Origin of the sequence: Streptomyces bluensis (assembly GCF_014650715.1) — a bacterium.
In the GTDB taxonomy this organism is placed as follows: domain Bacteria; phylum Actinomycetota; class Actinomycetes; order Streptomycetales; family Streptomycetaceae; genus Streptomyces; species Streptomyces bluensis.
Genome location: NZ_BMVM01000016.1, coordinates 1 through 114,967, shown reverse-complemented (window position 1 = coordinate 114,967; position 114,967 = coordinate 1). Strand labels below are relative to the sequence as shown.

At 70.3% G+C, this 114,967-nt stretch carries 105 protein-coding genes and 4 pseudogenes (1 of these 109 cut by a window edge); 58 read left to right on the top strand and 51 right to left on the bottom strand.

The genetic code is table 11. The annotated features are described in order from the left end of the window. Positions 1–590 carry the 3' portion of a hypothetical protein gene (locus IE262_RS30865; protein ID WP_229877604.1) on the top strand. It extends 322 nt beyond the left edge of the window, so only the last 590 of its 912 coding nucleotides appear in the window; the start codon falls outside the window, past its left edge; it ends in the stop codon at positions 588–590. Here IE262_RS30865 and IE262_RS39790 read toward each other — a convergent pair. The 4 genes and pseudogenes from IE262_RS39790 to IE262_RS30850 all read right to left on the bottom strand — a co-directional run. After that, a pseudogene (locus IE262_RS39790) lies at positions 591–695 on the bottom strand (NAD(P)H-dependent oxidoreductase); the annotation flags it as partial. Positions 696–956: 261 nt separating this feature from the next. After that, positions 957–1,391 carry a DUF2267 domain-containing protein gene (locus IE262_RS30860; protein WP_189878302.1) on the bottom strand — a complete coding sequence of 145 codons (435 nt, stop codon included), beginning with the start codon at positions 1,389–1,391 and terminating at the stop codon, positions 957–959. Between the two features lie 78 nt (positions 1,392–1,469). Then, positions 1,470–1,865: a DUF2267 domain-containing protein gene (locus IE262_RS30855; RefSeq protein WP_134043706.1), complete on the bottom strand. Its 396-nt coding sequence runs from the start codon at positions 1,863–1,865 to the stop codon at positions 1,470–1,472. A gap of 104 nt (positions 1,866–1,969) precedes the next feature. After that, positions 1,970–2,401 carry an Hsp20/alpha crystallin family protein gene (locus tag IE262_RS30850; RefSeq protein WP_134043703.1) on the bottom strand — a complete coding sequence of 144 codons (432 nt, stop codon included), beginning with the start codon at positions 2,399–2,401 and terminating at the stop codon, positions 1,970–1,972. Between the two features lie 129 nt (positions 2,402–2,530). Between IE262_RS30850 and IE262_RS30845 the strand changes: the two genes are divergently transcribed. From IE262_RS30845 to IE262_RS30825, 5 genes and pseudogenes are all read left to right on the top strand, one after another. Then, on the top strand, positions 2,531–3,184 hold the full coding sequence (locus tag IE262_RS30845) for a type III effector protein (protein WP_189878299.1): 654 nt from the start codon (positions 2,531–2,533) through the stop codon (positions 3,182–3,184). Positions 3,185–3,445: 261 nt separating this feature from the next. Next, a pseudogene (locus IE262_RS39785) lies at positions 3,446–3,680 on the top strand (hypothetical protein); the annotation flags it as partial. 148 nt (positions 3,681–3,828) lie between these two features. Then, a complete protein-coding gene (locus IE262_RS30835) occupies positions 3,829–6,516 on the top strand; it encodes an NACHT domain-containing protein (protein WP_189878297.1) in 2,688 nt (895 codons plus the stop codon). 183 nt (positions 6,517–6,699) lie between these two features. Next, on the top strand, positions 6,700–7,239 hold the full coding sequence (locus IE262_RS30830) for an IS5 family transposase (RefSeq protein ID WP_229877621.1): 540 nt from the start codon (positions 6,700–6,702) through the stop codon (positions 7,237–7,239). 49 nt (positions 7,240–7,288) lie between these two features. After that, the gene (locus IE262_RS30825; RefSeq protein WP_134041519.1) at positions 7,289–7,717 is read left to right on the top strand and encodes a VOC family protein; all 429 of its coding nucleotides are present in this window, start codon (positions 7,289–7,291) and stop codon (positions 7,715–7,717) included. Positions 7,718–8,128: 411 nt separating this feature from the next. On the opposite strand, the gene IE262_RS30820 is transcribed toward IE262_RS30825, so the two are convergent. Beyond that, positions 8,129–8,818, bottom strand: coding sequence for a TetR/AcrR family transcriptional regulator (locus IE262_RS30820; RefSeq protein WP_189878293.1), 690 nt, complete (start codon positions 8,816–8,818; stop codon positions 8,129–8,131). A gap of 105 nt (positions 8,819–8,923) precedes the next feature. On the opposite strand from IE262_RS30820, the gene IE262_RS30815 reads away from it, so the two are divergent. From IE262_RS30815 to IE262_RS30785, 7 genes are all read left to right on the top strand, one after another. Then, positions 8,924–10,324 (top strand): serine hydrolase domain-containing protein, encoded by a 1,401-nt coding sequence (locus IE262_RS30815; protein ID WP_189878291.1) that lies wholly within the window; start codon positions 8,924–8,926, stop codon positions 10,322–10,324. A 319-nt stretch (positions 10,325–10,643) separates the two neighbouring features. Then, positions 10,644–11,669: a hypothetical protein gene (locus IE262_RS30810; RefSeq protein ID WP_189878290.1), complete on the top strand. Its 1,026-nt coding sequence runs from the start codon at positions 10,644–10,646 to the stop codon at positions 11,667–11,669. A 124-nt stretch (positions 11,670–11,793) separates the two neighbouring features. After that, complete coding sequence (locus IE262_RS30805) at positions 11,794–12,516, top strand: cupin domain-containing protein (protein WP_229877603.1); 723 nt, start codon at positions 11,794–11,796, stop codon at positions 12,514–12,516. Then, positions 12,516–13,151: a hypothetical protein gene (locus tag IE262_RS30800; protein ID WP_189878289.1), complete on the top strand. Its 636-nt coding sequence runs from the start codon at positions 12,516–12,518 to the stop codon at positions 13,149–13,151. The genes IE262_RS30805 and IE262_RS30800 overlap by 1 nt, the downstream gene beginning before the upstream one ends. Beyond that, complete coding sequence (locus IE262_RS30795) at positions 13,148–14,026, top strand: hypothetical protein (RefSeq protein ID WP_189878288.1); 879 nt, start codon at positions 13,148–13,150, stop codon at positions 14,024–14,026. Before IE262_RS30800 ends, IE262_RS30795 begins: the two co-directional genes overlap by 4 nt. Before the next feature lie 24 nt (positions 14,027–14,050). Then, positions 14,051–14,593, top strand: a complete 543-nt coding sequence (locus IE262_RS30790) for a hypothetical protein (RefSeq protein WP_189878287.1) — start codon at positions 14,051–14,053, stop codon at positions 14,591–14,593. A 102-nt stretch (positions 14,594–14,695) separates the two neighbouring features. After that, positions 14,696–16,459, top strand: coding sequence for an asparagine synthetase B family protein (locus IE262_RS30785; RefSeq protein ID WP_189878286.1), 1,764 nt, complete (start codon positions 14,696–14,698; stop codon positions 16,457–16,459). 38 nt (positions 16,460–16,497) lie between these two features. Here the strand turns inward: IE262_RS30785 and IE262_RS30780 are convergent, their stop codons facing one another. The 4 genes from IE262_RS30780 to IE262_RS30765 form a co-directional block, all read right to left on the bottom strand. Further along, entirely contained in the window at positions 16,498–17,889 is a 1,392-nt protein-coding gene (locus IE262_RS30780) for an MFS transporter (RefSeq protein ID WP_229877602.1), read from the bottom strand. Continuing rightward, on the bottom strand, positions 17,886–18,092 hold the full coding sequence (locus tag IE262_RS30775) for a ferredoxin (RefSeq protein WP_189878285.1): 207 nt from the start codon (positions 18,090–18,092) through the stop codon (positions 17,886–17,888). The genes IE262_RS30780 and IE262_RS30775 overlap by 4 nt, the downstream gene beginning before the upstream one ends. 7 nt (positions 18,093–18,099) lie before the next feature. Beyond that, a complete protein-coding gene (locus IE262_RS30770; protein WP_189878283.1) occupies positions 18,100–19,308 on the bottom strand; it encodes a cytochrome P450 in 1,209 nt (402 codons plus the stop codon). 80 nt (positions 19,309–19,388) lie between these two features. After that, complete coding sequence (locus IE262_RS30765) at positions 19,389–20,093, bottom strand: TetR/AcrR family transcriptional regulator (RefSeq protein WP_189878281.1); 705 nt, start codon at positions 20,091–20,093, stop codon at positions 19,389–19,391. Positions 20,094–20,271: 178 nt separating this feature from the next. On the opposite strand from IE262_RS30765, the gene asnB reads away from it, so the two are divergent. After that, a complete protein-coding gene (asnB, locus tag IE262_RS30760) occupies positions 20,272–22,113 on the top strand; it encodes an asparagine synthase (glutamine-hydrolyzing) (protein ID WP_189878279.1) in 1,842 nt (613 codons plus the stop codon). Between the two features lie 87 nt (positions 22,114–22,200). Here the strand turns inward: asnB and IE262_RS30755 are convergent, their stop codons facing one another. After that, positions 22,201–24,543 (bottom strand): glycosyl hydrolase family 95 catalytic domain-containing protein, encoded by a 2,343-nt coding sequence (locus IE262_RS30755; RefSeq protein WP_189878278.1) that lies wholly within the window; start codon positions 24,541–24,543, stop codon positions 22,201–22,203. A gap of 482 nt (positions 24,544–25,025) precedes the next feature. On the opposite strand from IE262_RS30755, the gene gnd reads away from it, so the two are divergent. Together gnd and zwf are read left to right on the top strand one after the other, a co-directional pair. Then, on the top strand, positions 25,026–26,060 hold the full coding sequence (gene gnd / locus IE262_RS30750; RefSeq protein WP_229877601.1) for a phosphogluconate dehydrogenase (NAD(+)-dependent, decarboxylating): 1,035 nt from the start codon (positions 25,026–25,028) through the stop codon (positions 26,058–26,060). Beyond that, the gene (zwf, locus tag IE262_RS30745) at positions 26,057–27,520 is read left to right on the top strand and encodes a glucose-6-phosphate dehydrogenase (RefSeq protein ID WP_189878275.1); all 1,464 of its coding nucleotides are present in this window, start codon (positions 26,057–26,059) and stop codon (positions 27,518–27,520) included. Before gnd ends, zwf begins: the two co-directional genes overlap by 4 nt. 48 nt (positions 27,521–27,568) lie before the next feature. On the opposite strand, the gene IE262_RS30740 is transcribed toward zwf, so the two are convergent. Both IE262_RS30740 and IE262_RS30735 read right to left on the bottom strand, forming a co-directional pair. Beyond that, positions 27,569–29,914: a glycoside hydrolase family 65 protein gene (locus tag IE262_RS30740; protein WP_189878274.1), complete on the bottom strand. Its 2,346-nt coding sequence runs from the start codon at positions 29,912–29,914 to the stop codon at positions 27,569–27,571. Next, positions 29,911–30,654, bottom strand: coding sequence for an HAD family hydrolase (locus tag IE262_RS30735; RefSeq protein ID WP_189878272.1), 744 nt, complete (start codon positions 30,652–30,654; stop codon positions 29,911–29,913). The genes IE262_RS30740 and IE262_RS30735 overlap by 4 nt, the downstream gene beginning before the upstream one ends. Positions 30,655–30,935: 281 nt before the next feature. Between IE262_RS30735 and IE262_RS30730 the strand changes: the two genes are divergently transcribed. Further along, complete coding sequence (locus tag IE262_RS30730) at positions 30,936–32,450, top strand: CehA/McbA family metallohydrolase domain-containing protein (protein ID WP_229877600.1); 1,515 nt, start codon at positions 30,936–30,938, stop codon at positions 32,448–32,450. Positions 32,451–32,758: 308 nt separating this feature from the next. Here IE262_RS30730 and IE262_RS30725 read toward each other — a convergent pair whose 3' ends face one another. The 4 genes from IE262_RS30725 to IE262_RS30710 form a co-directional block, all read right to left on the bottom strand. Then, positions 32,759–33,262 (bottom strand): hypothetical protein, encoded by a 504-nt coding sequence (locus IE262_RS30725; protein WP_189878270.1) that lies wholly within the window; start codon positions 33,260–33,262, stop codon positions 32,759–32,761. A 279-nt stretch (positions 33,263–33,541) separates the two neighbouring features. Next, positions 33,542–33,901, bottom strand: a complete 360-nt coding sequence (locus tag IE262_RS30720) for a DUF6204 family protein (protein ID WP_134041553.1) — start codon at positions 33,899–33,901, stop codon at positions 33,542–33,544. A gap of 121 nt (positions 33,902–34,022) precedes the next feature. Next, complete coding sequence (locus tag IE262_RS30715; RefSeq protein ID WP_134041555.1) at positions 34,023–34,943, bottom strand: RNA polymerase sigma-70 factor; 921 nt, start codon at positions 34,941–34,943, stop codon at positions 34,023–34,025. Further along, entirely contained in the window at positions 34,940–36,145 is a 1,206-nt protein-coding gene (locus IE262_RS30710) for an NAD(P)/FAD-dependent oxidoreductase (protein WP_189878268.1), read from the bottom strand. The genes IE262_RS30715 and IE262_RS30710 overlap by 4 nt, the downstream gene beginning before the upstream one ends. 209 nt (positions 36,146–36,354) lie before the next feature. Between IE262_RS30710 and IE262_RS30705 the strand changes: the two genes are divergently transcribed. The 3 genes from IE262_RS30705 (at position 36,355) to IE262_RS30695 (ending at position 38,407) form a co-directional block, all read left to right on the top strand. After that, positions 36,355–36,879: a DUF3592 domain-containing protein gene (locus IE262_RS30705; protein ID WP_229877599.1), complete on the top strand. Its 525-nt coding sequence runs from the start codon at positions 36,355–36,357 to the stop codon at positions 36,877–36,879. A 234-nt stretch (positions 36,880–37,113) separates the two neighbouring features. Beyond that, positions 37,114–37,536, top strand: coding sequence for a DUF6584 family protein (locus IE262_RS30700; protein ID WP_373305186.1), 423 nt, complete (start codon positions 37,114–37,116; stop codon positions 37,534–37,536). A 100-nt stretch (positions 37,537–37,636) separates the two neighbouring features. After that, complete coding sequence (locus tag IE262_RS30695; RefSeq protein WP_189878267.1) at positions 37,637–38,407, top strand: transposase; 771 nt, start codon at positions 37,637–37,639, stop codon at positions 38,405–38,407. Positions 38,408–38,460: 53 nt separating this feature from the next. Here IE262_RS30695 and IE262_RS30690 read toward each other — a convergent pair whose 3' ends face one another. Together IE262_RS30690 and IE262_RS30685 are read right to left on the bottom strand one after the other, a co-directional pair. After that, positions 38,461–38,688, bottom strand: a complete 228-nt coding sequence (locus IE262_RS30690; RefSeq protein ID WP_134041559.1) for a hypothetical protein — start codon at positions 38,686–38,688, stop codon at positions 38,461–38,463. Between the two features lie 27 nt (positions 38,689–38,715). Continuing rightward, entirely contained in the window at positions 38,716–39,855 is a 1,140-nt protein-coding gene (locus IE262_RS30685) for an inorganic phosphate transporter (protein WP_134041561.1), read from the bottom strand. A gap of 486 nt (positions 39,856–40,341) precedes the next feature. Between IE262_RS30685 and IE262_RS30680 the strand changes: the two genes are divergently transcribed. From IE262_RS30680 to IE262_RS39775, 6 genes and pseudogenes are all read left to right on the top strand, one after another. Beyond that, entirely contained in the window at positions 40,342–41,817 is a 1,476-nt protein-coding gene (locus tag IE262_RS30680; RefSeq protein ID WP_189878265.1) for a dihydrolipoyl dehydrogenase family protein, read from the top strand. A gap of 79 nt (positions 41,818–41,896) precedes the next feature. Beyond that, on the top strand, positions 41,897–42,586 hold the full coding sequence (locus IE262_RS30675; protein WP_189878263.1) for a type 1 glutamine amidotransferase domain-containing protein: 690 nt from the start codon (positions 41,897–41,899) through the stop codon (positions 42,584–42,586). A 65-nt stretch (positions 42,587–42,651) separates the two neighbouring features. Then, the gene (locus tag IE262_RS30670; RefSeq protein ID WP_189878261.1) at positions 42,652–43,380 is read left to right on the top strand and encodes an N-acyl homoserine lactonase family protein; all 729 of its coding nucleotides are present in this window, start codon (positions 42,652–42,654) and stop codon (positions 43,378–43,380) included. A gap of 54 nt (positions 43,381–43,434) precedes the next feature. After that, a complete protein-coding gene (locus IE262_RS30665) occupies positions 43,435–44,133 on the top strand; it encodes a class I SAM-dependent methyltransferase (RefSeq protein WP_189878259.1) in 699 nt (232 codons plus the stop codon). Between the two features lie 40 nt (positions 44,134–44,173). Beyond that, a pseudogene (locus IE262_RS39780) lies at positions 44,174–44,385 on the top strand (DUF4158 domain-containing protein); the annotation flags it as partial. Positions 44,386–44,644: 259 nt separating this feature from the next. Continuing rightward, positions 44,645–45,004 (top strand): hypothetical protein, encoded by a 360-nt coding sequence (locus tag IE262_RS39775; RefSeq protein WP_229877596.1) that lies wholly within the window; start codon positions 44,645–44,647, stop codon positions 45,002–45,004. Positions 45,005–45,065: 61 nt separating this feature from the next. Here the strand turns inward: IE262_RS39775 and IE262_RS30655 are convergent, their stop codons facing one another. The 3 genes from IE262_RS30655 to IE262_RS30645 are packed head-to-tail and all read right to left on the bottom strand — an operon-like array spanning position 45,066 to position 48,201. Next, positions 45,066–46,844 carry an FtsX-like permease family protein gene (locus IE262_RS30655; RefSeq protein WP_189878257.1) on the bottom strand — a complete coding sequence of 593 codons (1,779 nt, stop codon included), beginning with the start codon at positions 46,842–46,844 and terminating at the stop codon, positions 45,066–45,068. A 2-nt stretch (positions 46,845–46,846) separates the two neighbouring features. Beyond that, entirely contained in the window at positions 46,847–47,662 is an 816-nt protein-coding gene (locus tag IE262_RS30650; RefSeq protein WP_189878255.1) for an ABC transporter ATP-binding protein, read from the bottom strand. Next, the gene (locus IE262_RS30645) at positions 47,659–48,201 is read right to left on the bottom strand and encodes a PadR family transcriptional regulator (RefSeq protein ID WP_189878252.1); all 543 of its coding nucleotides are present in this window, start codon (positions 48,199–48,201) and stop codon (positions 47,659–47,661) included. Before IE262_RS30645 ends, IE262_RS30650 begins: the two co-directional genes overlap by 4 nt. 100 nt (positions 48,202–48,301) lie before the next feature. Here IE262_RS30645 and IE262_RS40705 point away from each other — a divergent pair. Continuing rightward, a pseudogene (locus IE262_RS40705) lies at positions 48,302–48,445 on the top strand (IS30 family transposase); the annotation flags it as partial. Here IE262_RS40705 and IE262_RS39765 read toward each other — a convergent pair. Next, positions 48,403–48,603 carry a LysE family translocator gene (locus IE262_RS39765; protein WP_229877595.1) on the bottom strand — a complete coding sequence of 67 codons (201 nt, stop codon included), beginning with the start codon at positions 48,601–48,603 and terminating at the stop codon, positions 48,403–48,405. The pseudogene IE262_RS40705 and the gene IE262_RS39765 sit on opposite strands and share 43 nt — an antisense overlap. Positions 48,604–48,701: 98 nt before the next feature. On the opposite strand from IE262_RS39765, the gene IE262_RS30635 reads away from it, so the two are divergent. After that, entirely contained in the window at positions 48,702–49,967 is a 1,266-nt protein-coding gene (locus IE262_RS30635) for an alginate lyase family protein (RefSeq protein ID WP_189878250.1), read from the top strand. Positions 49,968–50,766: 799 nt separating this feature from the next. Beyond that, positions 50,767–51,525, top strand: a complete 759-nt coding sequence (locus IE262_RS30630) for a hypothetical protein (protein ID WP_189878248.1) — start codon at positions 50,767–50,769, stop codon at positions 51,523–51,525. Positions 51,526–51,849: 324 nt separating this feature from the next. Here IE262_RS30630 and IE262_RS30625 read toward each other — a convergent pair whose 3' ends face one another. Continuing rightward, on the bottom strand, positions 51,850–52,521 hold the full coding sequence (locus IE262_RS30625; RefSeq protein WP_134041581.1) for a hypothetical protein: 672 nt from the start codon (positions 52,519–52,521) through the stop codon (positions 51,850–51,852). Continuing rightward, positions 52,518–53,129, bottom strand: a complete 612-nt coding sequence (locus IE262_RS30620) for an RNA polymerase sigma factor (RefSeq protein WP_189878246.1) — start codon at positions 53,127–53,129, stop codon at positions 52,518–52,520. Before IE262_RS30620 ends, IE262_RS30625 begins: the two co-directional genes overlap by 4 nt. Before the next feature lie 632 nt (positions 53,130–53,761). Here IE262_RS30620 and IE262_RS30615 point away from each other — a divergent pair. From IE262_RS30615 to IE262_RS30605, 3 genes are all read left to right on the top strand, one after another. Next, complete coding sequence (locus IE262_RS30615; RefSeq protein ID WP_189878244.1) at positions 53,762–54,289, top strand: hypothetical protein; 528 nt, start codon at positions 53,762–53,764, stop codon at positions 54,287–54,289. A 194-nt stretch (positions 54,290–54,483) separates the two neighbouring features. Further along, positions 54,484–55,821, top strand: coding sequence for a cytochrome P450 (locus IE262_RS30610; protein ID WP_189878242.1), 1,338 nt, complete (start codon positions 54,484–54,486; stop codon positions 55,819–55,821). A gap of 104 nt (positions 55,822–55,925) precedes the next feature. Next, positions 55,926–56,375 carry a hypothetical protein gene (locus IE262_RS30605; protein ID WP_189878240.1) on the top strand — a complete coding sequence of 150 codons (450 nt, stop codon included), beginning with the start codon at positions 55,926–55,928 and terminating at the stop codon, positions 56,373–56,375. A 34-nt stretch (positions 56,376–56,409) separates the two neighbouring features. Here IE262_RS30605 and IE262_RS30600 read toward each other — a convergent pair whose 3' ends face one another. Together IE262_RS30600 and IE262_RS30595 are read right to left on the bottom strand one after the other, a co-directional pair. Continuing rightward, positions 56,410–57,717 (bottom strand): SGNH/GDSL hydrolase family protein, encoded by a 1,308-nt coding sequence (locus tag IE262_RS30600; protein ID WP_229877594.1) that lies wholly within the window; start codon positions 57,715–57,717, stop codon positions 56,410–56,412. Between the two features lie 125 nt (positions 57,718–57,842). Continuing rightward, entirely contained in the window at positions 57,843–58,439 is a 597-nt protein-coding gene (locus tag IE262_RS30595) for a TetR/AcrR family transcriptional regulator (RefSeq protein WP_189878238.1), read from the bottom strand. Positions 58,440–58,604: 165 nt separating this feature from the next. On the opposite strand from IE262_RS30595, the gene IE262_RS30590 reads away from it, so the two are divergent. Further along, a complete protein-coding gene (locus tag IE262_RS30590; RefSeq protein WP_189878236.1) occupies positions 58,605–59,564 on the top strand; it encodes an alpha/beta hydrolase family protein in 960 nt (319 codons plus the stop codon). Positions 59,565–59,620: 56 nt separating this feature from the next. Here the strand turns inward: IE262_RS30590 and IE262_RS30585 are convergent, their stop codons facing one another. Beyond that, positions 59,621–59,809 (bottom strand): hypothetical protein, encoded by a 189-nt coding sequence (locus tag IE262_RS30585; RefSeq protein WP_189878234.1) that lies wholly within the window; start codon positions 59,807–59,809, stop codon positions 59,621–59,623. Positions 59,810–59,971: 162 nt separating this feature from the next. On the opposite strand from IE262_RS30585, the gene IE262_RS30580 reads away from it, so the two are divergent. From IE262_RS30580 to IE262_RS30570, 3 genes are read left to right on the top strand one after another with little or no spacing between them, the layout of a single operon-like run. After that, the gene (locus IE262_RS30580) at positions 59,972–61,318 is read left to right on the top strand and encodes an ABC transporter substrate-binding protein (protein ID WP_166681805.1); all 1,347 of its coding nucleotides are present in this window, start codon (positions 59,972–59,974) and stop codon (positions 61,316–61,318) included. Beyond that, on the top strand, positions 61,308–62,207 hold the full coding sequence (locus tag IE262_RS30575; RefSeq protein ID WP_189878232.1) for a carbohydrate ABC transporter permease: 900 nt from the start codon (positions 61,308–61,310) through the stop codon (positions 62,205–62,207). Before IE262_RS30580 ends, IE262_RS30575 begins: the two co-directional genes overlap by 11 nt. Next, a complete protein-coding gene (locus IE262_RS30570) occupies positions 62,204–63,031 on the top strand; it encodes a carbohydrate ABC transporter permease (RefSeq protein WP_134041602.1) in 828 nt (275 codons plus the stop codon). Before IE262_RS30575 ends, IE262_RS30570 begins: the two co-directional genes overlap by 4 nt. A 2-nt stretch (positions 63,032–63,033) precedes the next feature. Here the strand turns inward: IE262_RS30570 and IE262_RS30565 are convergent, their stop codons facing one another. Genes IE262_RS30565 through IE262_RS30550 form a run of 4 tightly spaced genes read right to left on the bottom strand, consistent with a single transcriptional unit; the run spans position 63,034 to position 67,760 of the window. Further along, positions 63,034–64,131 carry an NAD-dependent epimerase/dehydratase family protein gene (locus IE262_RS30565; protein WP_189878230.1) on the bottom strand — a complete coding sequence of 366 codons (1,098 nt, stop codon included), beginning with the start codon at positions 64,129–64,131 and terminating at the stop codon, positions 63,034–63,036. After that, a complete protein-coding gene (locus IE262_RS30560) occupies positions 64,128–65,726 on the bottom strand; it encodes an AMP-binding protein (protein WP_229877593.1) in 1,599 nt (532 codons plus the stop codon). Before IE262_RS30560 ends, IE262_RS30565 begins: the two co-directional genes overlap by 4 nt. A 4-nt stretch (positions 65,727–65,730) precedes the next feature. Next, a complete protein-coding gene (locus IE262_RS30555) occupies positions 65,731–66,735 on the bottom strand; it encodes an alpha/beta fold hydrolase (RefSeq protein WP_229877592.1) in 1,005 nt (334 codons plus the stop codon). Then, positions 66,732–67,760: a 3-oxoacyl-ACP synthase III family protein gene (locus IE262_RS30550; RefSeq protein WP_134041606.1), complete on the bottom strand. Its 1,029-nt coding sequence runs from the start codon at positions 67,758–67,760 to the stop codon at positions 66,732–66,734. Before IE262_RS30550 ends, IE262_RS30555 begins: the two co-directional genes overlap by 4 nt. A gap of 158 nt (positions 67,761–67,918) precedes the next feature. Between IE262_RS30550 and IE262_RS30545 the strand changes: the two genes are divergently transcribed. After that, the gene (locus tag IE262_RS30545; protein ID WP_189878228.1) at positions 67,919–75,358 is read left to right on the top strand and encodes a type I polyketide synthase; all 7,440 of its coding nucleotides are present in this window, start codon (positions 67,919–67,921) and stop codon (positions 75,356–75,358) included. Positions 75,359–75,533: 175 nt separating this feature from the next. On the opposite strand, the gene IE262_RS30540 is transcribed toward IE262_RS30545, so the two are convergent. Beyond that, entirely contained in the window at positions 75,534–75,734 is a 201-nt protein-coding gene (locus IE262_RS30540; protein ID WP_189878226.1) for a hypothetical protein, read from the bottom strand. A gap of 197 nt (positions 75,735–75,931) precedes the next feature. Between IE262_RS30540 and IE262_RS30535 the strand changes: the two genes are divergently transcribed. Continuing rightward, a complete protein-coding gene (locus tag IE262_RS30535; protein WP_189878224.1) occupies positions 75,932–76,762 on the top strand; it encodes an MIP/aquaporin family protein in 831 nt (276 codons plus the stop codon). A gap of 16 nt (positions 76,763–76,778) precedes the next feature. Continuing rightward, positions 76,779–78,293, top strand: coding sequence for a glycerol kinase GlpK (glpK, locus tag IE262_RS30530; protein ID WP_189878222.1), 1,515 nt, complete (start codon positions 76,779–76,781; stop codon positions 78,291–78,293). A gap of 90 nt (positions 78,294–78,383) precedes the next feature. Here the strand turns inward: glpK and IE262_RS30525 are convergent, their stop codons facing one another. The 7 genes from IE262_RS30525 to IE262_RS30495 all read right to left on the bottom strand — a co-directional run bounded on the left by IE262_RS30525 (position 78,384) and on the right by IE262_RS30495 (position 83,669). Beyond that, positions 78,384–78,716: a TcmI family type II polyketide cyclase gene (locus IE262_RS30525; protein ID WP_189878220.1), complete on the bottom strand. Its 333-nt coding sequence runs from the start codon at positions 78,714–78,716 to the stop codon at positions 78,384–78,386. Positions 78,717–78,727: 11 nt separating this feature from the next. Beyond that, on the bottom strand, positions 78,728–79,207 hold the full coding sequence (locus IE262_RS30520) for an SRPBCC family protein (protein ID WP_134041616.1): 480 nt from the start codon (positions 79,205–79,207) through the stop codon (positions 78,728–78,730). 1 nt (position 79,208) lies between these two features. After that, the gene (locus IE262_RS30515) at positions 79,209–79,478 is read right to left on the bottom strand and encodes an acyl carrier protein (protein ID WP_131557839.1); all 270 of its coding nucleotides are present in this window, start codon (positions 79,476–79,478) and stop codon (positions 79,209–79,211) included. Next, positions 79,475–80,743, bottom strand: a complete 1,269-nt coding sequence (locus IE262_RS30510) for a ketosynthase chain-length factor (RefSeq protein ID WP_189878218.1) — start codon at positions 80,741–80,743, stop codon at positions 79,475–79,477. Before IE262_RS30510 ends, IE262_RS30515 begins: the two co-directional genes overlap by 4 nt. Beyond that, entirely contained in the window at positions 80,740–82,008 is a 1,269-nt protein-coding gene (locus IE262_RS30505) for a beta-ketoacyl-[acyl-carrier-protein] synthase family protein (protein ID WP_189878216.1), read from the bottom strand. Before IE262_RS30505 ends, IE262_RS30510 begins: the two co-directional genes overlap by 4 nt. Beyond that, on the bottom strand, positions 82,005–82,421 hold the full coding sequence (locus tag IE262_RS30500) for a cupin domain-containing protein (RefSeq protein WP_189878214.1): 417 nt from the start codon (positions 82,419–82,421) through the stop codon (positions 82,005–82,007). Before IE262_RS30500 ends, IE262_RS30505 begins: the two co-directional genes overlap by 4 nt. Positions 82,422–82,484: 63 nt before the next feature. Then, on the bottom strand, positions 82,485–83,669 hold the full coding sequence (locus tag IE262_RS30495; protein ID WP_373305182.1) for a SchA/CurD-like domain-containing protein: 1,185 nt from the start codon (positions 83,667–83,669) through the stop codon (positions 82,485–82,487). 209 nt (positions 83,670–83,878) lie between these two features. On the opposite strand from IE262_RS30495, the gene IE262_RS30490 reads away from it, so the two are divergent. Beyond that, positions 83,879–84,388: a DinB family protein gene (locus tag IE262_RS30490; RefSeq protein WP_189878212.1), complete on the top strand. Its 510-nt coding sequence runs from the start codon at positions 83,879–83,881 to the stop codon at positions 84,386–84,388. Between the two features lie 87 nt (positions 84,389–84,475). Here IE262_RS30490 and IE262_RS30485 read toward each other — a convergent pair whose 3' ends face one another. The 3 genes from IE262_RS30485 to tap are packed head-to-tail and all read right to left on the bottom strand — an operon-like array spanning position 84,476 to position 87,764. Next, positions 84,476–85,000: a GNAT family N-acetyltransferase gene (locus IE262_RS30485; RefSeq protein WP_189878210.1), complete on the bottom strand. Its 525-nt coding sequence runs from the start codon at positions 84,998–85,000 to the stop codon at positions 84,476–84,478. Between the two features lie 42 nt (positions 85,001–85,042). Beyond that, entirely contained in the window at positions 85,043–85,597 is a 555-nt protein-coding gene (gene tpg / locus IE262_RS30480; protein WP_189878208.1) for a telomere-protecting terminal protein Tpg, read from the bottom strand. A gap of 13 nt (positions 85,598–85,610) precedes the next feature. Next, positions 85,611–87,764 carry a telomere-associated protein Tap gene (gene tap, locus IE262_RS30475; RefSeq protein WP_189878206.1) on the bottom strand — a complete coding sequence of 718 codons (2,154 nt, stop codon included), beginning with the start codon at positions 87,762–87,764 and terminating at the stop codon, positions 85,611–85,613. Positions 87,765–87,888: 124 nt separating this feature from the next. On the opposite strand from tap, the gene IE262_RS30470 reads away from it, so the two are divergent. Next, a complete protein-coding gene (locus tag IE262_RS30470) occupies positions 87,889–88,215 on the top strand; it encodes an antibiotic biosynthesis monooxygenase family protein (RefSeq protein WP_189878204.1) in 327 nt (108 codons plus the stop codon). A 101-nt stretch (positions 88,216–88,316) separates the two neighbouring features. Here the strand turns inward: IE262_RS30470 and IE262_RS30465 are convergent, their stop codons facing one another. Further along, positions 88,317–88,724, bottom strand: coding sequence for a RidA family protein (locus IE262_RS30465; protein ID WP_134041631.1), 408 nt, complete (start codon positions 88,722–88,724; stop codon positions 88,317–88,319). 143 nt (positions 88,725–88,867) lie between these two features. Between IE262_RS30465 and IE262_RS30460 the strand changes: the two genes are divergently transcribed. The 8 genes from IE262_RS30460 to IE262_RS30425 all read left to right on the top strand — a co-directional run bounded on the left by IE262_RS30460 (position 88,868) and on the right by IE262_RS30425 (position 97,708). Beyond that, the gene (locus tag IE262_RS30460) at positions 88,868–89,248 is read left to right on the top strand and encodes a winged helix-turn-helix transcriptional regulator (RefSeq protein WP_134041633.1); all 381 of its coding nucleotides are present in this window, start codon (positions 88,868–88,870) and stop codon (positions 89,246–89,248) included. A gap of 219 nt (positions 89,249–89,467) precedes the next feature. Continuing rightward, positions 89,468–90,556, top strand: coding sequence for a LacI family DNA-binding transcriptional regulator (locus IE262_RS30455; RefSeq protein ID WP_189878202.1), 1,089 nt, complete (start codon positions 89,468–89,470; stop codon positions 90,554–90,556). A 162-nt stretch (positions 90,557–90,718) separates the two neighbouring features. Then, positions 90,719–92,029, top strand: coding sequence for an ABC transporter substrate-binding protein (locus tag IE262_RS30450; RefSeq protein WP_189878200.1), 1,311 nt, complete (start codon positions 90,719–90,721; stop codon positions 92,027–92,029). Between the two features lie 9 nt (positions 92,030–92,038). Continuing rightward, positions 92,039–93,016, top strand: a complete 978-nt coding sequence (locus IE262_RS30445) for a carbohydrate ABC transporter permease (RefSeq protein ID WP_189878198.1) — start codon at positions 92,039–92,041, stop codon at positions 93,014–93,016. After that, complete coding sequence (locus IE262_RS30440; RefSeq protein ID WP_189878196.1) at positions 93,013–93,909, top strand: carbohydrate ABC transporter permease; 897 nt, start codon at positions 93,013–93,015, stop codon at positions 93,907–93,909. The genes IE262_RS30445 and IE262_RS30440 overlap by 4 nt, the downstream gene beginning before the upstream one ends. 47 nt (positions 93,910–93,956) lie before the next feature. Next, the gene (locus tag IE262_RS30435; RefSeq protein ID WP_189878380.1) at positions 93,957–94,937 is read left to right on the top strand and encodes a hydroxyacid dehydrogenase; all 981 of its coding nucleotides are present in this window, start codon (positions 93,957–93,959) and stop codon (positions 94,935–94,937) included. 36 nt (positions 94,938–94,973) lie between these two features. Further along, complete coding sequence (locus IE262_RS30430) at positions 94,974–96,917, top strand: DUF2264 domain-containing protein (protein ID WP_189878378.1); 1,944 nt, start codon at positions 94,974–94,976, stop codon at positions 96,915–96,917. Next, positions 96,914–97,708 (top strand): sugar phosphate isomerase/epimerase family protein, encoded by a 795-nt coding sequence (locus IE262_RS30425; RefSeq protein WP_229877590.1) that lies wholly within the window; start codon positions 96,914–96,916, stop codon positions 97,706–97,708. The genes IE262_RS30430 and IE262_RS30425 overlap by 4 nt, the downstream gene beginning before the upstream one ends. A 46-nt stretch (positions 97,709–97,754) precedes the next feature. Here IE262_RS30425 and IE262_RS30420 read toward each other — a convergent pair whose 3' ends face one another. The 6 genes from IE262_RS30420 to IE262_RS30395 form a co-directional block, all read right to left on the bottom strand. After that, a complete protein-coding gene (locus IE262_RS30420) occupies positions 97,755–99,800 on the bottom strand; it encodes an NAD(+) synthase (protein ID WP_134041639.1) in 2,046 nt (681 codons plus the stop codon). Between the two features lie 57 nt (positions 99,801–99,857). Continuing rightward, the gene (locus IE262_RS30415) at positions 99,858–100,295 is read right to left on the bottom strand and encodes an Lrp/AsnC family transcriptional regulator (RefSeq protein WP_134041690.1); all 438 of its coding nucleotides are present in this window, start codon (positions 100,293–100,295) and stop codon (positions 99,858–99,860) included. 138 nt (positions 100,296–100,433) lie between these two features. Beyond that, complete coding sequence (gene hemC, locus IE262_RS30410; protein ID WP_189878194.1) at positions 100,434–101,369, bottom strand: hydroxymethylbilane synthase; 936 nt, start codon at positions 101,367–101,369, stop codon at positions 100,434–100,436. A 71-nt stretch (positions 101,370–101,440) separates the two neighbouring features. Next, positions 101,441–101,890 carry a DNA-binding protein gene (locus IE262_RS30405; protein ID WP_189878192.1) on the bottom strand — a complete coding sequence of 150 codons (450 nt, stop codon included), beginning with the start codon at positions 101,888–101,890 and terminating at the stop codon, positions 101,441–101,443. 130 nt (positions 101,891–102,020) lie between these two features. Continuing rightward, positions 102,021–103,652 carry a S8 family serine peptidase gene (locus tag IE262_RS30400; RefSeq protein ID WP_229877589.1) on the bottom strand — a complete coding sequence of 544 codons (1,632 nt, stop codon included), beginning with the start codon at positions 103,650–103,652 and terminating at the stop codon, positions 102,021–102,023. A 243-nt stretch (positions 103,653–103,895) separates the two neighbouring features. Beyond that, complete coding sequence (locus IE262_RS30395; protein ID WP_134041647.1) at positions 103,896–104,342, bottom strand: hypothetical protein; 447 nt, start codon at positions 104,340–104,342, stop codon at positions 103,896–103,898. 197 nt (positions 104,343–104,539) lie between these two features. Between IE262_RS30395 and IE262_RS30390 the strand changes: the two genes are divergently transcribed. The 7 genes from IE262_RS30390 (at position 104,540) to IE262_RS30360 (ending at position 111,106) form a co-directional block, all read left to right on the top strand. Continuing rightward, positions 104,540–105,400: a fructosamine kinase family protein gene (locus tag IE262_RS30390; RefSeq protein WP_373305181.1), complete on the top strand. Its 861-nt coding sequence runs from the start codon at positions 104,540–104,542 to the stop codon at positions 105,398–105,400. A 30-nt stretch (positions 105,401–105,430) separates the two neighbouring features. After that, on the top strand, positions 105,431–106,414 hold the full coding sequence (locus IE262_RS30385; RefSeq protein ID WP_134041649.1) for an aldo/keto reductase: 984 nt from the start codon (positions 105,431–105,433) through the stop codon (positions 106,412–106,414). Positions 106,415–106,619: 205 nt separating this feature from the next. Further along, positions 106,620–107,147 carry a DUF2269 domain-containing protein gene (locus tag IE262_RS30380; protein WP_189878188.1) on the top strand — a complete coding sequence of 176 codons (528 nt, stop codon included), beginning with the start codon at positions 106,620–106,622 and terminating at the stop codon, positions 107,145–107,147. A gap of 19 nt (positions 107,148–107,166) precedes the next feature. Next, positions 107,167–107,667 carry a MarR family winged helix-turn-helix transcriptional regulator gene (locus tag IE262_RS30375; protein WP_189878187.1) on the top strand — a complete coding sequence of 167 codons (501 nt, stop codon included), beginning with the start codon at positions 107,167–107,169 and terminating at the stop codon, positions 107,665–107,667. Further along, on the top strand, positions 107,658–108,896 hold the full coding sequence (locus IE262_RS30370; RefSeq protein WP_189878185.1) for an MFS transporter: 1,239 nt from the start codon (positions 107,658–107,660) through the stop codon (positions 108,894–108,896). The genes IE262_RS30375 and IE262_RS30370 overlap by 10 nt, the downstream gene beginning before the upstream one ends. 176 nt (positions 108,897–109,072) lie before the next feature. Next, entirely contained in the window at positions 109,073–109,975 is a 903-nt protein-coding gene (locus tag IE262_RS30365; RefSeq protein WP_134041657.1) for an LLM class F420-dependent oxidoreductase, read from the top strand. Between the two features lie 321 nt (positions 109,976–110,296). Further along, positions 110,297–111,106, top strand: coding sequence for a VOC family protein (locus IE262_RS30360; protein ID WP_134041659.1), 810 nt, complete (start codon positions 110,297–110,299; stop codon positions 111,104–111,106). Here IE262_RS30360 and glgX read toward each other — a convergent pair. Then, positions 111,094–113,253 carry a glycogen debranching protein GlgX gene (gene glgX, locus IE262_RS30355; protein WP_189878183.1) on the bottom strand — a complete coding sequence of 720 codons (2,160 nt, stop codon included), beginning with the start codon at positions 113,251–113,253 and terminating at the stop codon, positions 111,094–111,096. The two genes, IE262_RS30360 and glgX, sit on opposite strands and share 13 nt — an antisense overlap. Then, a complete protein-coding gene (locus IE262_RS30350; RefSeq protein ID WP_189878181.1) occupies positions 113,250–113,762 on the bottom strand; it encodes a pep a2 in 513 nt (170 codons plus the stop codon). The genes glgX and IE262_RS30350 overlap by 4 nt, the downstream gene beginning before the upstream one ends. A gap of 301 nt (positions 113,763–114,063) precedes the next feature. On the opposite strand from IE262_RS30350, the gene IE262_RS30345 reads away from it, so the two are divergent. Continuing rightward, complete coding sequence (locus IE262_RS30345; protein WP_134041694.1) at positions 114,064–114,372, top strand: DUF5133 domain-containing protein; 309 nt, start codon at positions 114,064–114,066, stop codon at positions 114,370–114,372. Between the two features lie 60 nt (positions 114,373–114,432). Continuing rightward, positions 114,433–114,967, top strand: a 535-nt coding sequence (locus IE262_RS30340) for a maltotransferase domain-containing protein (protein ID WP_189878179.1), incomplete at its 3' end; no start/stop codon positions are given.

Here is a 114,967-nt window from a genome sequence, read left to right as displayed (position 1 = left end):
TCGCGTCCGTCGAGTCGACCCGCGTGTCCGTCCACATCAACCTGGGGCACTCGCACGACGTGCTCAAGACCGTGATCCGTCCCTATCTCGGCGGCCGGATCCGTCTGAGGGGCCTGGACTACGTCAAGGTCCGCGAGGAGTCCGGCTTCTGGCGGCTGTTTTCGCGGGCGACCCCCGACACCGGCGAACGCTTCGTCTCGACCGCGACGCAAGCCGTCGCCGAGGCCCTCGCGCAGCGCCATCTGGACGAGCTCGGCGCGGGCGGCGAACTCCGCTGGGGCGCATTGACCTTTACCGGGGAGGGGCTGACGCTCGACCCCTTCCCCGGGCAAGTGCCCTGGTCCCGGATCGCCCTCGTCTCCGCGGGCCCGGGCAGCGGCGTCCGGCTCGACGTACGGGGACTGGCCGGGCACGTCGGCAGCCGGGCCCTTTCGGCGCGCTCGACGAAGGCGGGCTACCGCACCGAAGGGGATCGGCTGGAGGTGTTCATGCCCGCCCGCCGCCCCGGATCGGACTACGTGGCGCTGAGCATCCTGCTCGCCCGCGGCCCCGCCCTGCCCGGCGAGCGACACGAAGGACGCGAGCGATGACCGGAACGCGATCGGCTCGGTCGACTCCAGGGTGAGCGGGCGCTGCTCCCAGGCCCTGGCGACTTCCGGGTAGTCCGCGCCGGTCATCCGGTCGGCGCGGTACAGCATGCCCCTGGGGCAGGCAGCTCACCAGGCCTGCCATCCGCCCCGACGACCCATGCCAGCGGCGCCTGGGCTCCCCCACTCCTCCCCTCCTCCCCGGCTCCGGACACGACGCCGGGGGGAAGGAGTGGGGGCCACGCAACCCGCGCAACCGGCGCAACCCGTGCACGCGTCACCGTCACCGTCACCGTCACCGTCACCGTCACCGTCACCGTCACCGTCACCGTCACCAACGCGCTTTGGCGCCGGGAGGAGAGGGGATGCCTATGCGGCTGGGGTGAGTTCGGCGCGGCCGAACAGCAGCGCGTAGCCGGAGGGGAGCTGGTGCAGGATGCGGGTGAGGAGGTCGGGTCCGGCCAGGGCTGCGACGGCGCAGAGGACGGATCCTGTGTCCCAGCGGGTGGTGGCCAGGGGGGCGCCGGTGCGGGCGGCGAGGTCTTGGACGAAGGCCCAGCCGGTCAGCGGCTGGGTGTCGGGGATCTGTGCGGTGAGGATGCGTGCGGCATCGGCAGGGAGGCGGGCGGCGAGTTCAACGCGTTCGTCCCCGGTCAGCTGACGTCCGAGTCCCGCGAGGACCAGGCGGACGGCTTCCTCGGCCCTCTCCCGCGTGGGGTAGGCGGCTTCGTAGCGGACCCTCTCCAGAAGTTGCTCGTACGGTATCGCCGGCGTGTGCTGGAGCGGGTGACGCTGGCCGGTCATCACTGTGGTGGCTGCCTTTCTGTCGCGGAAGGTCGTGGTGCCGGTGCCCGGCAGGGTGTGCGGACACCGGCTGGGTCGTCAGGTGGGCTGGGGTCGGCCGAAGAGCAGGTCGTAGCCCGCGGGGAGCTGGAGCAGGATCTGCTTGAGCAGGTCGTCTTCGGCCGCGTCGGCGACCGTGCTGAGGACGGCGCTGACGTCCCAAGCCGCGGTCTGGTGGGTGGCGCCCTCGATCCAGGCCGCCGTCGCCCGCACGAAGCGCTCCGGGGTCAGGGGTTCGGCGCTCTGCAGCGGGTTGAGGAGGATCAGGGCGAAGTCCTCCGGCAGGCGCGCCGCCAGCCGGGCGCGCACCTCGCCGACCAGGTGCGCGCCGAGCAGCGCAAGCACCACGCGGGCCGCGCGCTCTGCTTCCTGCAGGCTGTTGTACTCACCGCGTTCCTTCACCTGTTCGAGGAACGCTTCGTGTCGCAGGGTCACGTGGGCCGCCACCCTTCTTCGGTCCGTCCGTAGGGGCGGAGGACGTAGGTGAGGGGGAGATCAGATGCCCGTCCTCCGCTGCTGTTCGGGCCGCATCGTCCGGCTCAGCCGGAGATCTCCTTGCGGTCGGATCCCCCGCCGATGGCGATCTTGCGGGGCTTGGCGCGCTCGGCGATCGGGATGCGCAGGGTGAGCACCCCTGCCTCGTAGTCGGCCTTGATGTGCTCGGTGTCCAGGGTGTCGGCGAGCACGATCTGGCGGGAGAAGACACCCAGCGGCCGCTCGGACAGTTCCATCTGCACGTCGTCGGACTTCGCCATGGGCCGGCGCTCGGCCTTGACGGTCAGCATGTTGCGTTCGACGTCGATATCGATCGCCTCCGCGCTGACGCCGGGGAGATCGAAAGCCACCACGTACTCGTCCCCCTCGCGGTAGGCGTCCATCGCCATCGCCGCCGGCCGCGACCAGGTGCCCGGTCCCATCAGCTGCTGAGCCAGCCGGTCGAGCTCACGGAAGGGGTCGGTGCGCATCAACATCGCGAAACACCTCCAGCAGGTTCGGGCAGTTGCTGCCAATGCGCCTCACTGAAACCGTTGTAACATGTCATCCAATGGATGACAAATGAAAGCGTCGTCCAAGCGATGACCACCCTGAGGGAGGTGCCCGTGACAGCAGCCGACCAGCCGGCCTCTTCCAGCGCAGACGCCTACAGTCCAGCTTCGTTTCTCGCCGCCGTGGCAGCCCTTGAAGCCATAGACGAGACCCTGCGCGCCGCCCGGGACAAGACCCCCGACGCCCCCGACTCCAGCCCCGGCCCCGGCCCCGGCCCGGAGCAGGCGCTGGCCTCCCTCCTGCTGCTGCGGCAGGTGCGCGAGCAGCTAGCCGGATGGGAGACCGGCCTGATCGAAACAGCCCGCCACGCAGGAGCCAGCTGGTCCGACCTCGCTCACCCGCTCGGCGTCGCCAGCCGCCAGGCCGCCGAACGCCGCTACCTGCGCAACCGGCCCGGCCCAGCCGGAACCACCGGCGAACAACGCGTCCAGGCCACCCGCGAACGCCGCGCCGCGAACCGCACCGCCGCCGCCTGGGCCCGGCGCAACGCCGCTGACCTACGCCGCATCGCCGGCCGGATCACCGCCCTCACCGACCTGCCCACCACGGCCCGTCTCCCGCTCAGCCAACTCCACGAGGCCCTCGCCCACGACGACCCGGCCGCACTCATCCACCCCCTCAACGCCACCCTGCCCTACCTGACCACCACCCACCCCGACCTCGCCGCCCAACTCGATACCCTCACGAACCCACCCCCTCACCACTAACCAACGCACAGCTGCAGGTACCCAGTCAGACCTCACACCGCAGGCCCGGCCAGTCGGCCGGGGCCCGCCACCCCCCAAGATCAGTCTCAGCGCCAACGGCTAGGGCTCTTCCGCGATCTTTGAGGCAACGGCGTCCAACACCATGAATCTCGTTATTGAAGGTCTCGCCGGGTAAGGCAGAAGGACGGCATGGACACCGCCGTACCTGAGTTGATGTTGGACGAGACCTTACGGTGCGGGAAAACCGAAAGTCAGGCCGCCCGGCTCCGCAGAGGCTCACACGGCGGCCGACTGCCCGGCTTCGACGAAGAGCGGTACAAGAAGCGCAACACCATCGAACGGGCCATCAACCGGCTCAAGCAGCACCGAGCAGTGGCCACCCGCTACGACAAGCGCCGGTACGTCTACCTCGGGCACCGCAACCGCTGCAGTCCTCACCATCTGGCTCCGCAACGTGATCGCCCGGGCAAGTCCTAGTCGTTCTGCTCCGCGATGATGTCGCCTCTCGCCTTGGCGTTGCGAAGGATCTGCTCACCTTCCCCATTCATCGTCAGCCGCACGGAGCCGCCGCTCTTCACGCCCCGGACGTCCTGGAGGCGCTGGGGCGGCGAACCGGGCCCGGGGGGCGTCTCCTCCGACCGTGCATGCCATATGGCGAGGGCCGCCGAGATCATCAGGAGCACTGCCGCGCAAGCGCCCCACGCGACGGACCAGTTCTGCGTCAACATGCCGGTGGCGACATTCACCGCTCCCGCAAGAACGACCGACCCTCCCACCGCCCAAGCCCGCATCGTGGTCATGGCCACAGCCTCCCCGTACGCTCCCTGTGGAGCCGCCAAGTCACTACCATTGTCCATCAGTTGAGCCTCGGGGGGAATCGCATGCGGCGAATGCTCCAGCAGGTGAAGTGGAGCCTGGTCCGGGGTGACATAAACCTCTCCATGGGCGGGCTCGACGGCCCTGATGAGCAGAGAGTTTTGGAACGGGCGGCGGCCCAACTACGCAAGGACGTGCTGGTCAAGGTCCGGCTGACGGTGGCCCGGATGCGCCTGGAGCAGCCGGCCACCATCGAGGTGCCGTGGCGGGGCTGTTCACGGCCTCTGCAGCCGGCACAGCAGGTGCTGGGCGTCGATCCGCTGCAACTTGTGGGCACGGTGAGTGAGATCGCGAAGGCCTGCAGAGGTCTGCCCCGTCATCAGATGGTGGCTCTCGGGAACCCAGGCACGGGCAAAACCATCCTGGCTGTCCGGCTCGTGCATGACATGGCCGACCATCCGGAGCCCGGAGATCCGGTCCCGGTACTCATGTCCTTGTCGTCGTGGCGGCCGGCCGTCCCGATGCGCGAATGGATACTCCGGCAGATACGTCAGGCCAGTCCTCACCTCACGGACCACCAGAGATTCGGCACGGACGCGGCGGCGGACCTCTTCGACGCCTGCCGGGTGATGCCCGTACTGGACGGCCTCGACGAGCTCCCCGACCAGCTGCACTCCGACGCCGTCCGTGCCATCGACGCAGCCATTCACCGTGGCTGTTGGCTTCTGGTCACCTGTCGGGCCACCGAGTACGAGACTGCGCACGAGACCGGGGCACACCTCACCCGTGCCGCGGTGGTGGAGCTCGACGAAGTGAAGGCCGAGTTGGCGATCGGCTACCTGGAGCAGGCGAAAGTGGCCAGTGACAGCCGTTGGGCCCCTGTCTTCGAGGCGATGCGCCGTGACCCGGACTGCGCCCTGTCCCGCACACTGACGTCACCCCTGATGCTGTACCTCGCGCAGACCGCGTACGACGCGAACTCCACGGACCCCGGTGAACTGTTGTCCCAAGAGGCGTATCCCTCTCGGGAAGCCATCGAGGACGGGCTGCTGAAGCGCTACCTGCCCGCCGTCTACACCAAGGACCCACCCAGCCGCTATCCGGCGGAACTGGCGATGCGTTACCTGGGACTCATAGCACGCCAGATGCGCCGGGATCGCACGGTCGACTTCGCCTGGTGGCAGATCAACGCCCGGATCACCGGTCCCCTCGTAGGCCTGATGTATGGGGCGGTGTGGGGCGCTCTTCTGTATGCCCTGTTCGGTCCGGCCATCGGAGTCGTCACCGGACTCTTCACGGCAGCCATGAGCTTCGCCGCTCACCAGTTCGTCAGAGCCGACCTCAAGCAGGTGTTCGTACCCAAGGAAGGGGTGCACGGGCCGGGGCATCTGGCACGCCATTACGCGCGCGTGGGCGCCGCCTCGGCTCTGCTGGCGGGCGCTGTCACGGGGGTCAGCGTCGGGCTGTGGCTGTCGGACGCGCTGGGAGCGGACCTCCCGTTGTCGGCGTTCTACGGGGCAGTCGTTGGGGTGCTATCGGGTTGTGCCGTCATGCTCGGTTCGGCATCGGGATCGTACGAGATCAGCCGGTGCTGGTTCTGGCTGACCGGCAGACTCCCCCGAAAGCCGTTGTTGTTCCTCGACGAGGCCCGCGAACTCGGCGTACTGCGGCAGACCGGCGCGGTGCACCAGTTCCGCCACGAACGCCTTCTCAGCCAACTGGGGGGCGACACGGCTCAGGACCCAGGCCGTTCGGTGTACGGCAAGTGGGCCGCCAAGTGGCTGCGCTGGAGACCGGTGCTGCCCGCCTTCGCCAGTCTGGCCCAAGTCGGAGCCTCTTTGTTCGCGCTGCTGTTCATCGCAGCGGCACTCTCCAACGGCATGCGGCTGGAGTTGACCTACCGCTCCGGGGACAGACCGGCCCCTGTCTTGGCCTCGCCCGGCTGCCCGGCCGGCGTTGGGTGCAGACCGCCAACAATCTGGATGTGGAAGGTGCCCCTGGGGTCGACCCGACACACGGACTGGATGCCGACGCTGTCGCGTCAATCCCCCTTCACCGGTTGGGGAGGCTTCTTCAAGGCCTCCGGCTGTGAGGGGGGCCGGGTACAGGTGACTTTGACACTGGCTGGCGAGCCGCCCGCCCGGTTCACGCTCGGCAACGACAGCGAGGTCGGCCCCGGCATCGACCTCGACCGGCCCGCCTCGCCTGGAAGCCGGCCGTCCTCGCTCACCCTGCGCAGGCTGGACGACCGGCCGTGCTCCCTCCGCGTCGAGTGGGAGAGCCCGAGCCTCGTGGTGGACGGCCTTCAGATTGCCCGGGATCGCCTCGGCATCGCCCTCTCGCCGACCGGCGAAGGGAACTCGTCGGCGCCAAGCACAGCGGGCACGACGGCCACCGCCGACTCCGACAGCACCCCTGTTCGTGTCGTTCTCCCTACCGCGGGCAGTGAGGGACCTCCGAGCTGCCCTGAAGACCGTTTCCCTCCTCCTTGTCGGCCCGGACCATCAGCGCGGTGAACACACGCTCCCAGGCGTCGCGGCCGCCCATATCCGCAGCCGGTTGTCGCGTGACGCCCGACGGAAGGGGCCCGCCCCGCCCCGCCCCGGGACCAAAGGGGCCCTAGCGATGGAGCACCAGGACGAGACACCGTGGCAGAGTCTCGTCGCCCGCCTGGTGGAGGTGGTGCTGGAGGCGAGGGCCTGGGCCGCTCGCGCGGAGGGTTCGCCACCAAGCTCCACCTGAGCGCGGACGGCCGCTGCCGCCCACTCTCCCTGATCGTTACGCCAGGTCAGCGGGCGGACTGCACCCAGTTCAAGCCGGTCCTGGAGAAGATCCGAGTGGCCAGGCCTGGCCAGGGACGACCACGCAAGAAGCCCGACAGCCTCGCAGCCGACAAGGCCTACGGCAACGGCCCCATCCGCGAGTGCCTACGACGGCGGGTAATCCACCACACCATCCCGGAGCGGACCGACAGCCAGGCCGCCCGGCTGTGCAAAGGCTCACGAGGCGGACGGCTGCCCGGCTTCGACGAGGACCGCTACAAGAAGCGCAACACCGTCGAGCGGGTGATCAACCGCCTCAAACAGTCCCGGGCCGCCGTCGCCACCCGCTACGACAAGCGCGGCAACGTCTACCTCGGCACCGCAGCCCCCGCAGCCCCCACTGCGGGCGTCGAGCTCGGTCGTGGGTTGCTTTGCGCAGGAAGACGACTGACGGAAGGCGCCCGCCCTGCGCGGTGATGGCACCCCGGGGGTTTCACTGAAGAGCACGCGCGAATACGGTGGCCCAGTGATGTCGATCAAGAAGTTCCAAGTCACCTTCGACTGCGCAGAACCTGAGCGCCTCGCCCGTTTCTGGTGCGAGGTGCTGGGGTACGTCGTACCGCCGCCACCCGAGGGGTTTGCCACGTGGGACGAATTCAAGCGCTCGCAGCCACCTGAGCAGCAGGACGCATGGTTTGCCTGCGTCGACCCCTCAGGCGTCGGTCCGCGACTGTACTTCCAGCGTGTCCCCGAAGGAAAGGCCGCCAAGAACCGGCTGCATCTTGACGTACGGGTCGGCACCGGACTCGTGGGGGAAGAACGCCTCGCCGCACTGGAGGCCGAGTGCGCACGGCTGGTCCCGCTCGGGGCGGTACACGTGCGAACGCTGTATGACGGCAATGATGCGTGCATCCCGATGCTGGACATCGAGGGCAACGAGTTCTGCATCGACTGAGGGGCCGCGAACGTCCCCTCCTTCGGTCGTGTCCCGCAGAGCGGCGTCGTGGCGCGGCACCGCCTGATGCCCCGCTGTTCAGCGGCTTGGTGCCCGCGGGCCGTGAGAGGGATCGCTGCCACACCATTCGGCGGGACACCATCACCAGACGAGCCACGATGCGGCGAGTCGGCCCTCCGCCGTTCTCTGCTTGCTTTACAGCTCCTGCCTTGCATCACGCAGTCGAAGCAGTGCCCTGTCCATACATTCGGTGACCGAGGCCCCGTCAGCCCTCAGGCCACTGGGCAACGGACCACCGCTGGCGGCAAAGGTCCACGCCGGCCTCCTTCCCGCAGGCGCTCCGCGTCGACCCGGATCATGGCCCCCACACCCTGCTCGCCGAGCCATTCCAGGATGAGCAGCGTCGCATCCTCAATGCCGGTGTCGAGATCGAGCGAGGCGGGCTTCGAAGCCGTCGAGGATGGACTGGAGGCCGAACTCGAAGGTGTTGTCGGGCGCTGCGGTGTACTGCGAGGCGGCAGGGGTGTCGAGGCGTTCGCGCAGTCGCGGGAATTGCTGGGCGGTCTCGGTGGCGCGCGCCATGGCGTCGGTCATCAATTGCTCGGCGTCTGCGCCGTCTTTGCTCAGCCGGCGCTTCAGGGAGACCTCCGCGGCGGGTCCGAGCGCGCTGCCGAGCGCGAAGATGAACACGGTGGCGGCTGCCCGGTCCGCGTCGGCGGCGGTGAAGCCTGCCTTTTCGTAGATGGCGAGGCTGAGGTCGTCGTGGCGGGCCTGGCCGGGCCCGTGCATGAGATGGCTGCCGAATGCCTGGCCGAGCCAGGGGTGCCGGGTGAGCATCGCGTGCATGCCGGTGGCCTGGATGGTGGCGGCCGTGCGCCAGTCCGTGGCGTCGACATCGGGCTGCTCGATTTCGTACCAGATCGCATCGCTGGCGAGCCGCACCAGGTCGTCCTTGGTCTTGATGTGCCAATAGACGGCTGTGGCGGCCGAGCCGAGCCGTTTGGCCAGGCTGCGCATGTTGAGGCCGTCCAGCCCCTCGTCGTCGAGGAGCCCGATGGCCGCCTGGACGATCCGGTCTGCGGTCAGCGTGTCTCGCGGCATGTCCACCACCTTAGTTGAACTTAGTTCACGCGAGGTCTTGCACTTTGTTCAAGTAGCGGCCTACGCTCCTCCTCGCACTTAGTTCAAGTCTCTGGAGGGGGAGCAATGCCGCAGAAGACACTGTCGGATTTCGTCGAGGCACAGGCCAAGGAGTTCGGCATTCCCGGCGTCGCCGTCGGGGTGCTGCTGGACGGTCAGGAGATCTACGCGTCGCACGGGGTGACGAGCATCGGCAACCCGTTGCCGGTCGATGAGAAGACGCTGTTCCATCTGGCATCGGTGTCCAAGACCTTCACGGCGACCGCGCTGATGCGCCTGGTCGCGGAGGGGAGAGTGGATCTGGACGCGCCGGTGCGGCGCTACGTCCCCGAGCTGAAGCTGGCCGACGAGCGGGCCGCGGCGCAGATCACCGTCCAGAGCCTGCTCAACCACACCGCGGGCCTGGACTGGAACCTGATCGACGACGGCAAGGGCGACCGCTCCTTGGCCGGGCTCGTGGCGAAGCTGCCCCAGCTGCCGCTGATCGCACCGCCCGGCGCCCGCCCCTCCTACAGTCAGGCGGGTTACAACCTGGTCGGCCGGGTCATCGAGAAGGTCACGGACCTGCCGTTCGAGCAGGCCATGGCCTCGCTCGTCCTGGAGCCGGTGGGTCTTTCGGACACCGTTTACGGACTGACCGAGGTGATGGTCCGTAAGTTCGCGGTGGGCTACAACCGCGGCGAGGACGGCGACATGCACCCCGCCCGGCCGTGGGGGGCGTTCAAGGAGGGCGCACGCGCCGACAACCCCGGCGGCGGCCTCGCCTCCTCAGTGAGCGATCTGCTGCGCTGGGCGCGGTTCCAACTCGGCGACGGCGAAGGCGTGGTGCCCGCCTCGGTGCTGCACCGCATGCGGGAGCAGACCGTCGGGCTGCGCGCCAGCTCGCTCGGGGACGGCCTGGGCGTCTGCTGGTTCCTGCACGACCTGGACGGCGTCCACGGGATCGGACACGGCGGCTCGGGCAACGGCCAGTTCGCCGAGCTCCTCATCGTGCCCGAACGAAACTTCGCGGTCGTCTCCCTCGCCAACCTGGGCCCGGACGGCTACTCCTTCAACCAGTCCGTCGTGAGGTGGGCGCTCGATCACTACCTCGGCGTCGTCGAGCAGGAGGCAGAGCCGGTCCCCTACGACGAGGAGCAGGCCCGGCAGATCGTCGGCCGCTACGAGATCGACGCCATGTGCCTCGACTTCGCCACCGACGGCACCCGCGTCACCCTGGCGGTCGATATCAAGCCGGAAGTCCGTGAGGCATCGGACGAGGAGATGCCGCCCGGCTACCCGGCCGCAGCCATCGGCTTCCTTCCCGGAGACGGCGACGGCGACGGTGACGGTGACGGTGACGAGTACATCGTCACGGAAGGCGGACTCAAGGGGCAGCGCGGCTACTTCTCCCGCGACGACAACGGCGCGGTCATAGGCGTCGATCTCGCCGGCCGACTCTTCAACCGGGTCGTGGAAGCACCCTGATCCAGCGGAGTCGGGGCGGCCCCGAGCGGCCGCCCCTCCTGTCCCCGTCTCCGCGTCCGCAGGCTGGGAAAACGCCCTCGACACCGCACACGTCAACACGGTCCCGCACACCCGCGCACCGTGAGGAGAGGCGAAAGCGCCGAACAACCTCGGCTACGCCCACAGCGGTGACGGGTGTCGACGGCTGCCGGTGCCGGGGGCCGCACTGGACACCCGCCGTTCACCGTGATGCCGGGCATCGGCGGTACCGTCCAGCGAGGGGAGGTCCCCGTCGTGGCGGTACGATGCGGCCCGGCCGACAGCGCGATGGGGGGCGTTGATGATCTGCCCGCACTGCAACGCGAATCTGCTGTACAAGGAGCGGTCCGGCCGTACCTGCTCCAAGTGCACGCGGAAGTTCGCCTTCGAGCCCAAGACCAACGAGCTGGGACTGCATGATCTGCGGATCCGCAAGCTGGCCGGAAAGCTCACCGACAGCGGGCGACTGACCGTCACCGTCGGCCAGCTGGAGGCCGCCGCCTCCCGTAGGAAAGCACGTTCCGGCAGCGGCCTGCCGGAGGCGATCGGCTGTGCGGTGGTCGGGGGGCCCGTCGGTATCGGCCTGGTGGTCGGCGGAGTGTACGCGGACGACGCGGGAATCCTCTCGTTCTTCGGTGCGGTTCTTCTCTTCGCCGTTGTCGTGACGGTGGTCTCGGCCGTCAGCCGCAGCCGTCACCACAAGCACGGAACCCGGATCAGTGCCTCCCGTAACTACCTGCTGCACGAGTGGATGGACGTGTACGGTTCGCTCCCGGACGGCGTCGTCGACGAGAAACGTGTCCGGGACATCCACCGGCCCGAGCATCCGAACGCCGTCCTGCTCTGCCCGGACCCGTCCGTCATCGCCTTCCTGGCCCTGAACGGAATACCGGAGCGGTACGGCGTCAGTCTCGTCTCCAAGGCGTACGGGGTGCCGGACAAGGTGCCCGTCGTCGTGCTCCACGACGCGAGTCCCAAGGGCTGTCTGCTCGCCCGGCGCACCCGTGAGGCACTGCCCGGCCGGAGAGTCCTCGACGCCGGACTGCCGCTGAGCGCCGTGATGAAAGCGCCGGGTGCGCTGTCGCTGCGCGGGGTGCGGCCGTCCACGGAGGAGATGGGGCGGCTGCGCGCGGAGTCCACGCTGACCGGCCCCGAACTGGAGTGGCTCGCCAAGGGCTGGATCAGCCCGCTCGTGGCGGTGCCGCCCGCGAAGCTGCTCGCCACCGTCAGCGGTGTTCTGGAGCGGGTGCTCGTCACCGATCCCGAGGGGCGCAAGGCGGAGGCCATCGGCTTCCTCACCTGGCCCGGCGAGAGCGGTTCCGGCTGAGCCACGCCGACAGGTACGCCCACCGTTCACCGTGGCGTCGGGTGCCGGTTGAAACTTCCGCTCTGTGATTTCCCGTCACGGCTATACGATCTGATGGTGTTCGACAGCGCGATGGGGGGCGTTGATGTCCGACGTGGGGTCCGGTTCCGGCAGACCCGGGCTGCGGGGTATGGAGCGCCTGTCGCGTGAACTGCCCTACGGAGTGGAGCTGTTCCATCTGCGCCCCGACGGCGATGTGCTGTTCGCGGACCGTGAGGGCGCGCGCGTACTCGGCCCGCGTGAGGACTTCCTCCGCTTCATCGACGACGGCAAGTTCGCGCACTACTTCATCGGGGACGCTCAGACGTCGCCGGACCGCCCTTCCAACGCCACCGTCAAGCTGGGAGTCGTCGGCCCTCGGAGCGCGTTCACCCCGCATGCCCATGGCGGCGAGCACTTCGTCCTCAGCCTCGGTCACGCCTCCTGCGGTGTGTACGACGCCCAGCACGGCCGGGTCACCGAAATCCGTCTCTTCCCAGGCGCGTTGATCCGAATCCCCGAGATGATGCCGCACTCCTTCGCCAACCGAGGTCGCAAGCCCCTGCACATCCTCGCCGCCAACACCGGTTTCGGTGTCGACCACGAGGACTACGCCATCACCGCCGAGGAGGCCGAGCGCCGCGGCGCGGAAGAAGTCGTACCGGTCAGCCGCCGCCCTCGCGGCGCTGGCACCGACTTCGGACTGCTCGCCGCCGCGCTGCGCGACATCGAACGCGTTCAGCGGGTGCGGGGTATCGGCGCCCTCACCGTTCGGGAGCGCCTCGCGGTCGGCCTGCGCCGTGCCGCGTCCGCGCTGGAGCGCCCCTGATGAGCCCATGGCGGTGGGCGGCAGTGCGTCGCACGGTGAGGAGGAGAAGGGGGCCTGGGGTCCTCCCGTCGGCTCCGGGCACGGTCCGGACCGCGCCGCACGGCGCAACGCCACAGCAGCGGCCGGAGTACGCGCTGCTCTGCCCGCACCGCTACACCGCCGACCTCCTCATCAGCCGTGGAATACCGGACCGCTGTGGGGTGATCGTCGTCAGCGACATCCAGCGGGTGCCGGCGGATGTTCCCGTGATCGTGCTGCATGACGCCGACACCGAGGGCTGTCTGCTGGCCGGACGCACCCGGGAGGCCCTGCCGGGCCGTCTGGTCGTCGACGCCGGCCTGTCGCCGCGCACCGTCATGAAGGCGGTGGGCGTGAAGGCGGTGCCGCGCGCTGAGCCCCCGTCGGCGGGTGTCCTGCGTCTGCTGCGCGACGGCGGCACGCTGACCGAGCCCGAGTTGGACTGGCTGGCCCGGGGCGATCGCTTCCCCCTCGCCGCCATGCCGCCCGCCAAACTACCCGCCGCGGTCACCAGGGTCGTCGGGCGCATCACGGTGGAGGTCGAGCGGGAGCGGAAGCGCAGGGACGAGGCCGTCGGATTCCTCACCTGGCCCGGGACGAACGGAGCCGCCCCATGACCGCGGACTGGACGCCGCGGCCCGGCGTCACCGGCGGCTCCATCCGGGCCCGGCTGCTCGACCGGGCGCTGACCACCGCGATCGCCCGCGCCGGGGCGCCCGGCAGGATCCGGTTCACCGAACGGCAGCTCTACTACGAGATGTGCCGTGTCCTGCGCCCGGTGCACACTGTCCCGCGCAGGGTTCCGCTGACACCTGCGCCGCCCGTACGGTACGAGCGGTTCGAGGAGGCTCTGTGCCGGCGCGACGGGGAGACACCCGGGCTGCTGGCTCCGCTTCCGGCCTCCGCGTCCACGCCGTACCGGCCCGGGGAACCCGATCTCTACGACTACGGGCTGCCCAGGCTGCTGGTCTGTCAGAGCCGTTCCGTGGCCCGGATGCTCCTCGCGAACGATCTGCATCTGGAGGCGGCCTGCCCGGTGTTCGCCGCCGACGATTCTCCGCTCGATCCCCGGCTGGTGGCAGGGCTCGGCCGGGTGGACGGCGCCACCGTCCATGTGCTGCACGACGCGAGCACCGCCGGCATCGCCCTCACCGCCCGGGTGCGCGCGGAGGTTCCCGGGATACGGGTCGCCTCGATGGGGCTCGTGCCGCGCCATGCGACGGCGCTGCATCTGATCTCCCAGCGTGGCCCCGCGCCCACGCCCCTGCCCGCGACCGCGCCCGGCCTGGCTGGTGCGCCGTCCGGCCTGGAACCGCGAGAACTGGAGTGGCTGGCGGGCGGGCGGACGGCCGAGGTGGAATCCGTCCCCCCGGCGCGGCTGCTCCGTACGGTGCTGCGCATGGTGCGCGGACCAAGGACGAGCGGCTCTTCCGTCTGGACCGGACTGCGTGAGCTGCGCACGGCCGGGTTCATGACATGGCCGTCGAACTGACCAGGGGCACGAGGACTTGAGGCGATGATCCGGCCACGCGAAATCCCGTACAGCGACGAACTGCTCGCCGATGGCAGCGTCCACCGCAGATACCAGGACGGCCGCGAGGAGTGGCGGCGGCGCGAGGGCACCCACATGGTGCGCTGGCATGACAACGAGGGCGGTTCCGGCACCGATGAGCTGCTCGGGCGGCGGATCATCAAGCGGCAGTACGCGGACGGACGGGTGGTCTACGGACGGGACCTCGGTTACGGCCGTACGGTCTGGGGTCAGGGCGAGAGCGTGATGGTCAACCGGACCTCGTTCGGTGGACGGATGGGCGCGGTGCTCGGCAGTCTGGGCCTGGTCACCCTGACCGTCACCGCGGCCCAGTTTCCGCCGGAGGCCCTGAGCGTGGAAGAGGAGGAGGAACTGCGGCGGCAGCAGGCCGCAGCACAGAACTCCTCCGGCGGTGACGGCGGCGGCAGCTCCGACGGGGGCGGCGAGGACGGCGGCGACCTCTCGGACCTGGATGACGCGTGGCGCTCCGGCGATGACGGCGGCTGGAGCGACGACGACTTCGGATGAGCCGTACGGCATGCGGTATACGGCATGTGGCATACGGCTTAGCGGACTGGCTGGACGGCCCGGCTGGACGGGCCGGAGCAGTGAGAGAAAAGGTGGGTGACCATGGCGCGGTTCTGTGCCTGCCTGGCGGCGGAGCCCGAGCAGGCCAGGGAGCAACTGGCCGCGATGGGCTCCACCGTGCGGCCCGACGGCCCGGCCGTCGGGCTGATCGAGGACGAACCCGGCCACGCCACCGGGCCGTTCCACGCGTACGGGCACACCGCGGTGGGCGAGGTCACCCTCCACAACCGGCCCGCACTCCTCGCCGCGCTGGCCGCCTCAGGCGTCCCGGCACCGCCCGACTGCCCTGACGGTGAGCTGCTGCTGCGCTGCTGGGTACGGCTCGGCGCGGCCGGAATCCGTGACGCCGAGGGCATGTTCGCGCTCGCCGTGCACGAGAGTGAAGGCGACCTCGTACTGATCCGCGACCCTGTCGGCGCCCGCACCCTCTTCTACGCCCGTGCCGGCGGCTGCTGGGCCGCGTCGACCTCGCTGCGGGCCCTGCGCCGCTGGCCCGCGCTCGGGACCGGCCTCGAACTTTCCGCCGTACGCTCCTTCCTGACCTTCGCCTACCTCCCCGGCGAGGAGACCCTGCTGCGCGGAGTACGCGAACTGCTGCCCGGCCGCTGTCTGCGGCTCTCGGCGGACGGCACGACGACGGAGGAGCACTACTGGGAGCCGCGGGAGCTGATCGAGGACGACGGAGCGCCACCCGAAACCTATGCGCTGAGGCTGCGCGAACTGCTGGAGGAGGCGACCGCGCGCCGGCTGCCGGAGGCCGAGGCCGTGGGTGTTCTGCTCTCCGGCGGCGTCGACAGCTCGCTGGTGACCGCCCTCGCCGCCAAACTGCACTCCCACCCGGTGCACACGTACTCCATCAGCTTCGGTGACGAACTCCCCAATGAGCTGGGCTACTCGGGCCTGGTCGCCGCCCACTGCCACACCCGGCACCGTATTCTCACCGTCACCGGTGCGGCCGTGGCCGCGCGCCTCGGGGAAGCGGCTGCGCTGCTCGACAGCCCCGTGGGTGATCCGCTGACCGTACCGAATCTGATGCTCGCCGAGGCCGTGGCGGGCGACGGGCTACGGGTTGTCCTGAACGGGGAGGGCGGCGACCCGGTCTTCGGCGGCCCGAAGAACCTGCCGATGCTGGTGTACGAGATGCACCGCGGCGACGTGGCCGGTGGAGACGCGGAGGACGCGCGGGAACTCGCCTATCTGCGCTCGTACCGCAAGTGCTACACCGATCTGCCCGACCTCCTGACCGCCGAGGTGCTGGGCGCCCTCACCGAGGCGCCCGCACCCCAGCGTTTCGTCGCCCCGTATCTGCGGCCGGGATCCGAGGACGGGCGGATGGACCATCTGCTCAACCGGCTGCTGCACTGCAATCTGCGCACCAAGGGCGCCCATCACATCCTCACCAAGGTCGAACGTCTCACCGCCTCCCAGGGCATCGAGGGCCGGGCCCCGCTCTTCGACCGCCGGGTGGTGGACCACGCCTTCGCCACCCCGCCGCGATGGAAGCTGAACGGCGCCGTCGAGAAGTGGGTGCTGAAGGAGGCCGTACGCGATCTGCTGCCCGGCACGGTCGTGGACCGGCCGAAGAGCGGTATGCGGGTGCCGGTGCAGCAGTGGCTCGGCGGTCCGCTGAAGGAGTTGGCGGAGGATCTGCTGCTGGGCCGGGAGGCCCGCGCCCGTGGCCTGTTCCGGCAGGACACGGTGCGCGGCTGGCTGCGCGGTGAGGGGGCGTTGCTGCCCAGACAGGGCGGCAAACTGTGGCTCGTGCTCACCCTGGAGCTGTGGCTGCGTGCGTACGACATCCACTGACACCCGCTCACATTGCCGGTCGCGCCTGTCACAAGAAACTACGGCCTTTGGGGCTTCGCCGGCACGCACAGCCACGCGAGGCCTGCTGCGGTCAGGTAGGCGAGCGCGCCGATGGCCATGCTGGTGCGGAGCCCGGCGCTGTAGTCGGTGGCTGTGGCGAGCAGGCTGCCGCCGAGCGCCACGCCAGTGGCGCTGCCGATCTGGCGGGTGGTGTTGAACAGGGCGGAGGCGGCCCCTGAGTACCCCGGGGGTGCGGCGCCCATCACGGTGGCGGCTCCGCCGGTGAGGGCGAAGGAGGTACCGAATCCCGCGGCCATCATCGGGGCCACCAGCAGCGGGTACGCGGGGTCGGTTCCCGCCGCGGCCCAGCCGGCCAGCCCCAGGGCGGCGAGGAGCATGCCGGAGATCACCAGCGGACGATCGCCGGTGCGGTGGGACAGCCGCCCGGACACCGCGGAGGCGAACATGGTCATCGCCACCGCCGGGAACAGCGCCAGCCCGGTGCCGAGGGCGCTGAAGCCGCGCTGGTGCTGGAATTCCAGACTGGCGGTGAACACCATGCCGTAGAAGCCGAAGTTGAACAGCAGGCCGATGACGGATCCGCCGCTCATCGCACGAGAGCGCAGCAGGCTCAGCGGAAGGACAGGAGACCGGGCCAGCCGCTCGCGCACCGCGAACGCCACGGCGGCCAGCACGGCCAGGCCCACGCCGGCGAGAACAGCCGGATCGGACCAGCCCCGCCGTCCGGCCTCGTTGAGCGCCGCGGTCAGCAGTGCCACCGCCGCCACGACCGCGCACTGCGCCGGCCAGTCCAGGGCTCGGGCGGCGCGTCGGGGCGAGCGCGCCACATACCGCGGCGTCAGCACCAGGGACGCCACACCGACGGGCAGGTTGATGAGGAACACCCAGCGCCACCCCACCGTGGAGACCAGCAGCCCGCCCAGCAGCGGACCGGCAGAAGCCGCGATGCCGGCCATCGAACCCCACAGTCCGAAGGCCCGCGAGCGTGCGGCCGGTGCCGGGTAGGACTGCTGGAGCAGGGCCAGGGAACCGGGCACGATCAAGGCCGCGCCGAGTCCCTCCACCAGCCGGGCCACCACCAGGAAGGGAGCGTTCGGCGCGAGCGCGCAAGCGGCCGAGGACGCGGTGAACACCACCACGCCCCAGCAGAAGACCCGACGGTTGCCCAGCCGGTCACCCAGCGCGCCGCCGGTCAGCAGGAACCCGGCGAACACCAGGGTGTACCCGTCGGTGATCCACTGGATACCGGTGAGCGAGGCCGACAGTTCCCGGCCGATCACCGGCACGGCGACGTTGATGACCGTCACATCGAGGATCACCATGAAGTACCCGGCGCACACTACGAGCAGCGGGGCCCAGGAGCGTCGCTCGGACGTGCGGCTTCTCCGCCCCGGCCGCGCGGTGGTCACGGGTCAGAAGTGTCGGCGATGTGGATGACCGAGTTGGGGCACAGGCTCGCGGCGAGGCGGGCGCGGGCCTGGAGTTCGGGTGGGGGCTGCTCGTTGAGCAGGACGACGGTGCCGTCGTCGTCGGACTGGTCGAAGAGTTCGGGTGCGGTCAGGGTGCACTGGCCGGCGCCCCGGCAGCGATCGTGGTCGATCCTGATCTTCATGGTGTGGTCACCTGTCCCAGCTGAGTGGGAGCGCGTGGACGCCGTAGACGAACATGTCGTCACGCATCGGGACCTGCTCGGGCGGGACGGCCAGGCGGAGCGTGGGGAAGCGCCGGAGAAGGGCGGGAAAGGCGATCTGCATCTCGACACGGGCCAGTTGCTGTCCCAGGCACTGGTGGATGCCGTGTCCGAAGGAGACGTGCTGGGAGGGTTCGCGGGTGAGGTCGAGCCGGTCCGGCTCGGTGAACTGGCCGGGGTCGCGGTTGGCGGCCGGCAGTGAGGCCACGACGGTCTGCCCGGCGCGGATGCGCACGCCGTGGATCTGGACGTCCTCGCGGGCGACCCTGACGGTGCCGAACTGCACGATGGTCAGGTAGCGCAGGAGTTCCTCGACCGCTCGGCCGACGCCTTCCGGGTGCTCGCGCAGGGAGCGCAACTGGTCGGGGTGGGACAGCAGAGCGTAGGTGCCGAGGGCGAGCATGTTGGCGGTGGTCTCGTGCCCGGCGATCAGCAGCAGCCGGCCCATGCCGGTCAGTTCCTGGTCCGTCAGCGCGGGGTCCGGGTCTTGTGCCCGGATCAGGGTGCTGAGCAGGGCGTCGTCGGGGTGTTCGCGTTTGTCGGCCACCAGGTCGCGCATGTACGTGCGCAGTGCCTCACGGGCCCGCCATGCCTCGTCCTCGGAGACGTCCAGCCTGAGCATCGTGGCGGTCCACCGCTGGAACTTCTCCCGGTCGGCGTAGGGCACGCCGAGCAACTCGCAGATGACCAGGGAGGGAATGGGCCGGGCGAAGGCGGGAACGAGGTCCGTCGGAGGACCGGCCGCTTCCATGGCGTCGAGGTGGTCCGCGACGATCCGCTCGATCCTCGGTGCCAGGGCGCGCATCCGGCGCACTGTGAAGTAACGGGTGAGCATCCCCCGGTAGCGGGTGTGTTCCGGTGGATCCATGTTCAGCAGCATTCCGGGCCGGTCTTCCGGACGGAACAGGTTGCGGCGCACCGGAGAGGAAGCGTTCTCGCGGGCCGAACTGAACCGGTCGTCGGCCAGCACCGCGCGGACGTCCTCGTGCCGGGTCAGCAGCCAGCCCACCGTGCCGTCGGGAAAGGCCAGCGGGGCCACCGGCTGCTCCTCCCGCAGCCGCTGGTACTCCGGTGGCGGATCGAGCGGGCAGGTACGGTGCGTGGGCAGTGGCGCCGCGGGCGCCAAGGGCGCGCTCATGGGAACCGCTCCCTTCATCCGGCCGTTCAGCCTCACACCCCAGAGTAGTACGAATCCGTACTATGTGCGCGATACAGACATCACGGCCCGGCGCCTTCGGGCGGCGCTGTGCCGAGCAGCGGAGCCAGCACCCGGTCCATGATCCTGTCGACGAGCGCGACGTCGGGCGCCTCTCCCTCGATCAGCACATGCGTCAGCAGTACCGAGAACGGCATCTCCACCAGGAGTTCCGGATCCACCCCGGCGGGGATCTCACCCCGCCGAAGCGCCCGCTCCACCAATGACTCGACGGCCTGCCGCAGCGGGCGGCGCAGCCGCTCGTGACGCAGGCGGGTCAGCTCCGCGTCCGTTCTGCTGCCTTCCAGCAGGGCGATGACCAGGCCCCGGTCGAGTTCCGTCCAGCCCGCCAGCCACGAGGCGAGCAGGTGCCGCAGATCCCCGAGGAAGGAACCCGTGTCGTGGTCGGTGATCTGCGGCCGGCGCTGTTCCAGGGCCGCCACCGCCAGCCGGGCCTTGGTCGGCCACCGCTGGTAGAGCGTGGCCTTGCTGGCCCTGGCACGCTGGGCGACGAGGTCCATCGTCAACCGCTCGTACCCGACCTCGGCCAGCAGTGCGAGCACGGCGTCGAGCACCTCCCGGCGTCGACCGGGATCGCTCAGCGGAACCTTGCGCAGTCCCCGCGGCGCCTCGTCCGCGCCCTCAGCAGAACCGCCCACCACCGCGAGGCTCACCTCCCCACTGACCCACGGGAGAGCGACTCCCGGCGTGGCCCTTGCCGCTCTCATGGCCCCTTTTATCTCTTATGGTCTCCTATGGTCCTTTTGACCGTCGACACTCAGTGAAGGACGCTGGGCATATAGGTGGCGCCTACATGCGCTTTCTGTTGCCGGTCGGTTTGCTCCCCCGTCGTCCTTCGGCGGCACTGCCGGCCGGCGGCACCGGCGACCGGAACGGAGGACGACCGTGTGCGGTATCACGGGATGGATCTCGTACCAGCGGGACCTGGGCACCGAGCAGGCCACCGTGGACGCGATGACCGAGACGATGGCCTGCCGTGGCCCGGACGACCGCGGCACCTGGGTCCAGGGCCCGGCCGCGCTCGGCCACAGAAGGCTGGCCATCATCGACCTGCCGGGCGGCCGGCAGCCGATGAGCGTCCGGGAGGCCGGGACGGCGGTGGCCCTGGTGTACTCCGGTGAGGTCTACAACTTCACCGAGCTGCGCAAGGAGCTCATCTCTCGGAGACACCGCTTCACCACCGACTCCGACACCGAGGTGGTGCTGCACGGATATCTGGAGTGGGGCGAGGCCGTCGCCGAGCACCTCAACGGCATGTACGCCTTCGCCGTCTGGGACCAGCGCGAGCAGAAGCTGGTCATGGTCCGTGACCGCATGGGCATCAAGCCCTTCTACTTCTCCCCCACCGCCGACGGCGTGCTGTTCGGCTCGGAGCCCAAGGCGATCCTCGCCAACCCGCTCGCCACACGCGCCGTGACCCTCGACGGACTGCGGGAGGCATTCGCCTTCGTGAAGTCACCCGGTCACGCGATCTGGCAGGGGATGCGTGAGGTCGAGCCCGGGACGGTGGTGACCGTGCGCCCGGAGGGGATCCGGACCCGCGTCTACTGGTCGTTGGAGACACGGCCGCACTCCGATGACCGTGACGGCTCCATCGCCCGGGTCCGGGAGCTGCTCGAAGGCATCGTGCGCCGCCAGCTCGTGGCCGACGTGCCGCGCTGCACCCTGCTCTCAGGCGGCCTGGACTCCTCCGCCATGACCGCTCTCGCCTCCCGCGAACTCGCCGCGGCAGGCGGGAAGGTCCGCAGTTTCGCCGTCGACTTCGTGGGGCACAGCGAGAACTTCGTCCCCGACGCCCTGCGCGCGACCCCGGACAGCCCCTACGTGCACGACGTGGCGAACAGTTCCGGAACCGAACACCAGGACATCGTCCTGGACCCCGGCCAGTTGGCCGACCCCGAGGTGCGGGCCCGCGTCATCCGGGCCAGGGACCTCCCCATCGCTATGGGCGACATGGACGCCTCCCTCTACCTGCTGTTCAAGGCCATCCGGCAGCACTCGACGGTCGCCCTGTCCGGAGAATCCGCCGACGAGGTGTTCGGGGGCTACCAGCAGTTCTTCGACCCCGCGGCGCGGGCAGCCGACACCTTTCCCTGGCTGGTGCACTTCCGGCAGCACTTCGGCGACGAGGACGGCATCCTCAGCCAGGACTTCGCCACAGCCCTGGATCTCGCCTCCTACGTGCAGGACAGCTACCGCCAGGCGGTGGCCGGGATCCAGCGGCTCGACGGCGAGAGCGACTTCGAGTACCGGATGCGACAGATCTGCCACCTCCACCTCACCCGATTCGTCCGCGTCCTGCTGGACCGCAAGGACCGTATGAGCATGGCGGTCGGACTGGAGGTCCGCGTGCCGTACTGCGACCACCGGCTGGTGGAGTACGTGTACAACACCCCCTGGCGGCTGAAGTCGTTCGACGGCCGGGAGAAGAGCCTGCTGCGCGAGGCCACCGCCGATCTGCTGCCCCCTTCCGTCTACGACAGGGTGAAGAGCCCCTACCCCTCCACTCAGGACCCGGCCTACGCCGTGGCGCTGCAGAACCAGGTCAAGGAACTCCTGGACAACCCCGCACACCGGGTCTTCGACATGGTCAGCCGCGAGCGGCTGACCCGCGCCGCCGCATCCCACGCGCCCCGCATCGACCAGGCGTCCCGGCGCGGCCTGGAGACGGCACTCAACCTCGCCACCTGGATCGACCTGTACTCCCCTCACCTCACACTCGGCTGACCCCGGGCGAACTCCGCGCTGAGCGTGGCTCCGTTGGCCCGTAGCCCGTTGCAGGACGTGTCGCTGCCCGCCGGCCGGACAGCGAGGTCAGTCCGGCAGCCCCCAAGGCCTGGCATCGCCGACGGCCGGTACGTCACGCGGACCCGGGTCCGGGTGGGTGCCGCGCGGGACGATGACGGCCGTTTCCTCCCGGCCGAGCGGAATCTCGATACGGCCGGGTCCTGTCTCCCGGTGTCGCAGCCGCCGGCCCCGCTCGTCCCGTACGTCGACGGCGCCGTCGATGCCGTGGTGCAGCACCAGTGGTGCGCCGGCCTCGCTGTGGACGCGTACCCATCGGGTCCGGCCGCCTGCTCGGTCCGCGTCGACGAGGAACGCGCCCTGGGTACGGAGAGCTTGGACCGAGAGGTCGGGCCAGCGGCGTGACACGGAGGGGAAGACCCGTACGGTGCCGCCGTGGCTCTGCACGGCCATGTCGAGGACCGACTGGGCCGCCGTCAAGGGGCTCTCGATGCCGAGGTTGGTGTCCTCGACGTACATGGTGTTCGGCGTCATCCTCGCGCCCCAGGTCCGGTGGACGACATTGCCGTCGGTGAAGAAGGTCAGGAAGTCCAGGGCCTCCTCGGGTCGTTCCATCACGGACGCCATCGAGGAGGCGACGGCGTAGCTGTAACCCGCCCACAGGCCACGGTCCTTGACCCAGTGGTCGAAGGTCGTTCGCATGATCTCCCGGTCGGCCGGCCGGTCCCAGCTCAGCTCGTGCAGCGGGTACAGCCACAGCATGTGCGAGAAGTGCCGGTGGGACTCGGTGAGCGGCTTGTCGGCGCCGATGACGATGCCGGTCGCGTCCCGCGGGTAGTCCACCAGGCGCTTGAGGATCTCGCGCCAGCGGCCGGCGCGGGGATGGTCCGTACGGAGAATGCGCAGGCAGTCGAGGAGGGTGGCGCAGCCCCAGCGGAGCAGGGAGAGGTCGTAGGTGCAGTCCGTGGCGTCGGCCCACTCGGGCGACCGGGTGAGCGGCAGGTGCAGCTTTCCGTCGCTGCCCTCGTACAGGAAGTGGTCGTAGAAGTTCACCGCCTTGACGAGGATCGGGTAGAGGACGTCGCGCACGATCGACGCGTCCATGGTGTGGCGGTGGCTGAGCCAGATGTTGTGCATGGCCCAGATGAGATTGCCGTTGTTGTCGGTCTTGGTGGAGGTACCGGGGATGCCGACGGTCTTGGCGCCGGGGCGGAGCTTCCAGTCGGACGGGTGGGCCAGGGCGTAGGTCTCGCCGTCCTGGTACTGCGGCGGGACGGACAGGGGCAGGTACTCCTCGAAGTTCTTGAAGGTGGAGGTGACGGAGTCGAGTTCGAGGTGGTTGGACCCCTGGATCAGCCAGGTGGCGATCTGGACATTGAGGTTCCACCAGACCGCGGTCCAGCTTCCGCCGGTCTCCGGGTACCACGGCCCCCATTCGGACATCGAGGGCCCGCCGGCGCGGGTGGCGCAGGCGGCCTTGTAGAGCTGGATCCAGTAGAAGTGCTGAATGCGCTTGTCGGGGACCGACAACAGGCTGCGCCGGTAGAAGCGGTGCAACCATGCGCGGTGCTCGCGCACCAGGTCGTCCGGGTCCACGGACAGTGTGCGGGCGACTTCCGCGACGGCCAGTTCCGTCGTGCGCGACAAGTCGTCCGGGAAACGGTAGACGATGTGCGCGGCCAGCAGCCTGCCGCTGCCGACGCGCCGTTCGCGCCAGGCGGTGGTCCACCCTCCGCCCGCGATCAGCGGCTGCTCGACGTACCTGGTGGCCCCGGCGTCTCCGGCGGAGCCGACCCGGGGGTCGGGGTTGCCGGTGTAGTCGGCGGGTTTGTCCTTGGTACGCGGCGAGGTCGCGGACATCCATGTGAACGACCAGGCCGCGTCGTCCTCGCCCGCACTGGGCCGGGTGGAGATCAGCAGCGCGGTACGGGTGTTGTGCACCAGCATCGAGAAGCGGACGCTGCCCCGGGTGGTGGTGACGGTGCCGCGCAGCTCGGCGTCCCAGAGGTCGAGTGTCCAGTCGACACCGGTCACCTCACCGGCGAGCGTGAGGTCGAAGTGCCCTATGGGTAACCGGGAGAAGCCGTACGGAGCACGCCACTGGGGGCGCTGGTCCTGCACCTGGCTGTGGCTGACCATGACCTTCACGGAGTTGGCCGTGGCTCCTCGGTAGACCTGCACCCCGAGCAGGCCGTTGCCCAGGAAGGGGCCGTCCTTCCAGTCGCCGGGCATCCGCCGCCAGCGCAGAGCGGCGGCCCTGGCCATCCGTTCGTGCGGTCCCTCCGCTCCGCCGGGCTCACGGGGCGCCGCCCAAGCGGTGCCGGACCCGGCTGACCAGCCCCCTGCGGCGACCGCGGCCGCCGTGCCGATCACACCTCTTCGAGAGATCCCATTACCTGCCGTGGTGGTCATGTACGTGCCTCTCATATCTGGTTGTGAATCTCCCGGCATGGTGCAGGCCTTGGGGGTGTTAGGGGAAGACCTCGGACGTATCCAAGCCGGAGGGAAGCGCGGTCGTCACGTGGCGCGCGGGTGCAAGGCTCCGGATACACAGTGGTCGGGGCGGCGTGAGCCGCGGCAGCAGCGGAAAGGGTACGGGCCTGGTGAGAGCCGAGGGCCAGTGTTCGTACCCAGCGCGAGCCGGAGACACATCGGATGTGAGTACCAGCGTGGGAACGACGTCCGCTGCCGGCTGCCGAGGACTTCGCCCGATCGTGCGCCGAGTTGAGGGGGGTTACGGACGAACCTAGGCTGGTACGCGTGGGCGAGTTGATGCACGCTCGGCCGGGCACATAGTCGCGGCTCCACTCCACATGGATGCGATCGATCGGCCCTTCGGCGCCGAACCGGAGCCCGCGCACCACCCCAGGGCCCTGTCCCCCAGGAGAGCAGCCATGGCCACCGACACTCCCCTGCAACTCGGCATGATCGGGCTCGGCCGGATGGGCGCGAACCTCGTGCGCCGGCTCATGCGCGACGGCCACCGCTGTGTGGTCTACGACCTCGACGAAAGCGCGGTGAGGGAGTTGGAGGCCGAGGGCGCCGTCGCCTCCGGCTCGCTCGGCGACCTGGTGGCGAAGCTGGAGCGGCCGCGTGTCGTCTGGCTCATGCTGCCCGCCGCCGTCGTGCAGCCCACGCTCGACCAGCTGACCGATCTCCTCGCTCCGGACGACGCGATCATCGACGGGGGCAATTCCTACTACCGCGACGACATCACCCGTGCGGCGCAGCTTGCTCCTCGCCGCATTCACTATCTGGACTGCGGAACATCGGGCGGGGTGTGGGGACTTGAGCGCGGCTACTGCCTCATGATCGGCGGCGAGCCCGCGCCCGTCGCCCGGCTCGATCCCCTCTTCCGGAGCATCGCGCCCGGCGCCGGCGCCGCCGAGCCGACACCGAGCAGACACGCCGACGGGACCGCACCGGACGGCTATCTGCACTGCGGTCCGAGTGGGGCCGGGCACTTCGTGAAGATGGTCCACAACGGGGTCGAGTACGGAATGATGGCCGCGATCGCCGAGGGGCTCAGCATCATCGAGCACGCGGACGCCGGACTTCGCAAGCACACCGCCGACGCGGAGACCGCCCCGCTGCGCGAGCCGGAGGCCTACCAGTACGAGATCGACGTGGGCGAGGTCGCCGAAGTATGGCGTCGCGGCTCCGTTGTGGGCTCCTGGCTCGTCGACCTCACCGCCGACGCGCTGGCCCGGTCGCCGCAGCTGGAGGAATTCACCGGGCGCGTCTCTGACTCCGGCGAAGGCCGCTGGACGGTACTGGCGGCGGTCGACGAAGGCGTACCCGCCGCTGTGATCAGCACGGCGCTCACCGACCGGTTCCAGTCCCGGGGCCTCGGGGAGTTCGCCGACAGGGTGCTGTCCGCCATGCGCAGTGAGTTCGGCGGACACGCGGAGAAGAGGAGTCAGCCGTGAACCGCCCGGACAACCATGTGATCGTGCTCTTCGGCGCCACCGGTGACCTCGCCAAACGCAAACTGCTCCCCGGCCTGTTCCACCTCGCCAGGGCAGGCCTCCTCCCGGACAGCTACCGCATCGTCGGCTCGTCCCGCGGTCGGTCCGCGCTGAGCGACGACGCGTTCCGTAAACACGCACACGACGCGATCGCCACCTTCGGGCGGTCCGAGCCGTCCGGGCCGGCGTGGCGGACCTTCGAGGAATCCCTGTCCTTCGGCGCGGCCGACTCCCAGGATCCCGGCCCGTTGGTCGCGGCCGTACGGGCAGCCGAGGACGCCCTCGGCGGGCAGCCACGCAAACTGTTCCATCTGGCCATTCCACCCTCCGCGTTCGCGTCCTTCATCGGCATGCTCGGCGACACGGGCCTGGCGGAGAACTCGAAAGTGATCGTGGAGAAACCCTTCGGCACCGATCTCGCTTCAGCACGAGCGCTCAACGAGACGATCCACACCGTCTTCGACGAATCCCGGATCTTCCGCATCGATCACTTCCTCGGCAAGGAGTCGGTGGACAACATCCTCGCCCTCCGCTTCGCCAACGGCTTGCTCGAACCCATCTGGAACCGGGACCACATCAGTCATGTGCAGATCGATGTGCCCGAGACACTCGGTCTCGAAGGCCGGGCCCGCTTCTACGAAGTGACCGGAGCCTTCCGGGACATGATCGTCACACATCTGATCCAGGTGCTCGGCATCGTGGCGATGGAACCGCCGGTCTCGCTCGCCGCCCAGCCGCTGCGCGACGAGAAGGCCAAGGTCTTCGCGGCGCTGCGCCCCATCGAACCCGGGCAGGTGGTACGCGGCCAGTACGAGGGTTACCGCGGCGAACCGGGGGTCGCCCCGGATTCACCGACCGAGACGTTCATCGCGCTGCGGCTTGAGGTGGACAACTGGCGGTGGGCGGGAGTGCCGTTCTACCTGCGCTCCGGCAAGAACCTCGCACAGCACCGCGAGGTCATCACCGTCGGCCTGCGCGAGCCGCCGCTGCGGATGTTCCGTACCGATCTCCCCCGGCAGGAGATGGACCGAGGCAACAAGCTTGTGATCGACTTCGGCGATCCCGGTTGGATCGCCGCCCGTTTCCTCGCGAAAGAGCCCGGCCCCGCGATGCGACTCGCACCGGCATCGATGACCTTCCGCTACGCCGGATCCTTCTGCCAGGAAAACGGACTCGAAGGCTACGAACGACTGATTCTCGACGCCTTGCTGGGCAACCAGTCGCTGTTCACCGGGGCGGACGGCATCGAGCACATCTGGGAGGCGTCGGCCCCTCTGCTCGACAGTCCACCGCCGCTGCATCCGTACGCACCCGGCTCGTGGGGGCCCGAACCGGCCGTCAGCGAACTCATCGCGCCACACCAGTGGTATCTGCCGGGCGCCGGCGAAGACGCCATCGCGGTGGGCCGGGGCCGCCTCTGACTGTGGGCGACCCCCGCTGCGATGGCTCGGTGGTGCGCCGGCGATGGCTCAGTGACGTGGTGCGGGTTGTCTGCCCGGCGGCTGTGCGGGCTCGGGGAGGGTGGTCGGCTGCTCGACGGGACGGGTCTGCGGCACTCCTTGGGACAGGTTGATCACTTCGCCGCAGTGGCTGATCTGTACGGGTTCGCCCTCTGCCAGCGCGTAGGTGACGTGTGAGCCGGTGATGTCGATCCGCAGACAGCGTTGCCGGTACCGCAGGGAGAACGCCAGCCGGCTGAGCTGTGCGGGAAGCCTGGGGGCGAAGTGCGGCATGTCCCCGTAGTCGCGCATGCCACCGAAGCCGGCGACCAGCCCGAACCAGGTCCCCGCGAGGGAGGCGATGTGCAGGCCGTCGCGGGTGTTCCTCTCCAGGTCCTCCAGGTCCATCAGCGCGGCCTCACCCAGGTAGTCGTAGGCCAGACGCAAGTGACCCACTTCGGCGGCCAGAACACACTGGACGCAGGCCGACAGCGAGGAGTCCCGGACGGTCAGCGGTTCGTAATAGGCGAAGTTCCTTGCCTTCTGGTCCTCGTCGAAGGCGTCACCGCACAGGAGCATCGCCAGGACCAGGTCCGCTTGCTTGACCACCTGCTTCCGGTACAGGTCGAAATAGGGGAAGTGCAGCATCAGGGGGTACCCCTCGGGCGGTGTGCCCTCGAAGTCCCACACGTCGAGACGGGTGTAGCCCGCCGACTGCTCGTGGACTCCCAGAGCCCGGTTGTAGGGCACGGACATCGCCTTGGCCGCGTCACGCCAGGCTGCGGTCTCCGCCTCGTCGACGCCCAGCGCCGCGGCCTGCGCCGTGTGGCGCCCGGCGGCGTCGGCGGCGGCCTGCAGATTCGCCTGGGCCATGAGGTTGGTGTAGGCGTTGTCGTTGGCGAGCGCGCTGTACTCGTCGGGACCGGTGACGCCGTCGATGTGGAAGCGGCCCCCGGAGTCGTGGTGGCCGAGGGAGCGCCACAGCCGGGCGGTCTCCACCAGGAGTTCCAGACCGGTCCGCCGTTCGAAGTCCGTGTCGCCGGTGACCCGGACGTAGCGCACGACGGCGGCGGCGATGTCGGCGTTGATGTGGAACGCCGCGGTGCCGGCCGGCCAGTACCCGGAGCATTCCGCTCCCTCGATCGTCCGCCATGGGAAGGCCGCGCCCCGCAGTCCGAGCTGGCGGGCGCGGTCGCGTGCCGCCGGCAGGGTGGCCTGCCGCCAGCCGAGGGCCTCGGCGACGCAGTTCGGCGAGGTGTACGTGAGCAGCGGCAGGACGAACGTCTCGGTGTCCCAGAAGGAGTGTCCGTCGTATCCGGAGCCGGTGAGGCCCTTGGCCGGGATCGCCCGGTGCTCGGCGCGGGCACCGGCCTGCAGGACGTGGAAGACGGCGAAGCGGACGGCCTGCTGGATCTCGGCGTCGCCGTCGACCTCGATGTCGGCGTACCGCCAGAAGCCGTCGAGGAACTCTCGCTGCTGGTCGACCAGGCCCTGCCAGCCGGTGCTGCGGGCACCGGCGAGCGCGGCCTCGACCTGGTCCCGGACCGCCGGCAGCGACCGCGCCGCCGACCAGCCGTAGGAGACGAACTTCTCGATGCGCAGTGTCTCACCGGGGTCCAGGACAGCGGTGACGGTGACGCGCCCCACGTCATGCGCGCTCTCACCGGACGTCCGGGTGGATCCGGGGCCACGCACCACATGGTCGGCCGCGGCCGCGACCCGCTGATTACTGCGTTCGGTGCGGTGCACCAGGCGCAACCGCGTGTCGAGCGCGTAGTGCTCCTCGGGCCGCAGGCACGGCTCCGGGGCGGCGGCCGCCCGGGGGTCGCCGGTGAGTGCGGGCAGTTGCTCGTTGGCGACGAGTTCCGACTGGACCACCACGTTCGTCCGGGCGTCCAGTGGCTCCACTTCGTAGGCGATCGCCGCGATGGCGCGCTGGGTGAAGGAGATCAGCCGGGTGGAGCGTACGCGTACCGTCCTGCCGACCGGCGATGTCCACTCGCAGACGCGGTGCAGCAGTCCGCTGCGCAGGTCGAGTACGCGCTCATGGGAACGCAACTGTCCGTAGCGCAGGTCGAACGGTTCGTCGTCGACCAGCAGCCGGATGATCTTGCCGTTGGTCACGTTGATCACCGTCTGGTCGGATTCCGGGAATCCGTAGCCCCCTTCCGCGTACGGCATCGGATGCTGCTCGTGCACGCCGTTGAGGTAGCTGCCGGGCAGGCCGTGCGGTTCTCCCTCGTCGAGGTTGCCGCGCCAGCCGATGTGCCCGTTGGACAGGGCAAAGACGGATTCGCTCTGGGCCAGCACGTCCAGGTTCAGTTCGGTCTCGCGCAGGCACCACGGCTCGACGGCGTAGGCGGGGTGGCTGATCACGTCCCGCTCCCCAACAGCTCGGAGAGGTCCGACACCACGATGTCGGCGCCGTGCCGGCGCAGTGCGTCCGCCTGGCCGAGGCGGTCGACGCCCACCACGGCCCCGAAGCCACCGGCCCGTCCGGCGTCCATACCGGCCAGGGCGTCCTCGAACACGGCCGCGGCCCGGGGTTCGGCCCCGAGGTCGTGTGCGGCTTCCAGAAAGGTGTCCGGGTGCGGCTTGCCGGGGAGCCCGCGCTCGGCGGCGACCCGGCCGTCGATCCGTACGTCGAAACGGTCTTCCATGCCGGCGGAGATCAGGATTTCACGGCAGTTGGCGCTGGAGGAGACGACGGCCGTGCCCAGCCCGGCCGCCCGTACGGCATCGACATAGCGGACCGACCCCGGATACGGTTCGACACCTTGCGTGTGGATCTTCTCCAGAAACAAGGCGTTCTTGCGGTTGCCGAGCCCGCGCACCGTGTCCTGCTCCGGTGGATCGTCGTCCTTTCCCTCCGGCAGCTCGATGCCGCGGGAGGCCAGGAAGACGCGTACTCCGTCGACGCGGGGACGCCCGTCGACGTACCGCTCGTAGTCGGCCGTCGCGTCGAAGGGACGGAAGGCGGGCCCCTCCCGCCGCCGCAGGAAGTCATCGAAGGCTTCCTTCCACGCGGCGGCATGCACGACCGCGGTCTCGGTCAGTACGCCATCGAGATCGAACAGACATGCTCGCACCCTGTCCGGAAGACCCAGATTTGCCATGTTTAACGTCTACCCGCGCCGGTCTGCCCCATTCCCGCCGACGCGGGGGCAGGCGGCAGGCGGCAGGCGGCGTCTCGGAGCGTCCTGCGACGGCCACAGGCTGCCGGGCCGTACGGTCACGGCGACGGGCGACGGCGACGGCGACGGCGACGGCAGGCTGGGCAGCGGCCATGGCCTTGTTGTTCGTCAGCCTTTGTTGTTCGTCGTTACTCCGCTCTGCGTTCATGCCGCATTCGATTCCTCCTTCGAAGCTCAACATCCTGTAGTCGCTTCTCAGTTGAATGAAAGGCCTGACGGTGATGGACAAGGGCTTCGAAGGTTCCGAGGGCGCGGCGATCTCGCGCCGACGGTTGGTCAAGTTCGCAGGCGTCGGAGCGACGCTGGCGGCCGCGAGCCCGTTGGTGGGCGGGGGCCCGGCAGCGGCGGCCGACGATACCGAGCGCACGAACGGCGGTTCCAGCTCTCTCGGCCGGGTGTGGCGCGCCGGAGATCACCATGTCCACTCGGAGTACAGCGGCACCTTCGACACGACGACGAATCCGCCGACGTTCCAGAAGGGCGGGGACGCCGTCTACCCGATCGTCACCAACGCGATCATGGCCAAGCACTTCGGTCTGAGTTGGGTGATGTGTACCGACCACGGCGGGCCGACACACTCCAAGGTGAACGTCGAGCAGGCGTACCCCGACCTCCTGCGCTCACGCGTCCTGGTGCCGGAGGTCCTTCAGTTCTGGGGCATGGAGTTCGACGCGCCTGCCCTGGACCACCACACGCTGATGATCCCTCATCACCGTGACGAGGCCCAGCAGCTCTTCGAACTGGAGAGCCGCTTCGCCAAGCGCGACGCCTTTCCCAACGATCCGGGCCGTGACACCGAGGCCAAGATGATCGAGTTCCTGAAGGCCGCCAAGGACATGCGCCGCAAGCCGCTGGTCATAGCCCACCACGCCTCGCGCTCCGCGACCGGGCTGGGCGTCTACGGGCAGGACACCCCCCGGGAGTTCCGCAACGGCAACGACGTCGCACCGGACATCTACGTCGGTTTCGAGGGTGCTCCGGGCCACCAGGCGGGCCCGCTCATCGGGGAGGCACGCGGGGGTTACGGCAGCTACCCCACCCACGGTGGCTTCGACCAGATGACGGCTCGCGTCGGCGGCCTGTGGGACGCGCTGCTCGGCGAGGGCCGGCGCTGGTGGATCACCGCGACCTCGGATTCGCACGTGCACTGGACGCGCGGCGGCTCCGACTTCTGGCCCGGTGAGTACAGCAAGACCCACGTGCTGGCCCGGCAGGACTACGCCGACATCATGGACGGGCTCCGCAACGGGCGGGTGTGGGTCGGCACTGGGGATCTGATCACCAGCCTCGACCTCACGGCGAGCAACCAGGGCCGGGAAGCGGCCATGGGCGAGACGCTCACCGTCAGCGCCCGCAACCGCACCGACGTCGACATAGAGATCAAGTTCCGGCCGCTGGACGGCAAGAACGCCAACGGGGACCGTCCGGAAGTCACGCGCGTCGACCTGATCGTCGGCGGCATCACCGGCCCGAGCGCCGACCTCGACGCGGACACCAACCCCACTACGAAGGTGGTGGCGAGGTTCGGCCCGCGCGACTGGCGCAAGCAGGGCAAGGACTACGTGATCCGCTACACGCTGCGCGATGTGGAAGGCGACCTCTACGCGCGCGTGCGTGGCACGAGCACCGACGAGATCGAGCCGCTCGCCGACGGGCTGGAAAGCCCCTGGGACGACCTGTGGTTCTACTCCAACCCTGTCTTCGTGCACGTCCGCTAGACAGGCCCGGGAACCGGACATCGGGGACTGGACGGACGAACCCACCCGGTCATTGAAGGCATCGAAGGTCATCGAAGGCGTCGATCAGCCATGCCTCCTGGTCGTCACCGAAGGCCGCCGCCCGTTTGCGGGCGGCGGCCGTGACGTCAGGGTGTGCTGTCGATGACGTACGTCTCCTGGGAAAGCAGCGCAACCAGGTCGTCGCCCCGCCTCACGCCTGAAGGTGCTGACGGCAAGGGTTGTGGCTCACCACCGACGTCCGACAGCTCGATATGGCGGCAGTCGAGGGGAGTTGACGTCGGCCTCGCCTACTGCGGGGGTGTGTGGATGTCGATGTCGGTGATGAGGCTTCCGCCGTCCGCGTCGAGGATGCCGCACAGACGGTTGACCGGCGTGTACAGGGGCCTGGCGTCGGATTCGATGCCGTCTTCGTCTTCGAAGTCGAAAAGCCGGTCGAACGGCACGGTGACGAACGGCGACATGGCCCGGTCGGCGGTGGCGGAGTCGGGGTGGTACTGCCACTGGGTACCGCAGGTGCGGTGGTGGACCTCGCCGACATACCAGGCAGCCGTCTGGAGGAAGTCACTGCCACGTTCCTCCCATGCCTCGTCGCTGCTGGTGTAGCGGGAGCGAACGAAGTCCTCCAGGCGCTCAAGGGAGTCAGGGCTGAAGTCCCAGTCTCCGTCGTGCTGCTGGGCCCATGCGGGGAACGCCTGCTCCTGGTTCTGGAGCCAGGCGTCCAGGACGGGGTTGCTGGAGCGGATCCGGTCCAGTTCGGCCAGTTCCTGGTACTCGTCGTCGGTCATCTCCACGTCGGCGGACCTTACCTTGAAGGGTGGTGCTGGTCGGTGAGCATGCGTCGGGACCCTCGGTGAGTCAGACGCATGGGTGGCGCGCCCAGAGCCTGGACGACGTTGACGCCGCCCGCGCCGCCGCCGTGAGACGGATCTTGGAACAGGGCCGCGACCGCGGTAATCGCGGTCGGCGACCCACTTGTCCTGGGCTGCTCTTACGCCCTGCGCGAGCGCGGCGGTCCAGATCAGCAATGAGCGGCGATTCCCTCGGCCGAGAGCTCGAAGCAGCTGCGGGTTTCAGACGTTCTTCTGGGCTGCGGCGCGGCGCTGCCGTTTGCCCAGAGGCGCCTGGGAGAGGTCCTCGGCCTGGGACCTGAGGTTCTTGTAGCCGTAGCCGCGCTCGGTCAGCCACGTCTTCGCCGCCTCTTCAGCGCGTTCGGAGGCTTCCAGGATGTCCTCCTCTTCCTCCCCGGAATCCAGGAAACGGAAGGTGAAGGCGGATCGCGCTGTCAGGTCGTAGCTGAGGTGCCCCTCGGGCGTGAAGGCCGCGCGCAGGACGTCGTGGTCTGCGGCGCGGGCCAGCAGTTCGGCCCGCTGATCGGCACTGAGTCCGTCGAAGACGCCGCGGACAGTGATACGGAAGGTGCGAGTACTCACCCCACGACAGTAACCAGCAAGATCGGTAGCGCTCCACCGCGTTTTCCGGTGACGGACGAGAGGGGAGCACGCACGAGCAGGGCTACTCGCTGCGCGGCGATCGTCGAGCTCACGAGGACGTTCACCGCGTCCCGATGTCGTAAGCGGTGCCGTCGGCGACGGCCTGGAGTTTGTCCGGGTTGGCCACGTTGTGGATGGCGGTGACACGGCCGTCGGCGTCGAAGTCGAAGGTGACGGTGGCCATCACGCGTCCCGGCCCGCTGAACACGATGCCCGGCCCGCCGTTGATCTCGACGAGTTCGGCTTTCATGTCGGCAGGCTCGACGCCCTGGTAGGTAACGGTGCCGATGGCCGCGAACCAGGCAGCCACCGTGGCCGCACCCACCACCGGGCGCAGAGCCTGGCGAACCTTGCCGCCGCCGTCGGTCCACAGGGTGACGTCCGGGGACAGGAGTTCCATCAGGGCGTTGACGTCGCCGCCGGTCGTTGCGGCGAAGAACCGCTCGGTGGCCTCGCGCTGCCGCGACGGGTCGGCGGCGAAGCGCGGCCGCCGGGCCCGTACGTGCTCCCGGGCCCGGTGCACGGCCTGACGCACTGCGGCTTCGGACCGTTCCACCGCCTCCGCGATCTCGGCGTGGCTGAAGTCGAAGACCTCCTTCAGCACGAACACCGCGCGCTCCAACGGGCTGAGCGTCTCCAGCACCACCAGCATCGCCATCGAGACCGACTCGGCGTCCGTGACGACGTCGGCGGTGTCCCCGCTGGTGAGTATCGGCTCGGGAAGCCACGGCCCCACATAGGTCTCCCGTTTGTGCCGGGTGGAGCGCAGCCGTTCCAGCGCCAGGTTCGAGACGATCCGCGTCAGGTACGCCTTGGGGTCGGCCACTTGCGAGCGGTCCGCGGCGGACCACTTGATCCAGGCGTCCTGGACCACGTCCTCGGCATCCGCCGCGCTGCCGAGGAGGCGGTAGGCCACGGAGAACAGCAGGTTGCGGTGCTCGTGGAAGACCTGTTGGCCGAGGTGAGCGGACAGGTTGGTCACTGGGCCTCCCGGAGACGGGTGAAGCGGCCCCCGCGGGGCCAGAACGCGCCGGAGGCGGGCATCTTCTTCATACGGGCGTAGGTCGGCCAGGGCGAGGCGGTCACCGTCTCCTTGTACCGGACGGCCATGCCCCCGGTCAGGCAGATCCGGCGCGGGCTGTCATCGGGGCGGGTGAACTGCACCACGGCGTCACCGCGTCCCAGGCTCACCGGCGTGTGGTAGTAGCCGAAGCGGAACGGCTTGGGCTGCTTGCCCCTGAGTACCCGGTCGATCGACAGCGCGGCATGCACCCCGGTCGGCATGCCGCCCTGGCAGGTACCGTGCATGACGCCGTAGCCCTGGCGAATCGCGGCCGCGTCGCCGGTCGCGTACACCTCGGGGTGGGACACCGACCGCAGCGCGGCGTCGGTGAGGATGCGTCCGTGCTCGTCTACGGCCAGCCCGGCGGCGGCCGCGAGCGGCGACACCCGTGTACCGCTCGCCCACAGAACCGCGTCGGCGGCGACGCTCTCCCCGCCTGCCAGTTCGACCGCGTCGGGCCGCACCTTCACCACCTCGACCCCGGCGCGCACCTGGACGCCCAGCCGGTCGAGCGCGGCCTGCACGTACGCCTTGGCCCTGTGGTTCATGGCCGCACCGGGCTCGGCCCGGCCCAGCAGCACGACGTTCAACTCCGGGTGCCGCTCGGCGATCTCCGCGGCCGACTCGATGCCGGTCAGCCCGCTGCCGCAGACCACCACCGTGCCGCTGCCGAGCCGCCCCAGCCTGTCGGCCAGCAGTTCGGCGTCCTGGGCACTGCTCAGGGTGTACGCGTGGTCCTCGGCGCCCGGCACCGCCGATGTGCCGGCCACGCTGCCCAAGCCGTACACCAATGTGTCGTAGGGCAGCACCCGGTCGTCGTCGATCCGCACGGTCTTGGCGTCCGTGTCCACCGACGTCACCCAGCCGCGCACGAACTGCGCGCCCGTGCCCTCCAGCAGCTCCGGGATGCTCAGCTCGGCGAGCCGCTGCCCCGTCGCCGTCATGTGCAGCCGCATGCGCTCGGTGAACCGCTCCCGCGCATTCACCACGATCACCTGCACGGCCTCGCGCCGCTTGACCCGGGCCGCGAGCTGGACGGCCGCGGACATGCCCGCGTATCCAGCCCCCAGAACCACCACACGGTGCCCGGTCGCCCTGCCGGTCTCCCGCTGTGCGCTCATCGTTCCGTCCTCCTCGGCTCGCTTGCTGACACCCACCGGATGGGAGCAGGCGGCCTGGACGTGACATCGGCGGAATGTGATGTGCGGCACAGTCCGCGGCGCGGATGGGGAGTCGGCGTCCCGGTGCCGGATCGCCCGGGGGCGGGAGCACGACGACCGGACTGTCTGGGATAGCGTCCCTCTCACTCCAGACACGTGAGGGGGACGTCGTGAAGGTTCAGGCGCGTGGGCAGGGCGCCCGCCGGTGGATCATGGTCGGCACGATCGCGTTCGGTGCGCTGTTCTTGGTCGTCGCGCTGATCCTCGCCGGGGTGTCGGTCTCGTTCCTGGTGGATGCGGAGCGCGCCCGGGGCACGGTGGTGGCCCTGGAGTGGCGGAACGACGACCACAACGGCGCATCTCGCAAGACGCGGGGGAACAACAGGCCCGCGGCGTACCCGGTGGTCGAGTTCACGTCGGCGGAGGGCACGCCGAGGAAGTTCCGGGACTCCACGGGTTCCAATCCGCCGTCGTACGAGGTGGGTGAGGAGGTCGAGGTGCTCTATCGCGCAGACTCCCCCGAGGACGCGCGGATCAAGGGGTTCGCCTCGCTGTGGTTGCTGCCGCTGGTCTTCGGGGGGATCGGGCTGTTGATCGGGGGGATCGGGACCGTTGTGGCGTTGGCGACGCGAGGACGCTCCCAGGCCGCGCGTTCCCCGCAAGTGATGTCCCCATCTGTGGCACCGCGAGGGTGATCGAGGCGGCGAACGCGCGGGCGGTCTTGCCGCATTCGCCTCCAACGGGGACCTGGTCGCACTTTCGCGGCCTGCTTGTTCCGGCTGCCTAAGGGCCGTCCCGTAACTGTTGGTGCCCGGTCTCAGTGAAGTTCGGTAGATGTCGTTGGGGCGAGCGAGCGCTGAGCGACAAAACCAGGTCGACGGTGGTCACTGCGGTACCCGATCATGCGTTCATGCCGCTGAGAGACACCCTTGCCCGAGTTGATTCCGAACGATCTGATGCTTCGCCGGCGCCTGGCCGAGGTGTACCGCCTGTACGAAGAGCCTGCAGAGGCGGGCCGCTGGATGTACCTCGAACAGGACCGGGACGCAGCTGAGACCTCCGCCTTCGAGGCGAGATACCAGACAGCTTCTCAGCGCATGCGGGCACTTGCCTGGCAGGGTCCGGAGTCGCTTGCCCAAACGGCGTTTGCCAGAGAGCAACTGGCAGCAGTACGAGCAGCCTGCTCCGATGCCATGGGACGCCCCATCGACTGGGACACGGCGCCATCTGGCGAGAAGGCAGCCAGCAGGGGAAGCGCCTTCGCTGATTTCCTGGCAGGGGCCGGATGCCTGGTGACGGTCCTTGTGTTCCTCGCCATCTGGGTAAACGGACTCGTCGCCCTCTTCGACTGACTCAGGTCGTCGGGCTTGTGCGGGCGCCGATCGAGGTTCGGTGAGACTGCCCAGAACTGCAGTGAACAGGACACCCGGCGACGAATGAAATGATCTCGCTGTGTCTGGTGTGATCACGGCGTCGGAGTCGTCCTGGATAGCCCCGTTCACCGGGCTGAGCCCGAGGCAGTTCGGAAAGCTCGTGACCGCGCTGCGGCGCGAGGGCGCCGACCCGACTCGCAAGGGCCGACCCTGGAGCCTGCCGCTGGAGGACCGGGTCCTGCTGGTCGCCGCATACTGGCGCACGAACCTCACCCTGCGGCAACTGGCACCGCTGTTCGGGGTGTCGAAGTCGGCCGCCGACCGCATCATCAACCACCTCGCACCGTCGCTCGCGCTCCAGCAGCGCAAGCGGTTCCGCAAGGACACCGTGCTGATCGTGGACGGAACCCTCGTGCCGACCCGGGACCACACGGTCGCCGAGCAGTCGAAGAACTACCGGTACTCCACCAACCACCAGGTCATCATCGACGCCGACACCCGGCTCGTCGTCTCCGTCGGCCGGCCACTGCCCGGCAACCGCAACGACTGCAAAGCATGGGAGCTGTCCGGCGCCAAGGACGCCGTCGGCAGGACGACCGTGATCGCCGACGGTGGCTACCGGGGCACCGGCCTGGTAACCCCGCACCGCCGCGAGCGCGGCCAAGCCGAACTACCGGCCTGGAAAGAGGAACACAACGCCTCCCACCGCAAGGTCCGCGCCCGCGTCGAACACGCATTCGCCCGCATGAAGAGCTGGAAGATCCTCCGTGACTGCCGCCTCAAGGGCGACGGCGTCCACCACGCCATGCTCGGCATCGCCCGCCTGCACAACCTCACCCTCGCCGGGTAACAAAGAAACCGACAGGCCAGCCCGCACGCCATAGATCATTTACGGGACAACCCTTAACCGGGGACGATGATGTCGATGCCGAACGCCGCCACCGCCAGGCAGGCCGCAAAGCAGAGCACCGCGGCCACCCGCGCCGTTCCGCCAGCCGCCGCCGAGTCGCCGCTCAGGCCGTCGGCGCGGCTCCAGGCCGCGATGCCGAGCGAGAACAGCACCACCACCGCGATCGTGACGCCGAAGCTGGCCAGGGACACATCCACGAGGCTGTCCCACTTGATGCCCATCTCGCGCTCCTTCTGTGACTGCGCTGATCACACGGTGGACGAGCCGGTGAGCTGGCGCTCCCGGGGCGGCACCTCGTTGACGTTGTCCGCATTGACCGGCCGGCGCCGGGACAGGACGTAGAAGCCGGCCGCAGCGGCCACGGCCACGCCCGCCACCAGGGCCACCCCCAGGTCGCCCTGGTCGGCCACCCAGGCCGAGACCCCGCCGGTCGCGGCGGCGGCCGGCAGTGTCAGGACCCAGGACACCGCGATCCGCCCCGCGATGCCCCACCTCACCCTGGCCAGCTTGCGGCCGAGCCCCGATCCCAGGATGCCGCCGGTGCAGACCTGCGTGGTGGACAGTGCGAACCCCAGGTGCGACGAGGACAGGATGACCGCCGTCGACGTCGTCTCGGCCGCGAATCCCTGCGGGGCCTGGATATCGGTCAGGCCCTTGCCCATGGTCCGGATGATCCGCCAGCCGCCGACATAGGTCCCCAGGGAGATCGCCAGCCCGGCGGTGAGCACCACCCACCACGGCGGTTCCGAGCCGTGGGCGAGGAAGCCGGTGGAGATCAGCGCGAGGGTGATGACGCCCATGGTCTTCTGCGCGTCGTTGGTGCCGTGGGCCAGGGCCACCAGAGAGGCCGAACCGATTTGGCCTGCACGGAAACCTCTGTTGACCTTGCGCTTGGCGGTGCGCTGGGTGATCTTGTAGGCGAGGTACGTCGCGGCCACGGCCACCGCACACGCCAGAATCGGTGAGGCGACCGCCGGGATCACGATCTTCTCCATCACCTGGGTGAAATGGATCGCCGATCCGCCCGCTCCCACCCACACCGCACCGATCAGTCCCCCGAACAGTGCGTGCGACGAACTGGACGGCATTCCGAAGAGCCAGGTCGCCAGGTTCCACAGGATCGCGCCGACCAGCCCGGCGAAAATCATCACCAGGGAGACCTTGGAGTCGTTGACGAGCCCGTTCGAGATCGTCGAGGCCACTTTTGTGGAGAGAAAGGCGCCGGCGAGGTTGAGTGCGCCGGCGACCGCGACGGCCACTCGGGGTTTGAGTGCCCCGGTCGCGATGGAGGTCGCCATGGAATTGGCGGTGTCGTGGAAACCATTGGTGAAGTCGAAGGCCAATGCGGTCAGAATGACCGCTATCAGGAGAAAGGAGATACTTTCCACCGCCGACGCCCTCCCGCTCGACGCGTCCTGCGAAGCGTGCGGGTCATGCGAGTCGTGCGAGTCGCTCTTCGCTTTCCATCCTGACGGGGCCACCGCGATACGCAACCCGAGGGGCCGGGCCCCGCGTGAACAGGCCCCGCTGCGGCGGGACATGACTCCAGATGTGCGGGCCCTGTCATGGACGGGCTTGTGCTGAAGGAATCCCGCGCCGGCGGCGGCACCGCCGTGAGCCCTGGGCGTTGACCGCCGTGAACCCCTCGGCCGGGTGCCTCTGGTGTTGTTGAGGCACGAGTGGCGCCGCTGTGGCAGAGCAGTATCGTGGAGGTCTCTTCGGCGCGCGTCTCCGACGACCCGGTGCGGAAACCGGAGCCCCGATGCCCACCCCATGACAGGGCTTCCCCGGGGCTTCCACAACAACGCTGCTGCGGGTGCCCGCCCAGCCCGCCCCGAGGTGAAGGGCACCGGGCGGTGGTGGGAGGGATACGCATGGCCGCGACTGTGGATCCGGACCGCTCAACGTGGGATGTGATCGTTCTGGGCGGTGCCGCTGCCGGTGAGAACGCCGCTCAGTACGCCAGCCAGTTCTCCGGCCTGTCTTCGGTGATGGTTGAGAACAGCCTGCTTGGCGGCGAGTGCTCCTACTGGGCCTGCATGCCCAGCAAGGCGCTGCTTCGGCCGGTCGAGGTCGTGGACGCGGCGGCGCATCTGCCGGGATTGTCGGCCCGCATGGAAGCCACCGAGGTTCTCGCACGACGTGACCGTGTGATCAATCAACTGGACGACGGCTCGCAGATCTCCTGGGCTCTTTCCACCGGTATCGACGTCGTCCGCGGTTACGGACGGCTGGCGGGCGAGCGCACGGTGGTTGTGGTCCACCCGGACGGTTCCGCCACCACACTGACAGCCGACCATGCCGTGGTCATCGACACGGGCTCCCGCCCGGCCGTGCCGGACGTTCCCGGGTTGCGTGCGGCTCTGCCATGGACGTCGCGCGATGTGACCACGATGCGTGAGGTGCCGCGTCGGGTGCTCATCCAGGGCGGCGGAGTGGTCGCCTGTGAGGCAGCCACCTGGCTGCGCGGGCTGGGAGCGAGCGAGGTGTCGATCGTGTATCGCGACGACCGGCTGCTGGCCCGGCAGGAACCCTTCGCAGGCACGCTCGTCGGCCAGGCCCTGCTGGACAGTGGCGTGCAGGTGTACCCGAGGCGCAACCTGACTCTGGTCAAGCGGGCCGACCCCCGTGACACCGGGCACGGTCGCATCCATGGCGGGGAAGTCAGCGTGACGCTCGACGACGGCACGATCATGGTCGCCGACGAGGTCGTCGTGGCCACCGGGCGCATCCCGAACACGGAGGACATCGGTCTCGACACGGTGGGCCTCCACCCGGGCGGATACCTCCGTGTCGACGACCATCAGTGCGTGCAGCAGATGAACGGCAACTGGCTGTACGCCATCGGCGACGTGTGCGGCCGCGCGCTGCTGACGCACATGGGCAAGTACCAGGCCCGTATCGCGGGAGAGGTGATCGCCGCACGCGCCCAGGGCTCCGCCGAACTGCCCTCTTCCGCCGTCGGACACGTCGGGCTGCCCCAGGTCGTCTTCACCAACCCGGAGGTCGGCAGCGCCGGAATGACGGAGCGGCAGGCACGGGACGCCGGTTTGGACGTGGAAGTCGTCGAGTACGACCTCGCCGCACTCGCCGGAACCTACGTCATGCGCGCGGACTACCGAGGCCTTGCCAAGCTTGTCGTCGACCGCACCGACGACGTGGTGGTGGGAGCCACGTTCGTCGGTGCGGGCATCGCCGAACTCGTGCACTCGGCGACCACGGCAATCGTGGGCCGCGTTCCTGTTTCCACCCTGTGGCACGTCGTCCCCAGTTATCCGACGGCCAGCGAGATCTGGCTCCGGCTTCTGGAGACCCTCCGCTCGAAGCGACGCAGGGGCGGCGAGAGATGAGACGCCCCCGGGCACAGAAAGGGCCGTGGACCGCCTCTGTGCCAACCGCAACGGAATCGGACAAGGAGGCGGTTGCCCGATGGCGAAGCTACTCTTCGTGATGACCGGAGCGTCGTACTGGACACTCAAGGACGGCACCAGGCATGCGACCGGTTACTGGGCGGAGGAGTTCGCGGCCCCGTACAGGGCTCTCACCGAGGCCGGCCACCAGGTCGTGGTCGCCACCCCCAACGGGGTCGTACCGACCGTGGACATGATGAGCATGCGCCCCGAGATGGCCGGTAGCGCCCAGATCGCTCTCGACCTGGAGGCGATCATCCGCTCCGCGGAGGCGATGCGGCGGCCGATCAAGCTGGCGGACGCCCGCCTGGAGGACTACGACGCCGTCTACTTCCCGGGCGGCCACGGCCCCATGGAGGATCTCTGCGTCGACGCGGACGCCGGCCGGTTGCTGACCGCGGCCCTCCCCTCGGGAAAGCCCCTCGCCATCGTCTGCCACGCACCGGCCGCGATGCTGGCGACCAGAATCCACGGCGTATCGCCCTTCACCGGCTACCGGGTCACCGGCTTCACCAACGAGGAGGAGAACGCGGTCGGGCTGGGCCCGAAGGCCCGCTGGCTGTTGGAGGACGAACTCAGCGATCTGGGCGTCGACTTCGCCAAGGGCGAGATGTGGAAGCCGTACACGGTGGTCGACCGGAACCTCTTCACTGGACAGAACCCCGCCTCGGCTGCTGTTTTGGCCGAACGACTGCTCAGCGTCCTCTGACCTGATGCGCTGTCGGCGGGACGCCGAACCTCCTGTCCTCACACCGGACCTGCCAGGATGGCCGCATGGAAAGGAATATGGCGGTGCGCCGGCTCGATCTGGGATATTTCATCCGGCCGGCGTCGGAGACGGGCGGGCCGCAACCGCGAGTTGAACCTGTCCTTGCCTATCTGGTGCACCACGACAAGGGGTTGATCCTCTTCGACACCGGCATCGGCAGCGCGGATCCCGAGACCGAAGCACACTACCGACCCCGGCGCCGTGCGCTGCAGCACGCCCTGTCGGAGTCTGGAATCTCCCTCGCCGACATCTCCCTGGTCGTCAACTGCCACCTTCACTTCGACCATTGCGGCGGGAATCCCCTCCTGGGCGGCAAGCCCATCCTGGTCCAGGACATCGAACTGGCCACCGCCCGCCGAGGCGACTACACCTTCGAGGAACTGATCGACTTCCCCGGCGCGACGTATGAGGAACTCGGCGGCGAAACCGAAGTCTGGCCCGGGGTCTGGATCATTCCGACGCCCGGGCACACTCAAGGGCATCAGTCACTGGTCCTCCGGAGACGGGACGGCACCGTCATCCTCGCGGGCCAGGCACACGATTTTGCTTCCCATTTCGCGTCCGACCAGTTGGCCCGTCACGCGGCACTCCACGGCGAGGAACCGCCGCTTCCTCCCTACCAGCACTGGCTGGAGCGACTCGCCGACTTCGACCCACGACGTGTGCTCTTCGCCCACGACTGCTCGGTCTGGGAACCACCGCAGACCGCCTACCCAGGGGCTGCCCCGCGATGATCGTGGAGCACGGTGGCGCAGGCGGTTGCCGACGAGTTGAAACCCGGGAGAGGTATGACGCAGAAAGCGGATCCTCAGTCCTTCGACCGTTTCGCCCTCGACTACGACCGCTTTGTGAGCCTGCTTCCGGGGCAGAACACCGGATGGCTGCTCGGGCTGGGGCTGAAGGGTCACCGTGCTCTGGACGCGGGCTGTGGTTCGGGACACGCGGTTGAGGCCCTGGCGGACAGCTTCGACGAAGTCGTCGGCCTGGACCTGAGCGCTCCCCTGATCGAGATCGCCAAGGCCAGGAGGTCACGGCCCAACGTGCGTTATGTGGTGAAGGACTTGTTCGACCTGGAAGACCAGGACGGCTTCGACACGGTCTACAGCCACACGATGTTGCACCACCTGGGGGACTACCGCGCGGGTTTGGAGCACTTGAAGGGACTCGTGAGGCCCGGCGGCACCGTCGCGCTGATCGACAACGTGTGCGATCTGTACCCGACTCCGCCGCGCAAGGCGTACACGTGGCCCGCGCTGTGGAGCTTCCCTGGTGAGATCCGACGTGTGGGGCTTCGCGACGCGTGGTTCCAGCTGCGCTTCTGGCACAGCCGACCGTGGCTGTCACATCTGCTCAGCGACCGCTACCTGTCGCGCAAGCAGTTCCGCGAGCTCTGCGGGAGCGTCTTCCCCGGGGCCCGGTTCGATGACCTGGGCTTCGCCTTGGCCATGGCCTGGACGGCTCCACCGAGCGGGAGTCAGGTCCACTGATCCGGAGCTGGAGCGGTTCTTCTTCCTCGACGATGACGACCGCGATCTGATCGCGCTGCGGCGTACGGATGCGCACCGCCTGGGTACGGCCTTGCAGATCTGTACGGTCCGCTCTATCGGCGGTTCCTGGCGGATGATCCGCCGGCGGTGCCGTGGGAGGTCGTGGAGTATCTGGCCGCCCGGCTCGGCATCGAGGGCACCTCGTGCGTGAAGCGGTACCTCGAGCGGCGCAGGACGCCGTACAAGCACGCGGAGGAGAGTCAAGAGCGGTTCAAGAACCGGGTGCCGCTGCCCGGCGTCTCGGTGCCGGACCGGCAGGTGTCGGAGGCCCGCACGGCGGCCGAGCGGCGCCTGTTCGACGCGGTGGCCCGGGCCGCGCACCGGAGCGATCCCCCGCTCGCGTCGGCGCTGGCCCAGCTGCTGGTGGTGCCGGAGGGCAAGCGGGTCTCGGAGCTGGAGCGGCTGCGGACGCCGCCGGTGAAGACGACGGGCACTCGCGATGGTGCTGGCGATGGAACGGGTGGAGGAGGTCTCGGCGTGCGCGCTGCGGCGGGTGAACTTGTCGCGGGTGCCGGTGAACCGGCTGTACACGCCGGCCCGGTACGGGCAGTTGAGCAAGGCGCAGACGATCGTGCGGGCGTCGGAGCCGCGGCGGACCGCGCTGCTGACGGCGGTGGTGCGGCAGCTGGAGGCGCAGGCGGTCGACGACGCGCTCGACCTGTTCGCGGTGCTGATGGCGAACCGGCTCCTCAGCCCAGGGCTGCGGGCCTCGGATCGCGAATGGCCGGCGATGCCACATCAACTTCCTGGGCCGCTACCTGTTCAACATCAAGGCCAGCGGCCCCGGTCAGGGCCTGCGCCCCTTCCGTGACCCGGACGCCGCGGGGGACGATGCGGACAAGGGCTGATCGGTGGCCCCGGCCAAGGGGGCATCAGGCGGGTTCGGCGTTGAGGGTGTGCCCGGCCGGGCTGCGAGTGTGGGCCCACGCGGGCAGCGCGGTCAGCACGGCGACGGCGAGCAGGACGGCGAGTGCCGTGGCGAGCAGCGAGAATCCCGGGGGTGTGACCTGGGTGCCGAAGAGCCAGTACAGGCCGAGACCGGCCGGGATGCCCACCGCGATCCCGGGTACGGCGGGCAGGAGCCCGGCGACACACAGCGCGGATACGACCTGGCCGGGTGTGGCGCCGAGGGTGCGGGCGACGGACAGGGTGCGCCGGGCCTGTACGGCCGTGCCCAGGCCGAGGAGCACGGTGTTGAGCGTGGACATCGCCATGAGCGCGAGCGTGACGGCGAGCAGTACCCGGCCGGTCTGGTCGGCCCGTACTTCGATGGGGCCGAAGTGGGTGACGTCGGGCCGCGCGGCGAGTTCGGTGTGCCAGGTGAGCAGGGCGGTGACCATGAGCGTGGTGGCCGCCGTGCCGGCAGCGGCCAGGACGGCGCGGCCGGGCCGGCGTGCGAGCAGCCGGATTCCGAGCAGCAGTGACGTGGGCAGATACGCCGTTGCGGCGTTGAGGCACGGGCGTCGCGTGGGCAGCTGCGCCGGGCCGGTCAGGGCGTTGACGGTACTGGTGCGGGCCGTGTGCAGGGCGGGGCGGAGCGCTCCCGTCACCGCGACGACGATGGCGAGGAGGACTGCGGCGAAGGCAGCGCTGAAGTCCAGGGTGCCGACGGTGTTGAGCAGCCCGGCGCTGGGGTCGACCAGGAGGGGCGCGGAAAGCGTCCCCGAGGTCAGGCCGATCGCGGTGGCCAGGAGGGTGAGCAGGAGGTGCTGGGTGAGCAGGGCGGCGGTGATGGTGGCGGGTCCGGCGCCGACGGCCTTGAGCAGGGCGGCACGCCGGTTGTCCCGGGCGGCGCGTGCTGTCGCGAGTGCGACGAGGGTGACGATCGCGGCGACGGCGAGCAGCCAGCCGCCGACGACCAGGGCGGGCTGGATGTCCCTGATCATGGCTTTGTCGGTCTGGAGGACGTCCTGCCAGGCATGGGCGTTGACCCAGCCGTCGGATTCGTTCCAGTTGGCGAACGCGGTGTCCATCCAGTGTTGCGTCGCGGTGGGATCGTCCAGCTTCAGATGGATCAACTGGACTGAGGGGGCGTCGCCCGCCGCCTTGCGGGTGTCTGCGGCCGTGAGCCACATCCTGCCGCCGAAGTCGGACGTGCCGGGCCCCTGCGCGTTGTCGCTCCACGGATACACCGAGGTGGCCACGCTGATCGCGGTTCCGACCACCGGGTAGTCGCGTCCGCTGACGGTGACGTGGTCACCGATGCTCACGCCGAGGGCTTTCGCGAAGCCGCGTTCGAGCACTGCGCCGCCGGGCCGTACCCAGGTGCCGGAGGTCACCAACGGCTGGTCCACCACGGCGTCCTGAGAGGGGTCGCGCCCTTCGACCGCGGTGTGCGCGCTCTTGCCGTGGGCCTTGATGTACGTGTCGAACGCGAAGACGGGGGCGGCCTGTTCGGCCACGCCGGGAGTGTCCGCGAGGCGTTTGGCCACGCCGGACGGATCGGCGGCCGTCGTGGTGGCGATGATGTCGGGCCCCGCAGTGGCCGCGCGCGTCTTCTCGTATCCGTGGTCGACGGCGTTGCCGGTCGCGAGGCCGAGGGTCAGGCTCGTGCTCGCGATGGTGACCGCGAGCAGGAAGACGAAGGCCTCGCCGGGGCGGCGGCGCAGGTCGCGCAGCACCAGGCGCCCTATCAACAGCAGGTGTCCCACGGTCAGTTCTCCCAGTTCAACAGAGTGCCGAGCCGTGCGGTGCCGGTGTCGCTGTCCAGGGCCGTGTCGTCGGCCGGAACGCCGTCGCGCAGGGAGACGACGCGGTCGGCGGTGGCGGCGACGCGTTCGTCGTGGGTGACCATGACCAGGGTCTGGCCCGCGGCGCGCAGCTCGCCGAAGAGCCGGAGGATGTCCAGGGTCGCTGCGCTGTCGAGGTTTCCGGTGGGCTCGTCGGCGAGGACGACCAGCGGTTTGTTGACCAGGGCGCGGGCGATGGCGATCCGCTGCCGCTGCCCGCCGGACAGCTGTGAGGGCAGGTGCCGGGCCCGGTCGGCGAGTCCGACCCGGTCGAGGAGTTCGGCGGTACGGTGGCGGGCGGTGCGGGGCGAGGCGCCGGCAAGCAGCGCGGGCAGTTCGACGTTCTCCGCCGCGGTCAGCTCGTCGATCAGGTGGTAGGCCTGGAAGACGAACCCGAGACAGCGGCGCCGCATCCTGGCGAGTGCCCGCTCGCCGAGGTCGTCGATGCGCTGTCCGCCGAGCCACACCTCGCCCTCGGTGGGCCGGTCGAGGCCGCCGAGCAGCTGGAGCAGCGTGGACTTACCGCAGCCGCTGGGCCCCATCACGGCGAGCATCTGCCCGGCGGGGACATCGAGGTCGATCCCGTCGACGGCCCATATCGCGCTCTCGTCCTCGCCGTACACGCGCGCCAGGCCGACCGCGCGCAGCACCGGCCCGGCCGCCGCACCGGGCCGGACCGCTCCCGCGCCGTCGTCCATGCCGCGCCGTCGCGGCCAGCCCCGCCGACCGTTTCTCGTCATCCGTTTCCTCTGCCTTTCCCACCCGGCGTACGCCCGGACCAGACCCGTTCGCACGCTTCCAACCAGCGCAGATCGGCCCGCAACCGGAGGGCGACGCCCTCCAGAAGCAACCCGGCCTCCGCACCCGCGTCGGGAGCGAGGGCGGCACGCTGCGCCTCGGCGAGGCTGCTCATCAGCTCCCGCCGACGCGCATCGACGAGTGCGAGCGGATCGGCGGTGCCGGATTCCCGGGCGGCCACCAGCTTCAGATGGAACTCCGTCACATCCGCCCGGGGCCCGACGCTCTCGGCCATCCACGCGGCCACCCGCTCGTACCCGGCCGCGGTCGGAGCGAACACCTTGCGCTTCGGACCGCGCACCGCCGCTTCCTCGCGCACCTGGACGACCAGGCCCGCCTTTTCGAGCCGGGTGAGCGTGACATAGACCTGCCCCGCGTTCAGCGTCTCCCCGAGTGGCCCGAGTGCCACCGTGAGGCGCTTGCGCAGGTCGTAACCGTGCAACGGCTCCTTGACCAGCAGCGCCAGCACGACGTCCTGCACCGATCCCCCTCCTCAACACCCCTCAATAGATAGCGGTTAGCCAAAAGAGGCGTCAAACCGCGTACCGGCCACGACCCGACCGCACTCCCACCTTCACGACGCAGTCCTCCGCACCTTCAGCCAGACCGACCTGGACGCTGTCGCCAACGAGCTCCATCACCGTCCGCGCAAGACCCACGGCTACCGGACTCCGGCAGAGGTCTACGCTGACCTCCTGAACAGCGGTGATGCGCGGATCCCTTGACTGTGGATCAGCGCGCGGATACCGAGGAAAGCCAGGTAAGTGGCTCCGGCCAGCTTGATGACGGTGTAGGCGGTGGCCGAGGCGGCCGGGACCGCTGAGAGGCCCGCGACCGAGAACACCCCGAGCGCCCGCTGCGCTCCGGCGCGGTCGTCGGGCACCGAACTTCTGCCCGATGCATTGAAACGCCAACCAGCTGCCCCTAGGCTCGCGCGGTCTTTCTCATGAACTCCGTTCACATAGATGATTGGAGAGCTCGATGAGTGCAAGACCTCGCTTGGTCGCCCTGCTGGTGGCGGTGGCCACCTTCACAGCGGTCCTCCTCCCCACCGCCTCGGCCCACCCGGTGCCGAGGGTTCCGAAGACGACGGTCCTCGACGGAGTGCGGCTCCAGCAGACGAAGCTCCGGCTCGACCGCGGCGATCACCGACTACGACGTACGCTCCAGCAGTTGACCACACGCGCCGACACCTGGCTCGACAAGGGCCCCTGGACCGTCGTGGACAAGCCGCGGCCCGCGCCCAGCGGTGACGTCCACGACTACCTCAGCCAGGCGCCGTACTGGTGGCCTTCGCAGCCCGGGACCACCGACAACCCCTGGGGCTGCCCGTACGTCCAGCGCGACGGCGAGCGCAACCCGGAGGTCGACACGGGAACCGACCGTCAGGACGTGGAGAAGGTCTTCGACTCCACGTACGACCTGTCCCTCGCCTGGTACTACACGGGCGAGCGGAAGTACGCGGAGAAAGCCGCGTCGGTGTTGCGCACCTGGTTCCTCGACCCGGCCACCCGGATGAACCCCCACCTGAACCACGCCCAGTTCATCCCCTGCAAGTACGACGGCCGGGCGATCGGCATCATCGACTTCTCGCAGTCCTTCACCAGCGTCCTCGACGCGATCGCGATCCTCAACACGGGGGCACCGGGCTGGACCCGTCAGGACCGTTCAGCGATGCACTCATGGAACGTCGACTTCCGCGACTGGCTGGCGAACAGCGCCTTCGGCAAGGAGGAAGGCGCAGCGAAGAACAACCACGGCACCTTCTACGACATGCAGCTCGCCGCCCTCGCCCATGCGACCGGTGACAGGGCCCTGACGCGCCGGATCGTCCTCGACGCCCGCGCCCGACGCATCGACGCGCAGATCGCCGCGGACGGCAGCCAGCCGGAGGAGCTCGCCCGGACGCGGAGCTGGCACTACTCGACGTTCGCCCTGGTGGCGTACGCACGCCTGGCCGCCGTCGGACGGCATGTGGGAGTGAACCTGTGGTCGTACCAGGGGCCCGGCGGGCAGAGCCTGTTCAAGGCGGTCGACTACCTGCTGCCCGCCGCGTCCGGAGCCGCTCCATGGCCGCATCCGGACCTGGAGTTCCGCCGGTACGCGGCCACCGACGTGGTGCACGCGGCGGCGGACGCCGGGAACAGCGAAGCGCGGGCAGTCGTGGCCCGATTGGAGCCACCGCCCGGCGGTGACCTCTGGGAGCTGAGGCCCGCGGCGGAGCAGTTGGACTCGATCGCGGGCTGAGCGACCGAGCCGAGGGCGCTGCGGGTGCGGGCCGGCCTTCCCCGTGATCCGTGCGGGGCAGGATTCGGACAACACGCCGAGCAGGCCGGACAAGCAAGGGGGGCCGGGACAGCCGACTTGGATGGATGTCCGTGGTCCACGTCTCCACGCTCTGTGCACCCGCGCCCCTGGGCCCAGCTCGCTCCGTGCTGGGCCCAGCTCGCTCCATGCCGGTGGTTCCTGGCCTGGCCGTCGCCGACCTGTTCAGGATCTCGGTCGGCCGGAAGGCGAGACCGGCGCGCATCGCACGATCCAGACCACAGAGCGGTGTCCGCCTCAGCATGAAAGGCCTCCACTGTCATGGCTATCTCAAGAAGATCACTCCTGGGCGCGGGAGTCTCCGCACCGCTGGCGGCCGCTGCGGGTGGGCCTGCCTTACCGGCTCCGGCCGTCGCCCAGGTTCCTGAGGACTACCACCTCACGAAGCGGCTCACCGCCGACGTCCGCGGCAGCCACGCCCCGTACGCGGCCACGGTCAACGCCCTCACTTCCGTACTGGGGACGGTCCCCATCGACACCGTTCTGGCCGACGCGGACCGCCGCGGGAGCAGGGTCGAGACCGCCGAGGGCCGGAACATCGCCGAGCAGTACGCTTTCGGCTTCCACTGGGACGTGTCCCGGGACCAACTGGTCCGCGACTGGCGCCCGCAGGGAGTCAGCACCACCTACGACTCGCTCGGTGCGCACGTCAGCACCGTCCTGGTGAGCTGGTACGTACCGCCGGAGGCCCCGCGTCAACCAAGGGACGCGCCTGTCCCTGGTGAACTGGAGCTCCCAGCGCCCGAAGTACCGGCACGTCCTGATGGTGGAGCCGTACCGCACCGGCGGCGGCTTCCCCACCTTCGCCCCGATCCGCCGGCATGCGGGCGGTATCGCGTGGTACGGCAACACGCTCTACGTCGCCGACACCTACGCGGGCCTGCGCGTCTTCGACCTCACTCGCATCCTTCGAGTGCGCGACGACCGCCCGGACGTGATCGGTCTCATCGAGAACGGCACCGGCGACGCAGGCGACTACTACGGCTACGACTACAAGTACGTACTGCCGCAGATCGCTGCCTACGACAACACGGGCAAACGGTTTCGCTACTCGGCCGTCTCCGTCGACCGGACCACTTCCCCGCACACCATGCTGGCCGGCGAGTACACCGCGAGCGAGCGCAGCCGCCCCAAGGTGCTGCGCCTGCCCCTTGCCGGTCTGGGCCACGCCCCGAACCGGCTGGTCGGCGCGGACGTCAGGACGATCACCAGCCGTCGCGGCGGCAGGACCGTGGGCCGGCGGAGCATTCAGGGGGCGGTCAGCGTCAACGACACGTACTACCTCTCGGTCAGCGCGGGCAGAGCCCGCGGAACGCTGTACTCCTGGACACCGGGCGCCTCCCGCCCGACTCCGCGAAGCACCCTGTCCGTCGGGCCCGAGGACCTCAGCTACGACGGGACCGAGGACGTCCTGTGGACCTGCGGTGAGTACGCGTCCTTCCGCTATGTCTACGCGGTGGACCCGGCGCGGGCACGCTGAGACGACGGCCCGTCGGCACAGGCCGCCGGCTTCCGGTCACCAGAGGCGTTCGGCCCACAGGAAGGCGAGTCCGATCACGCCGGTGCCGATGGCGTAGCAGGCGCCGTGCAGGATCTGGATGAGGGCGGTGCTCCTACGGCGGGCGCCCTTCGTGCGGCAGTGGGCAAGGCGGTTCGGGCCCCTGCGCGATGGTCGACGGCTGGGGTGCATGGAGGACGTCTCCTTCCGATGGCGTCGTGTTGGGGAGCCTGTCCGGCCCGTGGCCTTGGAACCGGTGGCTGGACACGGCTCCCCTGTGTGTGACCGCGTGTGGTGGGTGCGGTCTCAGCGGCCTGCGGCGAACTCCTGTAGGCGGGCGACCAGTTGGCTGTCGGGCCGGGCGACTATCACGGAAGAGCCCGGTGTGCGCGCGGCGAGCCGGTCGACCTCGCACTCCAGCAGGCCGGTCGGGGCTATCGCGCGGGAGCCGTTGGTCCGCACGTACCGGGCGAAGATCTCCAGGCCCTCAAGGAACGCGGCGTCCGGCGGGGCGGTGTCGGCCATGGAGTGGGTGAGCTGGTGGAACCAGTGCCACGCCCCCCGCGATTCGCCGATGGAGAGGTGGTGCAGGTGCAGGCAGTAGGCGGCGGCGCGGCTGCCCGCGCCGGCGGCGAGCTGCCACCAGAACTGCGCGGACTCCGGGTGCCCCGTCAGATACAGCAGGCAGGCGAAGACCAGGGCCCCTTCGACATCCATTTCCTCTCCGGTCAGCGGCCCGCGGTCCGGTCCTTCGGCGATCCTGTCCACGTGTTCGGCGGCGTCGGGCTCGTTCAGCACCCACCGGCACACCACGCCCAGGCGCTGCCCTGCCTGCGCCGCGCGGGCGATCTCCACGGTGGGCGTACGACGGGAAGCGTCCGCGGCAAGACGGCGCAGCGCGGCGGCGACGTCGAAGCGCCGTGGAGCGGAGACGGGGATCTGCGCGTCGGCCAGCAGGGCCTCGATGGTGGCGGTCACGTTCCTTCTCCCTTCTTCTTCGGCTTCTTTCGGTCGTCGGGCAGGCCCAGCTTGATCCGCAGACGTTCCTTGCCGCGCCGCAGATGGTGGCCGACGGTGCGCTCGTCGATGCCCACGAACCAGGCGACCTTGGCGGTGGGGTAGCCCAGCAGATAGCGCAGCACGATCACCTCGAACTGGCGGTTCGGCAGCTCCGCGATCGCCTCGTACAGGCCGCTGGTGGACTCCATCTTCTGCAGCTTGTCCCGGGTGGCGGCCAGGGCCTGGGCGATGGGGCCGTTGATGACGAACGCCGGTGCCCGCCCCTCCAGCTCCAGCCGGTCGTGCACGGCCCGCCGCACGATCGCCCACGCGCCCTGTTCGAGGTTGCCCGCGCTCAGCAACTCCGTCCAGCCGGCGTGGATCTCCAGGAACACCTCGTGTATGACCTCTTCAGCGGCTGCGCGGGTACCGAAGTGGACCTCCGCGTACGCGTGGAAGGCCGTCTGGTGGCCGAGGTAGAAGGCCTCGAAGTCCAGCGGCAGATCCAGCGGCACGAACATCGACTGGGACAGCCCCAGGCCGTACTCCGCAGGCGGCTCGCCCTCCAGGGCGTCGTGGTGGTTCACGCCGGCCTCCCGTCGACAGGGGACATGGCAGAGATCCTCTCCATTGAGGGTCAGCAGGGAACCGGCGCCAACTCGCGTGCGCCGATGGCCCGTTGGGTCTGTCCACTACCTAAGTGAATCGCGAGGCCGATCACTCATCCCTCCCCCAGAAAACTCACCCAGCGTCCCCAGTCGACCGCACTGTGCAACCTTCAACAAGCGCCGCTAGTGACCCTCCGTATCCCTCTGGCCAGGCGTAATCCGGCCGAGGGAAGCGCCGAACAGTTCTCCGCCACCCCGACGTGTTCTGCGTCACACCCCCTGTACCCCCGGCGCACATCCACCACATACCGGCGCGCACACCACCCAACGCGCCCCTCAGTACGCCAAGGCGCCTGCCCGGGACGATCCTCGAACGTGCGGCGCGGGGCACGCCCCTGGGCGCGGCGCGCGTTCCACCGCCGCCGCGACGCGGCTCGTCATCGCGTACAACCCTTCGGCCGCCCGGCGGGTCTCACCACATGTCCGAAGCGTTCCCGGCCATCCGGTAACCACCGCTTCGTGCAGCTTGGACCTGTGCCGACCCCGCACGACGTCTTTGGGCGTTTCCCGCTGCGGACGTCGCGCCTGACCACCTTCAGGGGGATCTGACCATGCGTTACCCGAAGACCGTCGTCGCAGCCTTGAGCTGTGCCTTCGCCCTCATCCCAGCCGGAATCGCCTCCGCCGGGACCGGCCCCGCGCCCGCGCCCGCGCCCACCACCACAGCGGCCACGTCCACCGCACCGTCCCCGTCCGGGAACCCGGCGAGCACGCGGGCGCAGGCCGCCGGGGTGTGCGCGGACGCCTACCAGATCGGCACCACCGGCTACATCACCCGCAGTGGCAAAACCATCGCTTCCGTCAAGCAGTTCTACTCGCCGTCCTGTGCCGAGAACTACGGCTACGTCTGGGTCTGGCAGAGCTTCCGCGACATCGCCGGGGACTACGACGTCACCGCCGCGGTCTACAGCTACGCGCAGGACGAAATCCTGGGCAAGCGCTCCTGGACCAACACCACCGCCCAGGAGTTCTGGTCCAACGGCACCAGCACAGTCACCGAGTGCACGGCCGCGACGGGCTCCGTACGGGCCGCCGGCGATCCCGCACCCGTTACGGGCCACTCCAGCAAGCGCTGCTGAGCCCACCCGGTGACGGCGGCGGCACGGCAGCCATACGGGCTTCCGTGAATGACGCCGTCGTGCGGTAGCCCTTCTCCGGGAGTGACTTGACCGCGAGCACCGCGGGCTGTCACGAGATGTGACTACTCCCGTACAGTCCGTGGTGCCAGCGGCTCCGTTACGGCCGAGCCCAGCGGTTGACCAGGAGAAGGAACATGAACCCCGAAGCCAGTCCCGGCTCCCTTCGTGACGTTCCCACAACAGGGCGGCCGGTCCCGGAAGCCGAACCGGGACTCGTGGAGCGGTGGCGTTCGCAGGGAGGCGAACTGGTCGAGTTGCTGTCCCGGGTGCGCGAGCGGTGCGGGGGCGTCGCCGCGTTCCGTCTCGGGCCGGCTCCCACCGTTCTCGTCACCGACCCGCAGGCCGTCCAGCACGTACTCGCCCGTCACCCGGAGCGGTACGTCAAGCGTTCCCACCGTGCCCGTGTGCTGATCGGCGACGGCGTCCTCGCCGCCACCGGTGCGGCGTGGAAGCGGCAACGCCGCCTGCTTCAGTCCCAGTTCACCGGTACCGGGATGCGCCGCTACGAACAGCGGATCACCGAGGCCGCCCGGACCACCGCCGGGCGCTGGGGCGAGTACGCCCGTACCGGGCAGACGCTCGATGTCGGGCGGGAGATGCGCCGCTTCGCCCTGGACGCCATCTGGCGCTCTCTGACCGGGCACCCTCTCGACGACGGGACGGAGCGCGAAGTGGGCGCCGTGGCAGCCGTGGCGGCGGCCCTTCCCACTCTGCCCGCTGATGTCACCGGCGCCCAGGACGCCGTCGCCGCCGATCTCGCCCGGATCGACGCGGTCGCCCGCCACGCCATCGAGGCCGCTCGCAGCGGGGCGCCCGGCCCCGACGGGCCGGGACTGCTGCGCGTCCTCATTGACGCCGCCACTGAACGCCCGGAGTACACCGACCAGTTGATCCGCGATGAGCTGGTCACCCTGCTCGTGGCCGGGCACGAGACCACCGCCACCACCCTGACCTGGCTCTACCTGCTCCTCCACCGGTACCCCGCCGCCCGCGAACACGCTCTCACCGCCGGCGGCGAGAGCCCGGCGCAACGCCGCCAGGCGCTCCAGGCCCTGATCCACGAGACGCTCAGGCTCTACCCGTCCGCCTGGATCCTGCCCCGCCACGTCACCGAGGACGACATCCTCGCCGGCGGCTACGCGGTCAGGGCGGGCACCGACATCCTGATCAGCCCGTACCTCACGCACCGCGATCCCGAACTGTGGCCCGAGCCGGAGCACTTCGACCCCCGGCGCTTCCTCACCCCGGACGGCCGGCCCACTCACCCGGGCGCGTACTACCCCTTCGGCCTCGGTCCCCGCGCCTGCCTCGGTCTGCAATTCGCGCTCCGCGAATCGACCGTCCTGCTCGAACACCTACTGCCGGTGCACACCGTGGCCTTCCACTCCGCCCCCACGAAGGCGGTGTACGGCATCACGGTCCGCCCCGACGGCCCCACCCCCGCAACCCTGCAACCCCCACACTGCCCCTGACGCTGCGTCAGCCCCCCAGTACAACCTCTCAGCTGTGTCACTCGTCTTCATCATCAAGGGAACAATCCGACCTTCCACCCCAACTCACCCCAACGGGGGACCACATGAGCTTGACCCGCACACACGCCCGCCGTGGCGTCGCCGCAGTGCTCACCGTCCTGATGGCAGCCGTCCTCGGAGGCACCGGTGCCGGCGCCTCGAACGCGGAGGCGGCTGCGCAGCAGACACGACAGATCGCCTCTTCCGTCCTCGGAACCGACTACAAGATCACGCTGACCGCGCAGCGTTCGACGGAGGACGAGTACGCCGCCTCTGTGCTCCTGCAGGTCTACACACGGGCCGGTGGCGCCTGGAAGGAGTCGGACCGCGTGACCGTGGGTGACGTGGACGGCTGGTTCTGGTATCCCCTCACGGGCACCGGTGCCGTCTGCCAGTTCTCGACCGCCGGCACCGAACCCGCCCCGCTCACCGTGAGCCTGCTGCTCACACCGTCCCTCGGCTGCTCACAGCCGACGGACTTCGTCCTGAAGCAGGGCAGGGTGTACGCCGCCTGAGTCCGTCGCCGGGCAGCCGGTCGGAGTGCGGTGATCAGCGGAAGAGGCGCAGCGGCACCGCCCGGGCCATCGCGGCCATGCCCGCGTCGTTCGGGTGGAGGTGGTCGCCGCTGTCGTACGCCGGGAGCAGTCGGCCAGGGTGCTCGGGGTCGCGTACCGCCGCGTCGAAGTCGACGACACCGTCGTAGGCGCCGCTGGTGCGGATCCACTGGTTCACGGCCTGCCGGGCCGCCTCCCGCTCGGGCGTGTAGAAGTTCAGGGTGTCGCCCTCGAAGGGCAGGATCGTGGCGCCGAAGATCTTCAGCCCGTGGGCGTGGGCGCGCTGGATGAGCTTCCGGTACCCGGCGATGAGGTCCGCGGCCGTGACCTCCTCGTCGGCGGGGGCGATGTTCCCCGGGTGGCCGAGGTCGTTGACGCCGATCAGGACGATCGCGTAGCGGGCGCCCGGCTGGGAGGTGACATCGCGGTCGAAGCGCTTGAGAGCGGCCTCACCGAAGTACGCGGCGAACGTTTCGGCCGGATTGCCCGCGGGCGGGTTCGGGTCGCGCAGCAGGCGGTTGCCCCCGATGCCGGTGTTCAGGACGCCGATCCGGGCCAGTGCGGGGTCCTGGCGAAGGCGCTCGGCCAGCAGGTCCGGCCAGCGGTGGTTGGCGCCGGTCTCCGTGACCGCGCCGTCGGTGATCGAGTCCCCGAAGGCGATCAGTGAGGAGCGCGCGGCGCCGCCGGCCACGCTCACCCCGGACAGGAAGTACCAACTCGCCGTGGTGGTGATCGGCTCCACGCTCGGCTTGCCCGTGACGTTGCCCGCGGCGATGTACGTCCGCTCGAAGGCGCTGGAGTGGACGGTCGTGGCGCGCGTCCGGTGCGGGAGGTGGAAGCTGACGACCAGGTCCGCGGCGGCTGGGGTACGCAGGGCGACCGGGTCGCTCCAGCGCCGCTCGCCCGGTGCGAGGGTGACGGACGGGCGCCCGCCGAAGCGCAGGACGCGGTCGCTGTCCGGCACGATCTCGGTGCCCGTCGGGCCGTCGGCGCCGAGCGCGAGGCGCGCCTCGCCGACGACCAGAGGCTCCGTGCCGTACTCGTTGGTCAGCCGCACCCGGACCCTGTTCCCGGGGACGCTGGTGTGCACGATCTGACGGACGGTCTGGTCCGTGAAGACGGTGTCGGCGCTGGCCGGGACTCCGCTCACGCCGGACGCCCAGGTGCCGGTCCAGGTCTGGGCCGAGCCCGGCGGCGCGGCGGTCGAGGGCTGCGTGGCCAACAGGGCGAGCAGTCCGGTGAGCAGGGCGGCGGTGAGGGCGAACAGAGTGCCTGGAGCGCGGCGGGGCATGCGTGCGAGCACGGGCCGTCGTTCCTTCCGTGTGCGGGACGGGACTCGGAAACCAGGGACCAGGTGTGAGCATGTCAGATCCGGTCTGCGCACGGTGCCCGAACGTGCGGCAAAGGTGGGTGGCTTCGGTTCGTGATTCAGGCTGACCGCGGTCGCTGTAGTCCCTGAAGGAGCAGGTCGACCAGTCGGCGGGGGTCGTAGCGGGGGTCGCTGTCACGTCCGATGCAGAGGTTGCCGATACCCCGCATCAGTTCGTAGGCGTGCGTACCGGGCCTGATCTCGCCGGCGTCGACCGCGGCGTCGAGCAGCTGCGCGCAGACGGGCACCAGGCGGTCGAGGAAGTAGGTGTGCAGCGCGTCGAAGCCACTGCTGTCCGATTGGAGCGCATTGGCGAGTCCGTGCTTCGTGACCAGGAAATCCACGAAGAGGTCGACCCACTGACGGAGTGCTGCGAGCGGGGAGCCGGCACTGCCCAGCAGGCTCGGGCCGGCCTCGGCGCACGCCTCGACCTGGTGGCGATAGACGGCGACGACGAGATCAGCCCGAGTCGGGAAGTGGCGGTAGATCGTCCCCATCCCGACGCCCGCCTTGGCCGCGATCTCACGGATCGGCGCATCGACGCCCGAGGTGACGAACACCGCGGCGGCGGCGGCAAGCAGCGTCTGCTGGTTGCGCACCGCGTCGGCCCGCTTGCTTCGGGCCGGTACCTCCCCGGACTGGTTTGCAGGGGACACAGCGCTCTCCTTCTGACGACGACCATTGACGAAACGGAACACCGCTCCGTATATTAATCGGAACAACGCTCCGCTTCAGCCTAGCTGAAGCCGGACGCTTCTGACCGCCTCCATACGGCCGGCCGAACGGACCGGCAGCAGAGGCCCTTGAAAAGGACACGCACCATGAGTGAACCGGCTTACACGGCCGCCCCCTTCAGCTCGCCCACTCCCGTCCTCTCGGTCAGTCCGGTGGTGCTGCCTGCTCCCGGCCGAGCCGTGGACCTGGAGCTACGAGTCTCCGCGCCCGTGACCGGGAGCGATCTGCCGGTCATCCTCCTCTCGCACGGCCAGGGCTACTCGAACCACCTCTCCTCACTGAACGGCTACGCTCCCCTCGCCAACTTCTGGGCAGCGCACGGCTTCGTCGTGATCCAGCCCACCCATCTGAGCTCCAGGACCCTGAGCCTGGCTCCCGACACCCCCGGGGCGCCTCTGTACTGGCGATCACGGGCCGAGGACATGAAGCACATCCTCGACCGGCTCGACGTGATCGAGGCCGCGGTCCCGCAGTTGCTCGGGCGCCTGGACTCCAGCAGGGTCGCCGTGGCCGGGCACTCGATGGGCGGCCACACCGCGAGCCTGCTGCTGGGCGCCCGGCTCACCGATCCCGACGACGGAGCGGAAGTGAACCTGGCCGATCCCCGGGTCAAGGCGGGTGTCCTGCTTGCGGCGCCCGGCCGGGGCGGCGATGCCGTCACCGAGTTCGTAGCCGAGAACTACCCGTTCTTCCTCACCACGGACTTCTCCGAGATGAGGACACCCACGCTCGTCGTCGCCGGCGACAAGGACAGCTCTGCCCACCTGACGGTCCGTGGCCCGGACTGGCACACCGACCCGTACTTCCTCTCCCCCGGCCCCAAGTCGCTGCTCACCCTGTTCGACGCGGAGCACGGGCTCGGCGGAGTCTCCGGATACGACGTCGCCGAGACCACCGACGAGAACCCGGCACGAGTGGCCACGGTCCAGCGGCTCACCTGGGCCTACCTCCGCACCGAGCTCTATCCCGGGGATTCCGCTTGGCAGGCGGCGTGTGACGCGCTGGCGGCCGCCCCCGACCCGCTCGGACGAGCCGAATCCAAGTAAGCCGCGGCACCGTGCCGTGATCGCGGCTGCCCCCGGAGGGTGAGGCGCCGTCCGGCTCACCGGCGGTGCTCGTCCATCAGAGTCATCAGGTTCTGCTTGCGTTTCTGGGCGGTGCGCAGGACGGTGACGTACTCGGTGAAATCCCCCCGTGTGCCCAGGGCGCCGGTGTCGGTGGTGGACGGCGCTCCCCACCACCGCGCGGGCTCCTGAGGGCACCGCCGCCGGGGCCGGCCGGGCGGTGCCATCGTCCGGCCGACGCCTGGACGGGGGCGACTGTGGTGAGTACCAAGGGTGCTGAAGCTCGATTCACCCACATGGGCAGTCATCGCGGCCTGCTGGAGATTCGAGGCCCTCTCTCCGCGAGGCTGAAGCACCGAACCGCACGCCGAGACCGAGCAAGGAGGCCGATGATGGGCAGCACGCACCCGACGCGTCGCCGCGTCGCGGCGATGACCTGCGCCGTCGCGCTCGCGCTGCCGCTCACCGCCTGCGACGCCCTGACCCCCGGCAGCGCGGCCGTGGTGCCGGGGCCCCGTAGCGTGCCGTCCTCGACCGCCGTGCCGGACGAGGACATCACCTTACGTCTGGAGTTCGCCGACGCTCCGCTGATGGTCGACGCGCTGATCGCCGCCTTCGAGAAGGACCATCCCACCATCAGTGTCCAGCCGCACTACAAGACGTTCCCGGACTACGTCCAGAACCTGAAGCTCACCATGACCTCGGACACCGCGCCCGACATCGCGCAGTACGCGGTCGGGATGAACGACCTCGCGGCGGACGGCCAGATCCTCGATCTCGCGCCCTATCGGGAGGCGTACGGCTGGGACGACGCCATTCCCCCGGTCAGTCTCGACCAGCTCACCGCCGGGCGGAGGAGTGAGGCCACCGGCGGGCGTGCCCTGTTCGGGGTCCCGGCCGGCCTGTCCATGACCGGCATCTACTACAACAAGAAGCTGGCCGAGCGGGCCGGGATCGGCTCTGCGCCCAGGACTCTGGCGGAGTTCGAGGACCAACTCACGGCGGCCAAGGAGGCGGGCCTGACACCGCTCGGCGTCGGCGCGCTCGATTCCGGCGGCATCCACCTGTGGGCCGCGCTCCTCAACCAGACCATGCCCACGGACGACTACTGGGACTGGGTGAACGGCGCCAAGGGCGCCACCATCGAGACGCCCGCCGGGATCACCGCCGGCGAGCTCGTCGTCGAGTGGGGCCGCAAGGGCTACTACAACGAGTCCGCCAACGGCACGGCACAGATCGACTCCACCGCCCGGTTCACCCAGGGCGACAGCGTCTTCCTGATCAACGGCAACTGGGCGGCGGGGCAGCTGGCGGCCGTCATGGGCGACAACGTCGGCTTCTTCCCGATGCCGGGCGTACAGGCTTCCTCCCCCACGGTGGCCTCGGGCTTCAGCGTCTCCTACGCCGTCTCGTCCCGGACGGAACACCCCGAGGCGGCAGGCGTGTTCCTCGATTTCCTGACCTCGCCCGAGGCCGGCCAGATCATCAGCGACCACGGCTTCCTGCCGCCCAACCCCGAGGCCGTGGCGAAGCCGGAAGGCGTTCTCGCCGACATCGCCGAGGGCCACCGGCGGGCCGTCGCCGACGACGGGATCACGACGTTCCCCGACTTCGCCGCCCCCGCCATGCTCGACCGGCTGCGCTCCGGCGTCCAGAAGCTCATCGCGGACCGCGTGAAGCCGGCGGACTACCTCGACTCGCTTCAGGACCAGTGGGAGGAACACCATGCGCGGTAGGCCACAGGTCCAGCCCGTGAGCTCCCGCAGGCGCAGTCCGTATCGCGGCTACGTCTACGTGCTGCCCGCCCTCGCCGTCTACCTCACGTTCGCGGTGCTGCCCGCCCTGCACACGGCGTACCTCTCGCTGTTCGAGTGGGACGGCGTCACGCTGGGCGACTGGGTCGGCCTCGGCAACTACCAGGAGATTCTCCAGCACCCCGTCCTGCGCCGGTCCGTGTTCAACGCCCTGGTGCTGGTGGTGTTCTTCTCCTTCGTGCCCATCGTGCTCGGGCTGGCGATGACCGGCCTGCTGGGCCGTCACCGGCGGCCCGGCATGGGGGCGTACCGGTTCCTGTTCATGCTGCCGCAGGTCGTTCCGCTCGTCGCGGTGGGCGTGACCTGGCGCTGGCTGTACGGGGACGACGGACTGGTGAACCAGGCGTTCCGCGTGGTCGGCCTGGACGGCGTGACGCGGGCCTGGCTGGGCGACTTCGGCGCGGCGCTGATCGCCGTGGGCCTCGTCGGTACCTGGGTGCTCAGTGGGCTGTGCATGATGCTCTTCCTGAGCGGTGTCCACAAGGTCGATCCCAGTCTGTACGAGGCGGCCCGCATCGACGGGGCGGGCCCCGCCCGGGAGTTCGTCTCCGTCACCCTGCCCCACCTGCGCGGCGAACTCGCCGTCGCCCTGACCGTGACCACGGTGGCCGCGCTCGCCAGCTTCGACCTCGTGTACGTGACGACGAACGGCGGGCCCGGCGAGCAGACCACGGTGCCCGGCCTGCTCGTGTACCGACTGGCGTTCTCCGAGGGCGAGGTCGGGTTGGCCGCGGCCCTTGCGGTCGTCCTCGGCTGTGTGATGCTCGCGATCGTCTACCTCGTCAACCGTCTGTCGAGGTCACAGTCATGAACACCGCGACGCGAGCGGAACGCTGGTCGGGTTACGCGCTCCTGACGGTCATGGCGATCGCCGTCGTGATCCCGTTCCTCAGCGTCTTCCTCGCCTCCCTCCAGCCCGCGGGCACGCCGGTCGTGGGTCTGACCTGGCCGCAGCGGTGGAGCTGGGACAACTACGCGCAGGCATGGTCGGTGGCCGGATTCTCCGACCTCATCCGCCACAGCCTCACCATCGCGGCCGGTGTCGTCCCCGCCTCCCTGGTCCTCTCCGCACTGGCCGGCTACGCGCTGGGGACCATGAGACTCCCGGGCGGCAACGCGGTCGCGGCGTTCTTCATCGCCGGTCTCACCATCCCGGTCGAACTGATCGTGGTCCCCCTCTACTTCGACCTGCGGGGTCTCGGTCTGACCAACTCGTACCTGGGCGTGATCCTGGTGGAGATCGCGCTGTTCATGCCGTTCAGCGTGTTCTGGATGCGCACCCACTTCCGGTCCACCCCCGTGTCGCTGGTGGAGGCGGCTCGTATCGACGGCGCCTCGTCGGCCACGATCCTGCTGAGGATCCTGCTCCCGCTGGCCCGCCCGTCCCTGATGACGCTCGGTCTGCTGGTGTTCATGTGGTCGTGGAACCAGTTCCTGCTGGTGCTGGTCCTCATCCAGGACACGACCAAGCACACGGCACCCGCCGGGCTTGGCTTCTTCGTCGGTCAGAACAGCACGGACGTCCCCACACTGGCGGCGGGGACGATCATCGTGATGCTGCCCATCCTGATCCTCTTCGTGATCTTCCAGCGCAGTTTCATCGCGGGACTGCTCCAGGGCGCGATGAAGGGGTGACCTCAGCGCTCAGGGGCGAGTTCGGCAAGTTCGGCGAGGGCACGGTTCAGGATCTCCGGGCGTCCGGAGGTGTGGGCCAGCTCGCGGAGGCCGTCGACGAGGCCGACGGGTGGTGTGAATCCCAGGTCCCGTCTGGCGGCCGTGATGTCGAACCAGTGCGGGTGCGTGAGTTCGTTCACCAGGAAGCGGCTGAGCGTGTGCGTGCGGGGGGAACCGGTGAGGCGGGCGGCCGCCTCCTGGACGGTGGCCGCGCCGTGCACGAGCGCCGGCGGGACGGAGCGCCATGCGACGCGGATTCCGGTCGCCGCCAGGTAGAGGGTGGCCATGGCGGCGAGCGGGCAGGGCTCACCTTGGGTGATGAAGTAGGCGCGCCCGTTGACGGGCTCTCCCCGGTGGAGGCGGTCGAGGGCGAGCAGGTGGGCGTGGGCGGCCGTGCGCAGGTGGGTGGTGTCGACGAGGTTGGTTCCCCTCCCCGGCATGATCAGGTGGCGGCCACGGGCCGCGCGGGTCAGGGCGGGGAGGAAGTGGGGGTCGTCAGGCCCCCAGATGAGGTGGGGGCGAAGGGAGACGGTGGCCAGGTCGGAGCCGTCCGACCGCAGCACGAGCGCCTCGGCGCGTGCCTTGCTCAGCGGATAGGCGGCCAGGTGCCGCTCGGGGCAGGGAGTGTGTTCATCGGCGTTCTCCAGGCCGCCGGTGCGGAAGACGACGCTGGCGGTCGAGGTGTACACGAGGGTGCGGACACCGTGGGCGCGGCACTGGTCGAGGACGTTGCGTGTGCCCTCCACATTGGTGGTCCAGTACGGTCGCAGTGGGCCGCTGACTCCGGCCAGGGCCGCGTTGTGGATGACGGCGTCACATCCGGTGACCGCCTTGCCGACCGCGTCCGTGTCGGCGAGGTCGCCCAGGTGCTGGCGGACACCGAGCCGGTCCAGGGCGGTGCTGGGGCGGCGGCTGAGGGAGGCGGTCTCGGTACCGCGCCCGACGAGTTGACGGCAGATCTCCGCACCGAGGAACCCGCTGCCACCTGTGACGAGAACCCTTCGCGGGCCGGCTTCTTGTAGTGGAGCTTCTTGTAGCCGAGCTTCTTGTGGTCCGGTCATCGCACCCGCTTCAGTTGTCGGGAGGCCCACGCGGCCAGCCGTTCCCGGTCGATCTTGGAGTTGTGCCGGATGTCGGTGGGGAAGCCCGGGTGGACGAGCACGGCTGAGACGTGGTGTCCGTCCGGATGCCGTCGCAGTGTCAGGTGCAGTTCGCGCAGGGCGTCCTGTGGGTCGCCGCTGCCGCGTTCCAGTTCTACGCACAGCACGGCCCGTTGGTGCCCGGGATTTCCGACGCCCACCAGTGCCGTGCGCCGGACGCCCTGCGTGGTGTCGGCCGTCGTCTCGACGCCCTCGGTCGGCAAGGCGAATCCGGCACCGGTCACCTGCTGGGACCGGCGGCCGTGGAACCACAGCCGGCCGTCCTCGTCGAGCCGGCCCAGATCGCCGGTGCGGTGCAGCAGACCCCCGGGTGCCAGGACCTTGGCGGCGGCGGTCGCCTCGGGGCGGGCGTGGTACGCGGCACTGACGTTGGGTCCGGCGACGGCGATCTCGCCCACACCGGAGCGATCCTCGTCCAGGATCCGCACCTGAACCACGGGCAGGGGGCGGCCGAGGCAGGTCCCTGCTCGTCCGGGCCGGCCGTCTGCGCCTGCCGCGCACCGCAGTTCGAGGGTGCTGATGGCGCTGACCGGCAGGCACTCGGTGGCCCCGTACACGCTGAGCACCTCGGCGTCCGGCCGCAGTACCGCGTGCAGGGCGTCGGCGAGCCCGGCGCGCAGCGGCGCTCCGAAGGAGACCACGCGGTCGACCGAGGTCAGGGTCAGCCGGCGACGGACACAGTGGTCGGCGAGCAGCCGCAGTACGGCGGGCGACGCCGCGACCACCGAGGCCTGGTGCTCCAGCAGAGGTCTCAGCAGGCGTTCGGGCGGTGTGCGCGCCGGGCAGCGGTGACTGACGGCGGGCGCGAGTGTCGTCAGGCCCAGCGCCGGGCCGAGGAGGACGAAGGGCAGGAAGCCGGCGAGCAGGACGTCACCCGGTCGTGGTGCGAGGACCGGGCCGAGGGCGTCGAGTTGCCCGGTCAGGGTGCTGTAGCGGTATTCCGCGCCCTTGGGCACCCCGGTGGAGCCGGAAGTGAAGGCGATCATCGCCAGGTCTTCCGGGGGCAGTTCCTCCAGTTCCCAGGCCGGTCCGTCCGTGTCCGGCACCGTCACGGGCAGCCGGCGTCCGAGTCCGGGCACGGCCCGGCCGGTGACCAGGGGAAGGCGTACGTGCCCTCGGGCCCAGCCCAGCGCGCGGCGTGCCAGGTGGGCCAGGGGCTCGCCGACGAACACCTGAGGTGCCACTTCGTCTAGGCACGCGCGCAGCTGGGGCCGCGGAAGCCCCGGGTCCAGCAGGACCGGTACGGCGCCGACGGCGAACAGCCCGTAGACGACGGTGAGCAACTCGTACGGGTCGCGCGTCATCGTCACGGCCTTGTGCCCGCGGCGCAGCCCGGCGTCATGGAACGCCTCGGCCGTGCGGCGGCAGCCTTCGTGGAGCTGAGCGAAGCTGATGACGTGGCCGGATCCGTCGCGACGGCCCCGCACCAGCGCCGTGGCTCGCGGCTGTTGCTCGACCAGGCGCGCCAGGCGCGCGGAGAGGCCAGGAGCGTTCACGCTGTCACGTCCGAAGCAGGAAGTCGCGGACGTGCCGGTCGAGTTCCCCGGCGGCGTCCTCCATCACGAAGTGGCCGGCGTTCCGGTAGCGGTGTACGCGGGCCTGTGGGAACCGGCGGGTCCACTCGTCCAGCACGAGGGGGGTGAACACCGGGTCCCGCATGCCCCAGCCGATGAACACCGGCAGACCGGCGAGGCCACCGGCGGCTCCGGCGGGTTCCGCTTCGGCGGGCCCGGCATCGGCGGGTTCGAGCAGTCGCCATGCCGGGTCGTCGTCGCCCCGGGGAATGCACCGGATGAACTCCACGACGGTGCGGCGGTTCGGTGCGTCGGCGAAGGGCAGCAGGTACGCCAGCCGTTCGGCCGCGCCGAGTCGGCGTACGACTCCGAACCGTACGGCGGCGCGGGGAAAGGCGTTGGTGGCCCGCGCGAAGGCGGCGACCGGGGCACTGTCCCTGATCCACCTCAGATACAGCGGCAACCGGTAGCCGGCGGGCCAGGGGAAGGCCACGCTGTTGAGGACGACAAGCCGTGCCACCACGCCGGGGTGGCGCAGCGCCCACGCGATGCCGATCGGGCCGCCCCAGTCGTGCACCACCAGGGTCCATCCGCGGGCGGGCGCCCCCTGGCTGCCGGTGAGGTGGTGGAACAGGTGGTCCAGACACGCGATGTGCCGTTCAAGGCGGTCCACGGGTCCGTTCGCGCGGGGAGAGCCCGTCCCCCGCGATACCCCGGAGCGGGGGGACAGGCCGAGTCCCGCGAGGTCGGGGGCGATGCAGCGGAAGTCCGGTGACAGGGTGTCCAGCAGGCCCCGCCAGATGTAGCTCCAGGACGGGTTGCCGTGCAGGAACAGCACCGGGTCGCCGGTGCCGGCATCGACGTAGTGCTGGTCCGTGACGGGAACCTGTCGCCAGTGGCGGGGGTCCGGGTAACCGGGAAGGGTTTGTGCCGGCGGCCGCATCGGCGGGTGCGCACCGGGGCGGCGCGTTCCCCCGTCCCGCGTGCTCACAGCCGGATCACCGCCAGCCCCACGCTGAACCCGCTGGCCATGCCGATCAGCGCGACGGTGTCACCCGGCTCGACGCGATCGCTCTCCAGGGCGGTGACCAGCTGCAACGGCAGCGACGCGGACGCCGCGTTGCCGTGCTCGGCCACGGTCGGCAGACAGCGATCGGGAGACAGACCGAGTTGCAGAATCGTCTCGTGGAACTGCGGCATGGAGATCTGGTGGAAGGCGACGAACGCACTTCGGCGTACCAACTCCAGCTCCGCCGCCGTGCGTTCGAGCGCCAGGGGCAGGATGCCGATGGCGGCGTCGCGCAACCGGTCATCGTTGAGGCGCACATAGGTGGGTTCCGGGCTGCTGGGGCGGTAGTGCATGGTGCCGCCCGCCTCCACGACACAGCGGTCCCAGGCGGTGGAATCGGCGGTGAAGGCCGTGGTGAGGACGCCGGGCCCGTCGTCGGTGGCGGGGACCGCCGTCAGCAGCACGGCGGCGCCCGCGTCGGAGAGCGTGTATCCCGGCAGGGCCCGCAGGAAGGCATCGTGATCGGGCACGGTCCAGCGGGTGGTCAGGGTGGGCGCTTCACCGGAGGTGATCAGTACGGTTCGGTAGCGGCCGGATTCGATGAACGCGGCGGCGACCTCCAAGCCGTTGAGCACGCTGTTGCAGGCGTTCTTCACATCGAACACCGGGCAGCCGGCGCCCAGTTTGGCGGCGACGATGTGCGCGGTGGCCGGTTCGATGAGGTCCTGGGTGCAGGACGTGAACAGCAGGAGATCGATGTCGTCGATTCCCAGCCCCGCGGCGGCCAGGGCTTTCGCGGCCGCCGCGACGGCGAGGTCGGACGCCTGTTCGCGGTCAGCTCTTTCGTGGACCCCGCGCACTCCGGTGAGGTCCTCCAGCAGACCGGACGGTGGCACATAAGGACTGCCCAGGGCGGCGATGCGCGCCCGGGTGTCCTCCATGGTGCGGTACGCGGGGGGTAGATGGACGGCGGTGGTCACCAACTGGGCACGCACGGCGGAAAGCACGCGGATCACGGTAGGGCCGAGGGGGCCAACTCGCCCCTCTCACCCGGCTTTTCACCTCATCGACGGAAGAGGTGATCAAAGAGGCGAATAGCTGCTTGCCTCCTGCTTGGGCACGCTTTGGGAGACCGGTACGTGATCGAGCAAGAGGGGGAGTTTTCATGGGGCACGGTGACCAGGCCGTCGCCATTGTCGGTGTGGGGTGTCGGCTGCCGGGCGGGCTGACGGATCTGGCCGGGCTGTGGGAGGTGTTGTCGCGCGGTGAGGACGTGATCGGCGAGATGCCGGAGGACCGCATGCAGCGGGCGCGCGTCGTGGACCCGGGGCCCGCGCGCGCCAACCGGAGTTACACGGCGGCCGGAGGGTTCCTCCCGGACGTCGCGGGCTTCGACGCGGGGTACTTCGGCATCGCGCCGGCGGAGGCCATCCGCATGGACCCGCAGCAGCGGCTGCTGCTGGAGATGGCCGTCGAGGCGCTGGACGACGCCGGTGTTCCCGCACAGGCGCTGGCCGGTTCGTCGGCCTCGGTGTTCGTCGGTGTCTCCGAGGCGTCCTATCTGCGGCTCCAGGCCCAGGCGGCGGCCGAGTTGAGCCCGTACGTGGTGAGCGGCGGCACCCTGTCGGTCATCGCCAACCGTCTGTCGTACTGTCTGGACCTGCGCGGCCCGAGCATGGTGGTCGACACCGCCTGCTCGTCCGCGCTGGTGGCGCTGGACCGTGCCTGCCGGTCCCTGCTGGACGGCACCAGCCGTCTCGCGTTCGCGGGCGGTGTGCATGTGCTCACCGGGCCGGAGGGCTATTACGGGTTCTCGGCCGCGTCGATGCTGTCGCGGCGCGGCCGGTGCGCGGCCTTCTCCGCCGACGCGGACGGTTTCGTGCGGGCCGAGGGCGGGGGCGTCGTGGTCCTCAAGCGGCTGACGGACGCGGTGGCCGACGGTGACCGTGTCCACGCGGTGATCGCCGGCAGCGGCACCAACAGCGACGGCCGCACCATGGGCCTGGCGCTGCCCAACTCCCAGGCGCAGGAGGCGCTGCTGCGCGACGTGTACGAGCGCGCCGGGGTGGCCCCCGACGATCTGGTGTACTTCGAGGCGCACGGCACCGGCACCCCCGCCGGGGACCCGGCCGAGGCCCGGTCCGTGGGCCGGGCGCTGGGGCAGCGCCGTACCACCGGGCCGCTGCCGATCGGCTCGGTGAAGTCGAACCTCGGGCATCTGGAGCCGGCCTCCGGGATGGCGGGACTGTTCAAGGCACTGCTCGTGCTGCGGCACGGCACGGCCCCGTCGACCCTGCACGCACTCCCCCTGAATCCGCAGATCGACTTCGCCGGACTGGGGCTGGCCCCGACGGTCGAGCCCGTCAAGCTCCCCCTGCGGCCCGGCGCCGCCGTCGGCATCAACTCCTTCGGCTTCGGCGGCGCGAACGCCCATGTCGTGCTGACCGCGCCGCCCACCCCTCCGCTCGCCGGTCCGGCACCCACCGGCAGGCTGCCCGTGCTGCTCTCCGCGCGTTCGGCGGACGCGCTCAGGGAACTGGCCACGCGGATGTCCGCACGTCTCAGGGAAGCAGCCCCCGACGAGTTCTACGACCTGGCGCACACCTCCACCCGGCGCCGCAGCGCCCATCCGCACCGCGCCGCCGTCCTGGCCGACAGCCCGGACCGGGCGGCCGACGAACTGGACGCGCTGTTCACCGGTACACCGGCCGCCGGAGCGAGCGGCTCGGCAGCGGAACACGGCGCCGTGGTGTGCGCGTTCACCGGCAACGGCTCCCAGTGGCCCGGCATGGCCGCCGATCTGCTCGCTGCCGAGCCCGTTTTCCGCGCCGCCGTCGACGAGGTGGACGCCGCGCTCGCCCCGCACCTGGGCTGGTCGGTGGCCGGGGAACTCGCCCACCCCGATCCGGCTCGCTTCAGCCGTACGGAGGTCGCCCAGCCCGCCCTCTTCGCCGTCCAGGTGGGACTTGCGGCCCTGCTCCGTGCGAACGGGGTGCGTCCGGCGGCGGTGCTCGGGCACAGCGTCGGCGAGGTCGCGGCCGCGTACGTCGCCGGAGCTCTCACTCTCGCGCAGGCCGCGCACGTGATCGCCGAGCGCAGTTCGGCCCAGGCCGCCACCGCGGGAAGTGGCCGGATGGCGGCCGTCGGGCTGTCCGAGGAGGCGGCCCGTGACGTACTGGCTCCCTACGACGGCGCTCTGGAGCTGGCGGCCGTCAACAGCGACCGGGACGTCACCGTCGCCGGGGACCCACAGGTGCTCGCCGCTCTCGGAGCCGAACTGAGCGCCCGGGATGTCTTCTTCCGCGAGCTGGACCTCGACCACGCCTTCCACAGCCGTGCGATGGATCCCCTCGCCGGGCCCCTGCGCACGGCCCTGGCCGGCCTCACGCCCTCGGCCGCCCGTATCCCGTTCGTCTCGACCGTCACGGGCGAGCCACTGCCCGGGGAGGAGCTGACGGCCGACTACTGGTGGCGCAACGTGCGCGAGCCGGTCCGCTTCGCCGAAGCGGCGGCCCAGGCCCTCGGCCGGACACCCGGCGTGGTCGTGGAGGTCGGCCCCCACCCGGTGCTCCGCCCATACCTGCGCCGTACCGGCGCCGTCCATGTGCCCACCCTGCGGCGGGACTCCACCGGTCCCCGGGACATGGCCGCGGCCGTGGCGGCGGTGGTCTCGGCGGGCGCCGACGTCGACTGGACCGCGCACTTCCCGCATCCCGCCCGGGTGGCCGACCTGCCCTCGTATCCCTGGCAGCGCCGACGGTACTGGCACGGCGAGGCCTGCGACTGGGAGCGGACCAGCGGCACCGGCCGGACGGAACACCCGCTGCTCGGCGAGCGGTTGCCCGGCCCGCACCCGACGTGGGAGAACACGGTCGAACCCCAGATGGTGTCCTGGCTCGGTGACCACCGCGTCGAGGAGGCGGTGGTGATGCCCGCGGCGGGTTACGTCGAGATGGCCCTGGCCGCCGGGCGGCGGGCCCTGCACTCGGCCGTGGAGGTGCGCCATCTGGAGATCATCCGGCCGCTGCCCCTGCCCTGGCCCGATCCCGGCGACATGCGACTGCAGACCGGCGTCCAGCCGGACAGCGGCGCTGTGGCCATCGCTACCAGTGAGCGGCGCGGCGAGGAGTGTCACCCGGTGGCCCGCGCCCAGGTGCGTACGCTGCTCGGCCGTCCTCCGGCACCGGTCGACCTGGAGGCGGCACGCCGCCGCTGTCCCCACCCGGTCGACGGCTCGGCCCACTACGAGGAGTGCCGGCGCGCCGGACTCGCCTACGGTCCGGCCTTCCGGCTCCTGCGGAATCTCCACGTCGGCGATGGCGAGGTGCTCGCCACGTACACGTACGACAGCCCGGACGCGGCGTACGAGGTGTGGCCGGCGGTGCTGGACGCCGCCTTCCAGGCAGGCGCTCCCCTGCTGCGGGACCGGACCGCCACAGGCGATGTCCACCTGCCCTGCGGCCTGGGAAGCGTGCGCGTCTGGCGGGCGCCCGGCCCCTCGGGAGTCATTCGGGTGCGCCAGGGTGCCGTGATCGATCCCGAGGTGTGCTGGGACATCGTGATCACCGACGAGGACGGCACCGTCGTCATCGAGATCGACCGCCTCCGCATGCGGCGGATGCCCGGCGGCCGTACACCGCTGTACGTGCAGCGGACCGTCCTGCGCGCCGCCCCGGGCCCCGGTGACCACGGCGACGCCGTCGCCGTTCCCGTGCCCGCCGATCTCGTCGAAGCCGCGCGTGGACGGATCACACAGCTGCGACAGGCGTGGCAGGAATCCGGCTGCGACCGCTTCGCCGCGGCTGCCGACCGCACGATCGCGCACCGCTGGGCGACGGTACTGGCCGGCCTCCTGGGGGAGCCGGCCCGGCCGTTCACCGCCGGGGACCTCGTCGCGGCGGGACTGCTGCACCGGCACCGGCGCCTGCTCAAGGTCATGCTTCCCCTGCTTGAAGAGCAGGGTCTGGTCAGCGGCCGTCCCGACGGAGGGTGGGAGCTGACCGGGACGCCGCGACGCGACGTGGAACTGTCGGCCGGTCTGATCAACGATCATCCGGCCTTCGCGGCCGACGCGAGCCTCCTCACCCGCCAGTTGCACCACCTGCCCGGCCTGCTGACCGGCGCCACCGGCCCTCTCCCGCTGCCGCCTGCCGACCCGACACGCCATCAGCAGTTCTACGACCTCAGCGCCCGGAGCCGCTTCGGGAACCTGCTGGTCCGGTGCGTACTGGAGGAGATCGTCCGGCTCTGGCCGGCCGACCGGCCGCTGCGCGTACTGGAGATCGGCGCGGGCACGGGAGGCCTCACCGCCGCCGTCCTCCCGGTGCTGCCGGCCGACCGCACCCGTTACACCTTCACCGACGTCTCGGCCAACCTCCTCGGCCCCGCCGAACACCGGTTCAGCGCCTACGACTTCGTCGACTACCGCACGTTCAGCCTGGACACCGGGTCCGACGGGAAGGAGCTGCCCGAGGCGGGGTTCGACGTCGTCCTGGCCGCGGGCGCCCTGCACACCGCCACCGATCTGACGCAGGGCCTCGGCCGTGTCAGGCGGCTGCTGGCTCCCGGTGGCCGGCTGCTCGCCGTCGAACCCCACGATCTGGCCCGCCTCGCCGCGGTCTTCGGGGGCCTCGACAGCTTCTGGCGCCGCAGCGACCACGCACTGCGCCCCGACGGTCTCCTGCTGCGGCCCGATCAGTGGCCGCCCCTACTGGAACGGTGCGGCTTCACCGGTGTGGTCCGCACCGGGCCCGGCACCGACGCCGGGACGGCCGACCTGTCCGTCCTGGTGGCCGGCGTGGACGACCGTACGGCGCCGCCGCCCCCGGCCCTCGCGGTACCGGCCCCCGGAACCGTGTGGAGGGTCGCGGCCGAGGCCCCGTCCGAAGAGCCGCTGGCCCGGGCCCTGGCCGAACTGCTGGGTGGCGCCACGGTCACCGATCTGGACGGGCTCAACGATCCGGCCGACCCCGGAGCGGAGGAAGTGGCCACCGTGCTGGTGCTCGGGGAACCCGAGGAGCACCCCGGCCGCATCGTCGGGCAGTCCACCCGCAGAGCCGCCGCACTGCGTGCTCTCGCCGCGAGGAGCGCACGCCTGCCGGGCGGCACACGCGCCTCCGTCTGGCTGGTCACCCGTCCCAGTGGGCTGCTGCCCGCCCCCGAGCGCCCGACCCACCCCGGCGACGCTCCCGTGTGGGGCGCCGCCCGCACCCTGGCGAACGAATGGCCCGACCTGACGGTGCGGCGGATCAGCCTCGACCGCTGTGACGATCCGCCCGCCGACGCCCGGCGTCTCGCGCGGGAGCTGCTCAGCCCCTGCGACGAGGACGAGATCGTGCTCACCCGCGGCGGCCGTTTCGTCGCCCGCGAAACCACCCGCCCCGCGCACCAACCGTCGGTCACGGCCGAGGCGGCCACCGCCCCGGCCCGCTGCTTCACGTTGACGGTCCGCGACCCCGGACTGTCCTACCGGCTCCTCTGGCAGGAACGCCCCGTTCCCCGCCCCGGTCCGGGCCGGCTCGTCATCGAGGTCAGGGCCGCGGCCCTGAACTACCGCGACACCATGCGGGCCAACGGCCTGCTGCCCGCCGAGGCCGTCGAGGGCACCCCGACCGAGCAGGGGCTGGGCATGGAGTGCGCGGGCGTCGTCACCGACATCGGGCCGGGGACCACCGGTTGGGCGCCCGGAGACCGGGTCTTCGGCCTGGCGGCCGCGGCGCTGGCCTCGCACGCCGTCGCCGACGCGGAGGCGGTCGGCCGCGTCCCGGACGGCATGAGTTTCACGGAGGCGGCCACCCTGCCCGTCGTCCTCGCCACCGTCCACCACACCCTCGGCCACCTCGCGCGGCTCGCCCCGGGAGAGACCCTCCTGGTGCACGGCGGTGCCGGTGGTGTCGGTCTGGCCGCCCTGCAGTACGCCCGCCGGCACGGAGCGCACGTGATCGCCACGGCGGGCAGTGACGCCAAGCGTGACCTGCTGACCGCGCTCGGCGTCGAACACGTCCTGGACTCCCGCTCGCTGGACTTCGTGCCCCGCGTACGCGAACTGACCGGCGGCCGGGGCGTCCATGTCGTGGTGAACTCGCTCAGTGGTGAAGCGGGCGACCGCAGCCTGGAACTGCTGCGCCCCGGCGGACGCTTCATCGAGCTCGGCAAGCGGGACATGTTCGAGAACCGGCCCCTGCCCCGGCGTCCCTTCCTGGACCACATCGCCTACTTCGGCGTCGACATCACCAGGCCCCTGGCCGACCCCGACACCGCGAAGGAACTCCTGAGGGAGATCGTCGGCCTCGTACACGCCGGGGACTACCGGCCGTTGCCGCACGTCGTCCATCCCGCGGCCCGCGTGGAGGAGGCGTTCCGGCTGCTTCAGCACTCCCATCACACCGGCAAGGTCGTCGTCGCCTTCGATCCGATGGACGAACCCGTCCCCGTGTGCCACACACCGTCATCCGCGGCCCTGGACTCTGACGGCACCTACCTGGTCACCGGTGGCCTGGGCGGCTTCGGAGCGGCCACCGCCGACTGGCTCGCCGACCTGGGCGCCCGCCACCTGGCTCTGGTCGGCCGCCGCGGGGCCGGTTCTCCCGAAGCGGCCGCCGTCCTCGACCGGCTCGCACGGCGCGGCATCACCGCCACTCCCTACGCCGCCGACGTCACCGACGAGACCGCCATGCGCCGGGTGATCGCCGCCGTGGACGCCACCGGGCACGCCCTGCGCGGGGTGGTCCACGGCGCCATGCACCTCGACGACGCCCCTCTCAGCGACCTGACCGACGACCGTTTCGCGGCCGTACTCGCCCCGAAGGCGGCCGGCGCCGCCGTCCTGCACCGCCTCACCGCCGACCGCGATCTGGACCTCTTCCTGCTCCACTCCTCCGTCACGGCGTGCGTCGGGAACGTGCACCAAGCCCCCTACGTCGCGGGCAACAGCTACCTGGAGGCCCTGGCCCGCGCCCGCCGGCACGCGGACCGCCCCGGCACGGCCATCGCCTGGGGCGCCATCGCGGGAACCGGCTACCTCGCCCGCAACGATCTGGGCGATGCCGTGTCGACCCGCGGAATCCACCCCGTGGCCCCCGATGTGCTGCTTCCCGCCGCTGCCGGCGTCCTGGCCGACGGTGCCGCCGTCGCCGCGATCGGCCGCTTCCGCTGGAGCCGGGCCCGCCATCTGCTCCCCGCGATGGCCGCGCCGCGCTTCACGCATCTCGTCCCCGCCCGTGCCGACGCCTCGGACGCCACCCCGGGCGATGTGCTGCGTGCGCTGAGCGCCCTGCCTCCTGACGAGGCCGCACACGCCGTCACCGGCATCCTCGCCCAGCTGCTCGCCACCGTCCTGCGCGCCGAAGCCGCCGACCTCAGCCCCGACCGCCCGCTGGCCGAGTTCGGCATCGACTCCCTCATGGGCGCCGAGTTCCTGGTGCGCGCCCGCGAGTACTTCGACGTCCGCCTCTCGCCGACCGAACTCCTCGGCAACTCCGGCAACCTCACCCAGCTCGCCCACCTCATCCGGCAGCGTCTGGAGCAGTCCGTTCCGGCGCCACGGGCGCACACCGAGCAGGTCGGTCAGCCGGCGGCCGGCCGCACGGCATCAGCCTCCGCGTAACCCGACGAGGCGGAAGCCGAACACGGTCCTCCGCGGCCCTGGGCGGGACATCCACCCGCTCAGGGCCGGCAGACCCGCTCCCGTTCGCTCGGGGCTCATCCCGCCAGGACGACCGACAGGGCAGCGGCGACGATCGTGACGGCGGTCAGAGCGACCATCACCGTCCGCACCGCCCTCACCTGTCGGCCCGTGCGGGACGCCGGAACAGTCCCCGTGGCGCCATCCGGGGCGCGGGCGGACGTTTCCCGGCCGCCGGCATCTGTCCGGCCAGGGCGTCGGCGTCCCGTAGCTGCGCGCACCACGCGCAGGGGTCCTCCTCCAGGCCGGCAAGCCACTGATCGGGGCCCGTGTAGGGGCTGTCGCCGAAGACGTCCATGACCGTTCAACGACCGGGCCGCGCCCAGGCTGTCACAGGTCACCCGTTCGCCACACCGCTCGGACGTCACCGCCCTCCGGCGCGGGGTCGCTGCCCACCCGAACGGCCCGCCCGTGGATGCCGCTCCCGGCCGTGCCGGTGACGATGGCCGGTACGTGATCGCGCGGGGCCGGGCCGGTCGGACGGGAGGTGGGAACATGCCGGCATCCACGTCGAGGGCACGTCTCCTGGGTGAACTCTCGGCCGAGTTCGCCGGCACCATGATCCTCATTCTCTTCGGATGCGGTGCCGTCGCGCAGGTCGTCGCCGGTGGGACGTTGACCCACGGCGCACTGGGCGCCCACGACAGCATCGCCTGGGGCTGGGGGCTCGGCGTCGTCATGGGCGTCTACGTGGCAGCCCGCATCAGCGGCGCCCACATCAACCCCGCGGTCACCCTCGCGCTCGCCGCCTTCAAGGACTTCCCCTGGCCCAAGGTCCTGCCGTACTCCCTGGCCCAGACAGCGGGCGCTTTCGTGGGCGCCCTGCTGGTGCGCTGGAACTACACCGAGGTTCTGGCGAAGGCCGACCCCGACCACACCCACAAGACGCAGATCGTGTTCTCCACACTGCCGGGCAACGGCGTCCTCCCGGTCAGCCAGCTGGGTGCCCTGCGGGACCAGATCATCGGCACCGCCCTGCTGTTGCTGCTGATCTTCGCGGTCACCGATCTGCTGAACACGCCGCCGCAGGCGAATCTCGCCCCGTTCGTCATCGGCCTGATCGTCGTCGTCATCGGCATGGGGTGGGGGGCCGACGCCGGTTACGCGATCAACCCGGCCCGTGACCTCGGACCCCGGCTGGCGTCGTTCCTGACGGGCTATGGAGGCGCTTGGCGTGACCAGTACGGAGACCTCTACTTCTGGGTGCCGATCGTCGGCCCCCTCATCGGCGGCCTGGTCGGAGCGCTGCTCTACCGCCTGCTGATCAGCCGTTACCTGCCGGTCGCCGAGCCGGAACCCGGCCGGGTGCCCGCGCCGGACGAGTGAAGCGAAAGGGGCCGCCATGCCCGAGTTCGTCGGTGCGGTGGACCAAGGCACCACCAGCACCCGTTTCATGATCTTCGACCACGACGGCCGGGAGGTCGCACGCCACCAACTCGAACACAAGCAGTTCTTCCCGCGCTCCGGCTGGGTCGAGCACGACCCCGTGGAGATCTGGGAACGCACGAACTCCACGATGCAGAACGCCGTCCGCCAGGGCGGCCCGACCGCCGCCGACCTGGCGGCCGTAGGCATCACCAACCAGCGGGAGACCACGGTCATCTGGGATCCCAGAACCGGTCAGCCGTACTACAACGCGATCGTCTGGCAGGACACCCGCACCGACTCCATGGCGGCCGCGCTGGAGCGCGAGCACGGCGACCTCATCCGGCGCAAGACGGGGCTGCCCCCGGCGACGTACTTCTCCGGCGGCAAGATCAAGTGGATCCTGGAGAACATCGACGGTGTCCGGGAGGCCGCCGAGAGGGGGCGGGCCGTCTTCGGGAACACCGACGCCTGGGTCCTGTGGAACCTCACCGGCGGCCCGAACGGCGGCATCCACGCCACGGACGTCACCAACGCCAGCCGCACCATGCTGATGAATCTTGAAACCCTCGACTGGGACGACGAACTCCTCGACGTCTTCGGCATTCCGCGCGCCATGCTCCCGGCCATCAACCCGTCCTCGCACCCGGAGGCGTTCGGGGCCACCCGCACCAGCCGTCCCCTGCGCACCGCGGTACCCATCACCGGGGTCCTCGGGGACCAGCAGGCGGCCACAGTCGGCCAGGTCTGCTTCCGCCCGGGCGAGGCCAAGAACACCTACGGCACCGGCAACTTCCTGGTCCTCAACACGGGCACGGAGATCGTCCGGTCCAGCAGCGGACTGCTGACCACACTGGCGTACCAGTTCGGGGACGCCCCCGCGGTGTACGCGCTGGAGGGGTCCATGGCGGTCACCGGGTCCGCCGTGCAGTGGCTCCGTGACCAGTTGCGGATCATCTCCTCCGCCTCCGAGGTGGAGACTCTGGCGCGGCAGGTGGAGGACAGTGGGGGCATCTACTTCGTACCCGCCTTCTCGGGTCTGTTCGCGCCGTACTGGCGCTCCGACGCCCGGGGCGCGATCGTCGGCCTTGCCCGGTACCACACCCATGCGCACCTCGCCCGGGCGACCCTGGAGGCCATCTGCTACCAGAGCCGCGACGTCGCCGAAGCGATGGAGCGGGACGCCGGGGTGGCCCTCGACGTGCTGCACGTCGACGGCGGTGTCACCGCCAACGACCTGTGCATGCAGATCCAGGCCGACATCCTCGGCGTACCGGTCAGCCGCCCGGTCGTCGCCGAGACCACCGCGCTCGGCGCCGCGTACGCGGCGGGACTCGCCACCGGCTTCTGGGAGGACACCGACGAACTCCGCTCGCACTGGCACGAGTCGAAACGGTGGGAACCCCAGTGGAACGACGACGAGCGGGAGAAGGGCTACGCGGGCTGGAAGAAGGCCGTGGAGCGCAGCCTCAACTGGGTGGACGTCGAGTAGAAACCCGAATCCCACAGCGCACCGCAGTCGTTCAGCGGTGCGCTGTGGGGTGGGTGAAGCGAGGTCTCCTCAGCCCGCTGCGAGGTCTCCTCAGCCCGTGGTGTCCCGTTCCCAGCGGTAGAAGCAGCGTGCCATCGCGTCCTTGGGGCTCCGCCACGTCTGAGGGTCGTAGGCGGAGACGTACGGGGAGAGCCGCTCGCTGACGCCGCGGAACTCCGGATGGCCGGCCAGCTTGGCGATGGTGGGTGCGGGGTCGCGCTCGCTCTCGATGAGGTGCAGGTACACATCACCGAACTCGAAGAGGCTGCGCCGGGTGACGCCCACGAGATGGGGCAGTTCGCCGCTGTCGGACTCGGAGAAGACCTGGGCGATGTCCGGTGCCGCTCCGGGTGCCATGCGGGCGACGATCAGGGTGTGGTGCATCGGGGGCCCCTTCAGTCGGTGAGAACCGCGGCGCTGCGGCGTTCGCCCGCGGCCCGTTCGATCCGGTCGCGGATGAGGGCCATCTGTTCGCGGGAGTTGCGGTTGATGATCTCTGTCATCCCGGCGTCGTCGACGGGTGCGTCCGGCTTCATCGTGAAGTCCTGGATCCAGTCCATCCGGGTGCCGTGCGGTGTCTCGGTGTACTCCCAGCGGATCTTCATGTACTCGAAGGGACCGGTCTCGACGCGATGGGCCCAGACGGTCCGCGTCATACGGTCCGCGACGCGTTCGGAGACCCAGCTCCACACCCGGCCCTGGTCGTCGGGGTACATGGTGAGCCGGAAGGTGGTGCGGTGGCCGTCGCGGTGGAGCACCTCGACGGAGGCGTACTCGCTGAACAGCCGCGGCCAGTTCTGGATGTCGTTGGTCATGTCCCAGACCAGGTCCAGGGGTGCCGCGATGGTGATCTCGTTCTCGGTGTGGGCGGCCATATCATGCTCCCTTCATCAGGACGCCGTTCACGACGGCGAGGAAGTCGGCGGGCGTCTTGCAGCGCTCCATCTGCTCGGGCAGGCCCATGCCGTGGCGCTTCTCCAGCTCGGCCACGATGCCCAGCAGGCCGAGGGAGTCCAGGCCGAAGGTGTCCCAGCCGGAGCCGGACTCCTCTTCGAGGATGAGGGGGTCGACGCTCACTCCGGCGGTGCGCTTCATCAGCTCCGCCAGATCGTCGATGGTCACCTGGTGGTCCACTTGGTCGGTCATACGGATGCACTCCTTCGTTCGGGGGGCGGAACGGAGCCCTGGCGCAGGACGAGCGCCGAGTTGAAGCCCATGAGTCCGCGGCTGAGAACCAGTGCCGTGCGCAGCTCGGCAGCGCGTGCACGGCCGACCACGAGGTCCACGTGGTGGCAGATGTCGAAGACGTTGGGTGTGGGCGGGATCGTCCCGTGTTCCATGGCGAGCACCGCGGTCGCCACGTCGAGCACCGGTGCCGCGCAGTAGGCGCGCCCCATTCCCGTCTTGGGGGCGGTGACCGGCACGCGGCGTGCGTGCGGGCCGAGCGCGTCGGTGAGGGCGAGCGCCTCGGCCTCGTCGGCCTCGGGCACGCCGAGGGCGTCCGCGAACACGATGTCCACGTCCTCCGGGCGGCAGTCGGCCTCCGTCAGCGCGGTGCTGATCGCCCGGGCCAGACCGGACCGGGAGTCCGCCCAGCGGGAGGCGCCCGTGAACGTCGCCGCATGGCCGGCCAGTGTCGCTCGCGGGTCGGCCCCGCGTTCGCGCGCGGCCCGCTCTTCCTCCACCACGAGCATCGCTCCGCCCTCGGCGGGCACGAACCCGCAGGCGGCAGTGGTGAAGGGCCGGTAGGCGCGTTGCGGGTCGTCGTTCCGGCTCAGCTCGGGGTAACCCAGCTGGCAGACGATCGAGTACGGGGCCAGCGGGGCCTCGGTCGCGCCGACGACGACCGCGTCGGTGCCGCGCCGTACCGCGTGGGCGGCGTGTGCCAGGGCGTCCAGGCCGCCGGCTTCGTCGCCGGCCACGACACCGCAGGGGCCCTTGAAGCCGTTGCGGATCGAGATCTGACCGGTGCTGGCCGCGTAGAACCAGGCGATCGACTGGTAGGGGCCGACGTGGCGCGGGCCCTGCCCCCACAGTTTCTGGAGTTCGCGCTGGCCGAACTCGCCGCCGCCGGAGCCGGCGGCCGTGAACACGCCCACGGAGTAGGGCGAGTCGATGTCGGCGCGCCCGAAACCGGCGTCGTCCAGTGCCAGTTGGGTGGCGGCCATGGCGAAGTGCGTGAACCGGTCGGTCTGGACGAGGAACGTCCCCTCGATCAGGGCGTCCGCGTCGAAGTCGCGTACTTCGCCCGCGATCCGCAACGGGAGATGGTCGCACCCCTCCTTGCCGACGGGCGCGAGGCTGCTGCCGCCTTCCTTCACGGTCTTCCAGAAGACGTCGGTACCGATTCCGTGCGGTGTCACCACACCGAGGCCGGTGACGACCGCACGTCTGGGGCGTTGCCTGCTCACTGCCGCCTCCCCTCAGGGCCCCTGAGCACGACCGCGGACTGGAAGCCGCCGAAGCCGCTGCCCACCGACAGCACATGGCGCAGCTTCCGCTCGCGTGCCACACGGGGCACGTAGTCCAGGTCGCATTCGGGGTCCGGGGTCTCGTAGTTGGCCGTGGGTGGTACCACCTGGTGGGACAGGGCGAGTACGCAGGCCGCGACCTCGATGGAGCCGATCGCTCCGAGCGAGTGACCCACCATGGACTTGATCGAGCTCATGGGAATCGCGTAGGCGTGGTCGCCCAGTGACCGCTTGACCGCCGCGGTCTCGTGGCGGTCGTTCTGCTTGGTGCCCGAGCCGTGCGCGTTGACGTAGTCGATGTCGGTGCCGTTGAGGCGGGCTTGGCCGAGGGCGCCGTCGATCGCCTGTGACATCTCCAGGCCCTCCTTGGTGAGCCCGGTCATGTGGTAGGCGTTGCCGAACGTCGCGTAGCCGGCGATCTCGCAGTAGACCTCCGCGCCTCGGGCACGCGCGTGCCCGAGTTCCTCCAGGACGAGTACTGCGGCGCCCTCCCCCATGACGAACCCGTCGCGGCGGGCGTCGAAGGGGCGGGAGGCGTGTGCGGCGTCGTCGTTGTTCGGAGAGGTCGCCTTGATGGCGTCGAAACACGCCATCGTGATCGGCGAGATCGGGGAGTCCGAGGCGCCCGCGAGGCATACGTCGGCTCGGCCCTCGGCGATGGCGTGGTAGGCGTATCCCACCGCGTCGAGTCCGGAGGTACACCCGGTGGAGACGGTCTGCACGGGGCCGTGGACGCCGAACTCCTCGGCGACGGCGGAGGCGAGGGTGCTCGGGGTGAAGGCCCGGTGCAGCGACGGCTCCGCCCGCTGGTGGTCGACGTCCCATCGTGCGCCGTTCGCGCTGACGAGGACGTAGTCGTGTTCCAGTCGCGTGGTGCCCCCTACCGCGCTCCCCAGGCTGGCTCCCATCCGCCAGGGGTCCGTCCGCTGCAGGTCGAGGCCCGCGTCGCGGACCGCCTCGGTGGCGGCGACCAGCGCGAACTGTATGTATCTGTCGCACCGCTCGGTGGTCTCGTGGTCCAGGCCGTGTGCCGCGGGGTCGAAATCGCACTCGGCCGCTATCTGTGAGCGCAGGCCCACCGGGTCGAAGAGGGAGATCCGGCGCGTCGCCGTACGCCCGTTGGACAGCAGGTCCCAGAACTGGGATATGCCGATTCCGCCCGGGGCGACGACACCTACGCCGGTGACGGCGACCCGCCGGTTCATGACACCACCTCGGCCTGCGCGGTCCCTTCCGTCTCCTCCGTGTCGACATGACCGAGTTCCGGCCGAGGAGCCAGCGGACCCAGGTGGAAGACCATGCGCGCCTCGCTGTCGCCGACGTTGCGGAAGCGGTGCCGCGTGTTCAGCGGGATCAGCAGCCCTTGGCCCGGCCGGAGGGCGTGGGGCTCTCCTTCCAGGTCCACTTCGAAGGTGCCGTGGGTGACGTACACGAACTCCTCGGAGTACGGGTGGTAGTGCTCGCTGATGCGGTCGCTGGGCTGCACGATGGCCACGCCCATGAATCCGCTGGTCGACCCCGCTGTGGTGGGCGTGAGGAGGGCGCGGATGTCGCCGCCGCGCCGGCGGTTGGGCGCGATGGAGCTGAGGTCGACGATGCGTGCGTGCTGTTCTGCCATGTCGGTCTCCGGAGCGGGATGCGAAGGTGGGGGACGGAATGCGGCGTGCGGACGGCAGCCGGGTCAGGAGGCCGACGCCTGGCGGTCGGTGACGTGCTTCATCCGGGCGTGGGTGAGGAGGAGCGGCAGCATCCGGTCGTCCACCGGTGTCTCGTCCATACCGAGTGCTTCCACATCCAGCATTCGCCCTGCCTCGGCGATGACGGCGGACGTGCGAAGAGCCAGCGCGGCCCCGGGTGCGTCGTCCGGTTCGCCTTCCATGTCGACGAGCCGGACGACGAGGTCGTCGCGGTGGAAGACGGTGCAGGCGCGGACGGGGCCGGCCGGGTCGCCCGTGGCGGCCACGTCCTGCTGCGACAGGAGCAGGGCCAGTGCCTGGCCGGTGCCGGGCCTCGCCGGGTAGTAGAACGCGCACCGCTGTACCTGCGGGCCCTCCCGGCGACCGGACTCCACATGGTGGACGGCGGGGACCGCGGCCCGGGTGAAGAACAGCCGGGCGGACTGCGGATCGCGCAGGTCCCGTTCCTGTTCCAGATACGGGTCGAGAGCCTCCTCGACGGCGCGTACTTCGGGCTGCCGGGCGACGTGCCGCAGCGCGGCCTGCAACTCGCCCTGTACCTCGACCGCTCTGACGACACGGTTGCCGTGCATGAACAGTGAGGTACGGAGCAGCCTGGTGGTGTCGTCCACCCGGGCCTCGGGGGACGCATACCCGGAGAGGATCTCCGCGACCTTGGACTCGCTGCCGGGTTTGACGGTGAAGGTCAGCGCCTGCCGGACCGTGTTGGCACCCACGCGCGGTGCGGACTGCAGCCGTTCCCGGGCCGCGGCACGCGACGTGTGGTTCTTGCCGGAGGTCTCGCGCAGCACGGTGTAACGCATCGACCGGGTGTCACGGACGCAGCCCTGCAGGGGCTTGACCATCTCCAGATGGTCCTCACTGTTGACCCATGCGAGGAAGGGCGGTGCGCTCTCCCATTCGCTGGTGATGAGCCATTGGGTGGGGTTCTCCAGGGACTGGCAGAGCTGGTCGCTGATGTGCCCGGGCACCGAGGCGACCTGGTCGCACATGTGCTCGTAGGCGTCGAGGAACTCCTGCTGTGTTCCGTCATGGATGTCCAGCATCAGCACGACCCGCACTCGGGACCCGTCGAACGCGGTGGTGGACACGCCGTCCGGGATCATCGATACGGCTGGGGAGACTGCCATCCGGGGCACCTCTTCCTGTGGAACGGGGCGGACCGTCACACCACGTGGGGGTCCGTATCGGTCGCATGGCAACGATCGTGTGTCGTGCCGTGCGGCACCGCGAACCAGGCGGGCCAAGCGGGTGAACCTCCAGCCGCCCTGCGCCTGATGAGGCGTGGGGTGGAGGGCAGTCAGCCCGACGGCCATGGGCGAAGCCGACGGGAGGGGATACTGGCCGGGAAGACCGGCGCGGAACAGGAGTACGACCAGTGAGCAGCGACCATCGCACAGGGCCGCCCCGTTGTGGAAACGAACGGGAGACGCTGCGGGCGTTCCTCGACTACCACCGGGCGACCCTCGCCATGAAGTGCGAAGGGCTGACCGACGAGGAACTGCGGCAGCAGTCGATGCCGCCGTCCACGCTGTCGCTGCTCGGGCTCGTGCGGCACATGGCGGAGGTGGAACGTGCCTGGTTCCGACGGGTGTTCGAGGACAACGACGCGCCCATGGTCTGGTCCGACGAGATCGACTTCCAGGCGGCGTACGACGCGAGCGCGTCGACCAGGGCCGAGGCGTTCACGGCCTGGGAGGCCGAGGTGGCGCACTCGCGCCGTATCGAGCGGGCGGCCCATTCTCTGGACCTGGTCGGGTATCAGCCGAGATGGGACGAGGAGGTGTCGCTGCGGATGGTCATGGTGCACGTGCTTCTGGAGTACGGCCGCCACAACGGGCACGCGGACTTTCTGCGTGAGGGCGTCGACGGAGCCGTGGGCGCCTGATCCACGGCGTTCACTGTCCGCCGTCAGGTCACGAAACGACGCGCGAGGGTCGCCGTTCCGGCCGGGGCACGGGCCCCGCGCCCCGGCTCATTCCGGTTCGTCCGCCGTCAGGTCGCGTTGCAGCAGCAGCGTGTCGATCCACCGTCCCTGCTTGCGGCCGACGCCGGTCAGGCGGCCGGCCTCAGTGAAGCCGCAGCGACGGTGCAGTGCGGCTGAGGCGTCGCTGCCCGTGTCGGCGATGACGGCGATCATCTGCCGCACTCCGGCGTGGGCGGCCCCGGCGATCACCTCGCGCAGCAGAGCCGTGCCCAGGCCCCGGCCGATGGCACTCGGCGCGAGATAGATCGTGTCCTCCACCGTGTGGCAGTAGGCGGGTTTGGGCCGCCAGGGAGCCGCGTACGCGAAACCGGCCACCTGCCCGGAGAGCTCGGCGACGACGAACGGCAGACCGCGGCCGGTGAGGTCGTCCAGCCGGCGCTCCCAGTCGGCGACACTCGGGACGGTTGTCTCGAATGTGGCGACGGTGTGGAGCACGTAGTGCGCGTAGATGTCGGCCACCGCCCCCGGGTCCCGAGAGGTCGCCGGGCGGATGATCGCCTCGGAATCTGCCACCGTCAGCTCTTTTCTCTAGAAACCGGATGCCATACGGCCCGGCTACAGCTCGAACTCCACGTGTTCCAGGTCGCTGAACTCCACCTCCAGGCCGTGGGCGCGGCGGCCGCTGTCGCGGAAGTACACCTCGCCGAGCGCCTCGGCGGCGATGTCGCGCAGCTCCTGCTCGCCGACCCCGGATTCCTGGGCCTCGAAGAGGCGGGCGGCGTGCTGCGGGGGCAGTGCCACGGTGAGGTGGCGGAGCCGGGGGTCGTCGGCGGTGCCCGGGGCGGCGGTGTAGCCGAAACGGGCGCGGGTGTCGATGACGATGCCGCCGGTCGTGGCAGCGGTCTGCTTGGCTTTCGCGCGGATCTGCGGCTGCCATCGCTTGTGGACCTCGCGCTCCAGGCGCTCGGCGAGGTCCCGGCGCGGCTTTTTGATCTGGTCCTTCACATACCGCTCCACGGTCCGCTGGGAGACGCGCAACAACTGGGCGACCTGCCGGGTGCCCTTGAGCTGTCTGACCAGGTACCGCATGCGGGCACCCGCCGACTTCGGTACGGGGCGTGTGAATGCCGCCCGCACCGCCTTGTCGAGTCCTTCCCCGACCGTGACCATCGGCGTTTCTCCCCTACTCCCCGTCGTCCTTGGCGGCGACCTCGCCCGTCTTGACGTAACGGGCGAGGTTCAGGGCCCGACCGTACTTCTCCCGTACTTCCTCGGCCCACAGGGTGGTCCGGGTGCCCTCGTGCTTGACCATCCCCGGCGACACCCCCAGGCGGAAGCTTCCGGGTACGGTCTTGCCGTCGGCGTCGTAGGGGAGGACGTCCAGCGGGGAGGGCCCGTCGGCGGCGTACACGGCGCAGTCCGACAGGACCGCCACCGGATACCGGCCGGTGGCCGCGGCCAGGTTGAGCATCTTGCGGTGCATGTTGACGCGGGCCCGGGCGATGACGGCCGCGCGGATGTCGGGACGCCACGTCGGTCTGGAGAGGGCCGGCCACGCCTGCCCGGGCTTCCAGCCGCCGCGCGCCCGCTCCCGCAGTTTGCCGATGCCGCCTTTTACGGTCGCCTTGATCGCGTCCAGGACGATCGCCATCTCCGGGTCGCGCTGCTTGTGGCCGTCCATCGCCCGCAGGAACTCCGCCGGGGGCAGCTTCTCGCCGACGCCCAGGTCACCCATGGTGTCGACGTAGGCGTTGCGGAGCCGCTTGTACCAGCCGTCCAGGAACTTGCCCTTCTCCTGGCGCACCCACGCCTCGATCGGGGCGATGTCGTAGCCGAGCTCCACCGCGTACGCCACGGTCGGCGTCGCGTACCAGGCCGGCCCCTCCGGCCGCTCGCCGGTCGGTGTGAACGGGCTGGGCAAGAGGTTCCCTTCGAGCTGCCGCCACTCCTTGCCGACCAGCACCCGGGAGAGGTCGACGTGGGAAAGGTCTACCAGCCACGCCCCGGGCAGCGTCGGATCGAACTGCGGGCCGGTCACGTGGACCGGCGGCTGCGCAAGGCCTACGACAGCGCCGTTCGCCGCCGCGCCGAAGGCGAGGTTGACGTCGATGCCGACCACGAAGCGCATCATGCACTCGGCGTCGGTGAGCTCCCGCGCCCAGTCGTACGCCTCCTCGAACAGCATCTCCGCCGGGCCACGCTGGTGGAAGCGCGGCAGATCGCTCAGCAGCGGGTGCCCGTCCGGGGCCTCGCACGGCGCGCAGTCCATCGCCCGCTCGCCCAGCGAGCCGGGACGGTGTTCCTTGTACCGCCTGCCGTCCTCGTCGGGCCGGCTCGCCCGGGTGGGCGGGTTCAGCGCGGTCATCAGCTCCAGGCCGGTCACGGCGGTGGAGCCGCGCGGCGTCATCACCCGCGTCGCGTAGGTGCCGAGGAGCCGGGCGAGCTCCGCCGGCGCACGCTTCGCCGCGTCGCCCCAGGTCCGGGTGTCCAGCGCGGACCACGACGGGACGCACAGCTGCACGCACTGCCGCTCGCGTCCCTGCGCGGGCCGGTAGATCCGCGCCCACGGCCCCAGCCCCCGCTTCGTCAGCATCCAGCCCGCACGGTCGAGTTGCTTGAGGACCTTGTGGCCGTCCGGGAGGCGTCCGGCGAGCCGCTCGGACTCCGACAGCGTGACCGGCAGCCCGTAGCGCTCCAACGCGGCCTCGGTGAGCACCAGGAGCGGGTCGCCGTCCTTCCCCGAACCGTGCAGCCGCTCCGCCCCCAGCTGCGCCTCCGACAGCGTCCACTCCACCAGCGCGGGAAGGGACTTGGCGGGCACGTCGAGTACCAGGCCGCCGACGCAGTACGCCGTCACCTGGCGGTCGGTGTCGGCGTCGATGACGGCGAGCGGACCGTTGGCGAACCGCGGGTCGGGGGCGGCCGCCGTGGTGGTCTGCCGAGGGGCGGCGCTCTTCACTCCGGGACGACGCGACGTCGATGACGGCCTCGGATGCCGGGGAGTGTTCCCTGCATCGGCATCGGCATCGGCCTTGGCCGCGGCCCCCGCCTGAGGCACCGGCTCCGTGTCCTGCGCGGGTGGGGTGGTCTCGGTGTCCGCGGGGTAGAGCGCCGCGAGTCGCTTCAACAGGCGCGCGTACGCGTCCCGCTCCGGGGGCCTCGGCTCGGTCCTGCCCGCCTCCCAGCCGCTGACGGTCGCTCGCCGTACCCTCAGGGCGGTGGCCACCTCGTCCAGCGTCAGCCCGTGTGCCTGACGCAGCCGTTTGCGCTCGGCCGGCGGCGGCAGCGGCGACCGGGACGCGACCAACGCGTCGACCGCGTCGAACAACTCGGACATGGAGCACCTCCTGGCGCAGCAGCCTACTCCATGAACCGTACGGAATCCGTACGGCGGAACGTTCGTTCTGCGTACGGAACGCGCCCTGAGTTGTCGGGCGATGGCAGTGCGGCAGGATGGGTTCATGAGCGTCGTCAAGATCAACGTACTCACCGTCCCCACCGAGCAGCGGGAGACGCTGGAGAAGCGGTTCGCGTCCCGTGCCCACGCCGTGGAGGGCTCCGACGGGTTCGAGTGGTTCGAGCTCCTCCGTCCCGTCGAGGGCACCGACAACTACCTCGTCTACACACGGTGGCGTGACGAGGCGTCCTTCCAGGCCTGGCTGGAGGGGCCCATGAAGGCGGCCCACCAGGGCGGCTCCGAGAGCGGCGAGCGGCCCAGGCCGGCGGCGAGCGGGTCCACCCTGTGGTCCTTCGAGGTCGTGCAGCAGGCGGCTCCGACCAGCGCGTAGAGAGGCCGCCAGGGCAAGGCGGTGGTCATGAGGTCGGGTCGGTGAGCTCCGGCCGGTGCTCGCCGAGCATCGGCCGGCAGCTTCCGGCATGCCTTCAGGGATCAGTCGATCACCGCGGTGGCTTCGACCTCGACCAGGTGGTCGGGTATGTCCAGTGCAGCGACGCCCAGCAGCGTGACCGGCGGGACCGGGGTGACCCCCAGCTTCTCCGACGCCCGGGAGATCCCCTCCAAGAGGGCGGGCATCTTGTCGGGGGTCCAGTCGACGACGTAGGCGGTCAGTTTCGCCACGTCGTCGAAGGAGCCGCCGACGCCTGCCAGGGCGGTGCCGATGTTGAGGTAGCACTGCTCGACCTGAGCGGTGAGGTCACCTTCGCCGACCGTGACCCCTTCGGCGTCCCAGGCGACCTGCCCTGCGATGAAGACCAGCTTCGAACCGGTCGCGACCGACACCTGCCGGTACACGTCGATCTTCGGCAGTCCGTCGGGGTTGACGAGGGTGATGGCCATGTTGCTCGCCTTCTTGCTTCAGGAAAGTCCATGGCCCGCTTCCAGCGAGCCAGGACTCACGTGCTCTCTTGTGGTTACTGGGGAACCGTAGGAGAGTGAGCGCTGACATGGAAGAACGCACTTTTCAGTGACTGGGGAACCTTATGGTGACCAAGCAGTTCAGCGGCTCGCCCGAGGACGCGGACCTGAGGCGCGCGGACTCTTTGGCGCGGGAGATCTTCTCGGACGTCGCCAACAAGTGGGCGCTGCTGATCATCGAAGCCGTGGGGGAACGCACCCTGCGTTTCAGCGAGTTGCGCAACGAGATCGAGGGCATCAGCCACAAGATGCTCACCCAGAACCTGCGCATGCTGGAGCGCAACGGCCTGATCGACCGGAGCGTGCACCCCACCGTGCCGCCGCGGGTCGAGTACACCCTCACCGAGGCGGGCCAGGGCCTGCGCGGGACGGTCGACGGAATGTGTGACTGGACCCACCGGTACCTCGGTGACATCGAGGACGCCCGCCGCCGCTTCGGCGCCTGAAGGGTCGCACCACGGGCGGGTGGCAGGGTACGCCGCCGCCCACCGGCTCGCCGCACACCACACGAGGGCCCGCCCCGCGCACAGCCTCCGCGCAATGCGGGAGCGTGCCCTAGCCCCCCCTTTTGATCGATTGATCGGTACCATGAGCGCATCGCGCGCAACCGATCGCGCGCGAACCGCCGCAGTGGGCGCGGCAGGGCGGACGAGAGCGGTGGGGACATGCGGGAGTCGGCGCAGAAGCGGCAGGCCCGGATCGCGGAGGCGGTGCGGGACAGGGGCGTCGCACGCATCACCGATCTCGCCGATGAACTCGGCGTCTCCGTCGTGACCGTGCGCCGGGACGTCGAGGACCTGGCCCGGCGCGGGGAGGTGCGCCGCGGGCACGGGGTGGCCCGTTCGCTGCGGCCGGTGCCCGAGGAGGTCGCCGCCGGGGGTGACGCCGTCGCCATGGTCGTTCGCGAGACCAACACCTACCTCACCGAGGCCGTGCAGGGTGCGCGGGAGGCCGCACAGAAGGCGGGCCTACGGCTGGCGCTGCACATCGCCGCGGGTGACGGCGGGTCGGAGCGCGAGGCGGTGCGCCAGGCGCTGGACGCCGGGGCGCGGGGACTGCTGCTGTCGCCGCACTGGCGCACCCGGGCCGAGGCCGAGGCGGACCACGCCTGGCTGGCCGCCCTGGACGTCCCCACGGTGCTGGTGGAGCGGCGCCCCGCACGGAGCAGCGGGATCTACTCGCTGGACTGTGTGCGCTCGGACCACGCGTACGGCGTGCATCTGGCGCTCGGGCACCTGGCCGGGCTCGGGCACCGGCGCATCGTTCTGGCGGCGCGCGACGACAGCCCCACCGCCCGGGTCATCCGGGCCGAGTTCGCCGAGCAGACCGCCGCCCGGGGGCTCTCCGACGGGTGCCGCACGATCCTCAGCTCGCGCACCGCGGGCCCGGACCCGCACGCCGCCGACCCACGGGCGGTCGACCCGGCAGAGGTCGTCGAGGAAAGCGGCGCCACGGCCGTGCTGATCCACAGCGACGTGGACGCACTGGTACTCGTGCAACGGCTGCAGGCAGCGGGCATCGACGTGCCGGGACGCTGTTCGGTGGTCGCGTACAACGACGTGGTCGCCGACATGGGGCCGGTCCCCCTGACGGCCGTAGCACCACCCAAGGCGGAACTGGGCCGGAGCGGGGTCGAGTTGCTGCTGCGCCGGCTCGACATGGGGCGCGGCGGGTTGCGGCCCGGCGCCACCCGGCACATGGAACTGCTGCCCGACCTCGTGATCAGGGAGTCCACGGCCCCGGCGGCGGTCTGATCCGTCCAGGCACGGGTTCCAGGGCTCAAGGGTCCCGAGGGCGCAGCCCCCCCTCGGAGATCTGATCGTTTGACCGTTTAAGTTTCTTCTGTTCGGTCTCTTGACCCTTTTTTCTTCGCCGCTCAGGATGCCCGTAACCCAGCAATGACGCGGGAGGGGCTCATGCGAAGTACCCGCACGGCCGGAGCGGCCCTGTTCACGATTCTCGCCGTCCTGATGACGGGCTGCTCGGCCTCGGACAGCAGCACCAGCGCCGGGAACGGCCCGGTCCGTCTCACGTTCTGGTCGGCGCTGCGCGGCACCCAGGAGGTCGTCGACGAGTACAACCGCATCCAGGACAAGGTCAGGGTCGACTACCAGCAGGTCCCCTCGGGTCCGCAGGGCGGCTGGGCCAAGCTGAGCAACGCCGCTCGCGCGGGCAACGCGCCCGACGTCGCGACCATGGAGTACCCCCAGCTGCCCGGCTACGCCATCGACGGCGTGCCCCGCGACATCACCGATCTCCTGCCCGACTCGGCACGCCGGAAGATCCTCCCGCAGGCGCTGGACCTCACCACCCTCGCCGGACGCACCTACGCGGTGCCGGTGGACATCGAGCCGATGATGTTCTTCTACCGCAAGGACGTGTTCACGAAGTACGACATCCCCGTCCCGAAGACCTGGACCGAGTTCGAGAGCGCGGCGCGCAAGCTCAAGGAGGCCCAGCCCCGTTCCCGTATCGCCAGCTTCTTCACCAACGGCTCGCAGCACATGGCCGGGTTCGCCTGGCAGGCCGGCGGCCAGTGGTTCAGGACCTCCGGCGACGCCTGGCGGATCTCCCTGGCCGACGCTCCGACCCGCAAGGTCGCCGCGTACTGGCAGGGCCTGGTGGACCAGGACCTGGTGCGTGTCGAGCCGGTGGACAGTCAGCAGTGGCGGGCGCATCTGCAGAGCGGAGAGACCGTCGGCTACATGGCGGGCGCCTGGGCGGCGGGCTCGCTGATGAACTCCACCCCCAGCGGCAAGGGCAAGTGGGCCATCGCGCCCCTCCCCCAGTGGGACCCGGCCAAGCCGTCCCTCGGTACCCAGGGCGGATCCACCTTCGCCGTCACCAAGGACAGCAACCATCCCAAGGAGGCGCTGGAGTTCATCACCTGGATGGTCACCAGCCCGGACGCCCTGCGCGCCAAACTCTCCAGCGGCATCAGCAGCGCGTTCCCCGTGGTGCCGGAGCTGGTTCCCGTCGCCCGAAAGGAGATGGACACCAGCTACTACTCGGGCCAGGACATCTTCGGCCTCTTCCAGGAGTCCGCCCGGCTGATCTCCCCCCGGTGGAAGTGGGGGCCGCGCATGACCTCCACCATCACCTCCGTCGAGGACGGCTTCGCGAAGGCCGGAGCCGGCAGCGGCAGCATCATCGGCGCGCTTCGTGAAGGGGAACGCAGGACGCTGCCCGATCTGAAGAGCCTCGGCTTGTCGGTCACTACCCACTGAGGTGCACCCGTGAGCACAGTGATCTCCCCAGGCAAACCAGGAAAGAGGACGGCCGCGACAGCGCAGGCCGCGAGCCCGGCCCGGCTCCGTAAAGCCGGACGCCGACAGCAGATACTCGCCTGCGTCACGCTTCTGGCCCCGTTCACGGCGCTGCTCATCGCCGTGTTCCTCGTCCCCGTCGGCTACGCCATCGGACTCAGCCTCTTCGGCGAGGACCACAAGGGGCTGGGCTTCGGCGGCGGCACCACCGTCTTCACCGGGCTGCGCAGCTACCTCGCCGTGCTGGACGACCCGAGCTTCCTGTCCGGGTTCGGCGTCATCGCCCTCTACGTCGTGATCTTCGTACCGGTCGTGGTGGCCGGCGCGCTCGCGCTCGCCCTGTTCCTCGACTCCGGGCTGGTCCGGCTGCGGCGCACCGCGCAGATGCTGCTGTACCTGCCGCACGCCGTGCCCGGCATCATCGCCGCCGTCATCTGGCTGTACCTCTACACCCCCGGCCTCAGCCCGGTCATCAAGCTCCTGGGCCAGGCCGACGTCACCGTCGACTTCCTGGGCATGCACACCGTGCTGCCGTCGATCGTCAACATCGCCCTGTGGAGCGGCCTCGGCTACAACATGGTGATCTTCTACGCGGCGCTCCAGGCACTGCCGCGCGAGGTGATCGAGGCGGCGCGCATCGACGGCGCCGGCGGCTTGCGCACCGCGCTCATGGTCAAGGTGCCCATCATCAAGGGATCCGTCGTGATGGTGTGCATGTTCGCGCTGATCGGCGCGCTCCAGCTGTTCACCGAGCCCATGCTGATGAACCAGGCCACGCCGATGGTCAACTCCCGCTTCACCCCGAACATGTACATCTACGACGCGGCCTTCCGCCGCAACAACTACGGCCTGGCCTCCGCGGCTTCCGTCATCCTCCTCATCGTCACCTGCGCTCTGTCGTACGCCGTGACGCGGTGGACCGGCCGCAGGGAACGGAGCGCGCGATGACCACACAGCAACTGGTGCCAACGAAACGGCCGACGGCCGCCAACAGACCGTCGATCACGAGCAGCCTCACGAGCCGTGCCGTCGCCAACACCGTCGTCCTCGTCGCGGCCCTCTACACCCTGCTGCCCGGTCTGTGGCTGCTGCTGGCCGCCACCAAGAACTCCGACGCCCTCTTCAGCAGCGACATCCTCTCCTTCGGGGACTTCTCTCTCTGGCGCAACCTCACCGACCTGTTCTCCATGGAGGAGGGCGTCTACGGGCGGTGGTACGTCAACAGCCTGCTGTACGCGGTCGTCGGCGCCCTCGTCGGCTCACTGATCAGCGTCTCCGCCGGGTACGCCTTCGACAAGTACGAGTTCCGGCACAAGGAGAAGCTGTTCGGTCTCGTCCTCACCGGGGTCATGGTCCCGCAGACCGTGCTGGCTCTCCCGCTCTACCTGGTGGCCTCCGGGATCGGCGTGGTCAACACGTTCTGGGCGGTCTTCGTCCCGGTCCTGTTCAACCCCTTCGGCGTCTACCTCGCCCGCCTGCTCAGCAGCGGCTTCGTACCCGACGAGGTGCTGGAGGCGTCCCGGGTGGACGGCGCTGGCGAACTGCAGACCTACCTCCGCGTCAGCCTGCGCATGCTCGGCCCCGGATTCGTCACCGTCTTCCTCTTCCAGCTCACCGCCATCTGGAACAACTTCTTCCTCCCCATGGTGATGCTCTCCGACCAGCACCTGTATCCGCTCAGCCTCGGGCTCTACACCTGGAACAGCTCCGCCACCGTCTCACCCGAGTACTACCCGCTCGTCGTCATCGGCTCGCTGCTCGCCGTGGTGCCGCTGATCGTCGCGTTCATCACTCTGCAGCGCTACTGGAAGTCCGGTCTGACCGCAGGGAGCGTCAAGTGACCCACCCCGACCTCCGGTCCCACAACCGCCCGCGCGCCGTGCTCGCCATGGCGCGGAAGACCGCGCAACAGGTCCTCGACACGGACGTACGGGCCCGGCTGGCCGCCCTCACCGACATCGACCCGAACCTCGTCCTGGACGATCTCACCACCCCCGCCGCACACCGGGCGCTCGCCGACGCCGAACTGCTCATCACCGGCTGGGGCTGCCCGCCCCTCGACGCGGCGGCACTGGACGCCGCGCCCCGGCTGCGCGCGGTCGTGCACACCGCCGGAACGGTACGCCACCACATCACCGCCGTGTGCTGGGAGCGCGGCCTCGCGGTGTCCTCCGCGGCCGTGGCCAACGCCGTACCGGTCGCCGAGTACACGCTCGCCATGATCCTGCTCGCCAACAAACGGGTCCTCGACACCGCCCGTCTCTACCGCCTCGAACGCCGCCGCGTCGACTGGAACGAACGGCACCCGGACGCGGGCAACTACCGCAGGACCGTGGGCATTCTGAGCGCCTCGCTCATCGGACGCCGCGTCATCGACCTGCTCCGCCCGCACGACCTGACCGTGCTGCTCCACGACCCGTACGTCTCGGACACCGAGGCACGTGACCTCGGGGCGCAGCCGGTTTCCCTTCCGGAACTGTTCACGGCCGGCGATGTCGTGAGCGTCCACACACCGTTGCTTCCCGAAACGCGGGGCCTGGTCAGCCGCCAGCTGCTGGCCAGGATGCGTACGGGCAGCACGCTGATCAACACCGCGCGCGGGGCCGTCGTCGACCAGGCCGCCCTCACCGACGAGGTGGTGTCCGGGCGGCTCCATGCGGTCCTGGACGTCACCGAGCCGGAGGTGCTGCCCGCCGACTCACCGCTGTGGGACTGCCCGGGCGTCCTCATCACCCCGCACATCGCGGGCTCGAAGGGCGGGGAGCTGCGCCGCCTCGCCGACCTGGCGCTGACCGAGGTCGAGTCGTACACCCTCGGCCGCCCCTTCGCCCATCCCGTCCGGCCCGAACACCTGGCCCGCCTCGCCTGAGCCCCGACGAAACGAACAGGAGACGTGGCCCCTCCCATGCTCGAACACCCCTTCCCCATGGCCCCCGAGGAAGACCGCGCCCTCAGCCCGCACACCGGATACACCCGCGCCCACTGGGAAGCCACCGCCGACCAGTTGCTGACCGCGGCCCTGCGCTACGCCACTCCCGGCCACGCCCTGATCGACCTGCCCGGACCGCCCTCGAAGTCGGGGGTGCGCTCCGACGGCCTGGAAGGGTTCGCGCGTACGTTCCTGCTCGCCGCGTTCCGCACGGCCGGGGCGTCCGGCAAGGACCCGCGCGGCTTCCTGGAGCGCTACACCGCCGGCCTGGTGCGCGGCACCCGCTCCCCCGGCCGTGACGACGCCGAGTCCTGGCCGGAGATCGGGCACCACGGCGTCCAGGGCCAGCCGATGGTGGAGTCCGCGTCCGTGGCGCTGGCGCTGCGGCTGACCGCGCCCTGGACCTGGGACACCCTGCCCGCCGCCGACCAGGACCGTGTCGAGCGGTGGCTGCGCGGCGCGCTGCGGCACACGCCCGCCCCCAACAACTGGTACCTCTTCCCGCTCACCGTCGCGGGTTTCCTGGAATCCGCCGGGCGCGGCGACGCCGAGACCCGGCACGCGATCGAGCGCGGGCTCACCCTGCTGGACGGCTGGTACCAGGGGCAGGGCTGGTACTCCGACGGCGACGGCCGGTCCTTCGACCACTACAACGGCTGGGCCCTCCACTTCTACCCGCTGCTCCACGCCCACCTCGCGGGGGACCAGGCGCTGCTCGACCGGCTCGGCCCGCGGCTGCGGGAGTTCCTGGACGGCTTCGCGCTGCTCTTCGACACGAACGGCGCCCCCGTCCACCACGGGCGCTCGCTGACGTACCGCTTCGCCGCCGTCACCGCCGTGGCCCTCGGCGCCCTCACCGGCCGGACCCCGCTGGCCCCCGGCGTCACCCGGCGCGTCCTCAGCGGGGCGCTGCGCCACTTCCTCGACCGTGGCGCGCTGACCCCGGACGGCGTGCTCGGCCTCGGCTGGTACGGACCGCACGAGGCAACCCTCCAGCGCTACTCCGGGCCCGGCTCCCCGTACTGGGCCTCCAAGGGTTTCCTCGCGCTGCTCCTCCCGCCCGAGGACCCGGTGTGGACGGCCACCGAGGAGGACGCGCCCGTCGAGGGGCCCGACCGTGCGCTCGCCCTTCCGGCCCCGGGGCTGCTGATCCAGACCACGGGCGCCGACGGCCTGGCCCGCCTGCACAACCACGGCAGCTACAAGCTCGACTCGCGCGAGCCCGAGCGGGCCCCCGGCAACCCGCTCTATGCCCGTCTCGCGTACTCCACGCGCACCGGCCCGACCAGCGCCGCCAACACGCCCGACAACCACATCGCGCTCCAGGCGCGCGGCACCCGTAGTGCCCGCGTGCGCATCACTCCCCTCGCCGCCGGCCCCGACTGGCTCGCCTCATGGCACCGGCCGGTGTTTCCCGAGGGCGGTCCCGTCCTCCCCTCGGCCCGGATCGAAAGCCTCACACTGGCCCGCGGCCGTCTCGAACTGCGCGTGCACCGCACCGTGGGCGTACCGGCCGGAACGCCGATCCACCACAGCGGTTGGGCCGTCGCCCGCGCGCCCGGCGCCGCCGCCGAAACGGAACAGGCCGCGGAGGTACGGCTCGACGGACCGGAGGTGACAAGTCAGTTGCTCGGCCTGTACGGCTGGCAGACGCGGCGCGCGGTGCGCGCACCGCAGGGCACGGCCTACGGCCTCTGGGCCCTGGTTCCCGAACTCACCGGAACCGTGGGGGCGGAACCGGCGGGCACGGTGTTCGCCGCGCTGGCCTCCCTCACGGGCGAACCCGGCGCGTCCCCGCTCACCGGGCAGGCCACCGCCGAGGTGAGCGGCCTCACCGTGGTCGTCCGCTGGGCCGACGGGGCCCGTACGGTCGTCGACTTCGGCACCGGCGTGCCCTCGGTCACCGAGGAGGCGGCATGACCGGGGTGACCGGCGTGATGCCGCGCCTGGGCCTGTGCTCGGTCACGCTCCGCCACCTGGACGTGGCCGGGGTCCTCGCGGCGGCGGTCGAGGCGGGCCTGGAGTGTGTCGAGTGGGGCGCCGACATCCACGTACCGGCGGGGGACGAGGCCGCCGCCGCGCGGGTCCGCGCCGCCACCGAGGAGGCGGGCCTCGCGGTCGCCTCGTACGGTTCGTACTACCGCGCCGGGAGCACGGACCCGGCGGCGTTCGACGGCGTGCTGCGCTCGGCCGTGCTGCTGGGGGCGCCCCGCATCCGGATCTGGGCGGGAGTGACGGGTACCGACGAGACGTCACCCGAGGGGCGGACGGCGGTCGTCGAGGACACTCGTCGTGCGGCGAAGCTCGCGGCCGAGGCCGGCGTGCAACTCGCCTACGAGTTCCACCGCAACACCCTGACCGACGGAGCCGACCGCACCCTCCGGCTGCTCAACGCGGTGGACCACCCCGACGTCCGCACCTACTGGCAGCCACCGCTCGACCTTCCCGACGCGGAGGCCGTCGCCGGTCTCGACACCGTGATCGACCGGGTCGCCGCCGTGCACGCCTTCTCCTGGTGGCCCGGCACCACCCGCCATCCGCTCTCCACCCGCGCCGAACTGTGGCGTACGGTCCTGGCCCGCCTGCGTGCGCGGCGCCGGCCGCTGGACGTCCTTCTGGAGTTCGTCCCCGAGAACGACGAGAAGGTCCTCGCCCGCGAGGCCCGGACCCTGAGATCCCTGGCGGCCGGACCCGGCGGGGGCCCGGGGTGAACGGGGACGGGTGACGGAGGCTTGCCCGCTGCAGCGCCGGTACCGGCTACTCTCCGGTGCGCGGCATGTCCCAGCGGGCGAGGTCTCTCAGCCAGGCCTTCGCCGTACTGTCCGATGGTGCGCGCCAGTCGCCGCGGGGTGAAAGAGAACCTCCGGCGAGGACCTTCGGCCCGTTCGGCATGGCCGAGCGCTTGAACTGGGCGAACGCGAAGAAGCGGCGGCAGAAGTACTCCAGCCAGTGCCAGATCTCCGGCAGGTCGTACGCCACCCGTTCGGCGTCGGGGAACCCGGGCGGCCAGGCACCGGCGTCCCGGTCGTGCCAGGCGTGCCAGGCCAGGAAGGCGATCTTCGACGGCCGCAGTCCGTGGCGCAGTACGTGGAAGAGCGTGAAGTCGTGCAGCGCGTACGGGCCGATCTTGGACTCGGTGGACTGCAGTTCCTCCCCCGGCACGAGCTCCGGGCTGATCTCGGTGTCGAGGATCGCGGCCAGCGTCGCATTGGTCTCCGCGTCGAACTGGCCACTGCTGATGACCCATCGGATCAGGTGCTGGATGAGCGTCTTCGGCACGCCGGAGTTGACGTTGTAGTGGCTCATCTGGTCGCCGACGCCGTAGGTGCTCCAGCCGAGCGCCAGTTCGGACAGGTCACCCGTGCCGAGCACGATGCCTCCGCGCTGGTTGGCCAGCCGGAACAGGTAGTCGGTACGCAGCCCGGCCTGCACGTTCTCGAAGGTGACGTCGTACACCGGCTCACCGGAGGAGAACGGGTGACCGATCTCCTGGAGCATGAGCCGGGCGGTCGGTGTGATGTCCAGTTCGGCCGCGGTGACACCGAGCGCGCGCATCAGCTTGTGGGCGTTGCCCTTGGTGTGCTCGCCGGTGGCGAAACCGGGCAGTGTGAAGGCCAGGATGTCGCTGCGGGGGCGGCCCGCACGGTCCATGGCACGGGCGGCGACGATCAGCGCGTGGGTGGAGTCGAGGCCGCCCGACACTCCGATGACGATCTTCGGGCCGCCGATCGCCGCCAGTCGCTGCTGCAGACCCGCGACCTGGATGTTGTAGGCCTCGTAGCAGTCCTGGGCGAGGCGGGCGGGGTCGGCCGGCACGAACGGGAACCGTTCGATGCGGCGACGCAGTCCGAGGTCGGTCGCGGGCGGGTCGAGCCGGAACGGCACATGCCGGAATCCGCTGGTGCGGGCGGCGTGGGCACGGCGGTTGTCGTCGAAGGTCCCCATGCGCTGGCGGGCCTGGCGCAGCAGGTCGAGGTCGATGTCGGCCACGGCGTACTGGTCGCCCTGCGGGAACCTGTCGGTCTCGGCCAGCAGGACGCCGTTCTCGTAGATCATGGTCTGGCCGTCCCAGGACAGGTCGGTGGTCGACTCGCCCAGACCGGCCGCCGCGTACACGTAGGCGCCGAGGCAGCGTGCGGACGCCGAGCGGCACAGCAGCCGCCGGTCCTCGGCCCGCCCGACCGTGATGGGGCTGCCCGAGAGGTTGACGAGTACGGTCGCTCCGGCGAGCGCCGCCTCCGCGCTCGGGGGCACCGGCACCCACATGTCCTCGCAGATCTCCGCGTGCAGCACCAGGCCGGGGACGTCCTCGGCCGCGAAGAGCAGGTCCGTGCCGAACGGCACGGTCGCGCCGCCGACGCGGATCGTCCCGCCGCGCTCGTCGTCGCCCGCGGCGATCTGCCGCCGCTCGTAGAACTCGCGGTAGTTCGGCAGGTAGGACTTGGGCGCGACGCCGAGGATCCGCCCGCGGTGCACGATCACCGCGCAGTTGTAGATCCGGCCTCGGTGGCGCAGCGGGGCGCCGACGACGAGTACCGGCAGCAGCTCCGCCGATCCGGCCACCACGGTCTGGAGCGCCGCCTCGACCTCGTCGAGCAACGCGTCCTGCAGCAGCAGGTCCTCGATCGAGTAGCCGGACAGGCAGAGTTCGGGGAACACCGCGACGGCGACCCCCTCCTGTGCGCATTGGCGCCCCTGCCGCAGGACCGCCTCCGCGTTGGCGGGCGCGTCGGCGATGGCCGCATGGCCTGTGCACGCGGCGACCCGTGCGAAGCCGTGCTGATAGATCGACCAGAAGTTCACGATGCGAAGTGCCCCTTCCCGGCAGCTCCCTATGGCTGAGCATGTCACCCAGCACTGTCAGTCGGCGCGGACCGGTCTTTCGAAGAAGGTCTCCAGTACGACCGTCGCCTGCGTCCCGCTCACGCCCTCGATCGTGTAGAGCCGCCGCAGGACGTCCTGCAACTGGTCCGTGGTGGCCGTGCGCACCTTCACGAGGACGGAGGCGGTGCCCGCGATGATGTGGGCTTCCTGGATTTCGGGGACGGCGGCGAAGGATTCGGTCGCGTCCCCCATCCAGGCCGACGAGTCGACCATGACGAAGGCGAGTACTCCGCGCCCGAGGGCGGTCGGGTCGACGTCCACGGTCGTGCGGCGGATGACGCCGCGTTCGCGGAGCTTGCGTACGCGGTCATGAGCGGCGCCGGCTGACAGGCCGACCGCCTTTCCGAGCGTCGCGTAGGCCTGTGTGGCGTCACGCTGGAGCTCTGCGATCAGTGCTCTGTCGACGTCGTCCACGATCCCGTTGCCCGTCCCCATGCCTTCACGATATCTGGTTCGGACGCGCTGAGATCACAACGAATGACGTTCAGCCGTTCTGGGAGGGCGGTAGTCCATGTCCGGCGATCCGCTCAAGGATCTGTACGAGGTTCGCCGTCAGTGGGGGATGGAGTCGATCAACTCACGGGCGCCCTGGCGGAGGAGGGTGACGGCGACCGCGGTGCCCAGGGTGGCCGGGTCGAGGCGGCCGGCCCATTCGTGGGCGTTGAGGACGGTCTTGCCGTCGGGGGTGAACACGCAGCCGCGCAGGGACAGTTCACCGTTGCGCCCGACCCTGGCACAGCCGGCGATGGGCGAATTGCAGTGCCCCTGGAGGACGTGCAGGAACATGCGTTCGGCGGTGGCCTCGCGGTGGGTGTCGGGGTGACCGAGGGAGCTGACGGTGTCGATGAGGCCGGTGTCGTCCTCGCGGCACTGGAGGGCGAGGATCCCGGCACCGATCGGGGGCATCATCACGTCGACCGGCAGGACCTCGCTGATGACGTCCGGGCGGTTGATGCGTTCGAGGCCGGAGACGGCCAGCAGGAGGGCGTCGGCGTCACCGGCGGCGAGTTTGTCGAGGCGCCGGTTGGCGTTGCCGCGCATGGGGACGCAGCTCAAGTGGGGGTGGGAAGCGGCCAGCTGGGCGACGCGGCGCACGGAGGAGGTGCCGATGCGCGTGCCGTCCGGCAGCTCGTCGAGGGTGAGGCCGCCGGGGTGGACGAGGGCGTCGCGGATGTCGTCGCGTTTGAGGAAGGCGGCGAAGACGGTTCCGGCGGGGAGCGGGCGGTCGGCGGGGATGTCCTTGACACAGTGCACCGCGAGGTCCGCCTGCCCGGCGAGGAGGGCGGCGTCGACCTCCTTGGTGAACGCCCCCTTGCCCTCGACCTTCGCGAGGTCGCCCATCCACTTGTCGCCGGTCGTCTTCACCGGCACGACCTCGGTGCGGATGTCCGGGTGAAGCGCGGCCAGTTCGGCGCGGACGCGCTCCACCTGGGCGAGTGCCATGGGCGAGTCGCGGGAGACGATGCGGATCAGCTCGGAGGCGGTCATGCCGTCCACGTTAGGCCCTCGGACGTGGGCCCCGTGACCAATCCGGTGGCCCGGCCCGCGCGGGCACTCTTCTACGCCGCACCCTCCGTGTCGGTGGTGGCACGGGCGGCCAGTCGTTCGTACCGCTGCCTTGCGGCTTGCGGCGTACCGAGCCCGAGTCCGAACGCGATCTCCTGCCAGGTCATGCCGCGGCCTCGCGCCATCTGGAGGAGTCCGGCTTCCAGTTCGTCCATCTCTCCACGAACCAGCGGTACGAGACTCAACGCAGCGGTGATGTCGGCCTGATCCACCTCCGGTTCGCCGTCGTCCGGCTGTGCGGCCCCGCTGAGCAGGAACGAGACGAGCCGGACGGCTTCATGCGGTCCGAGGACCGAGGGATGGACCTGGCGACGGCGTTGCTCGTCGGTGACCGCGTGCCGTTCGGCGATACGGAAGAGGGAGGCGTACACGCGTTGCGCGCGCGCCTGCTCCGGCTGCTGGGGCGTGAAGGGGTCGGTGGGCGGTTCAGGAGTGGCGGACATGCCATCAAGGATGCGACACGACACACATCGACGTCAACCAAATGTTGTGAACAATTTGTTCACAAGGAAGTGGATCCACAGGGGTGGGGCCTTGGTCAGGGGCATGCCTCTGACCAAGGCCCCACCTCGGCTAACCGGCCATGGAGGGGCTGTAGGGGGACAGGGCAGGAGCGAGTTGCACTCCCGGGGCCAGTCCGAGGGCGACGAGGGCGTCGGGCAGGCCACGTCCCACGCGGGCCGCCTCCAGGGTTCCCGGGGTGGCCAGCCTGCGGCAGCTGGCGGCGATGAGTTCGAACAGGTGGTTGACCCGGCCGGGTCCACGGGGGAGCAACTGCCCGTGGAGGTCCTCGTGGTGGGCGAGCACGAGGGCAGCGAGACCGGCGACATGGGCCGAGGCCGTGCCGGTGCCGTCGAGGGCCGCGTAGCCGCCCTGCGGGGAACACGACAGGACCGCCACGCCGGGGGCGGCCGCGTCGACTCCGGGGCCGTAACAGCTGAACGGCGCGGCGAACAGTCCCTCCGGCGTCAGCTGGGAGCCCGAATGGGTGGCCTGGGACGTGTCCGGCGGGTAGGAGCCGAAGACTCCGAGCGCGCCCACGGCGAACACGGTGGGCAGCGAGCCGGGGAAGGCGACCGGCCCGCCCGTGTCGCCCGCCGGGGCGACGCAGGCGATACCCGCGGCATTGGCGTCGGCGAGCTTGCGCGAGACCAGGGCCGACGAGTACGAGGTGGCCACCGCGATATGGGCGATGTCGATCTCCCGCTCGATGCAGTGGTCCAGGGCGGCGATCAGATCACTGAAACAGCCGTCCGGCAGCAGCTGGCACACTTCGATCTCGGCGTCGACCGCGATGCCGACGAGACCGGTGGCGGTGTCCGCTCCGGCGATGATGCCCGCCGCGTGCGTACCCGTACCCACCCGGTCGCGGGCCCAGCCCGGCTCCTTGCCCGGACCGAGACCGATCCCGGAGCGCACCCGTTCCTTCAGATCGGGGTGGTCGGCGGCGACACCCGAACCGATGAGCGCGATCTTGACTCCGAAGGCGCGGAAGGTGGGAGGCAGCCGGTCCAGCCGCATGGCCTTCTGGCCCCAGCCGTACTGCTGCCTCTCCTCCAGCCCCGGGGCCACCTTGCCCAGCGGCGTGAGGGTGACCAGGTTCTCCTGGCTCACCGACAGTTCCGGGCGATGGATCCAGCGGTCCAGGTAACCGCCCGTGGGCCGGACGTACAGGGACTGGATGGATTCCGGGGTCTCCGTGGCGAGTGTGACGGTGACCTTCCCGTCGGCGCCGGTGATCCCCTGGCCCGGCCATGTCGCACCGATCAGGAACACTCCTGCTCCGGCAAGCGGTTCGCCCTCCGGTCCGCACACCCGCAGCGAGATCTCCACGGGTTCGTCCATCGGCATGACCAGCCCCGGATCGCGGAGCGGCAGGATGCCCGCGGTCGCCGCGGCCGTGGGTCCGGTCCCGGACAGCGGCAGGTCCGGTTCGATGTGTACGTGCAGCGACCGCATCGCCGGCACCTGGGACTCGGCCGCCTCCACCACCGCGATGTGCGGGCAGGAGGGGTGCAGCCCGGCCGCCCGGAGCTTCTCCGACGGCTGGAGCTTGCGGATCACCTTGACCTCGGGCATCCGGCCCAGCCGGTCACACACCTCGTCCATGCTGAGCTCGGACACTCCTGGCGGGAGCAGGTGCTGGGGCAGCGGTGTCACCATGTACCGCTCCCGGCGCGGTTGCACGGAGACCGGTGACCGCACGCCCTTCTCCCTCGGTTCCGCTTGTCTGCCCTCGGGTTCGCGCCCTCCCCCGACGCCCCCCTCGGACCCGCTTGCACGGCTGTTTCCGGGCCTTTCCTTGACCATCACGTCCACCTTCACCACGCTTACGTCGTACCTGCGGGTAACTGACCTTCTGATGGGGCGACGGGCGGCTCGCGCTCACACGCTGATGCGGTGTGCCCGGTAACCACTCCGGGCACACCGCATCGCGCCGCCCCCAGGTCAGCCGATACCGAACGGCTGGCCCATCTGGCCGATGCCGAAGCCCGGCTGTTGGTACTGCCCGAACGGCTGCTGGTGCTGCTGGTACTGCTGGCCGAACCCACCGCCGAACTGCTGCTGGCCCTGCTGCCCTTGCTGGCTGTGCTGGAGCAACGCCACGATCGCGGTCGGCAGCGCCTGCTGTACGGACTGCTCCACCGCGTGCCGCACACCCGAGGCCAACGAGCGGTGCAGCGCCAGGGCCAGGTACGGGTGCGCCTGCTGGGACATGCCCTGCTGCTGGAGCTGCTGCTGAACCTGCTGGATCTGCTGGAACGTCTGCTGCACCTGCTGCGCCACGTGCTGGGCCGTCTGCTGGCACGCCTGCTGGATGGTCTGCTGGACCAGCTGGGCGATCTGCTGGCCCCCGGCCTGCTGCATGGGCTGGATACCGGTCATCACCGACATGAATGCTCCGTTCAATGCCACCAAGCGGAAAGCCGACATCGGACATATCGGCTTTGTCGTATACGACGACTTTCATGAAGCTAAGTCGGCGTCATCTCCGCCGCAATCCGAGGACTGCGAGGACTGCGTCGGCAGTGTGATCCTCATGGCGCTCCTACGTACGCCCGGCGAACCGCGTGCGCCGTACCCTGGTGGCCGTGCGCGGTGAGAACCCGGGGTCAGTGGCGGAACGGCTCACCGGGCGGCCGGTGAGCGGTGAGCGCCGGCTGTCGGCGACGCTCACCGAGGTCACCCTCGACGGCGGCCAGGTCGTGATGGTCAAGCGCGGGGACCGGCCCGGTGCGGTGCGGGCCGAGGCCGCGGGGTTGCGCTGGCTGGGCGACGCCGGGACGGTCCGTGTCCCGGCTGTGTACGGCGACGACGCCCACTGGCTGGTGACCGAGCGCGTCCCGCACGGCCGGCCCGACCGGCGGACGGCGGTCCGGTTCGGCGCCGGCCTGGCCGCCCTGCACTCCGCCGGCGCCGCGGCGTTCGGTGCCGCGCCGCCGGGCGGCCCCGGCGAGGCGTACATCGGGCTCGCTCCGATGCGGAACACTCCCGGTGACGACTGGCCCCGCTGGTACGCCGAGCAGCGGGTGCTGCCCTACCTGCTGCGCGCGGTCGACGACGGCGTCATGCGTGCCACCGAGGCCGCCGTGGTGGAGCGTGTCTGCGAGCGGCTGCCGGAGTTGGCCGGTCCCGCCGAGCCGCCCGCCCGGCTGCACGGCGACCTGTGGAACGGCAATCTGCTGTGGGGCGCCGACGGACAGGCCTGGCTGATCGACCCGGCTGCCCACGGCGGACACCGTGAGACCGACCTGGCGATGCTCCACCTCTTCGGCTGCCCCCACCTGGACCTGATCCTTGAGGGCTACCAGCACACCGCGCCGCTCGCCGACGGCTGGAGCGACCGCATCCCACTGCACCAGCTGTTCCCCTTGCTGGTCCACACCGTGCTGTTCGGCCGCGGCTACGCCGAGCAGTCCCTGGCGGCGGCCCGGACGACCCTGACCCGCTGACGTCGTCACGGCGGATGACAGACTGCTCGCATGGATCAGCGTGTAATCGGCAGGTTGGGTCAGCGGGTGTCGGTCGTGGGGCTCGGCACCTGGCAGTTGGGGGCCGACTGGGGGGACATCGACGACAAGGACGCCCTGGCGGTACTGGAGGCGGCGGCCGAGGCGGGGGTGACCTTCTTCGACACGGCCGACGTGTACGGGGACGGGCGCAGCGAGCAGACCATCGCCGCGTTCCTGCGCGGCCGGCCCGATCTGCGCGTGCTGGTCGCCACGAAGATGGGCCGTCGCGTGGAGCAGATCCCGCAGAACTACGTCCTGGACAACTTCCGTGCCTGGAACGACCGGTCCCGGCGCAATCTCGGCGTCGACCGCATCGATCTGGTGCAGTTGCACTGCCCTCCGACACCCGTCTACTCGTCGGACGAGGTGTTCGACGCCCTGGACACGCTTGTCGACGAGGGGCGCGTCGCCGCGTACGGCGTCAGCGTGGAGACCACCGCCGAGGCGCTCACGGCGATCGCGCGACCGAACGTGGCGAGCGTGCAGATCATCCTCAACCCGTTCCGTATGAAGCCGCTGCGGGAGGTTCTCCCGGCGGCCGAGAAGGCGGGGGTGGGCATCATCGCCCGGGTGCCGCTCGCCTCCGGCCTGCTGTCGGGCACGTACACGAAGGACACGGTCTTCGCCGCCAACGACCACCGGACGTTCAACCGGCACGGGGAGTCCTTCGACCAGGGCGAGACCTTCTCCGGCGTCGACTTCGAGACGGGCGTCGAGGCGGCGGCCGAGTTCTCCGCTCTCGCGCCGGAGGGGTACACCCCGGCCCAGTTGGCGCTGCGCTGGATCATCCAGCAGCCGGGCGTCAGCACCGTCATACCCGGGGCCCGTTCGCCCGAGCAGGTCCGGGCCAACGCGGCCGCCGCCGAGCCGGCGCCGCTCTCCGACGCGACACTCACCGCGATCCAGGACCTGTACGACCGCAGGATCAAGGATCAGGTGGAAGGCCGCTGGTAGACCGCGAGGGCGGTCTCCGTCCGCCCGTGGGAACGGCTTCGTCGGCCACTTCCGCGGGCGGACGGCGCGTCTTCCGGGTTTCCCCCGCGGCAACACCGCCGCCACAGCGACGGGATGACGTCTCGTCCTCTACTCCGAGGCCAGTACGCGCGGTTACTCCCGCCGTCGGACGTCCTCGGCGCTCCCGCCCGGCACCGTGAGCCGGGTGAAACTGAACCGACCCGCACGCCGGGCTCTCCTCGTTGTCCATGTGGCCGCCTCCGCGGGCTGGCTCGGGCTCACGCTCGGGCTGCTCGCGCTCGGAGTCGCCGCGGCCACCACCGGGTCCGCGGTGACCGTGGAGGCCTCCGTCCGGGCCATGAAGCTCTTCGCCGACTGGCTCCTGCTCCCCATCGCGTTCCTGACCCTCCTCAGCGGTCTGGTGCTGTCCCTGGGCACCGCGTGGGGGCTGCTCAGGTACCGGTGGGTCTGCACGAAGTTCTGGCTGACCCTGGCCACGACCACCGCAACGGCCTTCGCGCCGCGCCCCGGGGTGAACGCCGCGGTCGCCGCGGTCGCCACGGGCGGACCGCTGCCCGACGCCGGCGACGTCCTGTTCGGGCCGATCGTGTCTCTGTCCGCGTACGTCTTCATGACGGTGATCTCGGTCCTCAAGCCCTGGGGGCTGACGCGGCGGGGCCGCAGGCTGCGTGCGTCCGCCCGCGGACAGAAGAACGTAACAGCACTTATATAAGCACTGTTACGCTCTCTCCATGACCGAACCCCAGGCACCCGACCCCACCCAGCAGAGCCTCTGGCGGCCGCTGTTCCGCCTCCAGGCGTCGATGGACGCGGACATCGCCCGGATCTACTCCGAAGCGCGGATCGAAGGGCTCAAGCCGAGCTTCGTGATGGAGCTGCTCCGGCTCCACGCCCGCGGGCCGATGTCCATCAGGGAACTGGCCGAGTCGGTCGGCCGGACGCACTCGGCGCTCAGCCAGAAGGTGGCCGCCATGCGGGCGGCCGGCTGGGTTCAGACCGTCGCCGGTGACGACGCGCGCAGCAAGAAGGTGACACTCACGGACAAGGCCCGCGGGGTCATCGACCGCCTGGCGGCGGAGTGGCAGGCCACCGAGGCCGCCCTCGCCGAGATCGAGGCGGAGATCCCTTATCCGCTCAGCCGGGTGGTCACCGACATCGAGCAGGCCCTGGAGCGCAAGAGCTTTCAGGACCGGATCGCCGAGAAGCTGGCCCAGGACCCCTCGTGGCGCTGAGGCACATATGGCTCGATGTGACCCCGCTGCGGTCGTCGCAACCGTTCCGGCGGCTGTGGATCGGTCAGACCCTCTCCGGGCTGGGCAGCCAGATGACGGCCGTCGCCGTGATGTTCCAGATCTGGCAGACGACGGGGAGCACCGCGTGGACCGGCGCGGTGGGCCTGGCACAGGCCATCCCGCTCGTCACGCTCGGCCTCTTCGCCGGATCGGCCGTCGACCGGGTCGACCGGCGGAGGTTCTACCTGTTCACGACCAGTGGACAAGCCGTGTGCTCGCTTCTGCTCGCGCTTCAGGGCTTCCTGGGAAACGTGCCCGTCGGCGGAGTGCTGTTGCTGGTAGCTGCCCAGTCCTGCTTCACCGCGGGTGGCGGCCCGGCATCCCGTACCTTCATCCCGCACCTGCTGCCCGAGCACCAGCTGGCTGCCGGACTGGCCCTGCGGCGGATCGCCTTCCAGGGGGCCATGCTGACGGGGCCCGCCCTGGGCGGGCTGATCACGGGCGGGCTGGGAGTCGGTACCTGTTATGTGATCGACGCGGTCACGTTCGCCGCAGCGCTCTACGGTGCGTTCGGTCTGCCGCGGATGAAGCCGGGAGGCGAGCCCGCCCGGCCGGGCCTCCGCGGAGTCCTGGACGGCCTGGCCTTCCTGACCAGGACTCCCGTCATCCGCGGAGCCCTGGTCACCGACCTGGCCACCACCGTGCTGTCCATGCCGATCAGCCTGTTCCCCCTGGTCAACTCCGAACGGTTCGGCGGCGATCCGCGGACTCTCGGGCTCTACCTCACAGCCATTGCCGTCGGCGGCACCGCGGCTTCCCTCCTCTCCGGGAGCTTCACCCGGCTCCCCCGCCCCGGCCTGGTCATGCTCGGCGGCTCGGCCGCGTGGGGCGCGGCGCTCACGTTGTTCGGCATGTCGCCGGATCCATGGACCGGGTTGGCCTTCCTCGTCCTGGCGGGCGCCGCCGACACCGTGTCCGTGGTGTCTCGCAGCACGATCGTCCAGCTGCACACGCCGAACGAACTGCTCGGGCGTGTCAGCGCCGCTGAGCAGGTCGTCGGGCAGGCCGGCCCCGACATCGGCAACCTGCGCGGCGGCCTCGTCGCGGACGCCACGACGGGAACAACAGCCCTCATCAGCGGCGGCCTGCTCTGCCTCGGCGCTGTCGCCCTCGTGGGAGCCACCACCCCGGGGCTGCGCCGGACGTCCGCGACGTCAGCGGCCCGGTGATCCTCCGCCGGGCGTCCGACACGCCGTCTTGGGCAACGGTCACCGGTCCGGGACTATCCTGAGGCATCCTCCGGTTGGCACGACTGGATCAGTCGGATGAGCTGGATCAGTTGGATCAGTTGGATCAGTTGGTACGACGCTACGACGCAGTATCGAGCGCGGAGGGATCGGAATCGATGTCGGAATCGATCGGGAACGTCACCGCTGGGCATCACGGCAGCGCGGCGAAGGAGGCCGTCGGGCGGTACGGCATCTGGAGCATGGGACTGCGGGCGGAGGACCCGGCACGGCGTGGTGAACTCACGGAGGCGGTGGCCGAGATCGAGGAGCTCGGCTTCGGGGCCGTGTGGCTGGGCGGCAGCCCCGGGGTGCGGCACGCCGTGCCGCTCGTCGAGGCGACCGAGCGGGTGACCGTCGCCACCGGCATCCAGAGCATCTGGCAGTACGAGGCGGCCGACTCCGCCCGGCAGTTCGCCGACCTGGAGGCCGCCCACCCCGGCCGTTTCCTGCTCGGCCTCGGGGTGAGTCACGCCAAGCTGACCGACCAGTACCGTCGCCCGTACTCCGCCATGGTCGGTTATCTGGACGCGCTGGACGCCGCGGGGGTGCCGGCCGGGCGGCGGGTGCTGGCGGCGCTCGGGCCGAAGATGCTGGAGCTGTCGCGCGACCGGGCCGCCGGTTCGCACCCGTACCTGGTCACGGCCGAGCACACCGCGCAGGCCCGCGAGACCCTGGGGGACGGCCCGCTGCTGGCGCCGGAACTGAAGGTGGTCCTGGAGACCGACCCGGGCCGCGCCCGCGCCATCGCCCGCGACTACCTCGCCCTCTACCTGGAACTGCCGAACTACACCAACAGCTTCCTGCGGCTCGGATTCACCGAGGACGACTTCACGGGCGGCGGCAGCGACCGGCTTATCGACGCCGTGTACGCCTGGGGCGACGAGGAGCGTGTGAAGGCGACCATCGACGCCTTCCACGCGGCGGGAGCCGACCACGTGGCCCTCCAGGTCGTCGACGACCAGCCACGCGACGCCCTCCCGCGCACCGCGTGGCGGCGCCTGGCGGATCTCCTGCTCTAGGTCCATACATCCAGGGCCTGTGTCCACCACGGAAGAGACCACCGATTCGGCGACCGCGGACGAAGCAGCCGGGGCATGGACGTGACGCTCGCGCTCCGGGTCGCCGGTCACCCGTTCGGAGGCCCGCACCGGCTGCCTGTCACCCGTACGGCCAGAGGTCACCCGGATGAGCGAACGGTCCGGACCGGTTGACGCCGGGCCCGCTCCGGCGTCCGTTTCGTTGGCATTCCCGGGGTACTCGGCAGGCGCCGGTACCCAGTCAGACCGGACACTGGTGTCCTGCCGGTGTAGGCCGGTCCACGAGACCAGGACGCTACTGCCATGAATCACGACACGACATGTACCAGCGGGGCGACGGACGTCGTCTCTTCCCATTCCGTGTTCGGAGCCCCGTGCTGGGTGAGCCTGACCAGCCGGGACATGCGGGCCACGGAGGACTTCTACCACGCCGTACTGGGCTGGGAGTGGCGGACGGCGAAGCTGGGCGACCGGTTCCGCATCGCGCTGCAGGACGGGGCGCCGGTCGCGGGGATCGCCGGGGTGGCGACGATGTGGCAGGTGGCTGTCGCCTGGACGCCGTACTTCGCGGTGCCCAGTGCGGACGAGGCCGTGTCCCGGGCGCGGGAGCGCGGGGGCACCGTGGCGGTCGGGCCGCTCTCCTTCCCGCCGGGCCGGGCGGCTCTGCTGGCCGATCGCCACGGGGCCACCTTCGGGATCTGGGAGGGCGACCTCTTCACCGACTGGGACGCCTGGCGCCGGGTCGCTCCCGCCTTCATCAAGCTCCACACCCGGGACGCCTTCGACGCCGCGATCTTCTACGGCGAGGTGCTGGGCTGGGCCACGGAACGGCCGGGCTGCTGCGAGGTCCACTACGAGGGCAACGAGGTCGTGCTGCGCAGCTGGGGCACGGTCGTGGCCCGGATCAGCTCCGGGGCGCTGGAGGCGGCGCCCGACCCCACGATCCGGCCCCACTGGCAGATCCACTTCGCGGTCTCCGACGTGGCGGCCTGCGCGAAGGCGGTGGAGAACAACGGCGGCACCGTGCTCCGGCAGAGCGAGCACGAGGCCGTCCTGCGTGACCCGGACGGCGCCCAGTTCACGGTGACGGGGCAGCCGGATCAGGACGACTGACGCCCGTGTCCGGTCCTGGACGGCCGGGACAGCAGGACCAGGCCGCGGGCCTCGACGAGGATCTCCGTGTCCGCCTTGCGTTCCGTCTCGTCCGGGGTGCCCCGCGGGGCGGCGGTGTCGATCCGGGTCGTCCAGCGTTCGCCGTACGTGACGTCCGGCAGGCGGAAGGTCATGGGCTCCCAGTAGGCGTTCAGCAGGAGCAGGAAGGAGTCGTCCACCACACGCCTGCCGTACGGGTCGCGTTCCGCGATGGCGTCGCCGTTGAGGAAGACGGCGACGGAGTGGGCGTCGGAGCGCTGCCAGTCGGCGTCCGTCATCTCGCGGGAGTCCGGCAGCAGCCACACCATGTCGGGCAGCGGCTGGCCGACGTGCGTGGCGGTGTCGCCGCGGAAGAAGCGGCGGCGGCGCAGGACGGGGTGGGCGGCGCGCAGGGCGATGAGTCCGCGGGTGAAGTCGACCAGCTCGCGCTGCTCGCCGGTCAGCCGCCAGTCGATCCAGGAGACCTCGTTGTCCTGGCAGTAGGCGTTGTTGTTGCCGCGCTGGGTGCGGCCCAGTTCGTCGCCGTGGGAGAGCATCGGGATGCCCTGGGACAGGAACAGGGTGGCGAGGAAGTTGCGTTGCTGACGGGCGCGCAGAGTGAGGACACGGGGGTTGTTCGTGGGGCCTTCGGCTCCGCAGTTCCAGGAGCGGTTGGTGCTCTCGCCGTCCCGGTTGTTCTCGCCGTTGGCCTCGTTGTGCTTGTCGTTGTACGAGACGAGGTCGCACAGGGTGAACCCGTCGTGCGCCGTCACGAAGTTGACGCTGGCGCGCGGGCAGCGCCGGCTGGGCTCGTACAGGTCCGCGGAGCCGGTCAGACGGGAGGCGAACTCACCGAGCGTGTGCTCCTCGCCGCGCCAGAAGTCCCGTACGGCGTCACGGTACTTGCCGTTCCACTCCGACCACAGGGGCGGGAAGTTCCCCACCTGATAGCCGCCCTCGCCGACGTCCCAGGGCTCGGCGATGAGCTTGACCCTGCTGATCACCGGGTCCTGCTGGATCAGGTCGAAGAACGCCGACAGCCGGTCCACCTCGTGGAACTGACGGGCCAGGGTCGCCGCCAGGTCGAAGCGGAAGCCGTCGACGTGCATCTCGGTGACCCAGTACCGCAGCGAGTCCATGATCAGCTGGAGGACGTACGGATGGCGCATGAGCAGGCTGTTGCCGGTGCCGGTGGTGTCGTAGTAGTGGGCCCAGTCGCCGTCCACCAGGCGGTAGTACGAGGCGTTGTCGATGCCGCGGAAGGAGAGGGTGGGGCCTCTCTCGTTGCCCTCGGCGGTGTGGTTGTAGACCACGTCGAGGATCACTTCGAGGCCGGCCGCGTGCAGGGCCCTGATCATGGACTTGAACTCGGTGACCTGTTCACCGCGGGTGCCGTGGGCCGCGTAGGCGTTGTGCGGGGCGAAGAAGCCGATCGTGTTGTAACCCCAGTAGTTCGACAGGCCGCGGCCCTGCAGGACACCGTCCTGGACGTACTGGTGCACCGGCATCAGCTCGATCGCGGTGACGCCCAGTGAGGTCAGGTGGTCGAGGATCGCGGGGTGCGCGAGGCCCGCGTAGGTCCCGCGGAGTTCGGCGGGGACCTCCGGATGGGTGCGGGTGAGGCCCCGGACGTGGGCCTCGTAGATCACCGTTTCGGCGTAACTGCGGCAGGGAGGCCGGTCGGCGCCCCAGTCGAAGGCCGGGTCGGTCACCACACCCAGCATGGTGTGCCCGGCGCTGTCGCCGGGGGCGGGTCCGGCGGGGGCGCGCTCATAGAGCGAGGGGTGGTTGTCGACCTCCCCGTCCACCGCCGTGGCGTACGGGTCGAGGAGCAGTTTCGCCGGATTGCAGCGGTGGCCCGCGGACGGGTGCCAGGGTCCGTGCACCCGGTAGCCGTAACGCTGCCCCGGTCCGACACCGGGCAGGTAACAGTGCCACACGAAGCCGTCGACCTCGGTGACCGGGACCGAACGGGAGGTGCCGTCGTCGCCGACGAGGACGAGATCGACCCCTTCGGCGACCTCACTGAACAGGGCGAAGTTGGTGCCCGCACCATCGAAGACGGCGCCCAGCGGGTAGGGGTGCCCGCTCCAGACGGGCACCCCTTTCCGACCTGGTCGCGCGGTCACCGCGCCTCTTCCCGCTCGTCGGGCACGGCGCCCACGTGGCCGGTCAGGGCCGCAACCGGCATGTCGCGGGGCACCCGCAGGGCCTCCCGCTCCGTCGGGGCGGGTGCCGTCGGGACCAGCGGCGCGCGTTCACCCGCACGGGCCCGCTGCGAGAACCAGATGACCTTGCTGCCGCCGGCTGTGGCACAGCAGCCCCAGCCGTCGCTCAGCGCGGCGATGCCCACCAGGCACGCACGCAGGTCCTGGTCGGGCCACGGATCCCGGCCGTTCTGGCCGAAGGCGGTGATGACGTACTGATGGTTCCACCACATCTCGATCGACGTGCTCTTGTCCGTGGCGTGCTCGTCGATGGCGCGCAGCAGCAGCTCCGCGCCTTGGCAGACGGGCTCGACGAGGGTTTCCAGATCCCAGTGCCGGAGGTGGGCGGCCAGAATGCGCCTCACCTGTCCGACCCGTTCCGGGCTCACTTCCACGTCGAGGTGGTAATAGCAGGGCACTGCGGCCTTCATCGTCGTTGGCTCCTCACCTGCGCAGCTCCCGCCCGTCCTCGTCCCTGCGGACCGAGCCTCGATACGGTGCGTGAGCGCTGATCGCTTCTGAGTCACTCCAGAGTGAGAGTGCTACGCCATTCGTGCAACACGAGCGACCGGCGAGGTAGTTGAAGCTCCAACAAGACGCTGAGTCGTCAACCATGCACCATGAGTGAAGGTTTCGGCCCCTGTGACAGGCCGGCACCCCTCCCTGCACGGCCTCGGCCCGGTCATCCGGGAGACCGTGCCCCGTCGAGAGCGTGGAAAGGTGACCAGCGCCATGCTGCTGCCCGCCAAAGCCGAGGTCGCCCGGCATCTGGAGCGGTACCGGGCGTGGGAACGCGTGATGCTCGCGGCTCCGGCCGACCGGACGGCGCGGGGGAATTTCGAGGACGCGGGCTACACCTTGTGCGTTCTGATGGGCAAGCGCTGCGCCCGGGAGGCCGTTGATGCCGCCGAGCTGTATCTGCGGTCCAACCTGGTCGCGTATCTGCGCGAGGACGGCCGGTCGCAGCAGCGGCACGTGGGCAGACGCGGCCCTCCGCCCGGCCGCGGTTCCCGGCCAGGAGGCAGCACGTCAGGGAGGTAGGAACCGTCGGGCACAGCGTTCGGATCAGAGCCCGGCTCGAACACGGCGGAGGTGAAACGCATGAGGTCGACTCCGGCCATCGGCCGTATCCCGGTACGGGAGGTCCGGCCGGCCGTCGAATGCGGCAGACGCCCGGCGAAGGCCGTCGTGGGCGAGACCTTCCAGGTCTCGGCGACGGTGTTCCGCGAGGGCCATGACGCCGTCGCCGCCAACGTCGTCCTGAAGGACCCGAACGGCCGTACGGGCCCGTGGACGCCGATGCGTGAGCTGGCGCCCGGCACCGACCGCTGGGGCGCCGATGTCACACCGGGCGAGGCGGGTCTGTGGACGTACCGGGTGGAGGCTTGGAGCGACCCGGTGACCACCTGGCGCCGAACCGCGGAGATCAAGATTCCGGCCGGCGTCGACACCGGCCTGGTGCTCGAAGAAGGGGCCGAGCTGTACGAGCGGGCCGCCGCCCGCGTACCGAAGGGCGCGGCGCGTGACACGGTCCTGACCGCCGTGGACGTCTTGCGGGACGAGTCGCGTCAGGCGGCTGTGCGTCTCGCGGGCGCGCTGACGCCCGAGGTCGACGAGGTTCTCGCGCGTCATCCGC

Excerpts from the sequence above, each read along its gene's own strand:
- IE262_RS30860 (WP_189878302.1), bottom strand. The coding sequence starts at position 1,391 with ATGACCGGCCAGCGTCACCCGCTCCAGCACACGCCGGCGATACCGTAC.
- IE262_RS30850 (WP_134043703.1), bottom strand. The coding sequence starts at position 2,401 with ATGTTGATGCGCACCGACCCCTTCCGTGAGCTCGACCGGCTGGCTCAG.
- IE262_RS30835 (WP_189878297.1), top strand. The coding sequence starts at position 3,829 with ATGCCATATGGCGAGGGCCGCCGAGATCATCAGGAGCACTGCCGCGCA.
- IE262_RS30820 (WP_189878293.1), bottom strand. The coding sequence starts at position 8,818 with ATGCCGCGAGACACGCTGACCGCAGACCGGATCGTCCAGGCGGCCATC.
- IE262_RS30815 (WP_189878291.1), top strand. The coding sequence starts at position 8,924 with ATGCCGCAGAAGACACTGTCGGATTTCGTCGAGGCACAGGCCAAGGAG.
- IE262_RS30810 (WP_189878290.1), top strand. The coding sequence starts at position 10,644 with ATGATCTGCCCGCACTGCAACGCGAATCTGCTGTACAAGGAGCGGTCC.
- IE262_RS30805 (WP_229877603.1), top strand. The coding sequence starts at position 11,794 with ATGTCCGACGTGGGGTCCGGTTCCGGCAGACCCGGGCTGCGGGGTATG.
- IE262_RS30800 (WP_189878289.1), top strand. The coding sequence starts at position 12,516 with ATGAGCCCATGGCGGTGGGCGGCAGTGCGTCGCACGGTGAGGAGGAGA.
- IE262_RS30795 (WP_189878288.1), top strand. The coding sequence starts at position 13,148 with ATGACCGCGGACTGGACGCCGCGGCCCGGCGTCACCGGCGGCTCCATC.
- IE262_RS30790 (WP_189878287.1), top strand. The coding sequence starts at position 14,051 with ATGATCCGGCCACGCGAAATCCCGTACAGCGACGAACTGCTCGCCGAT.
- IE262_RS30785 (WP_189878286.1), top strand. The coding sequence starts at position 14,696 with ATGGCGCGGTTCTGTGCCTGCCTGGCGGCGGAGCCCGAGCAGGCCAGG.
- IE262_RS30775 (WP_189878285.1), bottom strand. The coding sequence starts at position 18,092 with ATGAAGATCAGGATCGACCACGATCGCTGCCGGGGCGCCGGCCAGTGC.
- IE262_RS30770 (WP_189878283.1), bottom strand. The coding sequence starts at position 19,308 with ATGAGCGCGCCCTTGGCGCCCGCGGCGCCACTGCCCACGCACCGTACC.
- IE262_RS30765 (WP_189878281.1), bottom strand. The coding sequence starts at position 20,093 with ATGAGAGCGGCAAGGGCCACGCCGGGAGTCGCTCTCCCGTGGGTCAGT.
- IE262_RS30755 (WP_189878278.1), bottom strand. The coding sequence starts at position 24,543 with ATGACCACCACGGCAGGTAATGGGATCTCTCGAAGAGGTGTGATCGGC.
- gnd (WP_229877601.1), top strand. The coding sequence starts at position 25,026 with ATGGCCACCGACACTCCCCTGCAACTCGGCATGATCGGGCTCGGCCGG.
- IE262_RS30735 (WP_189878272.1), bottom strand. The coding sequence starts at position 30,654 with ATGGCAAATCTGGGTCTTCCGGACAGGGTGCGAGCATGTCTGTTCGAT.
- IE262_RS30730 (WP_229877600.1), top strand. The coding sequence starts at position 30,936 with ATGAAAGGCCTGACGGTGATGGACAAGGGCTTCGAAGGTTCCGAGGGC.
- IE262_RS30710 (WP_189878268.1), bottom strand. The coding sequence starts at position 36,145 with ATGAGCGCACAGCGGGAGACCGGCAGGGCGACCGGGCACCGTGTGGTG.
- IE262_RS30690 (WP_134041559.1), bottom strand. The coding sequence starts at position 38,688 with ATGGGCATCAAGTGGGACAGCCTCGTGGATGTGTCCCTGGCCAGCTTC.
- IE262_RS30680 (WP_189878265.1), top strand. The coding sequence starts at position 40,342 with ATGGCCGCGACTGTGGATCCGGACCGCTCAACGTGGGATGTGATCGTT.
- IE262_RS30675 (WP_189878263.1), top strand. The coding sequence starts at position 41,897 with ATGGCGAAGCTACTCTTCGTGATGACCGGAGCGTCGTACTGGACACTC.
- IE262_RS30670 (WP_189878261.1), top strand. The coding sequence starts at position 42,652 with ATGGAAAGGAATATGGCGGTGCGCCGGCTCGATCTGGGATATTTCATC.
- IE262_RS30665 (WP_189878259.1), top strand. The coding sequence starts at position 43,435 with ATGACGCAGAAAGCGGATCCTCAGTCCTTCGACCGTTTCGCCCTCGAC.
- IE262_RS39775 (WP_229877596.1), top strand. The coding sequence starts at position 44,645 with ATGGAACGGGTGGAGGAGGTCTCGGCGTGCGCGCTGCGGCGGGTGAAC.
- IE262_RS30650 (WP_189878255.1), bottom strand. The coding sequence starts at position 47,662 with ATGACGAGAAACGGTCGGCGGGGCTGGCCGCGACGGCGCGGCATGGAC.
- IE262_RS30635 (WP_189878250.1), top strand. The coding sequence starts at position 48,702 with ATGAGTGCAAGACCTCGCTTGGTCGCCCTGCTGGTGGCGGTGGCCACC.
- IE262_RS30615 (WP_189878244.1), top strand. The coding sequence starts at position 53,762 with ATGCGTTACCCGAAGACCGTCGTCGCAGCCTTGAGCTGTGCCTTCGCC.
- IE262_RS30610 (WP_189878242.1), top strand. The coding sequence starts at position 54,484 with ATGAACCCCGAAGCCAGTCCCGGCTCCCTTCGTGACGTTCCCACAACA.
- IE262_RS30605 (WP_189878240.1), top strand. The coding sequence starts at position 55,926 with ATGAGCTTGACCCGCACACACGCCCGCCGTGGCGTCGCCGCAGTGCTC.
- IE262_RS30590 (WP_189878236.1), top strand. The coding sequence starts at position 58,605 with ATGAGTGAACCGGCTTACACGGCCGCCCCCTTCAGCTCGCCCACTCCC.
- IE262_RS30585 (WP_189878234.1), bottom strand. The coding sequence starts at position 59,809 with ATGGCACCGCCCGGCCGGCCCCGGCGGCGGTGCCCTCAGGAGCCCGCG.
- IE262_RS30580 (WP_166681805.1), top strand. The coding sequence starts at position 59,972 with ATGATGGGCAGCACGCACCCGACGCGTCGCCGCGTCGCGGCGATGACC.
- IE262_RS30575 (WP_189878232.1), top strand. The coding sequence starts at position 61,308 with ATGCGCGGTAGGCCACAGGTCCAGCCCGTGAGCTCCCGCAGGCGCAGT.
- IE262_RS30570 (WP_134041602.1), top strand. The coding sequence starts at position 62,204 with ATGAACACCGCGACGCGAGCGGAACGCTGGTCGGGTTACGCGCTCCTG.
- IE262_RS30565 (WP_189878230.1), bottom strand. The coding sequence starts at position 64,131 with ATGACCGGACCACAAGAAGCTCGGCTACAAGAAGCTCCACTACAAGAA.
- IE262_RS30545 (WP_189878228.1), top strand. The coding sequence starts at position 67,919 with ATGGGGCACGGTGACCAGGCCGTCGCCATTGTCGGTGTGGGGTGTCGG.
- IE262_RS30540 (WP_189878226.1), bottom strand. The coding sequence starts at position 75,734 with ATGGACGTCTTCGGCGACAGCCCCTACACGGGCCCCGATCAGTGGCTT.
- IE262_RS30535 (WP_189878224.1), top strand. The coding sequence starts at position 75,932 with ATGCCGGCATCCACGTCGAGGGCACGTCTCCTGGGTGAACTCTCGGCC.
- glpK (WP_189878222.1), top strand. The coding sequence starts at position 76,779 with ATGCCCGAGTTCGTCGGTGCGGTGGACCAAGGCACCACCAGCACCCGT.
- IE262_RS30525 (WP_189878220.1), bottom strand. The coding sequence starts at position 78,716 with ATGCACCACACCCTGATCGTCGCCCGCATGGCACCCGGAGCGGCACCG.
- IE262_RS30520 (WP_134041616.1), bottom strand. The coding sequence starts at position 79,207 with ATGGCCGCCCACACCGAGAACGAGATCACCATCGCGGCACCCCTGGAC.
- IE262_RS30515 (WP_131557839.1), bottom strand. The coding sequence starts at position 79,478 with ATGACCGACCAAGTGGACCACCAGGTGACCATCGACGATCTGGCGGAG.
- IE262_RS30505 (WP_189878216.1), bottom strand. The coding sequence starts at position 82,008 with ATGAACCGGCGGGTCGCCGTCACCGGCGTAGGTGTCGTCGCCCCGGGC.
- IE262_RS30500 (WP_189878214.1), bottom strand. The coding sequence starts at position 82,421 with ATGGCAGAACAGCACGCACGCATCGTCGACCTCAGCTCCATCGCGCCC.
- tpg (WP_189878208.1), bottom strand. The coding sequence starts at position 85,597 with ATGGTCACGGTCGGGGAAGGACTCGACAAGGCGGTGCGGGCGGCATTC.
- tap (WP_189878206.1), bottom strand. The coding sequence starts at position 87,764 with ATGTCCGAGTTGTTCGACGCGGTCGACGCGTTGGTCGCGTCCCGGTCG.
- IE262_RS30470 (WP_189878204.1), top strand. The coding sequence starts at position 87,889 with ATGAGCGTCGTCAAGATCAACGTACTCACCGTCCCCACCGAGCAGCGG.
- IE262_RS30465 (WP_134041631.1), bottom strand. The coding sequence starts at position 88,724 with ATGGCCATCACCCTCGTCAACCCCGACGGACTGCCGAAGATCGACGTG.
- IE262_RS30460 (WP_134041633.1), top strand. The coding sequence starts at position 88,868 with ATGGTGACCAAGCAGTTCAGCGGCTCGCCCGAGGACGCGGACCTGAGG.
- IE262_RS30455 (WP_189878202.1), top strand. The coding sequence starts at position 89,468 with ATGCGGGAGTCGGCGCAGAAGCGGCAGGCCCGGATCGCGGAGGCGGTG.
- IE262_RS30450 (WP_189878200.1), top strand. The coding sequence starts at position 90,719 with ATGCGAAGTACCCGCACGGCCGGAGCGGCCCTGTTCACGATTCTCGCC.
- IE262_RS30440 (WP_189878196.1), top strand. The coding sequence starts at position 93,013 with ATGACCACACAGCAACTGGTGCCAACGAAACGGCCGACGGCCGCCAAC.
- IE262_RS30435 (WP_189878380.1), top strand. The coding sequence starts at position 93,957 with ATGGCGCGGAAGACCGCGCAACAGGTCCTCGACACGGACGTACGGGCC.
- IE262_RS30430 (WP_189878378.1), top strand. The coding sequence starts at position 94,974 with ATGCTCGAACACCCCTTCCCCATGGCCCCCGAGGAAGACCGCGCCCTC.
- IE262_RS30425 (WP_229877590.1), top strand. The coding sequence starts at position 96,914 with ATGACCGGGGTGACCGGCGTGATGCCGCGCCTGGGCCTGTGCTCGGTC.
- hemC (WP_189878194.1), bottom strand. The coding sequence starts at position 101,369 with ATGACCGCCTCCGAGCTGATCCGCATCGTCTCCCGCGACTCGCCCATG.
- IE262_RS30405 (WP_189878192.1), bottom strand. The coding sequence starts at position 101,890 with ATGTCCGCCACTCCTGAACCGCCCACCGACCCCTTCACGCCCCAGCAG.
- IE262_RS30395 (WP_134041647.1), bottom strand. The coding sequence starts at position 104,342 with ATGTCGGTGATGACCGGTATCCAGCCCATGCAGCAGGCCGGGGGCCAG.
- IE262_RS30385 (WP_134041649.1), top strand. The coding sequence starts at position 105,431 with ATGGATCAGCGTGTAATCGGCAGGTTGGGTCAGCGGGTGTCGGTCGTG.
- IE262_RS30375 (WP_189878187.1), top strand. The coding sequence starts at position 107,167 with ATGACCGAACCCCAGGCACCCGACCCCACCCAGCAGAGCCTCTGGCGG.
- IE262_RS30365 (WP_134041657.1), top strand. The coding sequence starts at position 109,073 with ATGTCGGAATCGATCGGGAACGTCACCGCTGGGCATCACGGCAGCGCG.
- IE262_RS30360 (WP_134041659.1), top strand. The coding sequence starts at position 110,297 with ATGAATCACGACACGACATGTACCAGCGGGGCGACGGACGTCGTCTCT.
- IE262_RS30350 (WP_189878181.1), bottom strand. The coding sequence starts at position 113,762 with ATGAAGGCCGCAGTGCCCTGCTATTACCACCTCGACGTGGAAGTGAGC.
- IE262_RS30345 (WP_134041694.1), top strand. The coding sequence starts at position 114,064 with ATGCTGCTGCCCGCCAAAGCCGAGGTCGCCCGGCATCTGGAGCGGTAC.